The 112,447-nt window shown below is 44.0% G+C and carries 130 protein-coding genes and 6 pseudogenes (2 of these 136 running past the window's edge); 92 read left to right on the plus strand and 44 right to left on the minus strand.

Going from position 1 to position 112,447, the window contains the following annotated elements; translation table 11 throughout:
- From ABK447_RS10230 to ABK447_RS10260, 7 genes are all read left to right on the plus strand, one after another.
- Positions 1–1,869, plus strand: the 3' portion of a protein-coding gene (locus ABK447_RS10230; RefSeq protein ID WP_025852567.1) for a peptidase G2 autoproteolytic cleavage domain-containing protein. It extends 696 nt beyond the left edge of the window; 1,869 of the gene's 2,565 nt are visible here — the last part of the coding sequence; its start codon lies off the left edge, out of view; it ends in the stop codon at positions 1,867–1,869.
- A gap of 14 nt (positions 1,870–1,883) precedes the next feature.
- Positions 1,884–3,707 (plus strand): BppU family phage baseplate upper protein, encoded by a 1,824-nt coding sequence (locus ABK447_RS10235; RefSeq protein WP_349909984.1) that lies wholly within the window; start codon positions 1,884–1,886, stop codon positions 3,705–3,707.
- Positions 3,704–4,066: a hypothetical protein gene (locus ABK447_RS10240; protein ID WP_046341335.1), complete on the plus strand. Its 363-nt coding sequence runs from the start codon at positions 3,704–3,706 to the stop codon at positions 4,064–4,066. The genes ABK447_RS10235 and ABK447_RS10240 overlap by 4 nt, the downstream gene beginning before the upstream one ends.
- Positions 4,066–4,251 (plus strand): XkdX family protein, encoded by a 186-nt coding sequence (locus ABK447_RS10245; RefSeq protein WP_079891870.1) that lies wholly within the window; start codon positions 4,066–4,068, stop codon positions 4,249–4,251. The genes ABK447_RS10240 and ABK447_RS10245 overlap by 1 nt, the downstream gene beginning before the upstream one ends.
- 51 nt (positions 4,252–4,302) lie before the next feature.
- Positions 4,303–4,725, plus strand: a complete 423-nt coding sequence (locus ABK447_RS10250; protein WP_046341333.1) for a phage holin family protein — start codon at positions 4,303–4,305, stop codon at positions 4,723–4,725.
- A 45-nt stretch (positions 4,726–4,770) separates the two neighbouring features.
- Positions 4,771–5,931 carry an N-acetylmuramoyl-L-alanine amidase gene (locus ABK447_RS10255; protein WP_349909987.1) on the plus strand — a complete coding sequence of 387 codons (1,161 nt, stop codon included), beginning with the start codon at positions 4,771–4,773 and terminating at the stop codon, positions 5,929–5,931.
- Between the two features lie 179 nt (positions 5,932–6,110).
- On the plus strand, positions 6,111–7,544 hold the full coding sequence (locus ABK447_RS10260) for a glycosyltransferase (RefSeq protein WP_228841460.1): 1,434 nt from the start codon (positions 6,111–6,113) through the stop codon (positions 7,542–7,544).
- 90 nt (positions 7,545–7,634) lie between these two features.
- Here the strand turns inward: ABK447_RS10260 and ABK447_RS10265 are convergent, their stop codons facing one another.
- Entirely contained in the window at positions 7,635–8,450 is an 816-nt protein-coding gene (locus tag ABK447_RS10265; protein WP_025852550.1) for a hypothetical protein, read from the minus strand.
- A gap of 179 nt (positions 8,451–8,629) precedes the next feature.
- Between ABK447_RS10265 and ABK447_RS10270 the strand changes: the two genes are divergently transcribed.
- A complete protein-coding gene (locus ABK447_RS10270) occupies positions 8,630–8,773 on the plus strand; it encodes a hypothetical protein (RefSeq protein WP_162918044.1) in 144 nt (47 codons plus the stop codon).
- Positions 8,774–9,021: 248 nt separating this feature from the next.
- Positions 9,022–9,252, plus strand: coding sequence for a DNA-binding protein (locus ABK447_RS10275; protein ID WP_052586126.1), 231 nt, complete (start codon positions 9,022–9,024; stop codon positions 9,250–9,252).
- Between the two features lie 460 nt (positions 9,253–9,712).
- Here ABK447_RS10275 and ABK447_RS10280 read toward each other — a convergent pair whose 3' ends face one another.
- Positions 9,713–9,988, minus strand: coding sequence for a hypothetical protein (locus ABK447_RS10280; RefSeq protein WP_015417694.1), 276 nt, complete (start codon positions 9,986–9,988; stop codon positions 9,713–9,715).
- Between the two features lie 364 nt (positions 9,989–10,352).
- Between ABK447_RS10280 and ABK447_RS10285 the strand changes: the two genes are divergently transcribed.
- On the plus strand, positions 10,353–10,919 hold the full coding sequence (locus ABK447_RS10285; protein ID WP_100001531.1) for a cysteine hydrolase family protein: 567 nt from the start codon (positions 10,353–10,355) through the stop codon (positions 10,917–10,919).
- 244 nt (positions 10,920–11,163) lie between these two features.
- Here ABK447_RS10285 and ABK447_RS10290 read toward each other — a convergent pair whose 3' ends face one another.
- Positions 11,164–11,748, minus strand: coding sequence for a DUF421 domain-containing protein (locus tag ABK447_RS10290; protein WP_072589190.1), 585 nt, complete (start codon positions 11,746–11,748; stop codon positions 11,164–11,166).
- A 514-nt stretch (positions 11,749–12,262) separates the two neighbouring features.
- Positions 12,263–12,532: a hypothetical protein gene (locus ABK447_RS10295; protein ID WP_015240073.1), complete on the minus strand. Its 270-nt coding sequence runs from the start codon at positions 12,530–12,532 to the stop codon at positions 12,263–12,265.
- A 231-nt stretch (positions 12,533–12,763) separates the two neighbouring features.
- On the opposite strand from ABK447_RS10295, the gene ABK447_RS10300 reads away from it, so the two are divergent.
- Complete coding sequence (locus tag ABK447_RS10300; protein WP_015240072.1) at positions 12,764–13,072, plus strand: MGMT family protein; 309 nt, start codon at positions 12,764–12,766, stop codon at positions 13,070–13,072.
- 28 nt (positions 13,073–13,100) lie between these two features.
- On the opposite strand, the gene ABK447_RS10305 is transcribed toward ABK447_RS10300, so the two are convergent.
- Positions 13,101–13,709 carry a GNAT family N-acetyltransferase gene (locus ABK447_RS10305; RefSeq protein ID WP_100001529.1) on the minus strand — a complete coding sequence of 203 codons (609 nt, stop codon included), beginning with the start codon at positions 13,707–13,709 and terminating at the stop codon, positions 13,101–13,103.
- 165 nt (positions 13,710–13,874) lie between these two features.
- Between ABK447_RS10305 and ABK447_RS10310 the strand changes: the two genes are divergently transcribed.
- From ABK447_RS10310 to ABK447_RS10340, 7 genes are all read left to right on the plus strand, one after another.
- Positions 13,875–14,975, plus strand: coding sequence for a type III polyketide synthase (locus tag ABK447_RS10310; RefSeq protein WP_100001527.1), 1,101 nt, complete (start codon positions 13,875–13,877; stop codon positions 14,973–14,975).
- Entirely contained in the window at positions 14,975–15,481 is a 507-nt protein-coding gene (locus ABK447_RS10315; RefSeq protein ID WP_003153565.1) for an isoprenylcysteine carboxyl methyltransferase family protein, read from the plus strand. Before ABK447_RS10310 ends, ABK447_RS10315 begins: the two co-directional genes overlap by 1 nt.
- A gap of 72 nt (positions 15,482–15,553) precedes the next feature.
- Positions 15,554–15,649: a Fur-regulated basic protein FbpC gene (gene fbpC / locus ABK447_RS10320; RefSeq protein ID WP_025284905.1), complete on the plus strand. Its 96-nt coding sequence runs from the start codon at positions 15,554–15,556 to the stop codon at positions 15,647–15,649.
- A gap of 183 nt (positions 15,650–15,832) precedes the next feature.
- The gene (locus tag ABK447_RS10325) at positions 15,833–19,414 is read left to right on the plus strand and encodes a dynamin family protein (protein WP_100001525.1); all 3,582 of its coding nucleotides are present in this window, start codon (positions 15,833–15,835) and stop codon (positions 19,412–19,414) included.
- Positions 19,415–19,482: 68 nt separating this feature from the next.
- Positions 19,483–19,740, plus strand: coding sequence for a YpbS family protein (locus ABK447_RS10330; protein WP_012117818.1), 258 nt, complete (start codon positions 19,483–19,485; stop codon positions 19,738–19,740).
- Positions 19,741–19,816: 76 nt separating this feature from the next.
- A complete protein-coding gene (locus ABK447_RS10335) occupies positions 19,817–19,960 on the plus strand; it encodes a hypothetical protein (protein ID WP_003153570.1) in 144 nt (47 codons plus the stop codon).
- A gap of 93 nt (positions 19,961–20,053) precedes the next feature.
- Positions 20,054–20,941: a 5'-3' exonuclease gene (locus ABK447_RS10340; RefSeq protein WP_025284902.1), complete on the plus strand. Its 888-nt coding sequence runs from the start codon at positions 20,054–20,056 to the stop codon at positions 20,939–20,941.
- Between the two features lie 5 nt (positions 20,942–20,946).
- Here the strand turns inward: ABK447_RS10340 and sspL are convergent, their stop codons facing one another.
- From sspL to ABK447_RS10355, 3 genes are read right to left on the minus strand one after another with little or no spacing between them, the layout of a single operon-like run.
- The gene (gene sspL, locus ABK447_RS10345) at positions 20,947–21,075 is read right to left on the minus strand and encodes a small, acid-soluble spore protein L (protein WP_003153575.1); all 129 of its coding nucleotides are present in this window, start codon (positions 21,073–21,075) and stop codon (positions 20,947–20,949) included.
- Between the two features lie 51 nt (positions 21,076–21,126).
- The gene (locus ABK447_RS10350) at positions 21,127–21,519 is read right to left on the minus strand and encodes a reverse transcriptase-like protein (protein ID WP_039255083.1); all 393 of its coding nucleotides are present in this window, start codon (positions 21,517–21,519) and stop codon (positions 21,127–21,129) included.
- Positions 21,520–21,525: 6 nt separating this feature from the next.
- Complete coding sequence (locus ABK447_RS10355; protein ID WP_012117815.1) at positions 21,526–22,206, minus strand: queuosine precursor transporter; 681 nt, start codon at positions 22,204–22,206, stop codon at positions 21,526–21,528.
- An 81-nt stretch (positions 22,207–22,287) separates the two neighbouring features.
- Between ABK447_RS10355 and ABK447_RS10360 the strand changes: the two genes are divergently transcribed.
- Together ABK447_RS10360 and ABK447_RS10365 are read left to right on the plus strand one after the other, a co-directional pair.
- Positions 22,288–22,959, plus strand: a complete 672-nt coding sequence (locus tag ABK447_RS10360; protein WP_072589187.1) for a ribonuclease H family protein — start codon at positions 22,288–22,290, stop codon at positions 22,957–22,959.
- Positions 22,960–22,961: 2 nt separating this feature from the next.
- Positions 22,962–23,144: a zinc-finger domain-containing protein gene (locus ABK447_RS10365; protein ID WP_040238014.1), complete on the plus strand. Its 183-nt coding sequence runs from the start codon at positions 22,962–22,964 to the stop codon at positions 23,142–23,144.
- 26 nt (positions 23,145–23,170) lie between these two features.
- Here the strand turns inward: ABK447_RS10365 and ABK447_RS10370 are convergent, their stop codons facing one another.
- Positions 23,171–23,428: a DUF2564 family protein gene (locus tag ABK447_RS10370; protein WP_007409519.1), complete on the minus strand. Its 258-nt coding sequence runs from the start codon at positions 23,426–23,428 to the stop codon at positions 23,171–23,173.
- Positions 23,429–23,590: 162 nt separating this feature from the next.
- Here ABK447_RS10370 and ABK447_RS10375 point away from each other — a divergent pair, with 162 nt between their 5' ends.
- Complete coding sequence (locus tag ABK447_RS10375) at positions 23,591–23,773, plus strand: hypothetical protein (RefSeq protein ID WP_012117812.1); 183 nt, start codon at positions 23,591–23,593, stop codon at positions 23,771–23,773.
- Positions 23,774–23,824: 51 nt separating this feature from the next.
- Here ABK447_RS10375 and cspD read toward each other — a convergent pair whose 3' ends face one another.
- The 4 genes and pseudogenes from cspD to metA all read right to left on the minus strand — a co-directional run bounded on the left by cspD (position 23,825) and on the right by metA (position 26,518).
- Positions 23,825–24,025, minus strand: coding sequence for a cold-shock protein CspD (gene cspD, locus ABK447_RS10380; RefSeq protein ID WP_003153604.1), 201 nt, complete (start codon positions 24,023–24,025; stop codon positions 23,825–23,827).
- Positions 24,026–24,040: 15 nt separating this feature from the next.
- A pseudogene (locus tag ABK447_RS10385) lies at positions 24,041–24,152 on the minus strand (hypothetical protein); the annotation flags it as partial.
- Between the two features lie 93 nt (positions 24,153–24,245).
- On the minus strand, positions 24,246–25,388 hold the full coding sequence (locus ABK447_RS10390) for a diglucosyl diacylglycerol synthase (RefSeq protein WP_007409520.1): 1,143 nt from the start codon (positions 25,386–25,388) through the stop codon (positions 24,246–24,248).
- A gap of 224 nt (positions 25,389–25,612) precedes the next feature.
- Positions 25,613–26,518: a homoserine O-succinyltransferase gene (gene metA / locus ABK447_RS10395; RefSeq protein WP_003153608.1), complete on the minus strand. Its 906-nt coding sequence runs from the start codon at positions 26,516–26,518 to the stop codon at positions 25,613–25,615.
- Positions 26,519–26,801: 283 nt separating this feature from the next.
- Here metA and ABK447_RS10400 point away from each other — a divergent pair, with 283 nt between their 5' ends.
- The 10 genes from ABK447_RS10400 to ABK447_RS10445 all read left to right on the plus strand — a co-directional run bounded on the left by ABK447_RS10400 (position 26,802) and on the right by ABK447_RS10445 (position 35,253).
- Positions 26,802–27,290 carry a glutathione peroxidase gene (locus ABK447_RS10400; RefSeq protein ID WP_012117811.1) on the plus strand — a complete coding sequence of 163 codons (489 nt, stop codon included), beginning with the start codon at positions 26,802–26,804 and terminating at the stop codon, positions 27,288–27,290.
- 4 nt (positions 27,291–27,294) lie between these two features.
- The gene (locus ABK447_RS10405; protein ID WP_015240060.1) at positions 27,295–27,903 is read left to right on the plus strand and encodes an HD domain-containing protein; all 609 of its coding nucleotides are present in this window, start codon (positions 27,295–27,297) and stop codon (positions 27,901–27,903) included.
- Positions 27,904–27,971: 68 nt separating this feature from the next.
- Complete coding sequence (locus ABK447_RS10410; protein ID WP_015240059.1) at positions 27,972–29,105, plus strand: conserved virulence factor C family protein; 1,134 nt, start codon at positions 27,972–27,974, stop codon at positions 29,103–29,105.
- A gap of 252 nt (positions 29,106–29,357) precedes the next feature.
- Positions 29,358–31,034: a dihydroxy-acid dehydratase gene (gene ilvD, locus ABK447_RS10415; protein ID WP_007409524.1), complete on the plus strand. Its 1,677-nt coding sequence runs from the start codon at positions 29,358–29,360 to the stop codon at positions 31,032–31,034.
- Positions 31,035–31,115: 81 nt separating this feature from the next.
- Positions 31,116–31,550, plus strand: coding sequence for a BrxA/BrxB family bacilliredoxin (locus tag ABK447_RS10420; RefSeq protein WP_003153619.1), 435 nt, complete (start codon positions 31,116–31,118; stop codon positions 31,548–31,550).
- Positions 31,551–31,589: 39 nt separating this feature from the next.
- Positions 31,590–32,360 carry a class I SAM-dependent methyltransferase gene (locus ABK447_RS10425; RefSeq protein WP_094031791.1) on the plus strand — a complete coding sequence of 257 codons (771 nt, stop codon included), beginning with the start codon at positions 31,590–31,592 and terminating at the stop codon, positions 32,358–32,360.
- Between the two features lie 262 nt (positions 32,361–32,622).
- Entirely contained in the window at positions 32,623–33,231 is a 609-nt protein-coding gene (locus tag ABK447_RS10430) for a YpjP family protein (protein ID WP_007409526.1), read from the plus strand.
- Between the two features lie 100 nt (positions 33,232–33,331).
- Positions 33,332–34,126 carry a thymidylate synthase gene (locus ABK447_RS10435; protein ID WP_025284896.1) on the plus strand — a complete coding sequence of 265 codons (795 nt, stop codon included), beginning with the start codon at positions 33,332–33,334 and terminating at the stop codon, positions 34,124–34,126.
- A complete protein-coding gene (locus ABK447_RS10440; RefSeq protein WP_025284895.1) occupies positions 34,123–34,608 on the plus strand; it encodes a dihydrofolate reductase in 486 nt (161 codons plus the stop codon). Before ABK447_RS10435 ends, ABK447_RS10440 begins: the two co-directional genes overlap by 4 nt.
- Before the next feature lie 21 nt (positions 34,609–34,629).
- Positions 34,630–35,253 carry a lysophospholipid acyltransferase family protein gene (locus ABK447_RS10445; RefSeq protein ID WP_025284894.1) on the plus strand — a complete coding sequence of 208 codons (624 nt, stop codon included), beginning with the start codon at positions 34,630–34,632 and terminating at the stop codon, positions 35,251–35,253.
- Between the two features lie 40 nt (positions 35,254–35,293).
- Here ABK447_RS10445 and ABK447_RS10450 read toward each other — a convergent pair whose 3' ends face one another.
- A complete protein-coding gene (locus ABK447_RS10450) occupies positions 35,294–35,932 on the minus strand; it encodes a hemolysin III family protein (protein ID WP_007409529.1) in 639 nt (212 codons plus the stop codon).
- 16 nt (positions 35,933–35,948) lie between these two features.
- Entirely contained in the window at positions 35,949–36,941 is a 993-nt protein-coding gene (locus ABK447_RS10455) for a sigma-54 dependent transcriptional regulator (RefSeq protein ID WP_015240056.1), read from the minus strand.
- A 184-nt stretch (positions 36,942–37,125) separates the two neighbouring features.
- Between ABK447_RS10455 and ilvA the strand changes: the two genes are divergently transcribed.
- The 5 genes from ilvA (at position 37,126) to ABK447_RS10480 (ending at position 40,823) form a co-directional block, all read left to right on the plus strand.
- Positions 37,126–38,394, plus strand: coding sequence for a threonine ammonia-lyase IlvA (gene ilvA, locus ABK447_RS10460; RefSeq protein ID WP_007612085.1), 1,269 nt, complete (start codon positions 37,126–37,128; stop codon positions 38,392–38,394).
- Positions 38,395–38,485: 91 nt separating this feature from the next.
- Positions 38,486–38,737, plus strand: a complete 252-nt coding sequence (locus ABK447_RS10465; RefSeq protein ID WP_007409532.1) for a DUF2535 family protein — start codon at positions 38,486–38,488, stop codon at positions 38,735–38,737.
- 98 nt (positions 38,738–38,835) lie between these two features.
- Entirely contained in the window at positions 38,836–39,417 is a 582-nt protein-coding gene (locus ABK447_RS10470) for an SCO family protein (protein ID WP_072589818.1), read from the plus strand.
- Between the two features lie 77 nt (positions 39,418–39,494).
- Positions 39,495–40,250: an SGNH/GDSL hydrolase family protein gene (locus tag ABK447_RS10475; protein WP_003153635.1), complete on the plus strand. Its 756-nt coding sequence runs from the start codon at positions 39,495–39,497 to the stop codon at positions 40,248–40,250.
- Positions 40,251–40,259: 9 nt separating this feature from the next.
- Entirely contained in the window at positions 40,260–40,823 is a 564-nt protein-coding gene (locus ABK447_RS10480) for a YpmS family protein (RefSeq protein WP_007409535.1), read from the plus strand.
- A gap of 50 nt (positions 40,824–40,873) precedes the next feature.
- Here ABK447_RS10480 and ABK447_RS10485 read toward each other — a convergent pair whose 3' ends face one another.
- Entirely contained in the window at positions 40,874–41,299 is a 426-nt protein-coding gene (locus ABK447_RS10485) for a MarR family transcriptional regulator (protein WP_003153639.1), read from the minus strand.
- Between the two features lie 128 nt (positions 41,300–41,427).
- Here ABK447_RS10485 and msrA point away from each other — a divergent pair, with 128 nt between their 5' ends.
- Positions 41,428–41,961 carry a peptide-methionine (S)-S-oxide reductase MsrA gene (msrA, locus tag ABK447_RS10490; RefSeq protein ID WP_043021186.1) on the plus strand — a complete coding sequence of 178 codons (534 nt, stop codon included), beginning with the start codon at positions 41,428–41,430 and terminating at the stop codon, positions 41,959–41,961.
- Position 41,962: 1 nt separating this feature from the next.
- Positions 41,963–42,397 (plus strand): peptide-methionine (R)-S-oxide reductase MsrB, encoded by a 435-nt coding sequence (msrB, locus tag ABK447_RS10495; RefSeq protein ID WP_072589184.1) that lies wholly within the window; start codon positions 41,963–41,965, stop codon positions 42,395–42,397.
- 40 nt (positions 42,398–42,437) lie between these two features.
- Here msrB and ABK447_RS10500 read toward each other — a convergent pair.
- The 3 genes and pseudogenes from ABK447_RS10500 to ABK447_RS10510 form a co-directional block, all read right to left on the minus strand.
- Positions 42,438–43,058 (minus strand): annotated as a pseudogene (locus ABK447_RS10500) (polysaccharide biosynthesis protein); the annotation flags it as partial.
- A pseudogene (locus ABK447_RS10505) lies at positions 43,034–44,718 on the minus strand (recombinase family protein). The pseudogenes ABK447_RS10505 and ABK447_RS10500, both read right to left, overlap by 25 nt.
- Before the next feature lie 215 nt (positions 44,719–44,933).
- Positions 44,934–45,899 (minus strand): thermonuclease family protein, encoded by a 966-nt coding sequence (locus tag ABK447_RS10510; RefSeq protein WP_094031789.1) that lies wholly within the window; start codon positions 45,897–45,899, stop codon positions 44,934–44,936.
- 264 nt (positions 45,900–46,163) lie between these two features.
- Here ABK447_RS10510 and ABK447_RS10515 point away from each other — a divergent pair, with 264 nt between their 5' ends.
- The 5 genes from ABK447_RS10515 to ABK447_RS10535 all read left to right on the plus strand — a co-directional run bounded on the left by ABK447_RS10515 (position 46,164) and on the right by ABK447_RS10535 (position 50,081).
- A complete protein-coding gene (locus ABK447_RS10515) occupies positions 46,164–46,598 on the plus strand; it encodes an SMI1/KNR4 family protein (protein WP_076982865.1) in 435 nt (144 codons plus the stop codon).
- Positions 46,599–46,634: 36 nt separating this feature from the next.
- On the plus strand, positions 46,635–48,386 hold the full coding sequence (locus tag ABK447_RS10520) for a T7SS effector LXG polymorphic toxin (protein ID WP_094031788.1): 1,752 nt from the start codon (positions 46,635–46,637) through the stop codon (positions 48,384–48,386).
- A 1-nt stretch (position 48,387) separates the two neighbouring features.
- Positions 48,388–48,984: an SMI1/KNR4 family protein gene (locus ABK447_RS10525; protein WP_094031787.1), complete on the plus strand. Its 597-nt coding sequence runs from the start codon at positions 48,388–48,390 to the stop codon at positions 48,982–48,984.
- A 327-nt stretch (positions 48,985–49,311) separates the two neighbouring features.
- Positions 49,312–49,512, plus strand: a complete 201-nt coding sequence (locus ABK447_RS10530; RefSeq protein WP_227749576.1) for an N-acetyltransferase — start codon at positions 49,312–49,314, stop codon at positions 49,510–49,512.
- Positions 49,513–49,742: 230 nt separating this feature from the next.
- The gene (locus tag ABK447_RS10535) at positions 49,743–50,081 is read left to right on the plus strand and encodes a hypothetical protein (RefSeq protein ID WP_007612065.1); all 339 of its coding nucleotides are present in this window, start codon (positions 49,743–49,745) and stop codon (positions 50,079–50,081) included.
- Between the two features lie 277 nt (positions 50,082–50,358).
- On the opposite strand, the pseudogene ABK447_RS10540 reads toward ABK447_RS10535, so the two are convergent.
- The 3 genes and pseudogenes from ABK447_RS10540 to ABK447_RS10550 form a co-directional block, all read right to left on the minus strand.
- Positions 50,359–50,814 (minus strand): annotated as a pseudogene (locus ABK447_RS10540) (hypothetical protein); the annotation flags it as partial.
- A gap of 304 nt (positions 50,815–51,118) precedes the next feature.
- On the minus strand, positions 51,119–51,301 hold the full coding sequence (locus ABK447_RS10545; RefSeq protein ID WP_032870000.1) for a hypothetical protein: 183 nt from the start codon (positions 51,299–51,301) through the stop codon (positions 51,119–51,121).
- Positions 51,291–52,427 (minus strand): Rap family tetratricopeptide repeat protein, encoded by a 1,137-nt coding sequence (locus tag ABK447_RS10550; protein WP_059368422.1) that lies wholly within the window; start codon positions 52,425–52,427, stop codon positions 51,291–51,293. Before ABK447_RS10550 ends, ABK447_RS10545 begins: the two co-directional genes overlap by 11 nt.
- Before the next feature lie 367 nt (positions 52,428–52,794).
- Here ABK447_RS10550 and ABK447_RS10555 point away from each other — a divergent pair, with 367 nt between their 5' ends.
- Positions 52,795–53,247, plus strand: coding sequence for a hypothetical protein (locus ABK447_RS10555; protein WP_094031786.1), 453 nt, complete (start codon positions 52,795–52,797; stop codon positions 53,245–53,247).
- A 138-nt stretch (positions 53,248–53,385) separates the two neighbouring features.
- Positions 53,386–53,464 (plus strand): annotated as a pseudogene (locus ABK447_RS20925) (hypothetical protein); the annotation flags it as partial.
- Positions 53,465–53,480: 16 nt separating this feature from the next.
- On the opposite strand, the gene ABK447_RS10560 reads toward ABK447_RS20925, so the two are convergent.
- Positions 53,481–53,855 carry a YoqO family protein gene (locus ABK447_RS10560; protein ID WP_015240044.1) on the minus strand — a complete coding sequence of 125 codons (375 nt, stop codon included), beginning with the start codon at positions 53,853–53,855 and terminating at the stop codon, positions 53,481–53,483.
- Between the two features lie 125 nt (positions 53,856–53,980).
- Positions 53,981–54,217 carry a hypothetical protein gene (locus ABK447_RS10565; RefSeq protein ID WP_032869991.1) on the minus strand — a complete coding sequence of 79 codons (237 nt, stop codon included), beginning with the start codon at positions 54,215–54,217 and terminating at the stop codon, positions 53,981–53,983.
- Between the two features lie 463 nt (positions 54,218–54,680).
- Here ABK447_RS10565 and ABK447_RS10570 point away from each other — a divergent pair, with 463 nt between their 5' ends.
- The gene (locus tag ABK447_RS10570; RefSeq protein ID WP_349910067.1) at positions 54,681–55,025 is read left to right on the plus strand and encodes a DUF3221 domain-containing protein; all 345 of its coding nucleotides are present in this window, start codon (positions 54,681–54,683) and stop codon (positions 55,023–55,025) included.
- Positions 55,026–55,387: 362 nt separating this feature from the next.
- Positions 55,388–55,564 carry a recombination directionality factor SprB gene (gene sprB / locus ABK447_RS10580; protein ID WP_003153662.1) on the plus strand — a complete coding sequence of 59 codons (177 nt, stop codon included), beginning with the start codon at positions 55,388–55,390 and terminating at the stop codon, positions 55,562–55,564.
- 33 nt (positions 55,565–55,597) lie between these two features.
- Here the strand turns inward: sprB and ABK447_RS10585 are convergent, their stop codons facing one another.
- Positions 55,598–56,023: an SDR family NAD(P)-dependent oxidoreductase gene (locus ABK447_RS10585; RefSeq protein WP_003153663.1), complete on the minus strand. Its 426-nt coding sequence runs from the start codon at positions 56,021–56,023 to the stop codon at positions 55,598–55,600.
- A 315-nt stretch (positions 56,024–56,338) separates the two neighbouring features.
- Here ABK447_RS10585 and phyC point away from each other — a divergent pair, with 315 nt between their 5' ends.
- A complete protein-coding gene (gene phyC / locus ABK447_RS10590) occupies positions 56,339–57,490 on the plus strand; it encodes a 3-phytase (protein ID WP_094031784.1) in 1,152 nt (383 codons plus the stop codon).
- A 49-nt stretch (positions 57,491–57,539) separates the two neighbouring features.
- Here the strand turns inward: phyC and ABK447_RS10595 are convergent, their stop codons facing one another.
- Together ABK447_RS10595 and ABK447_RS10600 are read right to left on the minus strand one after the other, a co-directional pair.
- Positions 57,540–58,496: a DUF3880 domain-containing protein gene (locus ABK447_RS10595; RefSeq protein WP_072589177.1), complete on the minus strand. Its 957-nt coding sequence runs from the start codon at positions 58,494–58,496 to the stop codon at positions 57,540–57,542.
- A gap of 6 nt (positions 58,497–58,502) precedes the next feature.
- A complete protein-coding gene (locus ABK447_RS10600) occupies positions 58,503–58,934 on the minus strand; it encodes a hypothetical protein (protein WP_031379006.1) in 432 nt (143 codons plus the stop codon).
- A gap of 210 nt (positions 58,935–59,144) precedes the next feature.
- Between ABK447_RS10600 and cgeC the strand changes: the two genes are divergently transcribed.
- From cgeC to ABK447_RS10675, 15 genes and pseudogenes are all read left to right on the plus strand, one after another.
- Entirely contained in the window at positions 59,145–59,444 is a 300-nt protein-coding gene (gene cgeC, locus ABK447_RS10605; RefSeq protein WP_012117782.1) for a spore maturation protein CgeC, read from the plus strand.
- Between the two features lie 64 nt (positions 59,445–59,508).
- Positions 59,509–60,780: a glycosyltransferase family 2 protein gene (locus ABK447_RS10610; protein WP_031379007.1), complete on the plus strand. Its 1,272-nt coding sequence runs from the start codon at positions 59,509–59,511 to the stop codon at positions 60,778–60,780.
- 38 nt (positions 60,781–60,818) lie between these two features.
- Positions 60,819–61,598 (plus strand): GNAT family N-acetyltransferase, encoded by a 780-nt coding sequence (locus tag ABK447_RS10615; RefSeq protein ID WP_031379008.1) that lies wholly within the window; start codon positions 60,819–60,821, stop codon positions 61,596–61,598.
- A gap of 78 nt (positions 61,599–61,676) precedes the next feature.
- Complete coding sequence (locus tag ABK447_RS10620; protein WP_014418145.1) at positions 61,677–61,823, plus strand: YjcZ family sporulation protein; 147 nt, start codon at positions 61,677–61,679, stop codon at positions 61,821–61,823.
- 136 nt (positions 61,824–61,959) lie between these two features.
- Entirely contained in the window at positions 61,960–62,406 is a 447-nt protein-coding gene (locus ABK447_RS10625; protein ID WP_094031924.1) for a GyrI-like domain-containing protein, read from the plus strand.
- Positions 62,407–62,652: 246 nt separating this feature from the next.
- Positions 62,653–63,984 carry an aspartate aminotransferase family protein gene (locus tag ABK447_RS10630; protein WP_015240036.1) on the plus strand — a complete coding sequence of 444 codons (1,332 nt, stop codon included), beginning with the start codon at positions 62,653–62,655 and terminating at the stop codon, positions 63,982–63,984.
- Positions 63,985–63,990: 6 nt separating this feature from the next.
- Complete coding sequence (locus tag ABK447_RS10635) at positions 63,991–64,680, plus strand: CoA transferase subunit A (RefSeq protein WP_015240035.1); 690 nt, start codon at positions 63,991–63,993, stop codon at positions 64,678–64,680.
- Positions 64,665–65,360, plus strand: coding sequence for a 3-oxoacid CoA-transferase subunit B (locus ABK447_RS10640; protein ID WP_015240034.1), 696 nt, complete (start codon positions 64,665–64,667; stop codon positions 65,358–65,360). The genes ABK447_RS10635 and ABK447_RS10640 overlap by 16 nt, the downstream gene beginning before the upstream one ends.
- Positions 65,326–66,633 carry a peptidase gene (locus tag ABK447_RS10645; RefSeq protein WP_094031923.1) on the plus strand — a complete coding sequence of 436 codons (1,308 nt, stop codon included), beginning with the start codon at positions 65,326–65,328 and terminating at the stop codon, positions 66,631–66,633. Before ABK447_RS10640 ends, ABK447_RS10645 begins: the two co-directional genes overlap by 35 nt.
- Complete coding sequence (gene ablB, locus ABK447_RS10650) at positions 66,596–67,468, plus strand: putative beta-lysine N-acetyltransferase (protein WP_059368413.1); 873 nt, start codon at positions 66,596–66,598, stop codon at positions 67,466–67,468. Before ABK447_RS10645 ends, ablB begins: the two co-directional genes overlap by 38 nt.
- Positions 67,465–68,886, plus strand: a complete 1,422-nt coding sequence (gene ablA / locus ABK447_RS10655) for a lysine 2,3-aminomutase (RefSeq protein WP_007612018.1) — start codon at positions 67,465–67,467, stop codon at positions 68,884–68,886. Before ablB ends, ablA begins: the two co-directional genes overlap by 4 nt.
- The gene (locus ABK447_RS10660; RefSeq protein ID WP_094031783.1) at positions 68,883–69,161 is read left to right on the plus strand and encodes a YokU family protein; all 279 of its coding nucleotides are present in this window, start codon (positions 68,883–68,885) and stop codon (positions 69,159–69,161) included. Before ablA ends, ABK447_RS10660 begins: the two co-directional genes overlap by 4 nt.
- A 74-nt stretch (positions 69,162–69,235) precedes the next feature.
- The gene (locus tag ABK447_RS10665) at positions 69,236–69,460 is read left to right on the plus strand and encodes a YozE family protein (protein ID WP_007407941.1); all 225 of its coding nucleotides are present in this window, start codon (positions 69,236–69,238) and stop codon (positions 69,458–69,460) included.
- A gap of 281 nt (positions 69,461–69,741) precedes the next feature.
- Positions 69,742–70,073, plus strand: a pseudogene (locus tag ABK447_RS10670) (glyoxalase).
- Positions 70,074–70,218: 145 nt separating this feature from the next.
- The gene (locus ABK447_RS10675; RefSeq protein ID WP_003153690.1) at positions 70,219–70,899 is read left to right on the plus strand and encodes a hypothetical protein; all 681 of its coding nucleotides are present in this window, start codon (positions 70,219–70,221) and stop codon (positions 70,897–70,899) included.
- Here the strand turns inward: ABK447_RS10675 and ABK447_RS10680 are convergent.
- Positions 70,896–71,039, minus strand: coding sequence for a hypothetical protein (locus ABK447_RS10680; RefSeq protein ID WP_007407942.1), 144 nt, complete (start codon positions 71,037–71,039; stop codon positions 70,896–70,898). The two genes, ABK447_RS10675 and ABK447_RS10680, sit on opposite strands and share 4 nt — an antisense overlap.
- 117 nt (positions 71,040–71,156) lie before the next feature.
- Between ABK447_RS10680 and ABK447_RS10685 the strand changes: the two genes are divergently transcribed.
- From ABK447_RS10685 to ABK447_RS10695, 3 genes are all read left to right on the plus strand, one after another.
- A complete protein-coding gene (locus tag ABK447_RS10685; protein WP_003153696.1) occupies positions 71,157–71,330 on the plus strand; it encodes a YozD family protein in 174 nt (57 codons plus the stop codon).
- Between the two features lie 73 nt (positions 71,331–71,403).
- The gene (locus ABK447_RS10690) at positions 71,404–72,015 is read left to right on the plus strand and encodes a phosphatase PAP2 family protein (RefSeq protein ID WP_216448186.1); all 612 of its coding nucleotides are present in this window, start codon (positions 71,404–71,406) and stop codon (positions 72,013–72,015) included.
- Positions 72,016–72,074: 59 nt separating this feature from the next.
- Entirely contained in the window at positions 72,075–72,395 is a 321-nt protein-coding gene (locus ABK447_RS10695) for a YodL domain-containing protein (RefSeq protein ID WP_003153700.1), read from the plus strand.
- A 54-nt stretch (positions 72,396–72,449) separates the two neighbouring features.
- Here ABK447_RS10695 and ABK447_RS10700 read toward each other — a convergent pair whose 3' ends face one another.
- Positions 72,450–72,575 (minus strand): hypothetical protein, encoded by a 126-nt coding sequence (locus tag ABK447_RS10700; protein WP_003153701.1) that lies wholly within the window; start codon positions 72,573–72,575, stop codon positions 72,450–72,452.
- Positions 72,576–72,711: 136 nt separating this feature from the next.
- Between ABK447_RS10700 and deoD the strand changes: the two genes are divergently transcribed.
- Both deoD and ABK447_RS10710 read left to right on the plus strand, forming a co-directional pair.
- Complete coding sequence (gene deoD, locus ABK447_RS10705; RefSeq protein ID WP_039063234.1) at positions 72,712–73,410, plus strand: purine-nucleoside phosphorylase; 699 nt, start codon at positions 72,712–72,714, stop codon at positions 73,408–73,410.
- Between the two features lie 83 nt (positions 73,411–73,493).
- The gene (locus tag ABK447_RS10710; RefSeq protein WP_039063233.1) at positions 73,494–74,312 is read left to right on the plus strand and encodes a D-alanyl-D-alanine carboxypeptidase family protein; all 819 of its coding nucleotides are present in this window, start codon (positions 73,494–73,496) and stop codon (positions 74,310–74,312) included.
- A 43-nt stretch (positions 74,313–74,355) separates the two neighbouring features.
- Here the strand turns inward: ABK447_RS10710 and ABK447_RS10715 are convergent, their stop codons facing one another.
- Both ABK447_RS10715 and ABK447_RS10720 read right to left on the minus strand, forming a co-directional pair.
- On the minus strand, positions 74,356–74,610 hold the full coding sequence (locus ABK447_RS10715; RefSeq protein ID WP_003153704.1) for a hypothetical protein: 255 nt from the start codon (positions 74,608–74,610) through the stop codon (positions 74,356–74,358).
- 92 nt (positions 74,611–74,702) lie between these two features.
- Complete coding sequence (locus tag ABK447_RS10720) at positions 74,703–75,404, minus strand: class I SAM-dependent methyltransferase (protein WP_007407947.1); 702 nt, start codon at positions 75,402–75,404, stop codon at positions 74,703–74,705.
- Between the two features lie 146 nt (positions 75,405–75,550).
- On the opposite strand from ABK447_RS10720, the gene ABK447_RS10725 reads away from it, so the two are divergent.
- Positions 75,551–76,954 carry a S41 family peptidase gene (locus ABK447_RS10725; RefSeq protein ID WP_015388098.1) on the plus strand — a complete coding sequence of 468 codons (1,404 nt, stop codon included), beginning with the start codon at positions 75,551–75,553 and terminating at the stop codon, positions 76,952–76,954.
- A 60-nt stretch (positions 76,955–77,014) separates the two neighbouring features.
- Here ABK447_RS10725 and ABK447_RS10730 read toward each other — a convergent pair whose 3' ends face one another.
- Complete coding sequence (locus tag ABK447_RS10730; RefSeq protein ID WP_322544366.1) at positions 77,015–77,740, minus strand: GntR family transcriptional regulator; 726 nt, start codon at positions 77,738–77,740, stop codon at positions 77,015–77,017.
- A 248-nt stretch (positions 77,741–77,988) separates the two neighbouring features.
- On the opposite strand from ABK447_RS10730, the gene bglA reads away from it, so the two are divergent.
- Together bglA and ABK447_RS10740 are read left to right on the plus strand one after the other, a co-directional pair.
- Positions 77,989–79,431 carry a 6-phospho-beta-glucosidase BglA gene (bglA, locus tag ABK447_RS10735; protein WP_216061673.1) on the plus strand — a complete coding sequence of 481 codons (1,443 nt, stop codon included), beginning with the start codon at positions 77,989–77,991 and terminating at the stop codon, positions 79,429–79,431.
- A 147-nt stretch (positions 79,432–79,578) separates the two neighbouring features.
- Positions 79,579–81,057, plus strand: a complete 1,479-nt coding sequence (locus ABK447_RS10740) for a glycoside hydrolase family 30 beta sandwich domain-containing protein (RefSeq protein ID WP_216061672.1) — start codon at positions 79,579–79,581, stop codon at positions 81,055–81,057.
- Positions 81,058–81,091: 34 nt separating this feature from the next.
- On the opposite strand, the gene ABK447_RS10745 is transcribed toward ABK447_RS10740, so the two are convergent.
- Positions 81,092–82,582, minus strand: coding sequence for a sodium:solute symporter (locus ABK447_RS10745; protein WP_039063228.1), 1,491 nt, complete (start codon positions 82,580–82,582; stop codon positions 81,092–81,094).
- Complete coding sequence (locus ABK447_RS10750; RefSeq protein ID WP_003153716.1) at positions 82,582–82,782, minus strand: DUF3311 domain-containing protein; 201 nt, start codon at positions 82,780–82,782, stop codon at positions 82,582–82,584. Before ABK447_RS10750 ends, ABK447_RS10745 begins: the two co-directional genes overlap by 1 nt.
- A 185-nt stretch (positions 82,783–82,967) precedes the next feature.
- Here ABK447_RS10750 and ABK447_RS10755 point away from each other — a divergent pair, with 185 nt between their 5' ends.
- Together ABK447_RS10755 and ABK447_RS10760 are read left to right on the plus strand one after the other, a co-directional pair.
- Positions 82,968–83,891, plus strand: a complete 924-nt coding sequence (locus ABK447_RS10755; RefSeq protein WP_039063227.1) for a ring-cleaving dioxygenase — start codon at positions 82,968–82,970, stop codon at positions 83,889–83,891.
- A 2-nt stretch (positions 83,892–83,893) separates the two neighbouring features.
- Positions 83,894–84,496, plus strand: a complete 603-nt coding sequence (locus ABK447_RS10760; protein ID WP_039063226.1) for an alpha/beta hydrolase — start codon at positions 83,894–83,896, stop codon at positions 84,494–84,496.
- 43 nt (positions 84,497–84,539) lie between these two features.
- Here the strand turns inward: ABK447_RS10760 and ABK447_RS10765 are convergent, their stop codons facing one another.
- Positions 84,540–85,148 carry a nitroreductase family protein gene (locus ABK447_RS10765; RefSeq protein ID WP_039063225.1) on the minus strand — a complete coding sequence of 203 codons (609 nt, stop codon included), beginning with the start codon at positions 85,146–85,148 and terminating at the stop codon, positions 84,540–84,542.
- A gap of 129 nt (positions 85,149–85,277) precedes the next feature.
- Here ABK447_RS10765 and ABK447_RS10770 point away from each other — a divergent pair, with 129 nt between their 5' ends.
- Complete coding sequence (locus ABK447_RS10770; protein WP_012117759.1) at positions 85,278–85,619, plus strand: winged helix-turn-helix transcriptional regulator; 342 nt, start codon at positions 85,278–85,280, stop codon at positions 85,617–85,619.
- Positions 85,620–85,658: 39 nt separating this feature from the next.
- Here ABK447_RS10770 and ABK447_RS10775 read toward each other — a convergent pair whose 3' ends face one another.
- Both ABK447_RS10775 and ABK447_RS10780 read right to left on the minus strand, forming a co-directional pair.
- Positions 85,659–86,027, minus strand: a complete 369-nt coding sequence (locus ABK447_RS10775; protein WP_020954038.1) for a hypothetical protein — start codon at positions 86,025–86,027, stop codon at positions 85,659–85,661.
- A gap of 52 nt (positions 86,028–86,079) precedes the next feature.
- Positions 86,080–86,469, minus strand: coding sequence for a tautomerase family protein (locus ABK447_RS10780; RefSeq protein ID WP_015240015.1), 390 nt, complete (start codon positions 86,467–86,469; stop codon positions 86,080–86,082).
- A gap of 202 nt (positions 86,470–86,671) precedes the next feature.
- Between ABK447_RS10780 and ABK447_RS10785 the strand changes: the two genes are divergently transcribed.
- A complete protein-coding gene (locus ABK447_RS10785) occupies positions 86,672–86,911 on the plus strand; it encodes a hypothetical protein (RefSeq protein ID WP_003153736.1) in 240 nt (79 codons plus the stop codon).
- A gap of 34 nt (positions 86,912–86,945) precedes the next feature.
- Here the strand turns inward: ABK447_RS10785 and ABK447_RS10790 are convergent, their stop codons facing one another.
- Positions 86,946–87,410, minus strand: a complete 465-nt coding sequence (locus ABK447_RS10790; protein WP_003153738.1) for a hypothetical protein — start codon at positions 87,408–87,410, stop codon at positions 86,946–86,948.
- A 151-nt stretch (positions 87,411–87,561) separates the two neighbouring features.
- On the opposite strand from ABK447_RS10790, the gene rarD reads away from it, so the two are divergent.
- The 4 genes from rarD (at position 87,562) to bshB2 (ending at position 89,780) form a co-directional block, all read left to right on the plus strand.
- The gene (rarD, locus tag ABK447_RS10795; protein ID WP_229023841.1) at positions 87,562–88,404 is read left to right on the plus strand and encodes an EamA family transporter RarD; all 843 of its coding nucleotides are present in this window, start codon (positions 87,562–87,564) and stop codon (positions 88,402–88,404) included.
- Between the two features lie 67 nt (positions 88,405–88,471).
- Entirely contained in the window at positions 88,472–88,750 is a 279-nt protein-coding gene (locus ABK447_RS10800) for a hypothetical protein (RefSeq protein ID WP_349910025.1), read from the plus strand.
- The gene (locus ABK447_RS10805) at positions 88,747–89,097 is read left to right on the plus strand and encodes a YojF family protein (protein WP_007407960.1); all 351 of its coding nucleotides are present in this window, start codon (positions 88,747–88,749) and stop codon (positions 89,095–89,097) included. Before ABK447_RS10800 ends, ABK447_RS10805 begins: the two co-directional genes overlap by 4 nt.
- A gap of 17 nt (positions 89,098–89,114) precedes the next feature.
- A complete protein-coding gene (gene bshB2, locus ABK447_RS10810) occupies positions 89,115–89,780 on the plus strand; it encodes a bacillithiol biosynthesis deacetylase BshB2 (RefSeq protein ID WP_007407961.1) in 666 nt (221 codons plus the stop codon).
- 27 nt (positions 89,781–89,807) lie between these two features.
- On the opposite strand, the gene ABK447_RS10815 is transcribed toward bshB2, so the two are convergent.
- Both ABK447_RS10815 and ABK447_RS10820 read right to left on the minus strand, forming a co-directional pair.
- Entirely contained in the window at positions 89,808–90,656 is an 849-nt protein-coding gene (locus ABK447_RS10815; protein WP_020955939.1) for an STAS domain-containing protein, read from the minus strand.
- Positions 90,657–90,669: 13 nt separating this feature from the next.
- Positions 90,670–92,031, minus strand: a complete 1,362-nt coding sequence (locus ABK447_RS10820; RefSeq protein ID WP_106080449.1) for an MATE family efflux transporter — start codon at positions 92,029–92,031, stop codon at positions 90,670–90,672.
- 277 nt (positions 92,032–92,308) lie between these two features.
- Between ABK447_RS10820 and cdaS the strand changes: the two genes are divergently transcribed.
- The 9 genes from cdaS (at position 92,309) to ABK447_RS10865 (ending at position 104,542) form a co-directional block, all read left to right on the plus strand.
- Positions 92,309–92,935, plus strand: coding sequence for a sporulation-specific diadenylate cyclase CdaS (gene cdaS / locus ABK447_RS10825; protein ID WP_007407964.1), 627 nt, complete (start codon positions 92,309–92,311; stop codon positions 92,933–92,935).
- A 118-nt stretch (positions 92,936–93,053) separates the two neighbouring features.
- Complete coding sequence (locus ABK447_RS10830; protein WP_007611974.1) at positions 93,054–94,265, plus strand: macrolide family glycosyltransferase; 1,212 nt, start codon at positions 93,054–93,056, stop codon at positions 94,263–94,265.
- A 320-nt stretch (positions 94,266–94,585) separates the two neighbouring features.
- Positions 94,586–95,830: a LysM peptidoglycan-binding domain-containing protein gene (locus tag ABK447_RS10835; protein WP_144664659.1), complete on the plus strand. Its 1,245-nt coding sequence runs from the start codon at positions 94,586–94,588 to the stop codon at positions 95,828–95,830.
- A gap of 81 nt (positions 95,831–95,911) precedes the next feature.
- Positions 95,912–96,502, plus strand: a complete 591-nt coding sequence (locus ABK447_RS10840; RefSeq protein WP_007407968.1) for a superoxide dismutase family protein — start codon at positions 95,912–95,914, stop codon at positions 96,500–96,502.
- 77 nt (positions 96,503–96,579) lie between these two features.
- A complete protein-coding gene (locus ABK447_RS10845) occupies positions 96,580–97,470 on the plus strand; it encodes a MoxR family ATPase (protein WP_032869968.1) in 891 nt (296 codons plus the stop codon).
- Positions 97,471–97,480: 10 nt separating this feature from the next.
- Positions 97,481–99,397, plus strand: a complete 1,917-nt coding sequence (locus ABK447_RS10850) for a VWA domain-containing protein (protein WP_349910031.1) — start codon at positions 97,481–97,483, stop codon at positions 99,395–99,397.
- A 227-nt stretch (positions 99,398–99,624) separates the two neighbouring features.
- Entirely contained in the window at positions 99,625–102,459 is a 2,835-nt protein-coding gene (gene sucA, locus ABK447_RS10855; protein WP_094031775.1) for a 2-oxoglutarate dehydrogenase E1 component, read from the plus strand.
- A gap of 15 nt (positions 102,460–102,474) precedes the next feature.
- A complete protein-coding gene (gene odhB / locus ABK447_RS10860) occupies positions 102,475–103,722 on the plus strand; it encodes a 2-oxoglutarate dehydrogenase complex dihydrolipoyllysine-residue succinyltransferase (protein ID WP_003153764.1) in 1,248 nt (415 codons plus the stop codon).
- A gap of 73 nt (positions 103,723–103,795) precedes the next feature.
- The gene (locus tag ABK447_RS10865) at positions 103,796–104,542 is read left to right on the plus strand and encodes an MBL fold metallo-hydrolase (RefSeq protein ID WP_094031774.1); all 747 of its coding nucleotides are present in this window, start codon (positions 103,796–103,798) and stop codon (positions 104,540–104,542) included.
- Positions 104,543–104,574: 32 nt separating this feature from the next.
- Here the strand turns inward: ABK447_RS10865 and ABK447_RS10870 are convergent, their stop codons facing one another.
- Entirely contained in the window at positions 104,575–105,546 is a 972-nt protein-coding gene (locus tag ABK447_RS10870; protein ID WP_060675211.1) for a bile acid:sodium symporter family transporter, read from the minus strand.
- A gap of 203 nt (positions 105,547–105,749) precedes the next feature.
- On the opposite strand from ABK447_RS10870, the gene ABK447_RS10875 reads away from it, so the two are divergent.
- Positions 105,750–107,087 (plus strand): sodium-dependent transporter, encoded by a 1,338-nt coding sequence (locus ABK447_RS10875; RefSeq protein WP_012117747.1) that lies wholly within the window; start codon positions 105,750–105,752, stop codon positions 107,085–107,087.
- Between the two features lie 39 nt (positions 107,088–107,126).
- On the opposite strand, the gene ABK447_RS10880 is transcribed toward ABK447_RS10875, so the two are convergent.
- The 3 genes from ABK447_RS10880 to ABK447_RS10890 all read right to left on the minus strand — a co-directional run bounded on the left by ABK447_RS10880 (position 107,127) and on the right by ABK447_RS10890 (position 111,436).
- A complete protein-coding gene (locus ABK447_RS10880) occupies positions 107,127–107,972 on the minus strand; it encodes a superoxide dismutase (protein WP_007611962.1) in 846 nt (281 codons plus the stop codon).
- Positions 107,969–109,852: a prenyltransferase/squalene oxidase repeat-containing protein gene (locus ABK447_RS10885; RefSeq protein ID WP_094031773.1), complete on the minus strand. Its 1,884-nt coding sequence runs from the start codon at positions 109,850–109,852 to the stop codon at positions 107,969–107,971. The genes ABK447_RS10880 and ABK447_RS10885 overlap by 4 nt, the downstream gene beginning before the upstream one ends.
- Positions 109,853–109,948: 96 nt before the next feature.
- The gene (locus ABK447_RS10890; protein ID WP_024085472.1) at positions 109,949–111,436 is read right to left on the minus strand and encodes an aldehyde dehydrogenase family protein; all 1,488 of its coding nucleotides are present in this window, start codon (positions 111,434–111,436) and stop codon (positions 109,949–109,951) included.
- Positions 111,437–111,619: 183 nt separating this feature from the next.
- Here ABK447_RS10890 and ABK447_RS10895 point away from each other — a divergent pair, with 183 nt between their 5' ends.
- From ABK447_RS10895 to ABK447_RS10905, 3 genes are all read left to right on the plus strand, one after another.
- Positions 111,620–111,823 (plus strand): DUF6501 family protein, encoded by a 204-nt coding sequence (locus ABK447_RS10895; protein WP_007407979.1) that lies wholly within the window; start codon positions 111,620–111,622, stop codon positions 111,821–111,823.
- A gap of 65 nt (positions 111,824–111,888) precedes the next feature.
- A complete protein-coding gene (locus ABK447_RS10900; RefSeq protein WP_003153781.1) occupies positions 111,889–112,029 on the plus strand; it encodes a DUF4025 domain-containing protein in 141 nt (46 codons plus the stop codon).
- Between the two features lie 293 nt (positions 112,030–112,322).
- Positions 112,323–112,447, plus strand: the beginning of a protein-coding gene (locus tag ABK447_RS10905; RefSeq protein WP_003153783.1) for a PH domain-containing protein. 220 nt of this gene lie beyond the right edge of the window; only the first 125 of its 345 coding nucleotides appear in the window; the start codon lies at positions 112,323–112,325; its stop codon lies beyond the right edge, outside the window.

Consider the following 112,447-nt stretch of genomic DNA (forward strand, 5'->3'; position numbering starts at 1 on the left):
TGCTTGACATTTGCGCAAGTCAAGTTCGGTATCATCCGTGAAGTTGAGGGTATTAATCCGGGGTTGCATTGCTTCGATATAACTGCACCGACATATGATATAACTGCTAAAAATTATACCGCAACTGGCAGTAAGTATATTTGGATTGACCGCTGTGTTGGCTCTGGTTATGGTGACGATGGCATTACAACACACTACAGCGAATACGTTTTCATTACACATAATGTTATGACAAACCCTACCGGGAAGGCACATCGTAAAGGTGGTGCCAATTCAAACGGTATTGAAGTAGATGATGGTTCTAAGCATGTCTGGGTGATTGATAACTATACTGAAGGTAACGTCCGCGGGGTAGAAGTTAAGGCCCATGCAGAATGGCCGGCACCTTGTAACGTCCATATTCGAGGTCATGAATCCTTTCGGGACGTCCGATCATTTGATTTGCGACACATTGGGCATCATTTAGCGACGGATCCGTGGAGTGAGACTGCACGTGATGTGACGTTAGTAGACTGCACGTCAAGAGAACCAAGGTTCAATTCGCTTTATGAAGGACTAGCTCCAAAGGCGCTAGTTGTTTCGGCATATCAGAGAGTGAAAATCATTGGTTTTACAGCGATTGGGGATCCGACATACGACTATAAAGGAGATTCAGTTATTGCGTTTCAATATAAAAGTCGAAAGATAAACGTTACCAATCTTCAAGTAACTGGATTTAAAACTGCTGAATATGACATTCGGATTGTTGGCGGCGATCAACGAACAGATGATGTCTTCATTTCCGATTTTGCAAGCCATGAATCAGCACCTAACGGGATCGGAATAGGAGGCGGCGTATACAATGTAAATTTAGTTAATGGTTTACTGCACGGCTCGAATGGTATAGCGGGCATTACGTCGCCGAATACTCAAACGAACATCCTTGCAGTAAGGGCTTATGGCTATAGAAACGCGGCAGTATTAGGTGACCAAAAGCACTCTGTCGTTCCTAATAACGTTAAAGGCGGTTTCCGCGCAGCAACATCTTCCGGGCATCCACTTACGAATTACAGTGCTATCATTGCAAATACCGGATCAACAATTGCAAAGGGTGAACGAAATCTGATTGCTGGTAACGCAGGTGGAGCATCTACAGAAGGATCACGAAATGGTGTAATGTTTTCGTACGATTCGCATACGACCGGAGACGGAGCTTCTTCCGGTGTTATGTTTTCAAAGGCTACAAAGAATAGTAAATCTTATTCCCTTGCGATGGGGCATGGTGATGGCAGCGCATCAGAAGCGAATAAAAAGATTGAACTTAATGCTAAAAATGGGAATGTTCGAGCTACAGGCGCTATTGAAAGTGTGTCTAATTTAAAGGACTTAGCGGAGTATTTTGAATCTGCCGACGGCTCAAAGATTGAGGCATCTTATCTTGTTGCGTTAGAAGGCGATAAGATTCGTAAAGCTCATGTAGGGGACAAGATTCTTGGCGTTGTTTCAAAAACAGCCGGCGTTGTGCTCGGTGGAGCATCGTTTTATTGGAATGATCGTTATCTTCGCGATGAATTTGGCGGACTGGTTTATCGTGAGGTGAATGATGGAAATGAAATTCTTCAGATCCCTATTGAAAATCCGAATTATAAGCCTGAAGCGGAATACAAACCAAGAGAGGAAAGGGACGAGTGGCATGTAATCGGTTTGATCGGTCAAGTCTTCGTTAGGATCGACGAAACAGTAACAGTCGGCGATAGTGTTTCTGCCATCAATGGTGTTGCAACAAAGGCGGAAAGCGCCGGATACGGAACTGTTATGAAAATCAAAATTCCGTTCGATGTGAAAAAAGGTTACGGGGTAGCGCAGATGCTAGTTACGCCGCAGCATTAAGGGAGGAATCAAAGATGTATAAAACGGGGAGCGTGTCATTCGATATTAATGCCGGACGGTCAAACGGCCGAACCACTAACATACAATTTATGACGCAAGATACGGGCAGCGCCAAGCTGTCCTTTTCTTTTGTGAAGGATGGCGTACCGTTGCCTTTGTCAGCATTGGATGCAAAAATCGTTCTGCTATATGCTGACGGATCATTTTATAAAAAGAGTCTTACACTTATAGATAAAGTCAATGGTACAGCTGAATACATTTTGTCTGATGAGGAACTGAAGCATTACGGAACTGTTAAGGCTGAAATCAAACTATATTATACAAACGGACAATCCCTGGTAACTTCATTTTTCACCTTTTCTATCGCTAAAACGTTAGAAGATCAGAACATCATTCCGACAGCTGACTACTACATTGACGACTTTGAAACGCTGAGAGACGGGGTAAACCAAACCGTTAAAGAAATCAGTCAAACCGTTGGGGAATTACGGGAGAAATTTGCCGATCTCGAAGCTGTTGAAACGAAAAAGGGCTCGCAAGAAAAGGCTGACGCTGTTCAGGCGAATCTTGATAAGCACTCAAAGGATAAAAGTAACCCACATGGAGTAACAAAAGCGCAGATAGGGCTATCTGCCGTAACAAATGACGTACAAGCAAAGAAAGAGGATTTTGACAAACACACCTCTGACACTTCAAACCCGCACAAGGTTACTGCGGCACAAGTTGGACTTGATAAAGTCGATAATATCAAACAGGCTGATTACTATGCTTTTCGACAACACGATAACAACGGAGAAAGACATACATCAAAAATTGAAAAGGATAAATGGAATGCAGGACAGCTCTTTAAATTAACGGAAGATAATGGGCTGGCGAAGTATCTAAGCGGTGCTGATTTCAATACGGTAACGGATACAGGCTTATACTATATGAGCAGTGTCACGACAGCATTAAATGCGCCCGTGAATAATAACGGGTATCTATTCGTCCACAACTACGGAACGTATGCATATCAGGAATATACGTCCTATAGCAGCAGCGACTCAACGTCGTCAGGCCGCCGAAAGTTTATGCGTAATAAAATCTCAGGCTCGGATTCTTGGACGTCATGGCGTGAGTTTGAGTCAGTGGAAGGGGCGCAGTCAAAAGTCGATGTTCATGCCGATAAAACGGACATTCACGTAACAAAAACTGAAAAAGACAAGTGGAATGGCGGCCAGATGACGAAGTTGACAAAGGATGACGGAAAACGAACACAATTAGTAAATGAGACAGACGTTCTAGCGTTAAGTTCAGGTTATTATTATGCGAATGGCACATCAGTCAAAAACAATCCTGTTGTAAATGATAGTTCTTGGTTCAACTATGATGTTATCGAAGGCGATTCCGGAAGAAAGTCCATCATAGCTTGGCGTAGCCATGATAACACTTTGTGGCATACCACGGTTCATACTAACGGTGTTTTTAAAGGATGGAAACGGCTCATTACAAATAATGATTTTGAAAATCCTGTGTGGCAAAATATTACGCTGAAAAACGGTGCTACCGTGGGGACACGCACGCCAATATATGCAAAATCGGGTTCTTTGTTGTTATTACGAGGTCACGTAAGGGTAGATGCAGAAATTATTTTTGGGTCAATACCAGTTGAGTACACGCCGATAGGAGGGGCTGTCGTTTCGGTTGCTCTAAGCGGAACAGGGGGAACGGCAAATTTGATTGTATACGATGATGGTGACTTAAAGATTAAATATCCAACGCCACTTGATTCAAATAGATTAGATGGTTTTTATATAGATGTATCTGTGCCGCTACAAACAGGAGGAACTGCAACATGATTCAAGCATACAAGTATGGAGAAGATTTTATTTTTATCGGACCTTCTATTATTAGCGAAGTAGATGAGCAAGGAAATTATATTATTCCTGAAAATTGCACGCTAATTCAACCACCTTCATTTTTTAAGCCGAAATTCGATCCTAGCAAGCAAGTATGGGTAGAAGCGGCAACACGAGAAGAAAAGGATGCCATATTAGAGCAGGCAAAAAGTGTACGAGAACCAACAGCTGTTGATATTCTCAAACAACAAAATGCCGCCATCATGGAGCAGCTGGCAGAAGCTCAAAGCGCAGCCGAGGAACAGTCAAAAATATTGGCTGACTTGCTTCTTATGTTAGCAGAGGGAGGAAAAGCATAGTGGATTGGTTTTCAAATATAAAGACTATTTATGGCTGGGGCCGAAACTATTATACGAATGCTAATGTCGCCCGTTTTGTTGAATTGAACAGAATTACTGAAGAGCAATATAAACAAATCACTGGTTTAACCTATCCCGCTACAGAACAGCCAATCAGTGTGGATGTGGGCGGGACAGGGAGCTAATAAACACCCGCAGAGGTGTTTTTATTTTGCCTCAAGGGAGGTGATCAACAAATGGAGGGAATACAAGTGTGGATGAACTTTGAAAGCTTACAGATCGCAAGAACATATCTTTTCGGGGAGGTGAAATACCTTGACTTACTTCTCATCCTCAGTATTCTGGATGTCGTGACAGGAATTATTAAAGCATGGAAGCTCAAGAAGCTTCGCAGCCGTAACGCATGGTTCGGGTACGTCCGTAAGATGCTCAGCTTTTTAGTTGTAATTGTGGCTAATGTTATTGATACAATCACAAATTTGAACGGTGTTCTGACTTTCGGGACCGTTCTTTTTTATATCGCAAACGAAGGACTGTCCATTACGGAGAATTTGGCGCAGATCGGCGTTAAAATCCCGGCCGTCATCACTGACCGGCTACACGTAATTGAAAGCGACAACGATCAGACAAAAGAAAAAGACGATCAGGCGGCTGGTTAATCCGGCTGCTTTTTTGTATTCAAAAACAGAATAGGAGAGATTTTTATGTCAGCATACAGAAACCAATATATTGATATTAACAAATGGACGCGGCCGGGAATCAAAAACAACGGCGTGAAGAAACTGGTGGTGCATTACACGGCAAACCCCGGCGCGCCTGCTGCCAATCATTATAGATACTTTGGTCAAACGCTCCCCGTACAGAACAGAAATCTGTCTGAGAAAAAACAGACGTTTGCATCGGCACATATCTTTGTCGATCGTACAGAGGCTATTTGCATCATTCCGTTGAATGAGGTGGCCTATCATGCGAATGACGTTCAGCAATTCGTTAACGGGCAGCCTTACCGGGGTGTCGCGGCGTTGAAACCGAATGCAAATTTCTTATCTATCGGCGTGGAGCTTTGCATTGAAAAGAACGGCACTTTCCATCCGGATACCATCGCTCGTGCAGAACAAGTTTGTGCCGAGCTGTGCAAAATGTATAAACTCGATCCAATCAATGACATTGTTCGACATTACGATATCACACATAAAATCTGCCCGGCGCCGTGGGTAAGCAACTCTCAAGGGTTTGCCGATTTTAAGACCCGTGTTAAAAAGCGAATGGCCGGCGTGGTTGTAACGGTGCCAGTTGTATCAAATCCAGATGTTACCCATACAGATAAAGGAAGATTCATCAAAAACACGGTGGTTTCAAGTGATGGCCTTGTTTTACGTACACAACGGAGCGCTTCTTCTTCCATGGTGCTTAACCTGCCGAATGGCACGGTTGTAAAATATCAGCTTGGATCAACTGTCAACGGATGGGGATATGTTGAATACACCAATTCAAAAGGCCAGACATTCCACGGATATGTGAATGTCTCCTATCTTAAGAGTGATAATGAGCTGAAAAGCGGCGGCAAAAAGAAGGTAAAAGCCTCAAAGCCTAAAACCACTCAAAAATCAAAATTCAGCTTGCCTGCGGGTAATTTTAAAGTCACAAACCCGTTAACCCGAGGGGAGTCTGTAAAACAGATCCAGACTGCGTTAGCGGCTCTTCATTATTATCCAGATAAAAACGCAAAAAACTTTGGTATTGATGGTGCGTATGGACCGAAGACGGCGAATGCAGTGAAAAGATTTCAGGTGATGAATAGTTTAACTCCTGACGGAATTTATGGGCCGAAAACCAGAGTTAAGATTGAATCATTATTAAAATAACTAAAGCCCTCTTTATACAAGGAGGGTTTTCCTGTAATTATTCTCTTTTTATATGACTATTTCATTAAAATTTCATTTATAGTAATATAATCTAGTGAAAAAATATGAAAAGGGGATAAAATATGTCTCTCGTTAGTCCGGTTTTTTTATTTAATTCCTTAAATACAAAAAGAGGCGGTATGACCAAAGCAACAATACATAGAGCGAATACACTCGTTTCAGAGTATAAAGAAACTCAATTTCTAACCATTCTTTTTCAAAAGAATCATAGAAGTATCATTCAAAATCTTTATAATACCAATGAACTGGATGAAAGAGTGAAGGTTTATAATTTATTCAATGATCTAGATCCTTTTAAGAACAGTAAAGAAGATCATCGTATAAAAGGGAATCCGAATAAAGAAGAAGAAGGCTTCATCGTTTTTAAAGCAAACAATGCTTTTCGTTACTTCAAAGATGGTCTGTATGTAAAGTACAAAAAGTTCGATAACAATGGACGGCTTGCATATATTGATTACATGAATGAAGCTAGACACAGGCTTCGCAGAGAAGAATATAACGAGGATGGTTATTTAGTACGTGAACGCCAAATGGATTTGTTCAGCAACAAACCAAAGTTAGATCGTTATTTCGGAAAGGATGGGAAATGTTATCTCACAACATGGTTAAAGCCTAAAGATGAAGAGATATTCCGCTGCAATCTTTTCTATCCCGAGCCTTTAGAATTTAAGAACCTAGAAGACCTGGCGGCATATTGGATAGCTAATCGAACAAAAGAGATTGAATCACCAATCATCATGTCTGACAACCCTAAAAATTTCAGTTTATTATTGGATAAAAGATTATCTGATGTGAGAAAAGTTGTTGTGTTGCACACTAATCATTACGATTTAAATGAGAAGGGTGAATTTGAATTAAGTCAACAATATAATGCTTTATTCAAGAACCCTGATAAATTTGATCAGATTGTGTTTTTGACTGAGGAACAAAAAAATGACTTTTCAAACGAGTTTGGAGAGCGATTGAATTATCGCGTTATTCCACATGGAATAAGTAAACCTGACACTGAGAAGGATAATTCTAAGGTTAATCCGCACCTAGCGGTAACTTTGTCCCGCTATCATAAAGAAAAGGGTCTAGAGGAAGCTATAAAGGCATTCAAAAAAGTAGTTGATGTTATTCCAGATGCGAAATACGAAATTTATGGCACGGGTGAGCATGAAACATACTTTCAAGAACTAATTGAAAAATTAAACTTAACGAAAAATATTGAATTAAAAGGATTTACAGACAACAAAATTGAGGTTTATCAAAAAGCAGCTTGTTCAATCCTCACTTCAAAATCTGAAGGATTTGGACTAACCATTCTTGAAAGCTTAGCCGCAGGTACACCGGTAACATCATATGATATTAAATACGGCCCTAAAGATATGATACAGAACGAGAAAAATGGTTATCTAGTTAAAACCCAAAATGAATTGGCAGACAGGGTAATAAAAATCATGTCTGAAGAAAAGACAAGAAAACGTTTGTCTAAGAGCACGAAGTCTATATTTAAAGGGTTTGGCCAGAAAGTTTACCAGAAAGCATGGTTTGCCTTGTTGAATGAATAAAAAAACAGCTCCTTCTATCAGATGAAGGGGCTGTTTGTTGTATGAGACTCTTTAAGGTTGATCATTGAAAACACATATCTTTAGTTTATTTTATTGCAAAGGTGGTTGGTATGCTTGATCGGCAATAATGAAGTGACTTCCAGATCTTACGTATGAATTTTTTGCGAGGACGGCATTGTCATTTAAGTAGGGAATTTTCCAAAATATGATCAGTTGGTCAACACTTTTTATTTTGTCGCCTATTCGAGCAGCTAGATCTTCGCTATACGTCTGCGTTATTTTTTTTGCTCTTTCGGGAGTATTTTTCAGATTGAATGACAAATGAACTAATGCTATGTATTGCTTTTCTTTATTTTTACTCATATCTTGATTCAATTCAATTTTATCGATAGAGACGTTTTTTAAATTGTTTTCAACTAAATCATTGATTTGATCTTCTTCTGTTTCATTTTCTATAACAGTAGTCGTATCCTCATCTTCATTCTGTTCATCTTCTCGCTTACTAATTAAGCCTGTTTCAGATATAAAATTTAATTCATCATCGTCAAATTCCAGAGTAACTGTTGATCCACTTTCTAACCCATCTTTCCCTGAATAAACGTATTCTTTAGAACCTGCATATAAATTGCTTTCTGATCTAGCTTTCCCGCCAACTATTTTCTTAACTTCCTCATAAGTCATGCCTTCTTTAATTTTATGAAATGTTTGTGGAGTTATAGCTGCTTCATGTTCATCTCCAAATTTAAAAATGAATCTGTTTGCAAGAGACATTAGAAGCAGGATTGACAAACATCCAATCGTAAGTTGAATTCCAAATTTTCTAGTAGACTTTAAAACAAGCAGACACAACCCTATGAATATTCCAACTATCATTAGGGCTGCAAATAGTGAATAAAATAAAGACATAACTTCCTCCTAGATTTAAACGATAATTCCATTTTAAAGGAATTGAGGATGTTTATCTATATTTTTATTTTGCGGAGATATGAATAAAAAATTTTCAATAAAGGAGATTATTTCACGTAAACCTATTGACTGTTGTAAATAGGTTTGGTATAATAAAAGTATCGAAAGGAGGTGCTAAAGTGGACGAGATCAGAAACATAGTTCTTATCATCGCTGGAATCGTAACCATTGTCAAAAATATTTATGATATTTGGCAGAAGGAAAGCGAGAAGCGAGAGAAGAACAGAAAAAAGCGCTCCCGCCGGACAAGCAAGAAGCGCTAAAACATAGTAAGACAAGGGGAGTAATCCCCTTGCTCCTACATTATATCACGTCCACGATGATATGAAAAAATATTTAAAGCACTACAATACATTAGATATGACGACGTTGTTTATTATATTAGTGGGTATTGTTGCAATTGATTTTGAAACAGCTGGAACATTGGGGAAGATTGCAGTTGTCATCTTATATATGGCTGCGTTCGTCACCATACTAAAAGGTTTTATTCTAATTTGGAGAGAGAACAGACATGACAGAAAATGAAAAGATACAGTTCATTCAAAAAGAAGTACTGACTGCAGCGGAAACTGGAGAATTCCTCGGTGTCACGAGGCAGCGTTTAAGCGCTCTCGTGAGCTCTGGGAAATTGAATCCGGTTAAGAAAGTAGGAACAGTGAGTTTATTTCTTCTGAGCCATGTTGAGGCACAAAAAAAAGAACTGGAAGCTGGTCGGAAGAAGTATCGGCCGTATGATGATTAATGATTTATATTTCGAAGAAAATAACACAAAAATAACAAAAATCACATCCAAGAATGAAAATGCGTGAATTCGTTTCTGCTTAAGAAGTGCTCAAAAGCGTGAATTTAAAGGGAAATAACACGTTATGAAAGTGTGCGGTAAGTGAACAACTTATTTATAATATGATTCCTAAAACGAAAAAAACCCTTGATGTGACAAGGGTTCAAGAGGGTTAGTGATCCGTTTTCTTTAAAATAACATCTTATTTTATCCAGATCGAGGATGCTTCCGAAAGGTTTGCTGAACTTTTTGTGAGGCATCCTCTTTTTTTATTAGTTTCATTGTTTGAAAAGAAACAAATTGAGTGATGGGGCATCCGCCTTATTTCGCCGAAAACCGTCCCGGACTATATGTACGTGAACGAGTATCTTGTGCACGGATCCTTACAAATGAGAGTGAAAAGAAGGGAAAGCCCCTTCTTTTAATTAATCCATCCTTCAAAAGTTGCGCGATAGAACCCTTCGATTATCTCTACTTTCTTAAGGTAATATGTAACACCATTCTTAACAGTTGTATTTGGGATATCCCATCTATGAAGGTAATCCATTGTAAAAGAATCTTTGGTCGCTTGTGTCGAAATTTTTGTTTGAGTTGAGTCGCTATTTGTATGACCAGGGCTAGATGCAAAAGCAGGGGCAGCGGAAACGAGTAAAGCGAGAGACAAGGCAGAACCAGTTAAAACTTTTTTTAATTTCATTTTGAACACTCCTTTGTTTTTTAATACACTTGTATTATTACATACAATACAAAAATAACCAAGGGTTTTTTTGTTAATATTTTGTGAGCGAATTTAGTTAGGGGAGTGGATGGCGATAGGAGCGATGCTTTCAATCACTATTGCGGCTTATTTCAGAATATTGATAAGTATATAGAGAAAAAGAGTTGAATATTGCTGGCCTCTGGTGAGCTGCAGCCTTTGAGTCAGTGTTTGCTTTAGCTATTCCAGCGCTTTTATAACGGGGAAGGTGCGATATGAAATTTAACACTGAAACAATTGTACAAAAGTAAAATCTTTATTTAAAATGTTATAAATACGGATTTTCAATATAGGAGGTTATCTGATGGCAGAAAAGAAAAAAGCTTTAATCATTGTGGATGTACAAAAAGCCTTTGATGATAAAAAGTGGGGAGACCGAAATAACGTAAAGGCGGAAGAAAATATCAGCAAAATACTGAAATTATGGAGAGAAAAAGGATGGACAGTCATATACATACAACATATTTCTGATAAACCTGGTTCTTTATTTTATCCAAAAAATGAGGGGGTTGCTATAAAGGAAATCGTTAAACCTATGGAAAAAGAAGTCATTATAACCAAAAAAGTAAACAGCAGCTTTATTGGGACTAATCTAGAAGAGCTTTTAAAAGCAAATGATATAACAACTGTCGTAATCACTGGCTTGACTACGCCGCACTGTGTTTCAACAACCACAAGGATGAGCGGTAATTTAGGATTTGATACATACCTGATTTCAGATGCAACAGCAGCCTTCGGAATGAGAGATAAAAATGATACATATTATGATGCAGAGACTATTCACAATATATCTCTGGCAACATTGCATGATGAATTCGCCACAATATTAACGACTGATCAATTAATCAATGATTTTATAAAAACAAACTGATTAACATTATGGCTAAGGCCGGCGGTAGAGATAGGCGGCTGAAATTCAGGCTCATACAAGGACCTCGTCGGAAAATACGGGGGTTGCCGACTTTTTTCATCGTCGCAATATCGATTGAAAAAAGGCATCTGCTTCAGATGCTTTTTTTGTTTCTTGTAAACCGGTTTCGGTAAAAAATGATTGGCGGTTAACGGTCTGATTCGGCATCGGTTTTGAATAACAAAAGGCTTTACTAATCAGCGAATTATTCAAGATTTTTTGGCTTGTGCTGGGCCTGGCGACTTTTGATTTCCTCGAATATATTGGCTTGATCATCTTTTTGAGGCTGAGGCTCTTTGTTAAGACATTTTGGATCGATCACATTTTTAAGATCTTTGATGGTTAAAGGCTTACAGTCATCTTTTAATTCGTAACCTAATTGTCCATTAGCTTCTAAAGTGGCATATTTAATTGTGTTTATGTTTGAAATGCCAAGAAGTCTTAAACGCATTTCGAGTTGATCTGCTGTCAGCCTCAGCTTCTTTAAGTTTTCTATATTGAGTTGGCCGTCTTCTATAACGAATTTAGATTTTCCGGTTAAAAAAGATTCAATCCAGTTTACTTTTACTTGAAACCATTCCATCAAAATCAAAGCGCTAAAAAGGATAGACGCAGCGATTAATGTTTTCAATAAACTGGTTTCTAAAATGGGGTGAACGATAATCGTACCGATTGAAATCATGACCATTGTCTGTGCAATGGTCATTTGTGCAATGGATTTTCTCCCTGAAATTCTCAGTAAAATCATTCCGAATGCAATTATAATTAATTCTTCCCAAGCAAATCTCATGTTATCACCCTGGATTGTGTTTTATCAAAAATAAAAGAGCAAGTAAGAGGTTTTATGTGTACTTGCTCACGAAAAATTATTGCCCTTACATTTAATTTTATTCATTTTAGGTGTTTTTCTAACTGGAGAAACTATTCTGCGAGGGTGAATTCATTTCGGAATCTCCAATACAAGAGGCGGCGGTGAATATTGGTGGCTGAAAAGCACACCAAGGAGTATAAGGAGTGCGTAAAGGCATGAAATAGAAGAACCTTGCCAAGAAAAACGAGTTGTCAATTAACACAATTAAGTCATAGGAAAAGCGGCATGGTTGGGAACAAAAAAGGATGCATACTGAGACATCCTGCTAAAATGCATTGAGGAACACCGATCTGCTGCTGAGACAGAGCTTGAAATACGGTTGCTTAGGATCGCCGCACAACGCTCTTCGCTGATCGTGTTTTTTAGGAGGTTAGTAGGGAAAACAACTATGAAAAAAGGGATGAGAGAAAAATCTCTTATCCCTTAGATAATCTTAAAACCAACCTTGGTATTCACCAGTCCATGTACCATCACTGTTCTGCTTGGCATCTTTTAAATAGTATTTAACTCCAGCAAATACTGTTACATTAAGAAGTTCTCCACGTGTATTAGCATTGATGTATATAGTTTTTAACACTGCCTGAGGAGCTGCAGTTTTATGACTCCCGCCATCTGCAGCCGGGCTTGCTGCAAAAGCAGGAGCAGCAGAAACAAGTAAAGCAAGTGATAGAGCTGAACCGGTTAAAACTTTTTTAAATTTCATTTAAAACACTCCCTTTTTTTATTTGATACAACTGTATTATATAACTGTATGTAAAATTTGTCCATATAAACTTATGTTAACTTTTTGTGAATATAAGAAAGTATTTTCCCCCATGAGTTTTATTAACTCGTATCATCTTATTTTAAGCCTCCAGAGTAAGGCATCATCATATGACGTCAAAACTGTTGTATGATACTAGGGAAATCATTTTTAGCCGAAATGAGGAGTTGCATGACATTTACGGAACGGGCGGTAGCCATTATTAAACAGATTCCTGAAGGAAAAGTGATGACGTATGGTCAAATTGCCGATCTTGCGGGAAGTCCGCGGGGAGCGAGGCAGGTTGTGAGGATTCTTCACTCCATGAGTAAAAAGCATTGTCTTCCTTGGCACAGGGTCATCAATGCAAAGGGCGAAATCGGATTGAGAGACGAAGAGATGTTTTCTGTACAGAAGCTGTCTCTTGAAGCTGAGGGGGTAGCGGTCACGTCAGACGGACGGATCGATCTCAATTTATACGTCCATGATCCGAATATGTAAAAAAACCTGCCGTATATCGGCAGGTTTTTCAGTTATATGCTTTGAGCCGGCCAGAAAGGTTTTGCCGGATATAAGGCCATTCCTCCCGAAGGATGGAGTAGTAGGCGGTATCTCTGAGACCGCCGTCGACAGCCGGAATGTGTGCGCGGCGGATCCCTTCAAATTGGGCTCCGATCCGCAAAATCGCAGTCCGTGAGCGCTGGTTGCGAACGTCGGTTTTCAGCGTCACCCTGACAGCTTGCCACACGTCAAACGCATGAGTCAGCATCAGAAGTTTACATTCCGTATTGACACCAGTCCGCTGCACGGCAGAGGCATACCATGTGCTGCCGATCTCACACACTTCCGGAGATGCGTCCGCCGGCCGCGTAAACACTTCCGCATCCATAAACCGCGTGCTTCCGACGATTCGGTCTGTTTCAAGACTCCGTACTGCAAAAGGCAATGCAGGTCTTTTTTCATAATCGGAAAGCGCGCGCTCAATATAACGCTTTGTTTCTTCGATTCCGTCAGGGACATGGGTGTAAGCGTAAGTCGTCCTATTTTCTGAAGCAGCGTCACAAAGTGCCTGAGTGTGATCAATCGTCATCGGCTCTAACTGAACGAGTGACCCTCTAAGAATGACAGGTGTCAGCATCCCAATCACAACCTTTTTTTATGAATGGATCAAGTATAGTCGAAGGGTTTCTTATTCAAAAGGGCCAATTTCCTATTAAAATGGCATGTCAGTGAAATCCTCGATTCAAACTTATGCATACATTCAGGAAAAAAGCGGGAACCTTTATGTAAAGAGGTGATGGGCATGGCATATGTGTTATCTGTCGGAACGAGCATTCCGAAGTATCATGTCTCGCAAGAAACGGCGGCGGATTTTGCGAGAGGGATGTTTGCCGATTCATTTAAGGATATTGACCGGCTGTTAAAAGCCTTTCAAAACGGCGAAATTGAATCAAGGCAGTTTGTCCGGCCGATTGAATGGTATAAAACGGCACGGGGTTTTTCAGAAAAAAACCGGCTGTATACGGAAGAAACCGTCAAGCACAGTGCGGATGCGGCACTTGATTGTTTAACAAACCCGGATTGTTTAACAAATCCCTTTCCATATGAAAAAGTCGATGCGATCTTTTTTATTTCCAGCACCGGGCTTTCGACACCCAGCATTGAAGCGAAAGTGATGAATCAGCTTCCGTTTTCTGCGAAAACAAAACGGATACCGATCTGGGGTTTAGGATGCGCGGGCGGAGCGGCCGGCCTGTCCAGGGCGTACGAATACTGCCGCGCGTATCCTGAAGCATACGTGCTTGTCATCGCGGCTGAACTCTGCAGCTTAACGTTTCAGCCGAACGACAAGTCAAAAAGCAACTTAATCGGAACTTCCCTGTTTGCGGACGGAATTGCCGCAGTACTAATCGGAGGAGAAAAGGCGAACCGAAACGACGTCAAACAGCCGCTTCTTCCGCGGATATTCGCCACTCAATCGGTGATGATGCCGGATGCGGAAGATGTGATGGGCTGGGAATTCACGGACAGCGGTTTTCAAGTCATTTTTTCAAGAGACATTCCCACCCTGGTTTCACAGTGGCTGAAGAACAATGTTGATGAATTTTTATTTGAATATGGTGTCAGTCCTCACGACATTAAAACCTTTCTTGCCCATCCAGGCGGGAAAAAGGTCATTGACGCCTATTTAACGAGTCTTTCAATGGGCACCGGTCAGCTTGCGGCATCTCGGAAGGTGCTGCAAAAACACGGGAACATGTCTTCCGCAACTATTTTTCATGTGATAAAAGAACAGTTGCTCCACGGACGGCAGAAAGAAAACGAGAAAGGGCTGATCGGCGCTCTCGGGCCGGGATTTTCGTCTGAGCTTTTGCTGTTCAGCTGGGAAAAGGGGGCTTCTTAATGTTTTGGCTGTTTATCATGCTGCTTGCGGCCCAGCGGATTGCGGAGATGATCGTGGCCCGGCGCAATGAGCAAAAGGTGAAAAAGCAAGGCGCAGTCGAATACGGAGAAGGACATTATCCCTTTCTCGTCCTAATGCACGTGCTCTTTTTTGTCTCTCTTACAGCTGAGGTGGCGGCGTTTCAAAAAACGCTTTCTCCAAGGTGGGCCGCCATTATATGTATTATTTTATTTGTACAGGGGATCAGGTATTGGGCGCTATTATCATTAGGGCGGTATTGGAATACGAAAATTCTTGTCGTGCCGGATGCGGAGCTTGTCAGAAAGGGGCCGTACAGGTGGATGAAGCACCCGAACTACGCGGTCGTCATCTTAGAATTTATTTTTCTGCCGCTGTTATACGGAGCGTATTGGACACTGTTTCTCTTTTCGATTCTCAATGCCTGCATGCTCACTGTGAGGATTCGCGCCGAAGAGAAAGCGCTAGAAGAAAACACCGCAAAATAGAGATTGAAAATCATTCTCACTCATGATAAGATATAAATATGAAAATGATTCTCATTCAAGGTGGTGCCGAAAATGACAATGTTATTTTTATTTGCAGCCGTTTGTACATACAGTGTTTTAATTGGTTTCGTATTGAAAAAAGTTTCGAATAAATCGATGTCTTCTTAAACATCTGCGGTTTTTCCTGCCGCGGGTGTTTTTTCTTTATCAGCTGCCGATATCGGCGGCTTTTTTGCGTTTCCTGAAGAAAAGTGAGCCATTCTTGTGTAAAATGGGGGAGAGGTTTTTTTCAGAGCTTTCTAAAAATGAAAAACGTCATTTGATGCGACAGACACAAAGGGGTAAAGACACATGACAGAAGAAGAACGCCATAACAGGGAGATTTTCAGCAGAACGGGTGCCTTATACGCACAGTTTTTGGATCATCAGGATGAAAAACGGGCCGATCAGCTCGCGGCCATTATGAAAAAAGCGGCTGATGAAGAGGTTTATATCGCGTTTACCGGGCATTATTCGGCCGGAAAGTCCTCTTTATTAAACACATTGCTCGGTGAAGACATACTGCCGACAAGCCCGATTCCCACAAGCGCCAACCTCGTTGTCATCCGGCACGGTGAAGATAAAGTCGTGCTTCATACGACGGACGGGGCTTATGCAGAAATTAAAGGAAGTTACGATAAAGAACAAGTGCAGCAATTCTGTAAAGACGGTGAGCAAATTGAAACGGTGGAAGTCTATGCCGGCTTTAAGGAGTCAGAGCCTTATGCGGCCTACATTGACACACCGGGAATTGATTCGACGGACGAAGCGCATTTTTTATCTGCCGCTTCGGTTCTGCATCAGGCTGACGCTTTATTTTACGTCGTTCATTATAATCACGTCCATTCAGAAGAAAATATGCTGTTTCTCAGCTCCATCAAAGACCGTATCCCGAATTTGTTTCTGATCGTCAACCAAATTGACAGACATGATGAAACTGAAACGAAGTTTGAAGAGTACCGCAGGCAGGTGGAAGACATGCTTGAAGGCACAGGAATACCGAAAGAATCGCTTTTCTTTACGTCTGTCACTGAGCCTGACCATCCTTTAAACGGCATGGAACAGCTGAAAAAACATCTGCAGAAGCTGAAACAGCAGGCAAAAACAAATTTATGGTCCTTAACGGAGAGAAAAGTCGCACACTTAGTCAAAGAGCATACAGAGTTGCTCGTAAAAGATGATAAAAACGGCAGCGGAGAGCAGTTTGACAAACAAGAAGCACTTGTCCGTTCTGTTGAAGATGAGCTTAAAAAAGCCGTTCAACAGACTGAAACAGCAGAGAAAGACATCAGAAAAGACGTGCAGAACATATTGCAAAACGCTAATCTGACACCCTTTGAGATGAGGGAGCTTGCATCTGCTTATATTGAATCACAGCAGCCCTCATTTAAAACCGGATTATTCTTTTCAAAAGCGAAAACGGCTTCGGAAAAAGAAAGAAGGCGTGCTGAATTTTTTGCCGATATTAAAAAAAGAACGGAAGGGGAAGCGGATTGGCATATTATCGACACATTTACGAAAGCGGCCAAGCGGTATGAAGCGGATTCGGACGAACTGATCAAGAAAATCCAGGCGTACCGCACACCGCTTTCTGATGATATCACCGCTCAGGCCCTTAAGCAGGGAGCGGCCTTTTCATCTGAATACGTATTAACTTATACGAAAGACCTCGCTGAAATGATCAGAAGGGAAGCCAAAAGACAGACAGCGGAACTCATTGAGGAGCTGACCGCTTATGTTCAGACAAAAAACGGACCGCTCATTGAGAACTTGAAAAACCGGCTCGAAAAAGAAAAGAAAATAAGGGATGAGCTCGCGCAATCGGCAAAAGAAGAACGCAATGCCTTGGAAAAAGCAGCCCGCGTCCTTGCTTTGTGGGAAGAAGAATTGACCTGTGATACGGGAAGCGGCGACTGGTATACGCGAAAAAAACGCCTTGCGAAAGTGCCCGTCCAAAAAGAGAAACCAAAAGAGGCTGTACAGCATGAAGTAAGCAAGCCCGAAAAAAATGCGATGAAGGAACTTCCTATAAAAGAGCAGACTGATCGGTTCTATGAGCTTGCCGGGATTCTTGAATCCTCGAGCATATTAGGAAAACAGGCAGAAGCCTTTCGAAGCAGGATTGAGCGGCTTGAAAACCGCCAGTTTACCTTGGCGTTATTCGGCGGATTCAGTTCCGGTAAATCATCATTTGCAAATGCGCTTGTCGGTGAATTCGTGCTTCCATCATCACCGACGCCCACAACGGCTACGATCAACAAAATAACGAAACCGCAAGACGGCAAACCGCATAAATCTGCGGAGATCGTTTTTAAAACGGAGGAGGAGCTGGACGCTGAAATGCTTCAGCTGACTGAGCTGAAAGATGCTGATGTAAAGGGGCGTTCACTGAAAGAGAGATGGAATTATGCCATTAAAAAGGGAAAAGTTCCGGATGAACTCATCCCGGTGATTCAGACGATGCTGCAGGCGTTTGATGCGTATGAAGAACAGATCCGTCAAAGGCTGACACTGACGGTGCCGGTTGAAGATTTAAAACCGTACGCAGCCGAAGAAAAAACGGCCTGCTGCGTAAAAGAAGTCACCGTGTATTATGATTCGCCTCTCACGCAAAAAGGCATCACCATTGTTGATACGCCGGGAGCCAGCAGTATAAACAAGCGCCATACGGAGCTTGCCTTTCAATATATAAAAGATGCTGACGCGTTCTTTTATATGACGTACTATCAGCATTCTTTTTCAAAAGGAGACAGGTCTTTTCTGAAGAAACTCGGCCTCGTCAAAGAATCATTCGGCATGGATAAAATGTTTTTTGTCATTAACGCCGCCGATCTGGCCAAAACCGAAAGCGAGCTGGAAACCGTCAAAGACTATGTCCGCTCAGAACTCTCAAAAGAGGGAATTAACCGGCCGAAATTATATCATGTTTCAAGTAAAGAAGAGCTTGCGGGTAAAAAAGAAGCTTTTTATAACAGGTTCTCTGATGTAAGAACCGGGCTTGAGCACTTTATTGAGGAAGATGTAATGAGGGCCAGCTGCGCCCAGCTGAAAACAGAGGCGGACAAATTGTGCGATATGGTGGAACAGCTTCACGAATCTCTTCACCAGTCGGCAGAAGAAAAAGAGAAAAAGAAACAGCGTCTGGAGTCTTCCTATGAAAAAGCTCTCGCTGACATTTCAAAGCGCCGTACGTCTGAGGTCATCATTCGAAAAGTGATGAAAGATACGGAAGAACAGCTCTATCACATTAAACATCGCCTGACGTTTTATGCGAATGATATGCTGAAAACCGCCTTCCATCCGGGTCTTCAAAACGGTGATTGGAAACGAAATATATCAGCGGCGCTGAATGAAGCGCTCAAGGAATTCCGTTTTGAATATATTCAAGAGCTGAAAACGCTCGATATCCGGATGACCGGTTTTATTGAGCGCCATATGACTGAGGAATGGATGGAAAACTGTCAGAAGAAGCTTATGGAAGACGGAGATTTCTCCATTTATGTGAGCGGTGAAAACGAATTTGCCGTTCAGCTGAAAGAGGTCGCTCCGGTCATTGACGTCTCGGCATTCTCACATCACGTAAAGGAAGTTAAATCACCGAAGCAGTTTTTTGAAGAGAACGGAAAAGCAGCGTTTGTAGAAGGGCTCAGGCTCAGCCTGCAAAAAGTGACAGAAAAGTGGCTTGAGCAGGAGAAAGAAAGCCTTTCAGAGCGATATGCTGAGCAGGTGCGCCGTCTGCAAGAAGACATGGCGGATAAAAGCCTGTCCCAGATCCGCGAGCAGCGGGACACTTATTTACAAGGTCTTGCGGAAAATACGAGTGCAAGGGAAATTGAACACCTTTACGAAGCCGAAAAAGCATGGAAAAAGAAAGATGAAATGCTGAAAATTTAAAAATCCGGTTGGCGGGCAGATAACAGTCGTGGTAGACTAAAATGAAAAAAAGCGAGATGAAACCTTTTATGTCAGAAGTCCATAAAGCAATTTCAGCACATTCCGCAAAACAGCATCAGCACGTCAAAACATTTGTACAGCTTGATTATGAGCGTGAACAGGCCATTGAAGAAGCCATTGTAAAATGCAGACAGAATAAACCGTTCACGACAGATGCCATCAATGGCATCACCGCAAAAATGAACCAGCTGGCGAAAAAGGGCATCGTGCCGCAAAGACGATTCGTAAGTGAAGAGATGGTGAAAGAATTCGTCAGCAGACAGTAATGGATGAACCTGCCGCGTGTGTCATCAGCGCTTGCTGTACATACTATCCGTATCTTCTCTAAAGGGGGATATGACCATGGGCAGAACAAAACTGGGAAACAGAAATGCTCAGCAGAATAACAATGCCAAAAAGAAAAACGGCTTCGGACAGAAATTTGATTCTTATGCCGGCCGTGAAGCTGAAAAGCTGATGGCAAGCAATAAAAGACACGGTGAATAACGTGACGGCAGCATCTTCCAAATGGGGGGATGCTGTTTTTTTACCGCCTTCTTTGGTAAAATAGGAACATTGAATAAAAAGGAGTTTCGATATATGAATAACAAATTACTGCTCGTTGACGGCATGGCGCTTTTGTTCCGCTCGTTTTTCGCGACGGCCGTTCATCGCAATTTTATGATAAATGAAAACGGAATTCCCACAAACGGCGTCAACGGTTTTTTAAAGCATCTTATTACGGCGGTTGATACGTTTCAGCCCACACATGTCGTCTGCTGCTGGGATATGGGAAGCAAAACGTACCGCAATGATTTGTTTCAAGATTATAAGGCCAACAGAAGTGAACCGCCGCTAGAGCTGATTCCGCAATTTGATCTAGCGAAAGAAGCAGCGCGAGAGCTCGGTTTTTTAAACATCGGCATAAAAGGCTATGAGGCGGATGACTGTATCGGTACGCTTTCTGCCCTATTTTCCGGGGAAGCGGAAATTACGATTGTAACGGGTGATAAAGATCTGCTTCAATTGCTGAATCATCAAGTTCGAGTAGCGCTGCTGCAAAAGGGTATCGGCAATTATAAGGTATATACAGATGAGATATTTAGAGAAGAAACGGGAGTTCCGCCAAAAGCGCTGATTGACATTAAGGCGCTGATGGGAGACACGAGCGATAACTATCCCGGCGTTAAAGGGATAGGGGAAAAAACGGCGTACAAGCTGATCCGTGAATACCAAAACATAGACCGGTTATTAGAAAGCCTCGCTCTCTTGCCGAAGGGCCAGCAAACGAAAATTCAGCAAAGCTTGAAAGAATTGGAGCTGTCAAGGCAGCTTGCTGAAATACATTGCGAGGTGCCGTTAGTCTGTACGCTTGAAGAAGCGCTTTTTTCATTAAAGATGGAAGAGGCGGCATTAATGCTCAGACGTCATCAGATAAAAGGAATTGAAAGGATGCTCGAAAAGCTGAACGCCAGAGAGATCAGCTGATCCCTCTAGCGTTTTGTATTGCTTTTTTTTGCGTTGTTTTCAAGGGCTGATTTCGGGTCTTTATGCGCATTTCCTTCCATATTTCCCTGAGGATTCACGCCCCCGGTCAGCCGGCCTTTATTTTCCTTTCTCATAGCTGTTCACCTCATTTGTAGGATGAACAGTGAGACGCAATTTCATTCCGGTTATTTATTCAGCCGAATCGCTTTTTTTGCGAGCTGATCGGCTGTTTGGTTTTGTCTGCCGGGAATCCACTTAATGAAAAACAATGGAAATTCGGCCTTTAAGCGGATGATTTCGTCAACAAACGGCTGGAAAGCCTTGTTTTTAACCGCTTCAAGATCTGCGGCCCGCTCCACGATATCCGAATCCGTCCGGAATGACACGGACTCAAATCCGCGGGCGGCACACAGCTTCATTCCTTCAATTAAAGCGAGAAATTCAGCTTCCTGATTTGATTGGTCGCCGATCGGAATTGAGAAAGATTCTGTTTTCCCGTCATGTTTAATAAAAATACCGATACCGGACGGGCCCGGGTTTCCGGCGCTTGCACCGTCTACATAAATTTCAGCGGGCATCATCCGTCACTCTCCATTCGGTGTCATTCGTTTTGCCGCATACGCATAAGGGACAGAAATGAGTGATACCGCAAATTTAATCAGGTAAGTTGAAATGAAGATGCTGAACCATACTCCCGCGGAATAAACGCCGATAAAGGCCACGGCAGTGAAGATAAATGTATCCAGCAGCTGGCTGAGCGCCGTGCTTCCGCTGTTTCTGAGCCAGAGAAGCCTGTCTGAAGGAAAGATTCTCCGTATGGCTGAATATACATAAACATCTATCGTTTGGCTGAAAATAAAAGCCAAGAGGCTTCCGAGCGCAACACGCGGCAGAAAACCGAAAATCGTCTCAAGGGCAGGCTGTGCGATATCTGACGCAGCCGGTTTATATAAAAGAGCCCCCTGCATGGCGCATGTCAAAGCGAGCAGAGTGGAAAACCCGAGCCACACGGCTTTGCGCGCTTCCCTGGGACCGTATTTTTCATTCAGCACATCCGTTGCGAAGAAAACGGTGCCGTACATGATATTTCCCAGTGTCGCCGTAAGCCCGAACAGTTCGACTGTTTTGACAACCTGCAAGTTGGCGCACACCGTGGCGAAACCGATCCATACGAATAGGCCCGTTTTGCCAAATCCTTTATAAAACAGAAGAACAATGATAAAATGAATGACCGCAAATAAGATCCATAACACATCGTTAAACAAAACCTGCTGACTTCCTTTCAATTTGAGAATGGTTTGATTATAGCACACGCCCGTCAACTAATGAATGGTAAGGTGATTTCAATGAATCTTAAGCCGTATATCGAAATAGAAGCAAAAGGAACAGGCCCTGTCGCATTTTTTTCCGAAGATTGGCTGACCGTTCCGAAAGCGCGCATGCTTGCAAGAGAAGTCAGCCGCTTTCCTTATATAAAAGACATTTATTTTGAGGATGAAAAAGGCGCGAGCTGGACGCTTAAAGAATTAGAAAAGCTTACTGAAGAGCTTGCGCACGAACCTGACGACATTACAGTGTATTTCGACGGCGGCTTTGACAAAACAAGCGGACGCGCCGGACTCGGAATTGTCGTGTATTATTCTCTCGGCGGCAAGCGATACCGCATACGGAAAAACAAAAGCTTAACGCTTCAGACGAACAATGAGGCGGAATATGCCGCTTTATACGAAGCGCTTAAGGAAGTGCAGGAACTTGGCGCAAGCAGAAATTCGATCACGATAATAGGGGATTCCCTCGTCGTTTTGCATCAGCTTGACGGCAGCTGGCCGTGTTATGATGAAACGCAAAACGAATGGCTGGATAAAATTGAAGCGCTGCTTGAATCCTTAAAGCTGACACCGACATATGAAGCCGTAAACCGAAAGGAAAATCAAGAAGCGGATGACCTTGCCAGAAAAATTCTCTCGGACCGGCAGATTGAAAGCCGCATAACATTAGAAGGTAACGGAGATGACTGATATTGGATAAAAAAAGCATTTATAAAGAATTGACTGAGCTTCAGGATGAATATTGCAAAGACTGTTTCGTAAAAAAGCATTTTCGCAAAGAGTTTGGAAAAACGCACGCTCATTCTTTCTGCATCAACCAATGCACGGTGGGGGAGAAGCTGAAAGCCTACGGCAAGGTGCTGGCAAATCAATAAAAAATAAAACCGCAGTTTCTGCGGTTTTATTTTTCGAATTCATCAAGCTGATGCTGGCAATCGTCGAGAAGCATTCGCTGCTTTTGCAGAAAATCCTGGTCGAGAGCCTGCAGTTCACTGGATTGTGACATCGTTCTGGCATCCTGAATCGCCTGGTATGCAGATTCCACCAAAGTTGAATTTTGGCCCCGGGTAGCCGCTCCCGTTGTTTTCTGGGCCGTTTCCACCGCTAATTCAAGCTGGCGTTTATCCGTCAGTCCGTTTGGAAAAAATTCAGAGTCCATTAAAAAACACCTCCGCAAATAGTTTGGAGATTTTTTTTTAGAAATATGTACGGAAAATAGAAAAAAATATAGAAAATAAGCCGATATAACTATTGAACCTGATTAATTAGGGCTTATTTACTATTATTCAGGGTATCTTGGGAGAGAAGGGAAAAACCAGCCGTGAATGATAAAGATTTAAAAACAATCCTTCAGCAGACATTTAAAGAGATATACGGTGATTTGGGAAGTTTAGCGGAAATGGCAAAAAAAGGAATGCCGTCAATGGAGAAACAAATTGAAGAGATCGAGCAGCGCTGCAAGCAGAATCTTGTTGCAATTGAGATTCAGACGGCAATCAAATAGGAGAGGCATACGCCTCTCCTCTATTTGTCATCTGATCAACATGTATTGAGTTTAGAGTTTTACAACATTAGAAGCTTGAGGTCCACGATTACCTTCGACAATTTCAAAAGAAACTTCTTGTCCTTCTTCTAATGATTTGTATCCTTCTCCTTCGATAGCAGTGAAGTGAACAAATACGTCGTCTCCGCCTTCAACTTCGATGAAGCCGAATCCTTTTTCGTTATTGAACCATTTTACTTTACCGTTTTGCATATTGCTTAATTCCTCCTAGTACTGTAGCACCTTCGTGCTAAAAAAAATTTTGTCATCATCCAACCGTACGTATGTAAACGTTGTTAAATGATGGTTCAACTATACACCATATGGGAGCGGACGTCAAGCGGCCGCTCCCTATTTTTCATCTTTATTTTTCCAGTAACAAAGCTTAACCGAAAAAAACAAAAAGCACACGAATCGTTCGTGTGCTTTTCTTTTACGATAATGCCATATCCGCCTTCCCGGCCATCATTTCAGATTCTTTTATAATGTCCTGCAAAATGACTTCAGAAGAGTTGGGGAGGTGAAGGCTTTTAATATTGTCCTTCATCCGGTTCAGCTTCTCCTCATCCGCAAGAAGGGAGGTGACAGACTCTAAAATTTCTTCGTGGCGGTTGACCACGACAGCCGCACCGCGATCTTCAAAGAAAATGGCGTTTTCTTTTTCCTGCCCGGGAACCGGTTTGTACAAAATAACGGGTACTCCGATCGCCGTCGCTTCCGTCAGTGTGATGCCGCCCGGTTTCGTGATCATGCAGTCCGTAATACGGAACAGCTCGTCAATTCTTTCTACATAGCCCAGAACTTTCAGCCGGTCGGCATTGTCACCTTCCAAGCTGCTGAGGGATTCTTTCAGCGAGCTGTTTTTGCCGCATACCACCACAACCTGCACCTGATCGTCATGAACGAGATTTTCGCACAGTTCTTTTACGTTTTTCAGCACACCATGCGCTCCCGCCATAATAAGAAGAACTTTTTTGTCGGGAGAGAGATTGTATTTTTTATAAATCGGCTCTTTCGGCATTGATTCCTCGAATTGAGGCCTGATGGGAATGCCCGTGATCTTTACGTTGTTCGGGTGAGTGCCGATTTCAATCAGTTTTTCCTTCACGTAATCTGTGGCGACATAATATTTATCAACATTTTCATGAACCCAGATTTTGTGAAGGCAGAAATCGGTCATAACGTTGAACGTCGGGATCACTTTTCCGGTTCTCCGTCTGTATTCCGGTACGACAATCATCGGAAATGTATTGATAATAATGTCCGGCTTATGCTCTTCGACGAGCTGGCCTAAACGTTTATTTCCCATTTTAAAATAAATATTGAATTTGCGTTTATTATAGATTTTGTCAACTCCGTAATAAAACAAACGATAAAACTGTTTCCCGATTGAGAAGCTTTTTAAATAAAGGTATTGAGTAACCTCTGAAACAATCGGATTTGACTCTTGATACAAATTGGAAACCGTCACATCTAAGCCGAGACGCAGACACTGTTCGTAGAGCGTTTTGGCCACTTGAACATGCCCGTTTCCGTAATTTGCAGTCAAAATTAATACTTTTTTATTGGTATTCAAGTAAATTCACCTCAATGTAATCAACAACAAGCAAGCTTCATGCATCGTAAGGAGTTATTGTCTATAGATAAACATAACACAAGTGCATCATTTTATAATAAGCGCGGCAACATATTTAAACTAAATTTAATTGATATGTTCCATTATTTTAAAGTTTTGTTATACGCATACTGAATCAAGAGTATTTTATCATATTTTTGTCACCGTATCACTCAAAACAAAAATTAATCCCATTCATACGGGGTTTCCTGATATACGTAATAATTCAGCCAATTCATAAACAATAACGTTGCATGAGCTTTCCAGCGGTTAACAGGTTCTTTCCCGCCGGGCGCAAAATAGTGCTTAGGAGCTTCTACGTTTGAAAGATTTCTCTCTATGTCTCTCTCATACTCCTGAAGTAGCGTATCGGTATCATATTCCGGATGACCCGTTAAGAAAATCTGTTTTTCGTCTTTTGAAACGATTAAACAGACCCCCGCTTCCTCTGAAACGCTGAGCACATCCAGATCCGAAGCCGATTGCAGCTGCTCCGTATTAATATCTGTATGCCGTGAGTGGGGCACATAGTATAGCTCGTCAAATCCTCTTACCAATCTCTCATGTTTTTTAAGAACGGTATGCTCAAACACACCGAAGATTTTTTTCGGCAGCTCCACTTTCTCAATGCCGTAATGATAGTATAAACCGGCTTGAGCGCCCCAGCAGATATGGAGGGTTGAAGTGACATTCGTTTTGCTCCATTCCATGATTTCCTTCAATTCTTCCCAGTAAGAAACATCTTCAAACGGCAGGTGCTCAATCGGAGCCCCGGTAATAATCATTCCGTCAAACCGTTTGTGGCGGATGCTGGAAAAATCCGTATAAAACTCATCCAGATGCTGCCTTGCCGTATTTTTTGGAGTATGTGTGCTCGGAATTAAGAACGTAAAGTGAACTTGTAAAGGTGAATTCCCAAGCATCCTGAGGAGCTGGGTTTCCGTTTGGATTTTTTTCGGCATCAGATTTAAAATCACGATCTTCTGCGGCCGGATATCCTGATGAAAAGCCCGGCTTTCATCCATTACAAAGATGTGTTCACTTTCAAGCACCTGCTTAGCGGGCAGGTGATTTGGTATATTAATAGGCAACATGCCACCTCCGTTATTCCCCGTTAATTTTCTTCATTATAGAAATTTTTAAGCCATTTTTCAATCCATCCCGGCGTAATAAACCGCATTTAACGCATAATGACAGGGATAAAAGCGGCAAATGGGCATAAATTCGGAGCGGCTCTTTATTATGACGGGTAAAGAGCCGTTTGGTTCCTCGAAAAAAACGTTTTCCGTTAAGTGGAAGGAAAAAGCGGTTGCCGTTTGTTTTGCAGTGTAAAACAGGTAAAATAAATGAAGAATGTAAAAAGGAGGGCCGCAGATGACAATTTACGATATAAACGTACGGACCATAACAGGCGAAGACATGACGCTATCGGCTTACAGAGGCAAGGTGATGATCATTGTGAATACAGCAAGCAAATGCGGATTCACATCCCAGCTCAAGCAGCTTCAGGAGCTCTATGATACATATCGGGAGGAAGGTCTTGAAATATTGGGATTTCCCTGCAACCAATTCATGAACCAAGAACCTGGAAACGAAGCGGAAATTCAAGAGTTCTGTGTGAAAAACTACGGAGTCACATTCCCGATGTTTGCGAAAGTTGATGTCAATGGAGCAGACGCTCATCCTCTCTTCACATATCTGACGGAACAGGCGAAGGGGATGCTCGGCACAAAAGCGGTCAAATGGAATTTCACTAAGTTTATCGTGGACCGAAACGGTAAAGTCACCGGGCGTTTTTCACCGAACGTCAACCCAAAAGAGCTTGAAGATACGGTACAGAGGCTTTTGGCCGATAAGAGGTGATACGGTGAACGAAAAAGAGCAGCTGGAAAGCGTCAGGAATTGGGTCAAAGAAAAGCTTATCAATGAACGAACGGGCCATGACTGGCTTCATATTTCCCGGGTCGCAACACTTTCTGTTTATATGGCAAAAGAAGAAGGCGCCGACTTATTTATCACTGAGACGGCCGCGCTGGTTCATGATCTGATTGACGCCAAGCTCGAAAAAAGCGAAAGGCTGACGGCAGGCGAAGTGACAGAACGGCTGGCTGCTTTCAACATTGCGGCTGGCTCCATTCAGGAGATCGCGGATATTATCACGAGAATGTCATTCAGACACAGGGAACTGCTGATAAAGCGGCCGCTTTCATTGGAGGGGAAAGTTGTTCAGGATGCAGACATGCTTGATGCGATCGGCGCAGCGGGCATCGGCAGGGCTTTTATGTTTGCCGGGGCGAAGGGGCACCCGATGTACGGAACTCAAACAAGTGTGCTGGCCCATATAGAGGATAAATTAATCAAGCTTAAAGGCTTAATGAATACAAAAGCGGGGGCCGGTTTAGCAGAGGAGCGGCATCAATTTCTTTTGCAGTTCGCCGCCCGTATCCAAAAAGAGGCCGGCATTTGCAAAAGCTAAGCGGCGCAATAGAACGCTTGTGCCGACTATGTTAGAATAAGTGTCAGATTGCGCATAGGAGGACCAATATGAAGATTAAATCAATAGAACCGACGCCGAGTCCGAACACGATGAAAGTGATTTTGACTGAAGAGCTTCCGGCAGGGAAAAGCAACAATTACAAGCCCGATCAGGCAGATGATGCTCCGGTTGTCGTACGTGATATTTTAAACATTGAAGGAGTAAAGGGCGTTTATCACGTTGCCGATTTCCTGGCTGTGGAGAGAAACGCACGTTTTGACTGGAAGGAAATTCTGCCTCAGGTCCGTTCCGCCTTCGGAATGGAACATACGGAGCAGTCTGAGAGCCGTTCTGAACAGGAATCGTTCGGTGAAGTGAAAGTTTTCGTACAAATGTTCAGCGGAATCCCGATGCAGGTCAAATTGACGGACGGCGAACGTGAAGAGCGCTTCGGCCTTCCGGAACGTTTCCAAGAAGCCATTTTAAAGCTGCGTTCCGAAGCTTCAAATGTTGTATTTGAGCGGACTTGGAAAGAACAAGGCGTGCGCTTCGGAGATTTTACCGAAATCGGACACGATGTCACAGAAGAGCTTCAGGCCGCCTACAGTGATGAGCGGCTCAAACGCCTCACAGAAGCAGCCGCACAGCAAAAGGGTGAGGCCAGACCTGCAGTGCAGCGGAAAGCTTATAAAGTGACACTGGACATGCTTGATGATGAAGACTGGAAACAGCGCTATGCCCATCTTGAGCAAATGGATCCGGATGAAGACGATTTACCAGTATTGGAAAAGGCGCTGCATGATCCGAAGACTTCGATCAGAAGACAAGCCGTCGTTTATTTGGGAATGATCGAAAATCCGTCTGTGCTTCCGCTGTTATACAAAGCGCTTGAAGACAAAACGGTGACGGTCAGAAGGACGGCGGGTGACTGTCTGTCGGATCTCGGCGACGCGAGCGCCATCCCGGCCATGATGAAATCGCTCAGTGACTCAAGCAAGCTCGTGCGCTGGCGTGCGGCCATGTTTTTATATGAAGTCGGCGATGAAAGCGCGCTGGAAGCATTAAAAGCGGCGGAAGACGATCCGGAATTCGAAGTCAGCCTGCAAGTCAAAATGGCGATTGAACGGATTGAGCACGGAGAAGAGGCGAAAGGTTCAGTCTGGAAACAGATGACTGAAAGCAGAAAAAAAGAACAGTTATAACAAAAAGGTGCGCCATGCACCTTTTTTATTTGAATTCACTTTTTATAAAAATTATTTAGAATATTGTTGAAAAATGATTCAAAACTCTATATAGTAAGTACAATATTAATTGTTGGAGGGTTTTTATCGAAATACAGAAAGAATAGAAAAGCGAGACAGGGCAAAGACACTGTAAAATATGCAGAACGCGCCCTAGAATAAACTGAAAATTTTAAAAATAGTGCACAGTCTAAAAACAGTAGGGGGATCACCATGGCAGAATTACGCAGCAACATGATCACACAGGGAATTGACAGAGCGCCGCACCGCAGCCTTCTTCGCGCTGCCGGCGTAAAAGAAGAGGACTTCGGCAAGCCGTTTATCGCGGTCTGTAATTCATACATCGATATCGTTCCCGGGCATGTTCACCTGCAGGAATTTGGAAAAATCGTAAAAGAAGCAATCAGGGAAGCGGGCGGTGTGCCTTTTGAATTTAACACGATCGGAGTAGATGACGGAATCGCAATGGGGCATATCGGCATGAGATATTCGCTGCCGAGCCGCGAAATCATTGCCGATTCAGTTGAAACGGTCGTCTCGGCGCACTGGTTTGACGGAATGGTCTGCATTCCGAACTGCGACAAAATTACGCCGGGAATGCTGATGGCGGCTATGCGGATTAATATTCCGACCATTTTTGTCAGCGGGGGGCCGATGGCAGCCGGCCGCACAAGCGACGGCCGCAAAATTTCGCTTTCTTCAGTATTTGAAGGCGTCGGCGCATATCAAGCCGGGAAAATCGGTGAAAGCGACCTGCAGGAGCTGGAACAGTTCGGCTGCCCGACGTGCGGATCTTGTTCGGGCATGTTTACGGCAAACTCCATGAACTGTCTGTCTGAAGCGCTCGGTCTGGCGCTTCCGGGCAACGGAACAATTCTTGCAACTTCACCGGAAAGAAGAGAGTTTGTGAGAAAATCAGCGGCCCAATTGATGGAGACCATCAAAAAAGACATTAAGCCGCGCGATATCGTCACCGAAAAAGCGATTGACAACGCATTTGCGTTAGACATGGCTCTCGGCGGCTCAACCAACACAGTGCTACATACGCTTGCGCTTGCCAATGAAGCTGGGGTTGAGTACTCTTTAGAACGCATTAACGAAGTGGCTGAACGAGTGCCTCACTTATCGAAATTGGCGCCGGCCTCGGACGTCTTCATTGAAGATCTGCACGAAGCGGGCGGAGTCTCGGCGGCCCTTAATGAATTAGCGAAAAAAGAAGGGGCGCTTCATCTTGACGCGCTGACTGTAACAGGCCGCACACTCGGAGAAACAATTGCGGGTCATGAAGTAAAGGATTATGACGTGATTCATCCGCTTGACAATCCGTTTACCGAAAAAGGCGGTTTGGCCGTTCTGTTTGGGAATCTGGCTCCGGACGGCGCCATTATCAAAACAGGCGGCGTACAGGACGGGATTACAAGACATGAAGGTCCCGCTGTCGTCTTTGATTCCCAGGATGCCGCGCTTGAAGGCATTATAAACCGCAAAGTAAAAGAAGGAGATGTTGTCATTATCCGTTATGAAGGGCCAAAGGGCGGCCCGGGCATGCCGGAGATGCTCGCTCCGACGTCTCAGATTGTCGGAATGGGGCTTGGCCCGAAAGTGGCGCTTATTACAGACGGCCGTTTTTCAGGAGCGTCCCGGGGCCTTTCAATCGGGCACGTATCGCCTGAAGCGGCTGAAGGCGGCCCGCTCGCATTCGTAGAAAACGGCGACCATGTCATCGTTGACATAGAAAAACGGATTTTGGACGTACAAGTGCCTGAAGAAGAATGGGAAAAACGCAAGGCCGAATGGAAAGGCTTCGAGCCGAAAGTAAAAACAGGATATCTCGCCCGGTATTCCAAACTCGTAACAAGCGCCAATACGGGCGGAATCATGAAAATATAAAACAGAGGCCTGAACAATTGAATTCCGGCCCCCTCTATAGTATCCTTGACTTCATATAAGGATTTTAGAGGGGGCTTTTTTATGTCAATGGCTTATGAAGAATATATGCGCCAGCTGGTCGTGCCGATGCGCCGTGAGCTGACGGGTGCGGGTTTTCAGGAATTAACGACTGCTGAAGAAGTAGAAAGCTTTATGGAACAGGCAGAGGGCACGACATTGGTCGTTGTCAACTCCGTGTGCGGCTGTGCAGCAGGTCTTGCCCGTCCGGCTGCGACTCAGGCTGTTTTACAGCATGAAAAAGCGCCTGATCATACGGTTACCGTATTTGCCGGTCAAGATAAAGACGCAACTGCAAAAATGCGTGAATATTTTACGGGGCAGGAACCTTCCTCGCCTTCAATGGCGCTGTTAAAAGGGAAAGAGGTCGTTCATTTTATTCCCCGCCACGAAATCGAAGGGCATGACATGGAGGAAATTATGAAAAATCTGACGGATGCCTTCGATGCGCACTGCTGAAATGCCCGAATTCCGGGCATTTTCTTTTTGGAGAAAAAGATGATCACAACGAGTTACAGACCAAGCGAATATACGATACACACAGCGCAGTCGCTCAGTGTCAAGCTGGGTGACACTTACTGCAGCCGCAATAAACAGCCCATTGAAAAAATGCTGGAACGAGCGGCTAGCGATCTTTTAGTCATCGGAAAGGAACGGTTCGAACTTTACACGAAGCAAGAGGAGAAGTTCTTTTTTCACCCGAATACAGCGATGTTCCGCGCAAAGCGGTTTTTGAGAGGGGAAGCCGAGCCGTTGTTAAAAGCAGCCGGATTACGCGAAGGGGATTCCTTTTTAGATTGTACGCTCGGCCTGGCATCCGATGCGATTTTGGCAAGCCTGGCAGTCGGAAAAAGCGGACAAGTCATCGGCCTGGAGAAAAACAAGCTTGTCTCATTGCTTGTTGAAACAGGACTTCAAACGTGGGAAACCGGAATGGAGCAGCTCCAAACCGCCATGAAACGCATTCAGGTCAAACATGCCGACTGCGCCGATTATTTGCGGGAGCTTCCTGATTCATCGGTAGATGTCATTTATTTTGACCCGATGTTTCACGAACCTGTTGAAACGTCAGACGGCATTGCACCGCTCCGCGCGCTGGCAGAAGAGGGTTTTAACGAAGAGTGCATCACGCAAGCCGTCCGGGCGGCGAAAAAATGCGTAGTGCTTAAAGACCATTGGAAAAGCCCGCGGTTTGAACGATACGGCTTCAAGGTGCTGAAAAGAAAGACGGCGCTTTTCCACTTTGGTGTCATCCATGTGAGCTCATGATATCATGGGCTTCTTTTTCGTTAATCAGTGATTTCCATAACGACAAAATAAAGCAGCGTGAGAAGTGATACAGTCGCAAATAAAGCGTTAATCATCTCATCCCCTCCTTTTTCTCCTTCTTATTGTAAGCGGTTTATCCGCTCGGTCACAGTTACCAATTTCCCATATTGCATGATAATACGCTGCCGGACATGACGCCGCGCTTTCATCTATGCTAAAATAAAGGAAAAGAGGACAATAAAACAGAGGGGAACAATCTGTCATGAAATTGTGGATGAAAAAGACCCTTGTGGTTCTGTTTACCATTGTAACGTTCGGACTCGTGTCTCCTCCGGCTGCTTTGATGACAGACAAGCCTTCAGGACAGTCGAGCAGTCTTGAGCAGAATGATTACACCGCTTTTTATGATGAACACGCCCTTCCGGGAGAAGAGAAGGCAGGGCGGGAGCCTGAATTACTGTTTCAATCGTATCAGCAGCAGCTTCTCGGTGATGCTGAAAATCAATCATTTTTAAAATTCGGCAGCAAAATCTCTCCGGTCATTGAAGATGATTACAGAAGTGAAATTCTGCCGAAAATCGAAGATGTGATCACAGGACATTTAGCCAAGTTTCAAGATGATGAAGCGTATCAGGATGTGGTTATTTCCAGCAAACCGTCGGCCGGAAAAACTGAAAAAATTTTTCATGTGTATAACAGGCTGACGGGTGAAGATCTTTTAAGGTTCCACGTCCGCCGGGATCATCCTCCGCAAGACGGCTACTGGTTTAATTTTCATTACCATACCGCTGAAGACGGATTTCAGTCACATCATGAGCTCGGCAGCATTTACTGGGACCGCAATACGCCGCCTGACTGGATGAGCGTGTAATAGCGAGAAGAAATAAAAAAATCATTTCTGAGAAATTTTGCAGAAATGATTTTTTATTGTGTTACACTACTAAAAGACTACTTTAAAAGGATGAAAAATAATGAAACAATATAAAGATTTGTGCCGTCATGTGTTAGAAAACGGAGAAAAAAAAGGAGACCGTACGGGAACGGGTACGATCAGCACGTTCGGCTACCAAATGCGGTTTAACCTTCAGGAAGGTTTCCCGATGCTTACGACGAAAAAGCTCCATTTTAAATCCATCGCGCATGAGCTGCTTTGGTTTTTAAAAGGAGATACGAATGTCCGCTACCTTCAGGAAAACGGAGTCCGCATCTGGAACGAATGGGCGGATGAAAACGGAGAACTCGGACCGGTTTACGGTTCTCAATGGCGTTCATGGCGCGGAGCGGACGGCGAGACCATTGATCAAATCTCCCGGCTGATTCATGACATCAAGACAAACCCGAATTCCAGACGTTTAATCGTCAGCGCTTGGAATGTCGGCGAAATTGATCATATGGCGCTTCCGCCTTGCCACTGCCTGTTTCAGTTTTATGTCGCGGACGGAAAACTGTCGTGTCAGCTTTATCAGCGCTCAGCGGATGTCTTTCTCGGCGTGCCGTTTAATATTGCGTCTTATGCGCTTTTAACATTGATGATCGCGCATGTGACGGGACTTGAACCAGGTGAGTTTGTTCATACATTCGGAGACGTCCACATTTACCAAAACCATGTGGAGCAGGTGAATCTGCAGCTGACAAGGGATGTCCGTCCGCTGCCGAAACTGCGGTTTGCGCGAAATGTTGATTCTATTTTTGATTTTACGTTTGAAGACTTTATCATTGAGGATTATGACCCGCATCCGCACATAAAAGGAGCTGTCAGCGTATGATTTCGTTTATTTTTGCGATGGATGAAAACCGGCTGATCGGAAAAGATAACGATCTGCCTTGGCACCTTCCCGATGATCTCGCATATTTCAAAAAAGTGACGACGGGCCACACCATTGTAATGGGGCGGAAAACGTTTGAATCAATCGGACGCCCGCTTCCGAACCGGCGGAACATCATTGTAACCTCACGGGACGAATCTTCATTCCCGGGCTGTATTACCGCTGACTCGGCTGAGGAAGTGCTCAAGCTGATCCCGGCGGATGAAGAATGCTTTGTAATCGGCGGCGCCCAGCTGTACAGTGCGCTCTTTCCTTACGCGGACAGACTCTACATGACAAAAATTCACCATGTCTTTGAAGGAGACCGTTTTTTTCCGGAATTTAATGAAGCTGAATGGGAATTGACATCCCGCAAACAGGGAGTAAAAGATGAAAAAAACCCTTACGATTATGAGTACCTTGTATACGAGAAAAAGAATTGAGTTTAAGCAGGGGGACAAGAATTGATTCGTTACGGCTGCCTTGTGATGTACGTTGTATTTATGTTCATGAAAAATATTCAGGAATATATCAATCAAAAAGAGCTTGACCCGCGGCTTTCTTTTCAAAAACAGATGAGGCTGGTGTATGAGCGGCCGAAAGCCTTTATGAGAGGCTGCATTGACGTGTCGGGATCGGCAATCGGCATTCATCATGATCAGCCGATACCGGACGGCCCCGTATTGTATGTGCATCCCAGATTGCGCCCGGCTGATCTTCTGCTGCTTGCGGGACATCTTGAAGAGCCGGCTGGTTTTATCGCTGGCGAGAAAGCTTTCCGGATGCCGTTTCTCGGAAATTGGCTGCGGCTGATGGGTGTCATTTGTGACGGAGACAGCCGGGATGCCATGTTTCAGGAGGCGGAAGTCCGTCTGCAAAAAGGGCAAAGTCTGATTCTGTCCGAAGACGGCAAAATCAATCCGGAGGAACTGGCCCTTCGTTTCGATCTCCCGATTGTGCCTGTCAGCACTTCGGGAACAGACCGGCTGCTGCGGGGCAGATTACTGAAACGGCTGAAACCGGCTGACATTGAAATACATATAAAGCCCGCTTATTATCCGGCCGGTCAGAAACGGCTCCGTGCATAAAAAAAGCACAGTCTCTATAGAGAGGCTGTGCTTTTTTATTTCAGATAAAGGGGACTTTGACGCAATAAAATAAAATACAGAAAAACATCGAGGCGCTGCCGCCTAAAACAAAACTGTGCCAAATGGCGTGATGATACGGAACCTTTCTCCAAATATAAAATATTGTGCCGGCGGAATACAATAAGCCGCCGAAAAGAAGAAGGCCGAAACCGGGGCCTGACAGCGAAGCGTACAGCGGTTTAATGGCGACGATGATCAGCCAGCCCATCATTAAATAGACAAGCGTTGAAAAAATGATAAACCGCTTCACGAAAAAGATTTTAAACACGATGCCTCCGATGGCAAGCGACCAAACAATAATTAAAAGGGTCAGACCGAGCGCCCCTTTAAGGGGTCCTAATAAAAATGGCGTATATGTTCCGGCTATTAATACGTATATCGCGGAATGATCCACAATCTCAAGAATGTCTTTCGTTTTTTTATGCTGAATGCTGTGCAAAAGAGTCGAGCTGAGATACAGCAGCAGCATTGAAGCGCCGAAGATTGAAAAGCTGACGATGTCTGTCGGCGAGCCGTATTTCACCGCGAAGATAATGAGAAAAATAAGCGCCGGAATCGACAGCAATACACCGATTCCGTGTGTGACGGCATTTGCGATTTCTTCTTTTATTGTGAACAATCAAATGTCCTCCTTTTTAAAGGATTTGTTTTTGCAGTGACTGCAAAAAGCTCAACCCTTCTAATGTAATTTTTGTTCCAGCGCGTCCTCGGCCTTTTGTCACATAGTTCATCTTTTCTAAGTAATCAAGCCTGTTTCTGACCTGCTGGGGCGATAATGTCATTGTGCTGTTTTCGCTTAATTCGGATATGCTCCGTCTGCTGGCGGGTTCGCCTTTTGTATTTAAGTCTTTAATTGATTCCAAAATAAACAAAAACTCTTCTTTCTCCATCAATGTCAGCCGTTTTTCTTTTTTCTTAGCTGTTTTCGCTTTCTGGCTGTTTTTGATATACAGCGGGACATCATCGGGATAAATCGTGCTGCCGGATGCTGCCGCGGCCATATAGTACGCCGCATTTTGAAGTTCTCTGATGTTGCCGTTAAAGGTGTGCCGCTCAAACAGCGGATAAACGGACGGATCGATATGAATATGCTGCCCCGAGGCTGTCAGCATATGCTGCAGAAGAAGCGGTATATCGCTTTTTCGTTCAGATAAAGCAGGGAGCGGAAGGCATAACACGTGAAGCCTGTAAAATAAATCTTGGCTGAACGTATTTTCTGCGCCGGTATCGCCAAGATCCGCCGTGCTGCTTGCAATGATGCGGGCGGAAAGCCCGGCATCCAGCTCGGAAAGAAGGCGGGCCTGTACCGAGAGCGGCATGTCTCCGATTTCATATAAGAATAATGTTCCGCGGCTGGCCCTGTTTAATGCGCCTTCAGCGCCGAACAGTTCATATTCGAGCCGCTCTTCGCTTTGGCTGCAGTGAACGGTAATAAATAGTTCGCTGTTTCTGCGGGATTTATGGTGGATCGCTTTGGCCATTTGTTTTTTTCCGGTTCCGACTTCACCCGTTATGAAGACCGGCAAATCAGATAAGGCAAATTGCGAGGCCAATCGTTTCGCTTCTGAAAAGGTGTGATGTTCGCCGGCCAGCTGATAAAAAGGATCAGTTTGTTCAATTACACTCATGAATTGGCTCCTTTTGGTTCTAATTGGTTTAAGTATAACACGTTTATGCGATCGAAAATATCTTTTTCTCTTGTATCGGTTCATTTAATTTTATTTACAAAATTAAAATAATTGTCTTATTATTTGAATATTCATGTTATAATGGCATATTAAATAGGGATTTAAATAAGAAAGGACTCTGTAAATGAAACCGTTGCTTAAAGAAGACTCTCTCATCCAGGTAAAAGACATTTTAAAAGCGCACCAAAATGTAAAGGACGTTGTGATACATACGCCTTTGCAGAGGAATGACAGACTTTCTGAGAGGTATGGCTGCAACATCTATTTGAAAAGGGAAGACCTGCAGGTGGTCAGATCATTTAAGCTCAGAGGGGCTTATAATAAAATGAGGCAGCTCTCAAAAGAGCAGACTGAAAACGGAATTGTATGCGCAAGTGCGGGAAACCATGCGCAGGGGGTTGCGTTTTCATGCAAACACCTCGGCATTCACGGCAAGATTTTTATGCCGTCAACTACACCGAGACAGAAAGTATCCCAAGTGGAACTGTTCGGAAAAGAATTTGTTGAAATCATATTGACGGGTGACACTTTCGATGATGCGTATAAGAGTTCTGCGGAATGCTGTGAAAAAGAAAACCGCACGTTTATTCATCCGTTTGACGATCCCGATGTCATGGCCGGACAGGGAACGGCTGCCATCGAAATTTTAAATGACATTGACGTTGAACCGCATTTTCTTTTTGCAAGCGTAGGGGGAGGAGGACTCCTGTCCGGGCTCGGCACGTACATGAAAAACATATCGCCGGATACAAAAATCATAGCGGTAGAGCCGAAGGGCGCAGCCTCCTATTTTGAATCGAAAAAAGCCGGACAAGTGGTTGAACTTGAGAAAATCGATAAATTTGTCGATGGGGCGGCCGTAAAAAAAATCGGCGCGGAAACCTTTCAAACGCTCGAAACCGTCGTCGATGACGTTGTGCTTGTCCCGGAAGGAAAAGTGTGCAGCACGATTCTCGAATTATATAATCAATGCGCCATCGTAGCGGAGCCGGCGGGGGCATTGTCCGTGTCAGCACTTGATTTGTATAAGGAAGAGATTAAAGGGAAAAACGTCATCTGCATGGTCAGCGGAGGGAATAACGACATCGGCAGAATGCAGGAGATGAAGGAACGCTCCATGATTTATGAGGGGCTGCAGCATTATTTTATCGTTAATTTCCCGCAAAGGGCGGGAGCGCTTCGCGAATACCTAGATGAAGTGCTTGGGCCTGATGATGACATCACCCGGTTTGAATACACGAAAAAAAATAACAAAAGCAGCGGCCCCGCATTGGTCGGCATTGAGCTTAAGCATCGGGAAGATTACGGCGCGCTCATTGCCCGGATGAATCAAAAAGGATTTCATTACGTAGAGGTGAATAAAGATCAGGATCTGTTCCACCTGTTAATCTGACTTTTTTTAGAACGACGCGCAAAATGACAGACACGCTTTCTCAGATTGTATATAATAAAAAGAAAACAATCGAAAAAGAAGGATTGATATCTTGTTACTCAAAAGCCTAGAGTTCAAACGACAGGACGGGATTCAGGTAAAAGTGACAGAAATACCGGTTGTCACGGAAGGTGAACATTATTTTTTTCAAATTCATCAGCACCTTGAGCTTTATTTGAGAGAGGTTTTTGCTTCACAAAGTGTGAGAACAGTGTATTCATTCCGACAATATGTCAAGCGCCGTATGAAGTGGAAAGATTACGAGGCCGTTTTCAACCAAGAGATTTTAAAACATAACGCATAACGGTGCATATTCCTTAGCGCCTTCCTTTTGATAAGGGAGGGTGCGGGAATTTTTTTATGATGAATGCTGTAAGCGTTTTATCCATGGGGGGAATGGAAATGAAAAAAATGAAAATCTTCGCTGCCGTCTTTTGTTTGCTGCTCTTGTGCGCCTGCGGGGGGAAAACGATAAAAGACCCGCTGAACTATCAGATTGAACCGTTTTCATATCAAAACCAAGATGGAAAAACAGTGTCACTGAAAAGCCTGAAGGGGCATGTCTGGATTGCCGACTTTATGTTTACAAATTGTAATACGGTCTGTCCGCCGATGACGGCCCACATGACCGAACTGCAAAAAAAACTGAAGGCTGAGAATCTGGACGTGCGGATTGTGTCGTTCAGTGTAGATCCTGAAAAGGATACGCCGAAACAGCTGAAAGCATTTGCTTCCAAATATCCGCTTTCGCTTCGCAACTGGGATTTTCTGACTGGTTACAGCCAAAAGGACATTGAAGATTTTGCGCTGAACAGCTTTAAATCAATCGTCAAAAAGCCGGAGGGAGAGGATCAGGTCATACATCAAACCTCTTTTTATTTAGTCGGACCTGACGGGAAGGTGCTTAAAGATTATGACGGCGTGCAGAAAGTTCCGTATGATGACATCCTCTCAGATGTCAGAGCGGCTGAGGAGCTCAAGTAAACTGGCAGATTAGACATTTTCAAATCTGAAAAAACATGTTACACTTTCCACTAGTAGACGGGGAAGGAGCAACTAGATTGAAGCTGCGAATGTTCTCATTGATCGCCGGACTGGCCTTGCTTTTATCAGCTTGTTCTGTCCAGCGCACCGGTTCTGACGCTGAAGAACCGAAAACGAAAGATCATATTGTCATAGCTGCGGTCGGTGATTCATTGACTGAAGGAGTAGGAGATCCTGACGGTTCAGGATACGTCGGCAGGGCAGCGGAGTCTCTTAAGAAAAAGGGACATGTGAAAACGGTAGATATTAAAAATTATGCGGTGCAGGGTGACAAAACGTCGGACCTGCTGGAAAAGCTTGATAATAAAAAAGTTCAGAAATCATTAAAGAGCGCCGACTATATCTTTTTTACCATCGGCGGCAATGACTTAATGAAGGTGCTCCGCCAGAATATGATGCAGCTGACGGTTCAGCCGTTCCAAAAGGAAGAGAAACCTTTTGAAAAACGATTCAAGGCGATCGTTTCAAAAATCCGCAAATATAATGAAAACGCAGAGCTGGTGTATGTCAGCATGTATAATCCATTCACGTTTACGCTGCCTGAATTAAAAGAAATTAATGGGGTTGTAACGGATTGGAACAAGATCGCCGCAAAAGAGCTGGAAAAAGATCCCCACGCCGCTGCGGTGAATGTTGAAGACTTGTTCAGTCAAAAAAGCGGCAGCAGACGGATTTCAAAGGATGATGATTTTCATCCGAACGCAAAAGGATATGCACTCATCGCCGATCGATTGTACGGCATCATTGAAAAACAAGGGTTACCAGCAGAATAGGGTGAAATGATGAAAAAGTGGAAATCGCTGTTTTTTGTTCTTCTCGCACTCAATGTGATTGCCGCCGCGGTAATTGTGACATTATTGGTTATGCCGGGAGAGCAGGCGAAAATACAAGATCAGACAAAAAGTGAGTACGGCTTTCATATCACGAGCTCGAAAGAATCTCTTGCCAGGTTTGTGAATGCGTACTTAAAAGAGAAGGCATCGAATCAGCTTGACTACAAAGTGGACATCAATAACGATGTGCACGTGGCAGGTAAAATCAAAGCATTCTCAACCTCCATTAACGCGGTCGTCACATTTGAACCGTCCGTACAGGAGAACGGAGATGTGATGTTGAAAGTGACGAAGTTTTCCTTAGGCGAATTAAGCCTGCCGATCAGCTTTGTGCTGAATTATATGGACAGCTTTTATGAACTCCCGTCATTTGTGCACGTTCATTCCGGGGATAAAAGCATCGAGATCCGTCTGTCGGAAATGCCTTTAGACAACGGCATGTATGTAAAAGCGGATAAAATCAATCTCGACACGGATGAAATTGAATTTTCCTATTATCATCCGAAACAATAAGTTTTCATAAAAAAAACACAGATCCTTTGAGGGATTTGTGTTTTTTCGTGTCAGCGTTTTTTGTCCAGCTTGCTGAACAGTTTGATTAACGTTGCGAGCTCTTCATCAGAGTAGCAGTCAAACCGTTTAAAAAAGTATTCTGTTTTTTTCTGGTTGAAATGATCGACAATTTTCTCCCCGGCTTCCGTAATATGGATTCTGATAATTCGCCTGTCCTCTTTAGAACGGATGCGGGTGATCCATTCCTTTTCTACTAAAGCGTCGGTCACTGCGGTAATATGGCTTGCGGAGACCTCAAGAATGGGGGCGAATTCCGTTACTTTTTTAGGCCCTTGTTCACTGAGAATCCGCAAAATGGTGAATTCGTTCCTGGACAGCTCTTTATCTAGAATTTCATTAACTTCATTTCTGATTTGTTTAAACACTTTTCGAAGCAAAGCTTCCATATCATACATCATTTGTGTCCTTACTTTCAAATCATGAACCTCCAATATGTAGTCAGCGTGGCATTCGTTTAGCTTCCCCTGAAAGCAGAATTATTTTTATTCTGTTTATACATGCTATAATATAATAATACCACGTATGAACAAAGGAGGGCACCCGTATGTCAGAAAAAAAAGAAATCGCCACATTTGCAGGCGGCTGTTTTTGGTGCATGGTGAAGCCGTTTGACGAACAGCCCGGGATTGAAAAGGTGGTGTCCGGCTATACAGGAGGTCATACTGAGAATCCGACTTACGAAGAAGTGTGCAGTGAAACGACCGGACACAGAGAAGCCGTTCAAATCACATTTCAACCTGACATTTATCCGTACGAAAAGCTTGTCGAGCTGTTTTGGCAGCAGATCGACCCGACTGATGCAGGCGGCCAGTTTGCAGACCGCGGAAGTTCATATCGGGCGGCGATATATTACCATAATGATGAACAAAAACAAATCGCTGAAGCCTCAAAAAAACAGCTTGAAGAAAGCGGCATATTTAAAAAGCCGATCGTGACAGACATTTTGAAGGCTGAGCCTTTTTATGAAGCGGAAGGCTATCATCAGCACTTTTATATGAAAAATCCTGATCACTACGGGCGCTACCGTGTAGGTTCCGGACGTCAAGGCTTTCTGGATGAGCATTGGAGGGACAGATAAGATGGCTTTTAATAAAGAAGAAAAAATCAAATCATTAAACCGCATGCAATATGAAGTCACACAAAATAACGGAACGGAGCCGCCGTTTCAAAATGAATTCTGGGATCACAAAGAAGAGGGGCTGTATGTTGATATCGTATCGGGAAAGCCCTTGTTTACTTCTCTGGATAAATTCGATTCTCATTGCGGCTGGCCCAGTTTTACAAAACCGATTGAGGAAGAAGAGGTTGACGAAAAACTGGACACAAGCCACGGGATAATCCGGACGGAAGTGAGAAGTAAAACAGCTGATTCCCACTTAGGCCACGTATTTAATGACGGTCCGGGGCCAAGCGGGCTCCGTTATTGCATTAACTCTGCGGCACTCCGGTTTATTCCGAAAGACAAGCTGAAGGAAGAGGGCTATGAAGCCTGCCTGCATTTATTTGAAAAATAGAGCTCAGCAATGAGGCCTGCCTATCAGACAGGCCTTTTTTCTATGTTTTTTTTTCTTCATGTAATCGTTCAATAATCTTTACGATTGTGTCTTTTGTGATGAGCGGCGCCTGATCGGATTGATATCTGGGCAGATTGACCTTCCGAAATTCCGGATGTTTGGCGGGGTCGGGCAATATCGCGTAAAGGTTGCCCCATTCATATAAAGATTCCGTCTCATGAGGAGAGGTCAGTTCTTCATGAAGCTTCTCACCAGGGCGTTTTCCTACTTCAACAGCGGCGGGGCGAGGCAGTCCGTGCCGGAACGCATATTCTTCAAATCCGTGAAGCAGTTCTTCAAGCCTCAGGGACTCCATTTTAAAAATAAACGTTTCTCCGCCCTTTGTGATCGCCGCAGATTGCAGGGTGAGCGTTGCGGCGTCATCAATCGACATAAAAAACCTCGTCATGTTTTTATCCGTAATGGTGAGCGGGCCGCCTGCCATCAACTGCTCAAATAAAATAGGAATAACAGAACCGCGTGAACCGAGCACATTGCCGAAGCGGACCGAACAAAACACCGTACCGCGGTTTTGAACATGATGATTTGCCTGATGAAACAGCTTTTCGGACAACAGCTTCGTAGCTCCCATTGTGTTTACCGGGGAAACGGCTTTATCGGTTTTTTAAGATATTTACTGTATTTTGAGGGACTATCAGTGACGGTGAGGTCGATAACGAAAAATTAAACCTTAGGATAGGGGTAATTTCAAACTGAGCCGGAATTGGCCCTTTTCTTTTTTGTGTCATCGTAACGATAACTTCTTTGAAGACCATTCTTAATAGCGCGTTCTTTTTCTCTGTGCTTGATTCAATGTGATATTGATCAATTATCCTATTTATGTTGTTTCTGACTGTATTACTGTCTATTTCTGATTGCGCTTCTTGAGTTCCATTGAGCTCATGCTTGGCAATCTGGAGTTCTTTAAATTCTTCATCTAAAACAGCTTTTCTTTTCAAAAAAAGTTCATCAGTGTAAATGCCGCTCTCATATTTCTCGAAGATAAAATTCTCTTTGTTTTTTAACTCTTGTTCTTTTTGTGAAAGATGTTCAGACATTTGCTTTTTTGTTTTCACATTACTATTTACGTCTTCGTATTTAGAAATCATTGAAGTGATATGTTTTGTTAAAGTCTTATTATCTAAGTTGCTTAAAGAAGAGAGGTAATCCAGAATGGCATTTTCAACATCGTTATATCTTACATAAGTGCATTTATTCTTTTTGCAAGTGAGTGATTTAACGTGATACACACTTTCCGTGCCGTTTTTGTTTTCTCGCGTTCGCCTAGTTTCGTATTTAGATAATGGTTCACCGCACTTAGAACAAGTGCATACGCCTGCCAATTCACTTAATTCCAATGCGTTTTTATTAGGCAGCAGGGGGACTTTGTTTGCAATTTTCTCTTGTGATTGTTGAAATTGTTCTTGATCTATTATAGGAGCATGTGCATCCGATACTACAATTTGTTCCTTTTCAGGTCTAATTGTTCGTTTACCGTCTTTTGTTTTTTCTCTAACCTTATATTTAACAGTTCCGATATACGCTTCGTTTTGCAGAATTGCTTTAATTGTGTATTGATTCCAGCGCTTTTTTCCTGATGGAGTCGGTATTTGTAATTTTGTTAAGTGAGAAGCAATCGCTGTATAACTATAATCTTTTCCATTCAACCCATTTAAAAAGATGTTAAAGATGAATTGAACGACTTTTGCTTTTTCTTCGACTGGGACTAGTTTGGATGTTTTTTTGTTTAACCGGTATCCATAAGGCGCTAGTCCGGAAATCCATTTCCCTTGTGCCGCATATGTGTATTTAGCGCCTGTCATACGCTCTCTGGTCATTTCAAATTCTTCTCTGGCCATAAACAATTCAAAACGAATCTGACGCATGTCTGCAGGATTTCGAGGGTCATAAACTTTATATGGTGTAATGATAATCAATCGCTTGCTTTGAAGAAGGTTAACAATTTGTCCCGCATCACTGTAGCTCCCGCGGCTGAGTCTTGTTATTTCTTTAACAGCAATTGCCTGGTACTTGCCTTCCTCGAGGTCTTTAAGACATTCTTTAAAAACAGGGCGGCCCTCAATGCTTTCCCCAGACCCGATTTCCATTTTTAATTCATAGGGGATTTCAATCGACTTCAGTATTTTATTCATGAGTTCTTTTTGTTCTGTTAGCGTATCTTCGCCTGTTCTTTTTTCTCGCTCCATATCCTGACGAGAGCGTCTAAGATAACCCAAAATATTTGTAATGTTGTAAGAATGAACGATGTTTTTTAACTCCAAAAATCAGCACCTCCTCTTTATTGTATTTACTGTAAAAACAGTAGTATTCGTACAATATTCTGTCTGACATTGAATACGAAAATAACCTAATAAATATTGTAGGGGCTGTATTCTTTAAGTGTTGGGCTAAAGAGCTCGCTCATACGCTCTATGTTTTTTGTTAGCCTGAGAAAATACCCAAATAAAAAAAGAAGCCTCAGAGGACTTCAAAATAATTAATTCTTCTCACATGCAAAGTTGTCATTATCCCGATCCATTTTAGATGTATAAGCAGGGTGAGTGCTTGATACACCATGCGGATATTTCTTTCTCAGCTCTGTGCAGTTTGCAAAGTGTTCTGTTCCTCCAGCAGAAGGGGAGGCTTGAGCAGAGTTAGAAGAGCTGCTTGATGCTGAACCGCTTGAGTTCGATTTATGTGTCTCGGATTGGTGTGTTGTAACTGACTTTTGAGCCGGCTTAGATACACTTACTGATTTCTTCGGTTTCGTTACGCAGCCATTAAATCCTTTATCAGTCGCATATCCATTCTTACTCCAAATCTTCAAGTCTTTATCTTTCGCAGCTTGCTCATCTTTCTTATACGTGTCTAAATACTTCGTGTTTGGCTCATATACATAAGCTACTCGTGCTAATCCTTCTTTAAGCAGTGTTTCTTGTACTGATTTGCCATCTGCATAAACGTAAGCCAGCATTCTGCCATACTTGTCTGTACGATCTCCTTTATCAAACTCCAGTTGAAGTTTTCCCTTGTTAACCAGCTGTTTGTTTCTTGCTGAAGCATCCTCACCATATGGTTGTACGCAAGAGTTTGGGTTCTTAGTTTTAGGCGTGTCAACAAGTAAATAACGAACAGTTTTGACTTCGCCTTTATAGTTAACTTTAATCGTATCCCCATCAACTGTTCTGTTAAGTGTTACATCGACCAGCTTTTTCTTTTTGTCAGACGCCTTTTTATCCGACGAATCCTTCTTTGAAGCATTTTCGGCTTTTTCATTTTTGTCATTAGTACTTTTGTCATTTGATTGAGTGTCTGCCTTTGTCTCTTTTGCATCCTTTTCTTCTTGCTCTGTTGTTTTAGCTTGATCTGAATCTGTTTTATCTGTAGAAGCAGAATCAGATCCACACGCAGCCAAAGAAAAGCTTAGAGATAATGCGCCAATACCTAACAGCCATTTCTTCAATGTAATTCCCCCAATTTGTTTGTTCTGTCTCTATATCGGACAAACCTTCCTAATTATAAGTATAAAACCAAAGATTGTAAATTTCATTTTGGCATTTTAAGACACTCAAATACAGTTGTGTGGTAAAATTTAGTGACTCAAACACCTTAGAGGAGGGAAATTTAATTGGAAGAAGGAAAGTTAATTCGCATGACTCTTGATGGGATAAAGGAAGCTGTTTCTAAATACGGAACTTTTCCTATGCTCCAACATGGAGGGCATGTCATGGAAGATGCTGCTTTTCAATTCAGAGACCCAGCCAGTCCTCAAGAAATTAATAGTTTAGAAAAGATGTTAGGGGTAACTTTGCCTAATGATTATAAAGAGTTCCTATTCAATCACAATGGAATGGAAATGTTTAATGGTATTGAGCTTCTTAGTACAGAAGGGATAATTGAATTTAATGAAGTTCAAGACTTCCCTAAGGGATATGTCCTAATTGGGTATCATTATGATGGCAGGTATGTTATTGATGTAAACAAATCAAATAAAGGATTGGGGTATATGTTGCATCTGGATTCAATTGATAATATTGAAGATGCGGTATATTTAGACTCTAACTTTGAGATATGGTTTGACATGTTGGTGTCATCAAATGGAGCTAAATACTGGGAAGTGAAGCCGAAAATCCAAGAGTATTATAAATATATTTCAGAATAGAAAATTTAGATAAGATTAAGTGGGAAGGAGACGTAAATGAAAGTATTTGAAGCAGCCTCGTTCATTTCAGCCGCAGAAAAGCGGGCAAAACAATACGATCAGATTAGAGAACAATTTATCAATCTCAGAAAAGCATTTCAGGGAATGGCTGATTTAGATGACAGTGAGTTTTCAGGCAAAGGCGCCGACAACATTAAAGCATTCTTTCAAGATCACGCCGGTGTCACGGACAGCTGGCTTGATCTGATCGATATGAAAATTGCATTTTTTAACAGTGTTTCAGGAAAAGTAGTTGATGCCGGATTGGCTGATTTGTTTGTGGAAGAGTCATTTTTAGAACACGAGCTGTTTCATGCGAAGAATAAATCACAAGCCATCATGCAGAAGCAGCGCAATGAAATGAAAGGTATCCTTGATGAAATCAGTGATATCATTCATCTTGATGTTTTCTCGACAGAAGATGTCGATCAAAAGCTGGATTCAGCAGATAAAAAAAGGAACGATACCATACATAAACTCGGAAAGCTTGATCACGATCTAACGAAAGAATACGCAGAAACCGAGGCAAATGAACATTTCATTCAGGCCGACTTTCAGCAGCTCCAAAAAACAACAGGCCAAGGAAAAAACGCCACTCCGCTTTATTACAACGCCAAGGCATACCGAGAAAGCGACATACATAAGAAAAAAGACGAGATTGCAAGACACTCAGACACATATTTAACGTTTAAAAAGGAAGAGGCGAAAGAGCGGGAAATCAAGGATCTGAAGAAAAAGCTCGCTGACGGTGTGACCGATCCGGATGAATATTTAGAAATTGCAAATAAGCTCGGCTATGAAAACCTTGAACCTTCCCAGCAGCAATATGTCATTCAGCTTGAACAAGCAAAACAGCTGGAAGAAGCCGGAGAAGTGACTTGGGATATTTTAAAAGGAGCCGGCGTTGGTTTATATGATGTCGGGAAAGACACGGTAACCGGTCTATGGGACTTCATAACCGATCCGGGAGAAACCTTGTCAGCACTGGGGAATGCAGTACTTCATCCTGTTAAAACATATGATGCTGTTTCAGCAGCAATCGAGGAATCGTATCAAAAAGATATGGTAAATGGAGATGCGTATTCCAGATCAAGATGGGTTACATATGCGATAGGTACAGTAGTTACCTCTGTAGTAGGCACAAAGGGAGCCGGTTCTCTTACAAAAGCTGACGTAGCAGGAAAAGTCACCTCTAAAGTCAATAAAGCAGGCCAAAAACTGAAAGAGGTCTCAATTGCTGATTTATTGCCTTATAATCCCCGTTACGATGTTGTTCCGGCTAGAGGAGTTCCTTATAATGTAGTTAACAGTGAAAATTTAAAGGATCGGTTACTTAGATTAATTGAATCAGCAAATCCTAGAACGGTATTACCAAGGAATAAAGGTCGATGGGAAGGCGCACCTGGTGACGGAAAATGGTATTCCGACATACCTGAAGTAAAAGCAGCGACTAAGGGAGAACCGATTACTTTTAAAGATGGACGTCCTGATTTTACTCCATGGACTGTTGCAAACATTAAGTTTAAGTCTGGTGAATTAAATGGAACGAAAAAAGATTTTAGGCTTGTTTATAAAAAAATTAAAGAGATCAAGGGTTTTAAATCTCAAGCGCAGGCGAAAAAATGGCTGTCACAACAGGGACTTACCCCACACCATTTGGATAGTGTCACAATACAACTAGTGCCTAGTGTGATTAATAACAAAATACCTCATATTGGAGGAGCTTCTGATTTAAGGGGAGGGTATTAGAATGAGTTTCAATAAAATTGAACAAAAGTTAAAAGAATTTACGATAGATACTGAAACAGAATCCAACATTAATACAAACGAGCAGCTCAAAGAAATTGAAAGAAATATAGGTAATCAATTGCCTTCCGACTATAAGGATTTTTTGAAGGGATATGGAGGCTGTTATTTAGAAAGTAAAAAAACAACAGATGAAGTTGAGTACGACGTTTGCTACAAACCTATAGAGAAAGATCCTTGGATGGGTAAGGAAGATGATACACAATTACTAGAGAGCTTCTATGGTTTAGCTAACGATCATAACAGTCTTCAAGAAGCAATCAATACTTATTCTGATCGCTTTCCTAGGAATATTATTCCTATAGCAAGCTCGGCAGGTGGTAATGTAATATGTATGGACATCGACAATGAAAAAGTTTTGTTTTGGGATCACGAATTAAGTCAGCCTGATAAAGACTTTTTCCTAATTGCCAATTCGTTTGAGGAGTTTATCCTAAGTTTAGTAGACGAACCAATTGAAACGGATAATAGTGACAGTGATGTGGAAATTGAGATTTTAGACAATGACTTTGGAAAATTGCTCTTTGGTAAGGACAATTAGCTTTTATTTTTAGGAAAAGTATTGCAAAGTTAAGCTCTCTGAAAGAGAGCTTTTTTATTTTCGATAGAAACTAATTATAAAAAGGGAGAGAGGTTATGGATTCGTATCAAATAAAGAAATTAAAACCCGAAGAATACAATAAGTGTAATAATATTTGGGACATGGAAAAGAAAATGGCTAAGGTGTTTTATGACGAATTAGTAAGTGGAAACAGAATTACTTTTATTTACTTCAGTGAATGACGAGTTTATAGGAGAAGGATCGTTAGTTCTTTAAAACAATGACCCAGATTATACCATTCCGGATAATCGCATTTATCTATTTCGTATGATTGTTAAAGAAGGATATCGAAATTGTGGGATAGGTGGTATTATTGTTGATTATTTGATTGATTATGCTAAACAACTTGGATATAAGGAAATAACACTCGGTGCAGATACAGATAACTTAAACGCAAGGCATCTATATGAAAAGAAGGGTTTTACAACCGTATTTTTCTTGGTGAAGATGAATATGGTGAATATGTAAAACTCCTAAAAGTATTAAAATAAAATTCCCGAGATTATGGTGAATGTGTGGGAGGTTACTTTCACAAACGATGATAGACGGTAACTTAATCTAATTAGATCGTTATTAAGGTGCGGATTAGCATTTATCCTCTCAAAACCAACCCGTAATGAACGAGGATACTGTTGGCTGAGGAATTATTTTTCCATGTATTGTATTTTATGGTATTCTTGGAATGAAAGGAGGAGACAATGAAAAAGAAATTAATTGGGGTCTTGATCATTGTTTGTTTTTCTGTGTTCATGTATGGCGCAGTTACACATTCTTTTAAAAATCAAAAATCCACTGAGGAAGTATTAGAAAGTGCATGGGATGAATTTGGCTTATTTAGCTTTGGAATTGGAGAAACAGACCCAGTCATATCAATTGGTATGGATAAAACAAAAAATGAAGAAGAATTACGGCGCTATCTAAACGACAATTTATCTGAGGAAGCTAAAGAAAAATATAAAGTTAAAATCATTAAAAAGGATATCAATCTTTTAGAAGAACAACATGAAAAGTATTTAGAAAGTGTTGAAGCACATTGATACATTAAAGCTTCTTATCGGCTCTAAATAAAATAACGGTGATATCCAATAAAAAATTTTTGTAAATATTCCGATTATTTCATTTAATCTGTTATAATCAAACTGTGAAATACAAACTGGTTATAGTGTATTTCTTTAATAAGAAATGCATAAAATAAAAAGACCAGGGTGTTGGTAGCACCCTGGCTCTGTACAAAAAGCTGCCTATCAAAGGGCTTGCTCGATGTAGTTTCATGATAGACCTAACCCTTCAGGTTTCCAGCTCAAGGGAGGTCTATTTCTTATTGAACTTTTTATCATTTACTTTCAGTTCATTTCCATTGGTGTCGACATTATAGGCTTTTACGATAACATCCTCTCCTTGATACCAAAAAGCAAATGGATTGGACAATTGATGTTCCTTAATGGTGTTGTTATTTAATGTGTAATAATATGGTTCATGTTCAGCTAACAAGACGATATCGTCTGAATAAGGTTTTTTTTGGATATATGGTATATCCGGTACCTTAAAGTATCGTTTATTGAATTTTTCTCCTTGGGATGTGGATATGAGTACGCTTTTCTTGATGAGTGGATTTGAATAGATAAAAAAGATTTTATCCTCGGTTGGATTAATTTTAGAAGTACTTACAGAGTGTTCACCTTTATTTATAAAGAATGCATTGATCAACAATATAACTATTACACCAATTAGAACTCCTGAAATCCCATATAAAACATAAGACTTTTTCATATAACGCTCCTTATCTTTTATATAAGAATAAAAAGACACTTGCAGAATAAATCTGCAAAGTAAATGATTAGGAGCAGACAGTTTTTCATGAGCGGTCAATATCCAGATGTGACAAGTGCGCCTCCATTATTGTCTAGGTCGGTTCCTTTTGTGTTTTTGTATGATTGCCACACAAGTTTAGAGCAATACTATTTATTTGTGCTTTTTTGGTTGCAGCTTTACTACCAAGGACAGCATTGCATAAAGTTTTACAGGTGAACACAGAGCATAAAAAAACACCCCCTTATATGGGAGTGCCAAAACATTATGCGGTTTGCCCTCGGCGTTCCGCTGAGAAGTCATTATGGTGATCAAGCGCGATGTGGATACTGGCTGTGTGGCCTCTTCGGGCTTCTTTAAAAACTTTGTGGCCGTCAAGAAGATAATGTCCGGCAAACCCAAGTAAAATAACTAAAAAAATAAAAGCAGATGTAAGGTTAAATTTCATAAAGACAATCCCCTCTCTGAATTTGTTTTCGGGCATAAAGCACTTTCTCATAAAAGGCGATAGCTACTTTATGGTCTTCATTTACATTATAATACATTGCTGCATCAGTCGCTAGGTCTTCAACGTCTGAAAGCATTGCTTTTGACTCTAAGTAATTTAAAGCCTTAAAAAGTCGGTCTTTGTCATTCTCAATGAATAGAGCCATAAGAAAATCAAACATTTTCTCTAATACGTCATCGTTCAAATCCTTTGACAGCATAAGACCTTGTTCACAAACTTGTTTTCCATCAACTGTGTTGGACAACTTAAAGTGCGTTTTTGCCAGCATTAAAAGTATGTCAAGCAGTCGGCTAGAATTGTGAAGAGAATTAGTTTGATAAATTGAGACGCCTTCTTTAAAATACTCCAATGCCTTCTCCATATGTCCTGTTGTAAATGAGCATAAACCGAGATTGTACAAAGAAGAACCTATTAACCGTGGCATATCAATTTCTTGTGCTTGTTTTAATGCATTCATGAAATGCGGTATTGCTTTTTCTGGATACTCCATGTCTAAATAATTCAGACCGATGACGAATGAACATTGGATTACTCTTATTGAGTACGTTTCGTGTGCTTTGTAGGTTTCTATTGCTTGAACGATATGATGCATAGACATGTGGGTTTGCTTCATGTGATAGTACACTTCAGCAACTTTATAGTGAAATTCAGCTCGCTCTATTTCATCGGGGACAATAGATATCTTCTTTTCAGCTCGGTTGTAAAAACTTATTGCTTTAAGATATTCGTACTGTTCAAATTCATACATCCCATGAAAAAAGTTAAAATAATATTCAAGAATTCCTTTTAGATCGCTTTGTTTACTTTCGATCTCTTCTGATAAGTCTGAAATTTTAGGTCGTTCTTCATTCATGGTTTTTGGTTCAAGATAATCAAGCATTAATTGATGTCGAAAACACATGAGCGAATAGTACAACAATAAATCTTGATCTTCTTCCATAAGCTCTATTTCTTGCTTCACTTCTTCCTTCAAGATTTCTGCATCTGCAACACTGAATAACCTTATGTATTTGTACCATTCATTGATTTTTAAGCCAACTTTTGAAGAAGAGATCAATTGCTCCAAAAAAATCACCCTCCTAGCATTTCGTCTGATTATGTAATATTTTATCATAATGTAATATGTTGGGAAGGGTGTTTTTTCTTAATTTCTCAATTCGGTATGGAATGCGATAGAATCCTCCTTGTTAGAGAAGGGTACGTGATCAGTTTGCTGTTGCTTTTAGTAAGGCAAGCCATTCATCTAATGTTCCTGCGAAACCTTGTTGAACGGCTAATTCATATGCTGATTTTCCATCTTTACCGGCAGCACCAGTAGCTCCTTTAGCTCCAGTACTGCCTTTTTCACCTTTTAATGAAGCTAACCATTCAAAAGTGATGAATATTCAAGGCGGGAGTAAGGGAAATTAACAAAAAAATGTGAGGGAATGTAGATGAAACGATTTATCTTGGTTATACCGTTATTGGCTGCTGTTATTGCCTCTCCAACTCAAATGAAAGCAAGTCCAATGCCTTGTAGTGCAGTACTCGAACCGGTAAATCAAAAACTGAAAAATGCGAAGGGTGCGGCACTAATCTATAAAGTGCAGTTATACCCGCCAAGTGCTGCAAGAACGAATATGAGTATTCTTGCTGTCCACCTTCCTCAGCCATCTTCTTATGGAAGCTACGACGGTTATGAAGGATTTGCCTCCAAAACAGGGGAGATCAGTTGGCGATTTAAACTATATCCGACTCCCGAGGAAGAGAGCCATAATTGGGCTGGAAGGGTTGATTCCATATCAGCTGAAATGACAAATGTTAAAGTGCAAGTGCGCCTTTCAAATTCTAAGACGCAAAAGTTAGGGCCAAGTGTATTAACAAACAATATTCAATCTTGCTATTAGAAATGTAGAGTTCTTATCAAAGAGAGCAATGCGACTGGATCTTTTGTAAAGTGTCAAAAAGGTAATTGATCGAGAAATTCTGGTGAAAAATGAAAAAGAGTCCATTAAGATGCAATGTCTGGAGTCAATTCATCATTTGACAGAAGAGAGCCGGCAAAAGTCGATATTGCGTTTGATTTTGTACATAGAAAGACGGCATAAAAAGAAATGGTTAGCTAAAAAAAGGCAAAGAGTCAACGCTCTTTACCATCAGGTGTTTTCCTTAAGCGGTCTGCAATATGCTTAATTAAACTCAGCGCAGCAGTCACTAATCCAATAACTAAAACAATTTCAAGTAAGAGGATAAATCCAAAATTTAAACCGCGACTTTCAAAGTAATCACCAGTAAAAAAGAGCAATTGATAAATTCCAAGCATTAGCACAATAAAGGAAGCGCCTATAATCGCCAGAGACTTTTTAGAGAACTCCTTAGTATGGTTAAAATTATAAACCAATAAGAACAAAAATAGACAAGCCATGGCGATCTTATGAGTCAATGAATCACTTGCTGAGAACCCTTGCACAAGTAAGGAGATAATTAATCCGGTCATTCCGATTATTTTGTTCAATATATCACCTGCTTTGTATAAGTATGACCTTAGATATCAGCTTACCAATTAAAGGTGATATTCTCAACATAATGCAGTTTAAACTTAACTTAAAATCGTAATTTTAAGAACAAATTTAGAGTGGATCATGACATGCTGTTTATTATGCTGTAAACAAACGCAACAATAAATAATGGATAAGAGATAACAGCAATTAGTTTTGAAGATTTGCTCTTTTTTTCAAATGTGTATATCAGTGCAAATCCTAAAAAGAATATTGTGACAAACCAAGAAGAATAGGATGGGTACAATGCAATAAGTAAGACAATAAGAGTGGATAACGCAAAAGAAGAGTCAAGTGTTATTTTCTGATTGTTTTTCAAATAAACCGCCTCCTTACACATATCCCCCCCATATAAAAACACTTAAACATTATATTAAGTCAGCATGATTAAATGATAAACATTTTACGTCAAGAACAAGATAAAGCAATCCGGCATTTCAAGGACAAGCTGAACATGTCTGAAAAACTGTACATACCCTTAGTTAATGTAAACTGCTTATAGATAAGCAAAATGTTTAAGCGGAAAGGCTGTATAGACTTATAGGACCTTATAATATAAACATTAGATCGCTTAAAGAAGGTGATGTGGTTGATCAGTCAATTGAATATTTCATGATGCAATTGTGCGGTTCTATAATGGTGAAGACCTCGCCGTGTTCCATTTGTCTAGGGGGGAATTTGTTTAAATTCATAAACATGAGGCGTTTTAGTCTGTCATTTCCTAAAACAGTGTTTTATTCTTGTTACAAATATGCAAGAAGGGCGGTTTGAACTTGTATAGAGTGTTTATAATGCTGTTAATTTTGTTATGTATAACATTAGGGTGTCAAAACCAACATAACAAACATTTTATGGAGGCTAAGCAAACTATGGTCGGCTATGTCATTTTAAAAAGAGAGAATCAAGCAATTCTCATACCTAATGAAAAAGCTGATGCTAAAGACTTTAAAAATCTTAGTGAAAAAGAGATTATTGAGAAGTATAGATCGGATATAGTTTTACTGGGACTTAGTCAACTTAACAATAAAGATGACTTGAGCAAAGGACAAAAAATTCGTATTTGGTATAAAAAATTAAATGAATCTTCACCGCCAAAAACAAACATCTCAAAGTTTGAAAGTATTTAGTACATATTCTGTAATTCCTAGGAATACCGCTGAAAAAACTGAAGCGGCATATTGAACAGAAATAATGTCTTCTAACCTTACCTCATTCGCGGTGGCTTATTCCTGCCCCGGGATTTATTTGACGATTGTTGACTCAGGTGCAGAGAAGGCACATGCCAAGAACACATTTTTGAATTACTGGGCACCTTGAATAAAACCAGCATTCCCGTATTCATATGCGAAGAGATCGGTACTGAACGCTGGATAAAGAAAAAAGTTAACCATACATTTGAACAAGCTTGCGAGGCTTTGATAAAGAAAGAACAGTCAAGAGACGAACCATTACATACATATAATACTCCTGTGAAAGCGGGGGTGTAGTTTTGGAACCTTACCAACGTTATGAGGAATTGAAGAAGAAAACAATAAAGGTTGTCCATAAAGATAATTACAGTATCCGCTATATAGAACAGGATGAAGCCAGTAATGACTTAGATGAATTTTATAAACAATTTGCTCAGCATTTATTGGAGGCTGCTTTGGAAAGGAGTGCAGAGTAAGCTTCTTTTTTTGATTTGTTTGTAGTAAGTATCTTAATAAACAGCTTTATCGGTACTGATATTAATCACATGCGTCACCTCTTGCAGCAAAGCGGCTTCTGCGACATTTTGTCCGCCGATAAGGTTGGTTTGAATGGCTTCAAAGGGATTATCCTCACATGTCGGAACCTGCTTCAGCGCAGCTGTGTGAAAGACAATATCAACACCTTTCATCACTTGGTTGACTCTTCTGTAGTCACGAACATCGCCGAGCACAAACGACAGTCTTTGTTCATCCGCGTATTTTTGTTTCATCACATATTGTTTGCTGTCATCTTTGCTGAACACAATGACTTCTTTAGGGGTTAAGAGCAAAAGGCGTTTTACTATTTGGCTTCCGATTGATCCTGTCCCGCCTGTGACGAGAACAGTTTTATCGTGAAAAAACGGTTGTAGCTCTACTGCTTGCTGTTTAGGCATGGCTTATCCTCCAACTCTCGTTTCTCTACCATGCATCATATGTTGAACAATTTCAGCGAGTTAATGAAAGAAACCAATAAATCAAAAATTAGAGAAAAACATTAATCTGATGCGCTTTCATATCGCTTTACCCGATTAATAGACTAGAAATCACAAATAAAACATTGTACTAAATGTTCATTTTAAATATTTGCTCACGTCAATTTTTTCTCTTCATAAATTCTCACATGCGGACAATCTTCACAAAAACTTAACACTGACATTCCTGTATGTATTTTACAATTAAAGTACACTTTCATAAAAGGAGGAAGGAAAATGAATCATTCAAAAACACTTTTGTTAACCGCGGCAGCCGGATTGATGCTCACATGCGGTGCGGTTTCTTCCCAGGCCAAGCATAAGCTGTCTGATCCTTATCATTTTACCGTGAATGCGGCGGCGGAAACGGAACCGGTTGATACAGCAGGTGATGCAGCTGATGATCCTGCGATTTGGCTGGACCCCAAGAATCCTCAGAACAGCAAATTGATCACAACCAATAAAAAATCAGGCTTAGTCGTGTACAGCCTAGAGGGAAAGATGCTTCATTCCTATCCTACCGGGAAGCTGAACAATGTTGATATCCGCTATGATTTTCCGTTGAACGGAAAAAAAGTCGATATTGCGGCGGCATCCAATCGGTCTGAAGGAAAGAATACCATTGAGATTTACGCCATTGACGGGAAAAACGGCACATTACAAAGCATTACGAACCCAGACCGCCCGATTGCGTCAGCAATTGATGAAGTATACGGTTTCAGCTTGTACCACAGTCAAAAAACAGGAAAATATTACGCGATGGTGACAGGGAAAGAAGGCGAATTTGAACAATACGAATTAAATGCTGATAAAAATGGATACATATCCGGCAAAAAGGTAAGGGCGTTTAAAATGAATTCTCAGACAGAAGGGATGGCAGCAGACGATGAATACGGCAGTCTTTATATCGCAGAAGAAGATGAGGCCATCTGGAAGTTCAGCGCTGAGCCGGACGGCGGCAGTAACGGAACGGTTATCGATCGTGCCGACGGCAGGCATTTAACCCCTGATATTGAAGGACTGACGATTTACTACGCTGCTGACGGGAAAGGTTATTTGCTTGCATCAAGCCAGGGTAACAGCAGCTACGCGATTTATGAAAGACAGGGACAGAACAAATATGTTGCGGACTTTCAGATAACAGACGGGCCTGAGACAGACGGCACAAGCGATACAGACGGAATTGACGTTCTGGGTTTCGGGCTGGGACCTGAATATCCGTTCGGCCTTTTTGTCGCACAGGACGGAGAAAATATAGATCACGGCCAAAAGGCCAATCAAAATTTTAAAATGGTGCCTTGGGAAAGAATCGCTGATAAAATCGGCTTTCACCCGCAGGTCAATAAACAGGTTGACCCGAGAAAACTGACTGACAGAAGCGGAAAATAAACATGAAAAAAGCAGCTTATCCAAGCTGCTTTTTGATGTGAAGAGCGTTTCATGAGAAAGTCTTGGAACGGATAGCCGCAAGCACAGCCGGCAGCCGGTCATACGTGTACGCCGGTACTGTCTCTTGGTAATTAAGCGCCGCGATTTGTTTACGTTCACCCGGGTTTGCCATATAAAAATGGATCTTATCCGCAAAATCCGCAAGCCCGCTGTAAGAAACAAAGGATGAAAACGGGGGCGCGGGAGAAAGGTCTGTCAGCTGAAAGGCCTGACAAGCCGCAATGTCTAAGCTTCTCGTATTTAAACTGATATTTTCGATGCCGCGTCCGTTCTGATTGAGCGCAAACCGATAAGAACGGTGAGGGTTTAAGACCACGTCTGCGCTGTTGTAATATAATGCGGCATGTTCGGGTTCAATCCATTCATCCATTACGAGCACATTTTGCTGCCTGGCGATTTTTTTAGGCAGATGTCTGCGCCATCCCTTCCCGATAATACGAAGCGTATACGGAAGCTTCGCCGCTGCTTTCACCAGTTCAACGCGGTTCGGGTAAGGGTATCCGATCAGAAGCAGATTTGTGTGAAGAGAAGCTTCAGCAGGTTGTTTCTTAAAAAGCCGCTGATTAACGGGGATCGGGACATAATATACGTGCTGTAAGCCCATTTGCCGGTAAGCATCAAGCGCGTTTTGTTCTATCGTCAAAACGGCATCGGCGAAAGGGGCGATTGTCATGCTCACATCGAAATAAAAAGGATCCTCCGTCATCCATAGATAAACGGGAATCTGTTCTGTCTTCAGCCATTGAAGCCATTCAGACGGAATACGGTCTCCCGTCATCATCAGACTGATGTCTGGTTTGAATGCCCGTATACTGCGGATGGTATCTTCCTCAAACTCAGAAACAGAAAAAAAGCGGACGGAAGACTGTAAAAAGCCTTCCTCGATCCAGCGGTCAAAATACGTGTATATGCCTTTATATCCTGAACGGATATATAAAACGTTCATATGCTGTTACGAAGTGAACGTGACACTTTCAACTTTGTCGACGTCAAGCAATGTTGTAGCAGAGCCTGCCGGTGTAACGGAATTTTCCTGCGTAACAAAAACGATTCCGTGAATTTCGTCAAAGGCAACAAATTGAACCGGGCCGATCATGTCTCCTGAATCCATCACAATGCTGATGACAGTGCCGGGCTGAATTCTTGCAAAAATCCATCTCGCCGCTAATGAAATACCGCTTCCCAATACAGATTGTGCGCTGAGACTGTCTTTCGCCGCTGCTTCATCTACTTTTGCATCAATTGCCGATTCCAATAAATCTTTTACTTTGTTTTCCACATTATCTCCTCCATCTGTGCCGCCAGATAAAGCGCTGTTGTCAAATACAGGGGCTAAAAGAGTTTTCAATAACGCCTTTTTAAGCTCCAAACGATCCTCGCTCATGCGAACATACACCTCCTTTAACAATTTCAACCTCACGTTTATTCATATTCCTGATTGAAGAGATTGGTATAAGTCGAATGCCGTTTTGCTTGTGTTTTTTTCAATATTTAATCAAACAGCTGAATTTTCGAATCAGGCTTTGTTTGCCTATGCGGATTGTAAGAGTATGACATACGTTGTATAGATTAAAAAATGAAGGAGAGGAATACTTTGGATTCAGAAGAAACTGTAAAACACGGGGGTTTTGAGGAGGAATTTCAGCTCGTACTGCTTCTTCTTCTTTTGTTATCCCGTCAGCCGTCCGGAGATCATTCAGATTTGCGGCGTCAGCTTGTAATGGCAAAAGAGCTTGGGGTTCCTGTATCACGCGTCAATCTGATTAACGGCAGCACACTGCAAAACGTAATTGTCAAAGAAGTGCTGTCAGATTTGGCCGTTTTTCAAAATCCGCTCAATCATACGAGATCAAACGTCGCGATTTCAAGCATCGTCAGCTGGGGTGCTTTTTAATAACGGATATCAGGCTCTGTCTCTTTCGGAGCCGTTTTTTACGTTTTACAGAAGGGGTGATGGGATGGAAAAGAAGATCTCAATTATCTTAACGAGTTACAACAAACCGGATCTTGTGAAACAGGCGATTGAAAGTGTTTTGCATCAGACCTACAGCAATTGGGAGCTGTTTGTGATGGATGATCATTCAAATGAAGAAACTTCGGCTGCCATCAGTACGTATATAAAAGATCCTCGCATATATTATGACAACAGTTTTATCAATCCTGCCGAACGGCTGAAGTCGACCCGGTATGCCGTTTTGATTAATGATGCGCTTTCACGGGCTAAAGGCGAATACATCACTTATTTGACAGACGACACCGTATTTCATCCGGATAGGCTCAGCCGCATGGCGGAAGTTCTTAATCAATGCAGCGGGTTTGATGCCGTCTATTCCAGCCAGAAGGTGATACATGTAAACGGGCGCGGAACAGAACAATTCCACTTCTATCGTTTTGCTGAAGAGGTGCTTGATCAGGCCGCTTTTCTCGTTGATCACTGTTCAGTGATGCACCGGAGATCATTGCTTGAGCGTGTGAAAGAGAAGTTCGGCAGCTTTTGGGACGAAGATGTTATCCATTGGAATCACGGAGACTCTGTTTTTTGGAGCAGGCTCAACACATTTACATCATTTCTGCCGATAAAAGAAGTGTTGGATACGACCTATAAAACACCCCACTCATTTCAGAACACGTATCAATCGCTTCCGTCTGTCCTGATCGACGGATCCTTTGTAAAGGGGACGGATCAGAAAGTATATCAGCTTGACCGAAATAAAAGGAAGCCTGTAAACGAGCGCTGGCATACGTTATATGAAGGCCGAACCGTCGTCATTCCGGATCCGTTTTTATTTCAATATGAGGAAGAGGACTCCGCCAGTATTCCGAATTTTCAGCTCGTCAGGGATCAGTTTCATGTTTATTTTATAGAAGACGGGGAGAAAAGGCTGGTTGATCATAGCGCATTTCGCTTTTACCGATTTAAACGGCATGACATCCCGGCTTTAGAACGGGACGAAATACAAGCGTTTCCGGACGGTCCGCCGATCAGCCGGGGGACATCGGGCTGTATTCAACATCTGCCCGGGAGAATGCTGTTTCGCATTGAACGGGAATTTTATGTTTATTTGAGAGGGGTTCTCCATCCGATCAGTCATGACGTAGCGAAACGCTTTTTTGCGAATCAGAAGGCGATACCCATTTCCTTTCAGCAAATTAAACAATTACCAATTGGAATGCCGTTCTATCCGGTGTACGATGAAATTATGAGAAATCTCAATATAACAAAAGGTTGAGAGATGCAGTCGGATGTGTAAGGAAAAGGAGAGCTTTTATGACCGATCAATTTGATAAAACCGAGAAGCAGTATATAGAGCTTACTTCCGGCATTCAGAGGTTCGAGCATTTCAGTGTATATACGGACCCTTTTTTGCCGCAGATTTTTTCGCATAACTTTGTTCAGCTGCACCGTACATTTCCGTTAGACAAACTCCTGCCGTTTTTTTCGTCCGTTCCGGGCATGCTTCAAGCCAATTATATTCATGTGAAAGCGGCTCCGGAGCACACGTTTCCGCTTCTTCTGAAACAAACTCTGGTAAAACAGGGCTGCGTAGTGGAAGATGAGCTGTTTTTTGCAAGGAAACTGGAAAATGGGGACCTGCAGGCCGGGCACCCGCTCACTGCTTGGGGGACGGAAAAAAGCCTCGCCGACGGGTCGTCTATTATGAACATCTATGATGCCCTTTACATTGGCGAGGCGGCGGCCGAACAAAAGCTTGAGCGGAAATATCCTTTGTATAAGGACGGAACGGTTATGCTTGTCGTGTGCTACAGCGACGCCTCGCAAACGATTCCGATCGGCTGCGGAGAGCTTTTCATCAACAAAGCAGATAAAACCGCAAAAATAGAAGAAGTCGCAATTCTGGATCAATTCCAACGAAAAGGCTACGGATCGATATTGATGAATGAGCTGATGGCGGCGGCAAAGCTGAACGGCATGGAAACCGTATACCTTGTGACGTCCGGGATGGACGGTGTAAACCGCTTTTATGAAAAACTCGGTTTCAAAAGATTTCGGCGCGTGCATACAATTTTTCATTATTTTCTTACATAGTTGGGCATTCGCATAAACCAATTGGGAGTTGGCCCGCATACAATGCCGTATATCGTAAGAAGAAAGGATGATTTGCGTATGTACGGATACGGATATGGCTACGGTTGCGGCAGTTTTGGCTATGGTTACGGGCACGGCGGCTGCGGGGGCGGAACCAGCACTTTTGTGCTGATCGTGGTATTGTTTATTTTATTAATCATCGTCGGTGCGGCTTTTATTTGTTAGACTGAAAAAATCCTATAATGAAAATCAGCCTGCAGAGAACATCACTTTCTGCAGGCTTTTTGTTATACCCATGCTGAAAAATCAGCTTGAAAAACATTTTAATACATATTACCTTTCTGGAGAAGGGGGCGAAAATGTGAACATAACGATTGAAGAATTACCTGAATCCAGAATTGCTTACTTCCGAAACATCGGAGAGTATGGCGGAAAGCAAAACAATGAACTGATGGAGTCATTTAAAAACTGGGCGCAATTGAATGGTCTGCTTTGTCATTCTGTCATTTTAGGAATTCCGCAAGATCATCCGAATCGTACTCCTAAAGAGAAATGCCGCTATGATGTTTGTCTTGTTATCAATCAAGACCATGTGCCTGAACCAGCCCGGATTGGTACATTTTCCGGAGGGAAGTACGCTGTTTTCTTGCTTGATCATACAAAAGAGGCAGTCAGTGGATTTTGGAACACTGTTTTTTCTGAGATCAAAAAAAATAATTTATCAATCAGAGAGCAGCCCATTATCGAAAGGTATACTTTACAAAAGGTGAATCATCATTTGTGTGAAATATTGATTCCCATACGGTAAAGAAGACGGGAATTTTCCGCCTTCTGCTTATACTGATTCAGATCAAAAATGATGGATGATGAGCTGAGCAAAGAATAAAATCAACAATAGGAATAGAATTTCCAGAACGCTTTTCAGGCTGTCGGGACATCTCCGACAGCCTGTTTTACAGAAAGGTATTTTCTGCAAAAAACTTTCTGAAGGATAAGAATGCGGTTATTCATCTGTTCATACAATGAAGCAAATGGGTTTTCGAGGTGGAAAGATATGGGGAGCTATTTAATCAAACCGGAGCTTGACGGGAATTATCCGTCAGTCAGTCATGGAAAGGGATCATATGTGTATGATCAGGAGGGGAACAAGTATCTTGACGGAGCATCGGGGGCGGTCACTTGCAATATCGGCCACGGCACGGAGGATATTATACAAGCTTTAAAAGAGCAGCTTGACTCCGTTTCGTTTGTGTATCGCTCGCAATTCACCAGTACTCCGGCAGAAGAACTCGCTTTATTTCTGGCGGATCATCTGCCGGGCGGGCTGAATTGGTCATTTTTTGTAAACAGCGGATCAGAGGCAGTCGAAACAGCGATGAAAATGGCCGTTCAATATTGGCAGGAAAAAGGGCAATACCAAAAATCCGTCTTTCTATCAAGATGGGGCAGTTACCACGGCATTACTTTGGGAGCGCTTTCATTATCGGGGTTCTACGAACGGAGATACCGCTTCACCCAGTTGCTCGAACGGTTTCCTGCCGTTTCAGCGCCTAATATGTATCGTTCAGAGCTGCAGGGAGAGGAATTTGTGAAAGCTGCGGCGGCTGAACTGGAAACGGCTGTTCAGCGGATCGGTCCCTCATTTATCGCGGGATTTGTCGCAGAACCGATTGTCGGAGCAGCCGGGGCGGCCATCACTCCGCCGGCAGGTTATTATGAAGCGCTTGAGGATGTCTGCCGCCGGCACGGTATTTTGTTTATCGCGGATGAAGTCATGACGGGGCTCGGGAGAACAGGGCGGATGCTTGCTTCTGAGCATTGGAGGATCGCACCTGATATCGCGGTGCTCGGAAAAGGGTTAGGCGCCGGTTACGCTCCGATAGCGGCAGCCGTTGCGTCTGATGACATCATTGAAACGATCAAGCGGGGCTCCGGGGTCATTATGAGCGGACATACGTACAGTGCCAACCCATACTGTGCTAGAGCGGCGCTTGAAGTGCTTCGCTATGTTAAGAAACACGAGCTGCTTCGGCAGTCAGAGGAGAAAGGCGTAATGCTGAAGCGGAAATTAGAAGAAATCAAAGAGCGCAGCGGGGTGATTGGGGATGTCCGCGGTAAAGGCCTCCTGATCGGGGTTGAATTCGTTAAGGATAAAACGACGAAGGACGTTTTTTCGAAAAAACAGGCCTTCACCGAAAAAATCATTAAAGCGGCAAAAAAACGGGGCCTGCTTATTTACCCTGCAAAGCCCGGTATTGACAGCGGAGAAGGAGACGCCGTCATCATCGCCCCGCCGTTCACGATTTCATATGCCGAGCTGGATGAGCTGTCAGATCTATTTTCCCAGGCAGCAGAAGAAGTTGAAAAAATGATGAAGAAGGATTGAGCTGATATGTCTATTTTTCATAAAAAAATCGATATTCATGAAGCAATTGCCGATGTCAAGGACGAATCTGTCATCATGTTCGGCGGTTTTGGGGGAGTGGGTTCACCTCCGTCATTAATCGAAGCGATTTTGGAAAGCGGCGTTAAAGAGCTGACCGTCATCTGCAATGATGCCGGATTTCCGGAAATCGGCATCGGCCCGCTTATCGTTCATAAGCGGGTAAAAAGGCTGATCGCTTCCCATATCGGCTCAAATCCTGTCGCGGGCAGACAAATGACTGACGGAGCGCTTGAGGTGGAATTTTCGCCGCAAGGGACGCTTGCTGAACGGATTCGCGCAGGCGGAGCGGGGCTAGGCGGTATATTAACTGATATCGGCATTGATAACGCAACCGTTTGTGAAAACAAAGAAACCGTAACGATTGACGGAAAGTCCTATTTAGTTGAAAAAGCGCTGACGGCTGATTTCGCTTTTGTGTCCGCACATACTGCTGATGAATTCGGGAATCTGACGTTTGACAAAACGGCGCGCAACATGAACCCTCTGATGGCTGCGGCGGCCGAAAGAACATTTGCTGAGGCGGCAGAGATTGTGCCTGCCGGCGAACTTGACAGCGAGCATATTGTAACGCCGGGCGTTTTCGTGGAGGGTGTCGTGCAAAGTGAAGGAGTGAAGTGGAAATGGGCTTGGGAATAGCGGAAAGAGAGAGTATCGCGAGGCGGGCCGCCAGTGAAGTTACCTCAGGTATGATTGTCAACCTGGGGATCGGCATTCCTTCTTTAGTGCCGAACTTTCTGCCGGCCGGCATGGAGGTCATGCTGCAGGCGGAAAACGGCGTCCTCGGGATCGGCGGCAGTCCGGAGCGCGGAGAGGAGGATGAGCTTTTATGCAATGCGGCCGGGTTTCCTGTCAGTACAGTTAAGGGTGCTTCCTATTTTGATTCAGCTCTGTCTTTTGCCATGATCAGAAAAGGGCTGATAGATATTACCATTTTAGGCGCGCTCCAAGTCAGCAGGACAGGTGATCTCGCCAATTGGCTCGTGCCGGGAAAAAAAGTGCCCGGAATGGGCGGGGCGATGGAGCTTGCCCAAGGCGCGAAAAAAGTAGTTGTCGTCATGAGCCACACCGATCAGAAAGGCCGGCCGAAGCTGGTCGAAAGCTGTTCATTGCCGCTTACAGCAGCGGGCTGTGCAGATCTCATCATTACAGAGAAAGCCGTCATCAGCATAGATGATGGGGCTTTTGTTCTTGAGGAACTGCTGAATGGCACGACCATAGACGATGTCATTCAAACAACGGATGCCGAGATCAGATTGGGAGAATGTTTTCTTAAAAGGGGGCCTGTCCATGGATCAATTAGAAAAGAAAGTCACTAAGTGGGCGGAAGAAAACACAGCAAAAGCGGTAAGCTTGCTGAAACGGCTGATCGGGGAAAAAAGCACGTTCGGCCATGAATTTAACGCACAGGCAGTCGTTTTAGAAAAACTGAGACAGTTTGACATGGATATTGATGTATGGGAGCCGAGTGTCAAACATTTGAAAGAGCATCCTTATTTCGTATCGGAACGCGAAGACTTCCATGAAAGCCCGAATATCACAGCTGTAAAGAAAGGGGCCGGGGGCGGAAGATCACTGATACTGAACGGACATATTGATGTTGTCCCGGAAGGAAATCCCGCCGCATGGACGTATGAACCGTTTACCGCTGTTGAAAAGGACGGCAAAGTTTACGGCCGCGGGTCAACGGATATGAAAGGCGGCAATACAGCTCTCTTGTTTGCGTTAGAAGCGCTTGAAGCCTGCGGGATTACGTTAAAAGGAGATGTCCTGTTTCAAAGTGTCGTAGATGAAGAGTGCGGCGGCGCGGGAACGCTGTCGGCTGTTATGAGGGGCTACAAGGCTGACGGGGCGCTTATTCCCGAACCGACTAATTTAAAGCTGTTTGTTAAGCAGCAAGGGTCTATGTGGTTCCGCATTACGGTAAGGGGATTGTCCGCACACGGCGGCACCCGCTATGAAGGGGTGAGCGCCATTGAAAAAAGCCTGCATGTCATCACAGCCCTTAAAGAGCTTGAACACGTCCGCAACGCCCGTATCACAGACCCGCTTTATCGGGACGTTCCGATCCCGGTTCCCATTAATATCGGCACCGTCCAAGGGGGAACGTGGCCATCATCGGTAGCTGACCGTGTGGTGATAGAAGGCAGGTGCGGAATAGCTCCGGATGAAACGCCCGAAGCAGTAAAAGAAGAGCTGGCAAGCTGGCTGAAAGATTTGGAGTACCGGGATGAATGGTTTAAACACCACCCCGCGGAAATAGAATGGTTTGGGGCTCAGTGGCTTCCGAATGATCTCCCGGATGAGCATCCGCTGATTTCCGCTCTGGAATCTTCTTTTGAGAAAATGAAAGGGGCAAAACCGGTTCGTGAAGCGTCCCCGTGGGGAACGGACGGAGGGCTTTTGCAGCACGCAGGACAGACGCCGGTCATCGTCTTCGGGCCGGGAGAAGTCAAGGCGGCGCATCAGGCGAATGAATACATTGAAATCCGGGCGTTAATCGATGCCGTCAAAATCATTTCTCTTTTTATCATGGAATGGTGCGGGGTGGCAGATGGGGGTGACGGAGCTGATAAAGGAACTGAGGGCTGAAAAGGGAGCGGCCGAGATTGATGCAGACCGTTTCAATGAGCGGCTCAGAGTCATTCATTATGACGGACAGATCACGGCGCTTATTCCGGCCGTTTTGGCAGAAGCAAAGCAAGAAGGAGCCCAAAAGGTAATTTTCTTTGCCAAGCGCGGCGATGAGCCGGAATTTGTCAAGCATCTTTTTATTGTTGAGGGTGTCATAGACGGGTATTACAACGGGCATGAGGCTGTTGTGATGGTGCGCTATTTAGCAGAGGAACGGAGACGGTCAGATTCATATGTATCAGAAGATTCGACTGTTGACCGTTTACATGAGACACCGCGGCGGGGACTGACTCAGACAGAAAGCGCGCTGATGTTCAGAAAAGCGGACGAAGATGATGCAGACCGTTTAACGCACTTATATAAACATGTTTTTCTTACCTATCCGACTCCTGTCTTTAATCCCCTTTATATTAAAAAAACAATGAGAGAAAACACCATCTATTATGCCGCATTCGATCAGGATCGTCTCATTGGGGCGGCAAGCGCAGATATCAATCCGGTATTGGGGCACGCTGAAATGACCGATTGCGCGGTTCTGTCAGATTACAGGGGGAACTCCGTAACGGCACACTTGTTTAAAGCGTTGGAGCAGGAACTCGCGGACCGGGGAATCATCCATCTTTTTTCCTTGGCCCGTGCAGCGTCTTACGGGATGAATGCCGTTTTGTATCATGCCGGATACGGCTACAGAGGCAGGCTTTTGAACAACTGCCGCATTTCAGAAGGGCTCGAAAATATGAATATATGGTGCAAGACTTTACGTTTGGCCATTCATAAGGAGGAATTCGTTTGACAAACAAATGGTTTCAGCCGAAGCGTCATTGGAAGGAGATTGAATTGTGGAAAGATGTGCCGGAAGACAAGTGGAATGATTGGCTGTGGCAGCTCACCCATACTGTAAGAACCGTTGATGACCTGAAAAAAGTCATTCATTTGACCGAAGAGGAAGAAGAAGGCGTCAGGATGTCTGTAAAAACCATTCCCCTGAATATTACGCCTTATTATGCTTCTTTAATGGATCCCGATAACCCGAGATGTCCGATCCGCATGCAGTCCGTGCCGCTGTCAGAAGAAATGCACAAAACGAAATATGACCTTGAAGATCCGCTGTTTGAAGATGAAGATTCACCGGTTCCCGGTCTTACGCACCGCTATCCCGACCGCGTTCTTTTTCTGGTGACAAATCAATGCTCGATGTATTGCCGATATTGCACAAGAAGGCGTTTTTCCGGACAGATCGGAATGGGGGTGCCGAAAAAACAGCTTGATGCGGCAATCGCTTACATCCGGGAAACGCCGGAAATCCGTGACTGCCTGATTTCCGGCGGAGACGGGCTTTTAATCAACGATCAGATTCTGGAATATATTTTGAAAAACCTGCGTGACATTCCCCATCTTGAAATTATCCGGATCGGAACGAGAGCGCCCGTTGTATTTCCGCAGCGGATAACGGATAACCTTTGTGAGATTTTGAAAAAATATCATCCGGTCTGGCTGAACACTCATTTTAATACGAGCATCGAACTGACGGAAGAATCGGTTGCGGCGTGTGAAAAGCTCGTTAACGCAGGTGTTCCGGTCGGTAACCAGGCCGTTATTTTAGCAGGTATTAACGATTCGGTGCCGATTATGAAAAAACTCATGCATGATTTAGTGAAAATCCGCGTGCGTCCGTATTATATTTATCAATGTGATTTGTCAGAGGGGATCGGCCATTTCAGAGCGCCTGTGTCAAAAGGGCTGGAAATCATTGAAGGACTGAGGGGCCACACAACGGGCTTTGCCGTGCCGACCTTTGTCGTCGACGCCCCGGGCGGAGGCGGTAAAATCGCCCTGCAGCCGAACTACTTGCTCTCCCAAAGTCCGGAGAAAGTTGTGATCAGAAACTTCGAAGGGGTGATTACATCTTATCCCGAGCCGGAAAACTATATCCCGAATCAAGCCGACGACTATTTTGAATCTGTTTTTCCGGGAACGATGGCCAAACACGAGCCGGTCGGACTGAGCGCCATTTTCGCGGACAAAGAGGTTTCGTTCACACCGGAAAATGTATCGAGGATCGACAGGAGGAAAACGTTTACATCAAACCCTGATCATGAAACGCTGAAAGACCGCAGGGAAAAGAGAGATGAATTGAAAGAAAAGAAATTTATTGCACAGCAAAAGAAAGAGCAAAAAGCAGGATCGGAAGTCGGAGGTGAGTCGCCGTGAAGCCATGCGAGTGGTGCGGCAATCAGAAGGCGTCAGCTAGTCAGGCGGCTGTGTACTGGGAGCTTCCTGACGGTACGAGGGCCATAGAAATTACAGAAACACCCTCATTCGCCTGTTCCTCCTGCGGCATGACTTATCAGGAGGAAGCGGTCATAGCGGAAATCGAAAATCAGCTTTTTTTAGTCAATGCAAAAAAATTACCGGAAACACTCACATATCAAGAGCTGATGGAGACAGAACGGATCTTGAAACGGAATTATTTTGACTTCTCCTAGTCTTCTTTTGTTGTAATTTCACACTTGAATTGTATAATAGTACAACAAAAGACAGTCATCAGGAGGGGAAACCCATGAAATCCTTTTATCACTATTTGATGAAATACAGGCATCCCAAGCCGCAGGACGCAATCAGCCAGTTTGCGAATCAGGCATACGAAGATCACGGCTTTCCGAAAACGTCAAGCGATTATCACGAGCTCAGTTCTTATTTAGAACTGAGCGCCGACTATTTAGAAACGATGGCGACATTTGATGAAGCTTGGGAAAAATATGAGACCGAGGTGCATCACGCCTGACGAAAAACCGCACATTGTGCGGTTTTTTTCTGTTGAAATCACTCGCTTATGAGGTGCCGTATGATCAAATCCCGCAACGCCGTCCGTTTTGATCAGCTCGTAAACAAATCTTCCTGAAGGCACGTATCATAAGGCAGTAGAATGTATAGCTGCAGAGTTCACCGGATCAGCCTGCTGCCGGCGGGGTCCCGGGTAAGGAGCCTCTTTTCACGGAGAAATAATCAAACATTTAAATGAAGTGAGAGGAATCAAATGATTCATTAGGTAAGACTGATGAGGCACTGACGTTTGGACGGAAAAGGGGATTTTATGTGACAAGGTTGAAGCGGATTGAAGTTGTGCCTTCATTGAAAGCCGAAACGAGTTTGGTTGTTCATGATAATCAAGCGATTGCAAATATGCAGCCGGAATTGAATCTCCATACACCTTCGATGATGTGTTTCACAGCAAATCTTGAACATCATGGCGGTGATATTGTCAACATGCCTTCGGGCCGGGTATTTACCTTTGGAAAAAAACAAAAAATCATAAAAAATAGAAGCTTTTTGTCTCAGCATTGTTACTGCTCAGTCGATCGAGAGCGGAATGGCATCAGACGCTTCTGTTACGGTAAGTGAAAAAACGCACAAGCATGTTGCGGTTTTTGACATTTTGAACAGGTGCAGAAATAGATATTTCCTGTGGTTTTCATGCCCATGCGAAATGATGGCGGCCGGCATACGATAGCGTATGACAGTCCGCGGCAAGGGGGAGACAGCATGAAGCCAGATAAACCGAAATTTCAAGTGGGAGACATCGTGGTCGTCGTGATGTACGGAACCGTCGGCACCATTACGAAGGTTCATCAAATTGATAAACATTACCTTTACGAAGTCAATCATAATGAAGTGCTTTATTTTGAATCGTCCATCCAGCTTTATAAAGATTATGAGGGCGTGATCGTCGATATGGAAAAATTGGATATTGAATATGAATTTCTGATCGGCGACGTAGTATATGTAAAGGACTACGGAAAGGAATTATTCCGTGTCATCGGCCACAGAACTGAAATATGGAGATATTTAGAGGATGGCTGGGAGGATATTATTTATGAGCTGACTCGGCTGAAAGACGGAGAGTGGCTTGAAACGGAGGAAGAGGATCTCACGCTGGTTCTGAGAAAATATGAAATGGATCAGTTTGTGCATCAGCTGCTGTTTGTCCACTATGTTGGGGAAGCATCTCATGAGATCGGCGAGGATACCGTCGCGTCTGCTCTTCTTCAGTTTGAAGGCGATGCTGATGATCCCGATGCCCTGCATGTGCTGGCGGTATCGATTGTAGATGAGCTGCTTGATATTTATAACGATTATAAGATTCTTTATCATTTGTTCGGTGACGAAGAATATAAAGATATGATGAATTTTGTGCTGGAAAGCCTGCGGGAGCATTTCAGCTAGCCGGCAAAAAAACGGACGGTGACATATAAAAACCAGGGCAGACAGCCGGCAAAGATTACAAACGACATTCCTTTCAGCACTTTTTTCAATACGATATCAAATCCATCTCCGTCCAATAAAGCCATCATTTTCGTCATCATCTTTTCTCCCTCCGGGGCTTGTTTTTTAAAAGTATATGAGCGGACAAAACGTTTAGAACTTTCGGGTATAATTTGAACGGTTTTTTCATAAAACATAAAAAAGGAGGCGGTGTTTGCATGAAAGAAATAGATCTTGTGATTGACACAGAAGAAATAGCTGATTATTTTTACAGTCAGCTTGCTATGCGCGGGTACATACCGAGTGAAGAGGAAATCTTCGAAATAGCCGACATCACCTTTGATTATTTATTAGAAAAATGTATGATAGACGAAGAGCTTGATGAAGACTGAAACTGCGGAACCGGAGTGAAAAAGCTTCGGTTTTTTCAATCAGCTCGGGAGAATGAAACATGGGGGGAAAACGTTGTACAAGCCAGCAAGTCTTTTCGCATTGTTTATTCTGCTCGCAGCAGCGATCCGGATAGAAGCCGTCCGGGTTTTTGATGAGCGTGTCATAGAAGCGGCTGTCAGGATCAGGGCTGCCTGGCTGAATGAATTGATGTTATGGATAACGGAGCTCGGCACGACCGCGGTGCTTTTGCCGCTTCTTCTTTTGACAGGCGCGGCTCTGTATATGTACAAAAAAACGCCGGATGTTGTTTTTTTGCCGCTTCTCTTTCTCATTGAACGGATTGTAAACATAAAAATAAAAGAATTGATTGAAAGAGCCAGACCCGCTTTTGAACCGCTCGTCCATGAAACCTCATACAGTTTTCCGAGCGGCCACTCCATGAATTCGGCAGTGATGTATCCCGTCATCGCTTACTTTTTGATCCAGCATGTTCCGTTTTTCACGAAAAGAAAACGGGCCGTCACCGTCTTTACCGGGGTTCTCGTCATTCTGATCGGATTCAGCAGAATTTATTTGGGCGCGCATTTTCCGACGGATGTGCTTGCCGGATTCAGTCTCGGACTTTGCCTCGTTTCGCTTTTTGCGCTTCTTGACGAAAAGTATCATCCGTTTCGACAAAAATAGAGACAGGAAAAATGAGAAAAAACGCTAATACTATTAAGAAATAAGAGGGAGGGATCTTGATGCTGTTATCGCTGCCCGTGTTTAAAAAAAAGACTTGCGCCTATGATGTGACGATTTTTCAAACACCCCGCTACGGCGAGAAAAAGGGATACAGGGTCGTCTATCGGACAGAGCTGGCCGCTGACAATCATCAAGACGCACTGGAAAGGGCATTTTCTGTTTTTAATGTGCCTGATACGGTCCCAAACGACTATCAAGCCAGATTCATAGCGACCGGAGATGTCATACTCATAGACGAAGGAAGAAAAGGAAAGACGTATTACAGGCTTAACCCTGCGGGATGGAGCAAAATTAACCGGCTGCTCGTCCAGCCGAGGTAAGACGGGGCCGGCTGAATCTTCAGCCGGCTTCCGTATTGTCTGGGAAAGACTGTGTTAAGGCTTCCGTTTAGCGGCGGAATGCTCTTTTCCATGCGCTTCATCAGCTGCAATGACGTCTGAAACGGGCACGTGATTGTTCTTTTTCTGGCCGGTCACCCGGTTGCGCTGTTTTTTGCCCATTATGTTCACTCCTTTTTCTTTAGGCTTGTCATCCCGCATATTCTGCCCAAGATCGCCCTGATCATGCTGATGATTGTCTCTTACCGTTATTCAGTGTACAATGGGTGGGAGTTTGAATAGGCAGGAGGAAAAGGAAATGAGTGTACATATAAACGCAGAAAAAGGTCAAATTGCGGATACAGTGCTTTTGCCGGGAGATCCGCTCCGAGCGAAATTTATTGCGGAAACTTATCTTGAAAATGTGGAATGCTATAATGAAGTCAGAGGAATGTACGGATTTACGGGTACATATAACGGCAAAAAAGTATCAGTCCAAGGCACCGGCATGGGTGTTCCGTCTATCTCTATTTATGTGAATGAACTGATTCAAAGCTATGATGTTCAAAACTTAATCAGAGTCGGCTCATGCGGAGCCATCCGTAATGACGTGAAGGTGCGTGACGTGATTTTGGCTATGACGTCTTCAACTGATTCACAGATGAACCGTGTCGCCTTCGGCAGTGTAGATTATGCTCCTTGCGCAGACTTCGAACTGCTTCATAAAGCGTACCAGGAAGCGCAAAAAAACAATCTTCCCGTAGCGGTCGGAAGCGTATTCACCGCCGATCAGTTTTACAATGAAGACTCCCAAATCGAAAAGCTTGCCAGATACGGCGTTCTCGGCGTAGAGATGGAAACGACTGCTTTATATACGCTTGCCGCTAAATACGGCAAAAAATCGCTGTCTATCCTGACTGTAAGCGATCACGTATTAACGGGAGAAGAAACAACGGCAGAAGAGCGTCAAACGACTTTTCATGATATGATTAAACTGGCGCTGCATACTGTATCGTAAACTTGAGATGAGGGTTATGCTGATTAAAGCAGCCCTCTTCTTTATGCATCGCCCTGATTCAAAAAAAGAAAGGTAAGTGTAAAATGAAGAAATCCACTAAATGGTTCTCGCTCGCTGCCGCTCTCAGCGTAACCGCAATCGTGGGAACCGGCTGCAGCATTTCAGGCGGCGACAGCCACAAGGACACAAAAACAGCAGCTGAAACAAAACAATCAGATGACACATCAAGCAAAAAAACAACGAAGGCAGAAAACAGCGATTTTGTATTGGAGAGCAAATATTTTAATGATGTTAAAGAAGTGAACGGGCTTGAGACCATTCAAAACCCGACAAATACACTTGCGCTCGTGAATAAGACATACACGCTGCCGGGAGATTATAAACCGAATGATCTCGTGATCCCGAAAGTCGAATTTTCTTTTACTGAGAAAATCGAGAAACGATATATCCGCAAACCTGCCGCCGATGCTTTGGCGGAACTATTCAGCGCCGGGAAAAAAGAAGGTTATGACCTGGTTGCCGTTTCAGGATACCGCTCTTATGACAGACAGAAAGTTATTTTCGATAATGAAGTCAGTCTGAAAGGTGAAAAAAAGGCGAAAGAAGCCGTCGCATATCCAGGGCAAAGCGAACACCAGACGGGGCTTGCCATGGACATTTCCAGCAAAAGCAACGGATATGAGCTGAATGAAGCGTTCGGAAACACGGCGGACGGCAAATGGGTGAAAGACCATGCGTATGAATACGGCTTTATCATCCGCTATCCTAAAGGCAAAGAAAATGTCACAAAGTATGAGTATGAACCATGGCATTTACGCTATGTAGGCAAAAAAGCGGCAAAAGCCATCCATGACCATCAATTAACACTTGAAGAATATTTTAATGAAGTAAAGAAAGTGTAATAAGAAGAAGCCCGCTTGAAAAATAGAAAGCGGGCTTTCTTTATTACCAGAAGAGCAGACCTCCAAGCGCAAATCCGGTAATGAAACCAAGGCCGATACCGTAGGCTGCTCCCCAGCCTCCCCAGCCTCCTCCCCAATAACCGAATCCGTACCCTCTGTGACGGCCGCCGACAGGGGTGATATACACTTTGCTGTTAGTCACCCGTACGATTCTTCCGACGTGGACTCTGCCGTTTCGTTCTGTAATTCTTGCTACTTTTCCTTGGTGCTGCCGGCAAAGATGATAATAGTTTTGCATCTTTTCTCCTCCTATCCAACCTATCTTTCTATGTCAGCTTATGATAGAGTGCGGTAAAAAGGTTGGACGAAAACAGGAGGACAATTGCCGTTTTACTTGTAAGCGACAAAAGCGCAGTGTCCCATATATTCACGGTACGTCTGCATAAGCTCGTAATGAGCCGTCAGCGTATCGTAGTGAACCGGCTGAATAACGGGCGATAAATCCATTTCTGTAGTCGGCTCCTGCGCATTGTTTTCATAGACAGCGGGAATGAAATCCGCTTTCTGAAATCCTTGCTGAAGCAATCTCTGTTTCCATGCCGTTTCATCCTGCAATACGGTAAAACCGTAGAAGTCTTTTATCTGCGTGATGGCGTTTTCCGGCATGGGCTTTTGTAAAGCAGCTTCAATGCCGATCAGCATGCCCCCGGGTTTAAGGACCCGCAGGATTTCAGACAGCGATGAATCAAGATTTGAAAAGGTGAGAACTGATTCGGAAAGAACGGCGGAAAATTGATTTTCAGCAAACGGAAGCCGCTCAAGCTCCGCCAAATAGCCCGGAATGGTTAAGCCTTCAGCGGCAAATCGTTTTGCTGCTTTTTCAAGCATAAGGGGATCCTTATCCACACAGGTGACGGGATACAGCAGGTGGCCGAGATAAGCGGCCGTCTGTCCCGTTCCGCAGCCGGCGTCAAGAATCGGTTCGCCAGGAGGAGGAGCCGCTTTTGTGAGAACGGCTTTGGAAAAAGCGAGCCCGCCCGGGTGAGCCCCTCCGACTCCGAATAAGGACAGCATTTCTAAATATTTGCTCAAAGGCCGAATCCTCCTTTTTTCCTCAGCATATGTTGAGAGAAAAGCATAGGTTTGGGTAAACGGGAAAGAAGGGCGCCTCACGTTTGAAGTTGACGAATGAGCGTTCGTCTATGATAATAATGTAAGAATAAAAAGGTGGTGTTTTCTTGAAGCGGCAATTTAAACTGTTTTTTATTATATTGATCACTGCGGTCGCAGCCTCGGCGCTTACGCTGTTTATCACGGGCAATACGACCATTTTCGGACAAGGCTCGGCTGCTTTGACGAACAGCAAATTTGAGAAATTCAATAAAGCCTATGAGCAGATTAAAAGTGATTACTATCAAAAAACAGATGACAGCAAATTAGTAGACGGAGCGATAAAAGGCATGATCAGTTCCCTGGATGATCCGTATTCTTCTTATATGGATCCTCAGGAAGGAAAGTCGTTTGAAGAAACCATTTCCGCTTCGTTTGAAGGCATCGGCGCACAAGTGGAAGAAAAGGACGGCAGCATCCTGATCGTATCGCCGATTAAAGGGTCACCCGCGGAAAAAGCGGGGGTTAAACCGAATGACCAGATCTTGAAGGTCAACGGCAAAAGCGTTAAAGGCCTTAATGTAAACGAAGCCGTCGCATTAATCCGCGGCAAAAAGGGAACAAACGTCAAGCTTGTGCTGCACAGAGCGGGTGTCGGCGATCTGAACCTGTCGATCAAACGTGACACCATCCCGGTTGAAACGGTGTACTCTGAAATGAAAAAAGGAGACATCGGCGAAATCCAAATCACATCCTTCTCCGAATCGACGGCAAAAGAGCTGAATTCAGCCATTGACAGCCTCGAAAAACAAGGAGCGAAAGGATACATTCTCGATTTAAGGGGCAACCCGGGCGGCCTGATGGATGAAGCCATCAAAATGAGCAACATGTTTATCGATAAAGGGAAAAATATCATGCAGGTCGAATACAAAGACGGCACGAAAGAAGTCATGAAAGCGACGAAAGAGCGCAAAGTGACAAAACCGACAGTCGTCCTCGTCAATGACGGCACCGCGAGCGCCGCGGAAATCATGTCGGCTGCGCTGCATGAATCATCCGGAATTCCGCTGATCGGCGAGAAAACGTTCGGAAAAGGAACCGTGCAGACGGCAAAAGATTACAGCGACGGTTCTACCGTTAAACTGACAATCGCAAAATGGCTGACAGCGGACGGAGAGTGGATTCATAAAAAAGGAATCAAACCGCAATATCAGGTTAAGCTTCCTGAATATGCGAACCTGCCGTATTTAGATGCGAAAAAAACATACAAATACGGGGATTCCGGAACGACCGTCACCAATGCCCAAAAAATGCTGAAAGCGCTGGGGTACAGCGTGAATGTAAACGGCACATATGATAAAGCATTTGAACAAGCAGTCAAACAATTCCAAGCAAAAGAGAAACTGAAACAAACAGGCATTTTAACAGGAGACACAACGGCAAAATTGATGACGGATCTGCAAAAACAGCTTGCGGACAACGATACACAAATGAAAAAAGCCGTTGAAACATTAAATAAGAATATGAAATAGTAAAAAACACCCGATGCGTCGCTCGCGCATGGGGTGTTTTTTGTTTGCGAAAAGCCCGCCTTATGTCGTTTCCTGTTCAAAAAGGTGGCTGTTCGCCTGAATGAAAAACTGTGATTGCTCATAGTGATAGGTGACTTTTGAGAAGTCAAACGGCTGGCCGTTGGTTAAATGAAAAATCGTTTCAACGCAAAGCTTAGGCGCTCCTGTAAACAGACCTAAGTACTCCGCTTCTTCCTCATTTAACATCCCCGCGTACAGATATAAATCTGAAAAACCGCGCTTTAACCCGAGACCTTCTCTAATATAATCAAATATTGATTCTGCCACGATCTCTTTATTCAAATACGTAATAATCGATTTGTTGTAAAATGACTCTTCGATACACAATGTCAGCCCGTCAATATATCGGATTCGCTTGACATAATACACGTCGCCGTCAGACGGCATATTCAGATTTTGGGCAGCCTCAGGCGTGGGTTTTCTCACTTCCAGCGCTAATAATTTGGAAGTGACATTAAAATCTTCAAGTGATTCTTTAAATCCCTGATTAGAAAGCAGGCTGATATACCCTTTTCTTTTATTCCGTCTGACAAAAATGCCGCTTCCCCTCACTTGAAACACAATCCCCTTTTTTTCTAATAAATCTAAGGACTTGGTGATCGTGCTTTTGCTCACGTTAAACCGGGTCATTAAGGTTTGCAGCACAGGCAGTTTATCCCCTTGCTGCAGCTGATGTTCTTCTATGTATTTTTCAATATCTAACGCGATTTGCTGGTATTTTAACATATACATTCCTCATTCATTTATTGTCCCGCTTCTTTCAGAATTATAGCATAATCGTTTTTAAAAGCCATTTCGTAAATTAACTATAATTGTTTATGTATTGATAAATTATACCGGTACAATTATAATGTAAACGTATAATATGAAAATGAAGGCAGGAATTCTTCTACACTTGCGAAGCGGTGGTTGAAGCTGCTGCAGTGCATTTATTCGGCATGCAAGCGGCAGTCAAATAAAGGAGGATATAAACGATGGGGACATTGCCAAAAGATTTTTTATGGGGAGGCGCTCTGGCCGCCCACCAATTTGAAGGGGGATGGAATAAAGGCGGCAAGGGGCCGAGTGTAGTGGACGTCATGACAGCAGGCGCGCATGGTGTGCCCCGGAAAATAACAGATACAATTGAAGAGCGGGAATTTTATCCGAATCATGAAGCGATCGATTTTTATCACCGTTATAAAGAGGACATCGCATTATTCAGCGAGCTGGGCCTGAAATGTTTAAGAACGTCCATCGGCTGGAGCAGAATTTTTCCTAAAGGTGATGAAGCCGAGCCCAATGAGGAAGGATTGGCTTTTTACGACCGGGTGTTTGATGAATTGCTGAAACATGGGATTGAACCGGTAATCACGCTGTCACATTTTGAGATGCCGCTGCATTTGGCGAGGGAATACGGCGGTTTCAGAAACAGAAAAACAGTCGGGTTTTTTGTGAAATTCGCTGAAGTGTGTTTTGAACGCTATAAACATAAGGTGAAATATTGGATGACGTTTAACGAAATCAATAATAAGATGGATGTGAATAATCCGATCTTTTTATGGACGAACTCGGGCGTCGCCGTTAAAGAAAACGAAAACGCAAAAGAAGTCATGTATCAGGCCGGCCATCACGAACTGCTGGCAAGCGCATTGGCAGTTTCGAAGGGAAGAGAAATCAATCCCGAGTTCAGGATCGGCGCGATGGTATCACATGTCCCGATTTACCCGTACTCATCTCACCCCGATGATGTGATGCTGGCTGAAGAAACGATGAGACAGCGTTTTTTCTTCCCGGACGTGCAGGTTCGCGGATATTATCCAAGCTATGCGTTAAAAGAGTTTGAAAGAGAAGGCTATCAGATACACTTTGAAGACGGTGATGAAGAGATTTTGAAAAACGGCCGAGTGGACTACCTCGGATTCAGCTATTACATGTCCACTACCGTAAAAAGTGACGTGATAAACGATAATACCGGGGATGTCGTAAACGGAGGATTGCCAAACGGCGTGGAAAATCCTTATATTACAGCGAGTGATTGGGGCTGGGCGATTGACCCGACCGGTTTACGGTACACATTAAACCGCTTATACGACCGCTACCAGATTCCATTATTTATCGTGGAAAACGGATTCGGCGCCATTGACACATTAGAAGAGGACGGTTCAATTCATGACGCTTCAAGAATTGAATATTTATCGTCACATATAAAAGCTGTGGAAAAAGCAGTCACATATGATGGCGTGGATGTAATGGGCTATACACCATGGGGAATTATTGATATCGTGTCATTTACAACCGGAGAAATGAAAAAACGCTACGGCATGATTTATGTTGATCGGGATAATGAAGGCAACGGTTCAATGAAGCGGGTTAAGAAAGACTCATTTGAATGGTATAAAAAAGTGATTGAAACAAACGGTGCATATGTATCTTAAAGGTGTAAAAAGGGAAGGCTTCACTGTTGTGTGAAGCCGGCTTTTTATCAGTGGTTTTGAAAGCGCATTCATTTAAGCGGGAAGGAGGTGACTGTCCGGCTTTTCATTTAGAATCGCTTATAAAAATAAGGAAAGGGATGGTGGTTCATGTTTTTTAAAAAAAGTCTGCACATGACCCTGGTTTTTCTTATGTTTTTCTTTTTCATATCAAGCAGCACAGAAACCGAAGTGTATGCAGCTGATCGGAAGGCTTCAGACAAAAACAAAGTAAGGGTGTGGTTCAGTTCTGAAAAAGATCCGGCTTCCCGTACGTGGTATGACGGGCCGCTGGAAGTGAAATACGCCTTAGACGAACAAACACCGCTTATATGGACAAAAAAGAAGGCTTCTGACTCCGCCGCCGTGTATATTGATCCGTCGCACCGCTATCAAAGTGTGTTGGGCGTAGGATCGTCCCTGGAAGAATCCACAATCCATAATTTATCAAAAATGACACCCGCAAAAAGAAAAGAAGTGCTGAAAAAATTGGTTGATCCCAAAGATGGTATCGGCATGGACGTTATGCGCATAACGATCGGGACATCTGATTTTACGGCACAGGAATTTTATACGTATGACGATATGCCTGAAGGCCAAACAGATCCTAAGCTCCGTCATTTCTCGATCCAAAAGGATATTGATTTACACATTACAGCAACCATCAAGGAAGCGCTGGCGATAAATCCGGAACTGAAAATCATCGCCTCACCGTGGAGCCCGCCGGCTTGGATGAAAACGAATGAAAACCTCAAGCGGGGAAAGCTGAAAGATAAATATATCGGCGCACTGGCCGTTTACTTCCGCAAATTTATTGAGGCGTACGAAAAGCAGGGAATTCCGATTTATGCGATGACCCTTCAAAATGAACCTTTGCTGGAAATCGACTATCCGAGCATGTACATGCCGCCGTCTCAGCAGCGCAAACTGGCACTGGCCTTAAAAAAAGAAATGAAAAAACACGTAATTGACACGAAAATTTGGATTTATGATCACAATGCGAGCGGGGCGTGGAACTATATTCCGCCGATTTTAGATGATAAAAAAGGAAACCGGGCGGCAGACGGCATCGCTTTTCACGATTATGACGGTGACCTTTCCGTCATGTCGGAAATCGGAAAGAGATATCCTGATCAATCTATTCACTTAACGGAGCGGTCTGTCTGGGGGACGGCAGGGGCGGATCGGATCGCACAGTATTTCCGCAACGGCGCGTCGAGCTACAATGCGTGGGTGACGATGCTCGACAGTCAAATCAAGACGCATCATTGGATAGGCACCCCAGACCCGACGCTGTTTATTCAGGATGCTAAAAACCCTGACCGCTATTGGAATATCCCGATCTTTCATATAACAGGCAACTTTTCAAAATTTATCGACCGGGGAGCAAAGCGGATAGAAAGTAATTACGGCTCCAAAAACACAGTCTCGAATGTATCGTTCCTTAATCCTGATCAATCCATTGTGACAGTCGTAATCAACCAGACATCTTCAGAACAAAAATTCCATGTCGTTTCAGAAAATCGGCAGTTTGAAGCCGTCATCCCGGCAAAAACCGTCGCCACCTACAAATGGCAGCACAAAAAGTAAAAAACCGGCACATTTACGTGCCGGCTTCTTTCTGTTAAGCGCCTTTTTGGTTCAGTTTATCAGAGGGCGCTTTATTGAATAAACCGTCTTTGACGGCGTTTGAAGACGCTTTTTTTACAAAAAACGGGTTAAGGATAATAACGGCTGCCATGTTAGCGGTCAAACCCCAAAACCCTTCATATATACCGTGGGCGGATTGGGTGATATTTACCGTAAATGTCACGAGAAGACCGACGAGAAGACCGATAATTGTCGCTTCTTTCGTTTGATTCTTCCAAAACAGACTGACGGCGATAGCCGGAAAGATCTGAACCATGCCGGAAACACCGAGAAGCTGAAGGGTAACGAGCGCAGTCGGGAACAGCATACCGAATAAAAGCGCGAGCCCGATGACGACAAATACCATTGAACGGGTGATCAACGTCAGCTTGCTTGGTGACACATTCGGGTGAATCAAATCCCGATATAAGTTATTCGCAAATAAGTTTGATGCTCCGATGGCCATGATAGAGCAGGGAATTAATGACGCAAGGGCGATCGTGGAGTAAGCAAAGCCCTGCGCGACTCCGCCGTAAGACGTTTGAATCAGCTTCAATAAAGCGAGCCGCGGATTGGTATCTTCCGGCAGGACAAGAAACGCGATAAAGCCGAGAAAAATAACAAGAATCAAAACAATATTATAAAGCGGCAGAAACATGCTGTTTTTGCGGACGGCATCTGCGCTTTTTGCCGTAAATACGCCGGTTGCCGCATGCGCCCACATAAAGAGCGCCAGCGCAGATACGATGGAAGCTGTGATAAACCAAGGAATTCCTTTCGGCCCCGAGTCCGGAATCGTCAGCATTTGCGGCGCTTTTTCAGCCAAAGTGTGAATCATCGGCGTCCAGCCGTGAAAATGGATCAGCGGGAGTGAGACGACCATAAACAGCATAATCACCCACACCAGAATGTCTTTAATAATCGCCGTAAACGTCGGCCCTTTAATTCCGCTGAAAAAAGTATACAGCGCTACAAGAATAAAGGAGATGATGACGACCATATTAACATTAATGACTCCCGTTCCGGCCACCTGAAGCGTATCTTGAATGCCGCTCAGCTGGAGACAAATATAAGGAATGAGCATAAGAACGCCGACAATGGCGACAAGACTGGCCAAAAGCTTACTGTCAAAACGCTCACGGGCGTAATCGGCAAGCGTCGTTAATTTATGGATTTTTGCCACTTTCCACAGCTTCGGCAGAAAGAAATAAGCAATAAAATACGCCAAAACAGAATACGGGATTGCAAAAAAAGCAACGCTTCCCCCTGTGTAGGCGGTGCTTGTCAAGCCTAAAAACGTATAAGCCGTATAGAGGTCCGCGCCGACTAAAAACCAGACGAGGAGCCCTCCGAACCGTCTTCCGCCGACAGACCATTCCTCAACAGAAGTACGTGATGATTTGTCTCTTCCGGCTATAAAGCCGATACAGACAACGGTTAAAACGATGACGGCTGTAATGATCAATGCTGTTATATTTGCGGGCATCAGTCCAGTCCTCCTTGTTTCTTCTGCAGCCTATAAATAAGAAACGAACATAATGGAGTGACTGCGATCCATAAAAGCAGCCAGAAATGAAAAAAAGGCAGCCCGATAATGATCGGATGAACCCGATTAGCGACTGACAGCAGGGCCAGCTGGCTGAAAGGAATTAAGATGAGAACGAAAATTAGTGCTTTTCTGACCATTTACTTTCCTCCTGAAACTTGATAATGCTCCTTATCATAGCAGGTGTCAGATAAGATCACAAGATATTTTTCAGAAAAAAAAGAATTCTATTACTTTTTTAACTGAAACACTTTAGTTGCATCTTCATTCATATTAAATTAGAATAGTTAATATCTCGAAATCAAGATATTTAGGAGTGAATACATTGAATACACAAGGATTGCACCATGTTACCGCATTTGCAAAAGATCCTGCTGAAAATCTTCGGTTTTATACTGAAGTGCTGGGTTTGCGGCTCGTTAAAAAAACCGTTAATTTTGACGACCCGGCCACTTATCACTTTTATTTCGGCAACCAAAACGGAGAGCCGGGCACGATCATTACATTTTTTCCTTTTCAGGGTAGCCGCCCGGGAACCGTGGGAAAAGGGCAGGCCGGAAGAATCTATTTCTCCGTGCCGAAAGGAGCACTCGCGTTTTGGAAGCGCCGGCTTGAAGAAAACGGCTTGTCTGTAAAAGAACAGATCATGCTGTCTGAACAAGTCCTTCTCTTTAATGATACAGAAGACCTGCCGCTTGCCATAATGGAAGATGAAAGAAGCGGACAGAGTGAATGGACTCCTTCGGGCATTACTGAAAAAGAAGCGATCACAGGCATGAGAGGTGTTCTTCTGTACTCGTACCGTCCTGAAGCAACCATTCACTTTCTCATAGAACGCTTCGGTTATTCAAAGACAGGAGAAGAAAATCAGATTGTCAGGCTGCAATCGGAGGCGCGGATCGGACATATTATAGATGTTGACCTTGCGCCGAAAGAAGCAGGTGCCGGCGGTTACGGGACAGTTCATCATGTCGCTTTCCGCACTAGCGACAAAGAGCAGGCGGAGTGGAAGGGTATTCTTGCTGATTCTCATCTTGCTTCATCTGACATTCTTGACAGGTCATACTTTACTTCAATCTATTTCAGAGAAAGCGGCGGCATTTTATTTGAAATGGCAACCGATGAACCGGGCTTTATGACGGATGAATCCTTTGAAAATCTCGGAACAGAGCTGAAGCTTCCGGAATGGCTGGAAGAGCATCGCAGTCAGATTACAGCTGTTCTGCCCAAAATGGAGAAAGGAGAATGATGATGAAACATGTGTTTGAACAGGGAACGTCAGAAAATGTTCTGCTGCTTTTGCACGGAACGGGAGGAAATGAACATGATCTTCTGTCGCTCGGACGTTTTATCGATCCGAACGCAAGTCTGCTAGGGGTCAGAGGATCAGTGTCGGAAAACGGCATGCCCCGTTTTTTTAAGCGGCTGAAAGAAGGGGTATTTGACGAGAAAGATTTAATTGAACGGACGGAAGAATTAAAGAATTTTATTGATGAAGCGGCGCAAATGTACGGGTTCAGCAGAGAAAACGTGATTGCTGCCGGCTATTCAAACGGCGCCAATATTGCAGCAAGTCTTTTGTTTCATTATAAAGATGTACTGAAAGGAGCGGTTCTGCATCATCCGATGGTGCCGATACGCGGAGTGAAGCTGCCTGATATGGAAGGGCTGCCTGTGTTTATCGGTGCGGGAAAACGCGATCCCCTATGTACAAAAGAAGAATCGGAGGAGCTTTATCAGCATCTGACAGATGCTCATGCATCCGTTGCTCTTGAATGGCAGGAGGGCGGTCATCAGCTCACACAGCAGGAAGCCGAGCAGGCACGAGCCTGGTACAGTGAGCGATTCCTATAAAAAACCCTTAGTCTGCTTAAGCGGACTAAGGGTTTCTTTTATCTTACAGCCAAGTTGACACTTTAGATACAGGCAGCCGGTTGCTTTTATGCGCCGGCTTAACGGCTTTACCGATTGAAACCAGCATGACGGGCACGAAACGCTCGCTCACGTCGAATTCTTTAACGAATTGCTCTTTATTGAATCCGCCGATCGCGCAAGTGTCGTAGCCTTTTGCTTTAGCGGCAAGCATCAGCTGCATCGCTGCTAAAGAAGCGTTTAAAAATGCTGAATCACGGGCAAACTGATCATTTTGGTATGCACCGTTAATCTGGCCTAAAAGCGTTTGTTTAATCTCTTCTGTGATATTGCCTTGCTCAGCCAGTTCAGCATAAACTTCTTCACCATTTTCATTTGCTTTTAAGTCGCCTAATACGGCAATAACTGCTGATGAATCAATAATCTGTTTTTGATTAAAAGCTACCGGAAGCAGGGCAGCTTTTGCTTCATCACTGTGAAAGACTTGAAAATGCCAATGCTGAAGGTTCCAGGCGGAAGGCGCTTGCGTTGTGATTTCAAGGAGTTCTGTCAATTCCTCTTTTGTAATGACCGCGTCTTTATCGTATTCTTTAACAGATGCGCGTTCCTTTAAAACGTCTAATACGGATGTCATCATGTTTCCTCCTTCGGATAAACGTGTTATCATAATAGAAAAGTTAGAAGCTTACTAAATGTAACTCGAAAACTAATTTTAATGGATCACAAAAAACTTGTCAATTCATAGATGAAGGGATGAACTCACGTGGGATATACAATGTGTCCTAAAATGGAATCCGCTTTTTCTCTTTTGGGAAAGCGCTGGAACGGCCTCATTATCCATGTACTGATGGACGGGCCGAAACGATTTAAAGATATGACCGAAACGATACCGACAATCAGCCAAAAAATGCTCGCGGAGCGGCTCAAAGAGCTGGAACAAAATGAAATCGTCGAGCGTCAGGTGCTGCCTGAAACACCTGTCAAAGTCATTTATAAACTGACTGATAAAGGCTTGGCCCTGCAAGCCGTTTTTCAGGAAATGCAAAAATGGGCAGACAGTTTTTGCGAGCCCGGGGGATCTGCCAACGACACATGTGATGAATAACAAAGGCTGCCCAAGGCAGCCTTTTCTTAATGATCATGTTTACTCTTCATAAAAACCATTAATATCAAAATTGTTCAGATTGAGGTTCAAGCCTTTTAATTGCTTTAATAAAGCATCGAATGTAAGGAAATGATCATTTTTACATTCCGCCGGGACATCATTTGGAGAAAATAGTTTCATTCCTCCCTCAATCCACTGTTTCCGGTATAACTGAAATGCCGCTTCAATTAAATGATCAGGCGTTACAATAAACCCTAAGCTTATTTCATGGTCCTCGCTGTAGCCGAATTCAAACCCGCAGCAGGGGCAAATATCAAATGTTTTTTGATATTCGCCGTTATAAACGGGACTTGTCTCTAATCCTTTAAATCCGCATATCAAACAAGGGTACAACTCACTAACCAACATACATCCCTCTTTTATTCAGTTTGCAATCATTCAGAACAAGCGGGGAGGCCTTTTACAGTTTCCCGGTTAAAAACTGAGCCTCACCAAGCCCGAAGCTCCAATCGGCGTTCCCGTTTTCTGTAATGGAAATCATGATGTCCTCGGGTGATATGCCGCATTCTGTTTTAAGCTGATCAGCCATCAGTTGATATAACGTTTCTTTTTGATGTTCGGTGCGCGCTTTGCTGACAATGCTGATGATGACAAGATCTTTGCTTCTTTTGAAACCGAGCCCGGTATCTTCAATGATAAGCTCATGAGGCCGATGCTGGTGAACGATCTGATAACGGTCCGTTACAGGGACGTCAAAAGCTTTAACCATGGCGTAATGGGCGGTATCCAGTAATTTTTTTAATGCTGCGTCATCCCGGCCTTCAATAACGTCAAAACGAAGTAATGGCATATTTTATTCCCCCTGATGGTTTTTTATCATGTCGCAACTTGTAAAAAAGTATAACAGTTAATCAAAATGTAATCAAATTATAACCAAAAAATTTATACATTAATGCAATATCACAGAGAGGCACATGTTGTTACAATCGCCCAATCAATTTCCTCATTTTATGAATACGCTTAAGAATAGGCAGACATAAAGGAGGAAAAACATGTACCCTCGTCATGCATTGTATCGCGGGAATTTCGGTCCTGCCGGATTTCCGGCGAGAAGTCCTTTTTTGTTCGGCGCTCCTTTATTCGGCGGATTTTTAGGCGGTCTTCTCGGAGGCGTGATTGCCACAGGTTTCACAAGACCCCGCTATCCGTACGGGTTCGCCGGTTACGGATACGGAGGCGTCCCATACGGCGGTTTCGGGCCGGGAGCCGGCGGTTATCCGCCATTTTATTAAAGAAAAAACGGCCTGCATCGCGCGGGCCGTTTTTTTATCTTAAAATCTCCACTTCCGATAGATTGTAGTCTTCCTGTTTTGAAAACATAACTTCAATCATCCCGTCTTTATAGACTGCTTTTGTTCCTTTCCGTTTGACGAGGCTCGGAAGGACGATTTCTTTTTTTCCTTCTCCCAGACTGCTGTTCTCTACAACGAGGCTGTGTGACGTATGCTTAATCCTGATACGGTCGAGTTCCTCTTGTTCGGCGGGAATTTTCGCAAAAACATGATCGGATGTTTCAAAAAGGTCAATTTCCGGCTTGGGCGGTTCCGCTTCGACCGGATCGGCCTTTTTGGACATTGGGTCGCGAAAAGGGAACTGTCCGGCATAACCGGCGCCGAATACGCTTTCCATCACTCGGTTGACATATGTCTCGACATCTTTCGGATCAGCATTTTTAAACGTTTCTTTAGAGAACTGATTTTGGAAGGGAAAATATCTGTTCCAATCAAACACGGCATCTCACCCTTTCTTAACGGACAACATAGTATATGCCCGCCGGAAGCTTCCCGTGATATAATATAATCTGTTTACAGAAAGGAAGGGGAAGGCCGTGCAAGGGAATAACGCAAGAAAAGGAATCATTTATACCGCTTGTTCTTTCGTCATGTGGGGGCTGTTTCCGGTCTATTGGAAACTTCTTGAACAAATACCCGCATTGGACATTTTAGCTCACCGGATTTTATGGTCATTTGTTTTCATGTGTGTGCTTTTAACTGTGCTTAAGAAGTGGAAAACCGGATGGCGTGAACTGCGTCTTTTGAAATCGGAAGGGGGCCTGCTGGCGCTTTTTTTCGCTTCCGTTTTAATTTCCGTTAATTGGTTTGTGTACATATGGGCCGTCAATCACGGCTTTTTGCTTGAAGCAAGTCTCGGGTACTACATTAATCCGCTCGTTTCCGTTCTTTTGGGCATCCTATTCTTAAAAGAAAAGCTTAACAAGATGCAAACAGCAGCCGTTTCTATTGCCGGGGCGGCCGTGATCATATCTGCGTTTCAATATGGCGCGGTTCCTTATATCGCATTGCTGCTTGCATTCAGCTTCGGCCTGTACGGCTTATGTAAAAAAAGAACCCGCATGTCCAGCACGATCGGACTGACGCTGGAGACGCTTTTGATTACCCCGGCTGCACTTATTTATTTAGGATATACAGCTGACGGGAGCACTTCCGGGTCCTTGGGGGCAGGAACATGGGCGCTCCTATTCTTCGCAGGCGTATTTACGGCCCTGCCGCTGTTGCTGTTTGCAGAGGGGGCAAAGCGTCTGCCGCTGTATCAAGTCGGCATTTTGCAATATATAGCGCCGACCATTACCCTTATGCTCGGCGTATTTGTGTATCATGAACCGTTTTCCGGGCAAAAAGCGTTTACCTTCATTTGTATATGGGCAGCATTGCTTTTGTTTACCTTTTCACAGATAAAATGGAAGCGGCCGATAAAAAGCCGCTAAGCCTTTCGCTTTCCAGCGATAGCTTAAATTATGTATAATCATTACGAGTATGTAAAGGAGCTGTACAATGGGCACTGATAAAGACATAGCAAAAGCCTATCAGGCACTGTGGAATAACCGCACTCTCCCGGCTTCAACTCTTGAAGAAGCGGAGAAGGCAATTGATCTGGAACTGCTTGATCAAAGAACACATCCGAGGCTCCGGAAGTCACCCGAGGAAAAGTTTGCTCTGGCGGTGCAGCGAATTGTAGATTCCCGGCTGCGGCCGATTGAGAAATATGAATTGGTTGAACTACATACGAAGCGTTTGCAAATTTTAAAAGAAGAAAGAGGGGAGCAACTATGAAAGCGATCATAAAAGAAGATGTGCAAACTTCTTTAGAGCGATATGCCGATCGTCCTGTATATATCCATTTGGAAACAACGACCGGTTCTTATTCAGCGCATCTGAATGAGAAAAACATGACGGTTGTAGCCTATATACGCAATGCAAAAGTGACGTACCATCAGGCGAAAATCAAAGGAAACGGCCCGTACCGCGTCGGTTTGAAAACGGAAGAAGGCTGGATTTACGCAGAAGGTCTGACTGAATATACAGTAGATGACGAAAACCGCTTGTTAATGGCAGGGCATCTGCCGGGCGGAAAATTGGCGATTTCGCTTCAAATCAGCGAAAAGCCGTTTACAGTTTAAAGAAAAGGGTGAAAATCATGAAAGAACATGTACTCGTCATCCTGCCTCACCCTGATGATGAATCATACGGAGTGGCAGGGCTGATTGCTTTACACAGACAAAAAGATATTCCCGTTACGTATGCATGCGCAACGCTTGGCGAAATGGGCCGGAACATGGGAGATCCTTTTTTCGCGAACCGTGAAACACTGCCGCTGTTAAGAAAACAAGAGCTGATCGACGCATGCAAAGCAATGGACGTTACTGACCTGAGAATGCTCGGGCTTCGTGATAAAACACTTGAATTTGAAGATGACGAGTGGCTCGCTGATATGATGGAAGAGATTATCGACGATGTAAAACCGAGTCTGATTGTCACATTCTATCCGGAGCACGGCGTCCATCCGGATCATGATGCATGCGGCGAAGCGGTTATCAGAGCGCTTTACAGAAAGAAAAAAGAGGACCGCCCGCGCACGCTTTGCATGGCAATCACCCGCAACAGGGAGGAAGCCGTCGGCAAGCCTGATGTTATTCTTGATATTAAAGAGGTTGCCGATATTAAAATGAATGCCTTAAAAGCGCACCGCACCCAAACGGAAGGCATGCTGAGAGAGCTGGAAGAAAAAATAAAAAATAACGAGCCGGTTCTTCAGACATGGTTTGAAGAAGAAGTGTATTGGACATATCCGTGGAAAGACTGATAAAAAAAGGGATAAGGCTGAAATGCCTTATCCCTTTTTTTGTGTCAGATCGGAAGCGATCGCTTCTGCAAGCGAAGACCTTATTGATAAATTTGAAAAACTCAGTCCCAGCTGCACTGCGGTTTGGGCGATTTCAGGACGGATTCCGGATAATGTCGCTTTCACGCCGAGCATTCCGAGTGATTCAATTAAGGTGAAAAGCTGTTGGGCAACCATCGTATCAATCATGGCTACGCCCGATAAATCAATGTACAGCTGCGTGATGCGCTTCTCTGAACACTGGTGCAGCGTATTCTCCAAAATCATTTTGGCTCTTGCCGTGTCAATATCCCCGATCAGCGGCAGCAGTCCGACATTGTCAAAAAGCACAATTACCGGCGAGCTCAGCTCGGTGATCAATTCTTTTTGCGCTTCAAGCTGAATGTTTGTGTTTTTATACATTTCTTCTATGAAAATATGAATGACCACATCAAAAGATTTGATCAGCGTATGGAATATATCTTCGGCATCTTCTTCTGTCACGGTGTCGGCATGAAGTCTGGTAAACTGCTTGACATGGCCGACATACAAATCACGAACTCTGATAAACTCGCGAATAATATAATGGATGGGAGTTTTTAAATGTTCTTTATCCCGTGCGGCTTCAAACGCCCACTTTTCCAATGCCGCTGTATATACTTCCTTCTCTTCAGAAAAAATCCGATTGAGTTGATAATTAAACGCCAGATTTTGTTTTTTCAGATTTGTGAGTACAGCCGGGTCAGTAGAAGCATAGACAGAATCAGGATCCGTTTCATGAAGCGTATCAAACCATGTCTGACTGATGTCCTCCGCCCGTTCAGTTAAATAATCGTACAGCAGTTTATGTTTTGGCATTGCTGCTCCTCCTTTATAAAATCGTCATTTTTTTCACATAATGCTTTTGCAGCTTCATCAGTCTGAAGAATAAACCGAGAGCTCCTGCGGCAAGTCCCGCAATTAACCCGATCCAGTAGCCGTATGCCCCGAGGCCCGTATAAGTGCCGACTGCGTAACCGACCGGAAGCCCGATAATCCAATACGACACAAAAGCCGCGCCGAGTGTATAATTGACATCCTTATATCCTCTCAGAGCGCCTTGTATCGGAGCTGCTACGGCATCAGAAAGCTGGAAAAACAGCGCATAGATTAAAAAGTGCTGCGTCAACATGAGCACCGCCGGATCTGATGTATACATTCCGGCGATTTGCGGCCTGAACAGCAAAATGAAAGCCGCCGTGCATAAAGAAAAACTAAGCGCCATCACGATCCCGATATAGCTGTATGAGCGGGCATCCCTGTAGCGCTTTGCGCCTGCTTCAAAGCCGACCAAAATGGTCATGGCCATGGATACGCTGAGCGGCAGCATATACAAGAGGGAAGCAAAATTCATTGCCGCTTGGTGGGCTGCAATCGTCACCGTCTGAAAATGGCTCATAAGCAGTGTGACAGCCGCAAAAATGCTCGTTTCAAAAAATACCGCAAAACCGATAGGCAATCCGATTTTCAAAAGCTTCCTGCATTCAGTCGGAGAAAAACGGTACAGTTTCCGAAATACAGAGTACCCGGCAAACGGCTCAAATCTGCAGACGATAAAAAAGCTGATGGCGCAAATACACCAGTAAGTCAGGGCGGAAGCGAGCCCCGCCCCGACTCCTCCCAATGCCGGCATGTTGAATTTCCCGAAAATAAATACATAATTTAAAACAAAATTAATAGGCAATGAGCAAAGCGTAATAAGCATTGTGACTCGCGTTTTGCCGAGTGCGTCAATAAACGAGCGCAAAACGGTGTACACAAACAAAGGAAAAATACCGAGGGATAAAAAGCCTAAAAAGTGTTTTGCGATCGTCCGGACACGAGGTTCCAGGCCCAAATGTCCCAAGATCATATCAACGGTGAAAAAGCCGATCAGGATAACCGCCGCACTGAGAACGGCCGCTACATAAACGGCCTGGATGACGGAAAACGGCACTTCCTTTTGTCTGCCGGCTCCAAACAGCTGCGAAACAACGGGCGTAACGGCCATTAATATTCCTGCAAGGCCCGTATAAACCGGCGTCCACAGGCTTGAACCAATTGCAACCCCGGCTAAATCGGCAGCGCTCACTTTCCCTGACATCACCGTATCCAAAAAGGTGATCAGGGAAAGGCCCGCCTGTGTGATTAAAATCGGAATGAAGATATGTAACAGCTGTCTGACCTTTTGGCCGATCGTGTTCGTTTCTCTCAAGTTAGGTTCCCCGTTTCTTTATTTTAACGAGAGAAATTATAACATTTTATGTATAAAAAGCAATGAAAGCCGGCCTACTCTTTTTTGTCAGGTTTCGGCTTTTTAAACATCTTGGCATAAATGAATGAAAGTGAAATGACCCCTAAAAAGGTGCAGATATATTGCATCAGCCGTGCGAATTCCATATGATGTGCGCCTCCTTTCATGATTATGGTGCACACAGCGGCGAATATCCATGCGCGCGATGCAGAAAATAAGGGAAAGGAGCTGATGTGACATGCGCCACACTCAAATGACGGAAAGCGCGTTTACCGCTGCCGTTCAAACGTATTTGAAACAAATTACGGAGGATGCCGGAATGATACTGCGGACATTGGATGAAAAAGACCAATGCCTTCTTTGCGAATTAGATGAACTGGGACATACGTTTCAGGAAATGCAGGCTGTCGCTTCGTCGTTTTACCTGCAGTCATATATCGAACACTTTACGCCTTCCTATACAGAGCTGGCGAGGGCCGTGCAGCATCTGGCGGAAGAAAAACACGGAGCGCTGATTGTGATTGAACGTGCAGATCCGCTGGACGGAATGATACAAAAAGGGACCAGCCTGCATGCCGAGATCAGTGCAGCTTTAATTGAGAGTATTTTTTATCCCGGCAATCCGCTTCATGACGGAGCCGTATTGGTCAGAGAAAACCGGGTTGTATCAGCAGCCAATGTGCTCCCGCTCACAACAAAACATGTCGATCTCAAATACGGGACGCGCCACAGGGCCGCGATGGGACTTTCGGCCGTGACTGATGCACTCGTGCTCGTTGTTTCAGAAGAAACGGGAAAAATGTCCTTTGCTAAAGACGGCGGACTGTATCCGCTTGTTTCGCCGCGGGCGCTTCATACGAAATAATAAGAAAATGGGAATATTGTACCCATTTAATATTAATAAGGTGAACATCTTTACCTTTTTCTGTATTGATGTTATCGTTTAAATATACATAAAATTTAAAAGAATAGGGAGTGGAAAGATGGCAAATGTATTGATGATCGGCTTTCCGGGAGAAGGCCATATCAATCCGTCTTTAGGCGTCGTAAAAGAACTGAAGGCAAAAGGGGAACATGTCGTATATTACGGCGTGAAGGAATATGAGAACAAAATCGCGTCAAGCGGAGCGGAATTCCGTGAATATGAAGATTTCCGAAAAGATGAATTCGGAAAAAATGCAACGGGTGATGAACAGCGGGACGCTACCGAGTTTTTGCTATTAATGATTGAGACTTCCAAAAAAGCCGCACTCCGTATTCTTGAGGAAGTAAAAGATGAATCCTACGACTACATCCTGTATGATCATCATTTTCTGGCAGGAAGGCTCGTGAGAAACCAGCTGAAACTGCCGGCATATTCACTTTGTACGACATTTGCAATGAATGAAGCATTTATTAAAGAAGTGTTTTCAAATACAAACCTTGTATCAGAGGAATCATCTCATTATCCGGCTTATACCGAAGCGGTCAGCCGGCTCAATGAAGAATTCAGCGCAGACATTAAAACGCCGTATGATATTTTCTCAAATGACGGCAGAAAAACCATCGTATTTACTTCAAGAGCGTTTCAGCCGAAAGAAGAAGAGTTTGGCGATTCTTATCTCTTTGTCGGTCCGTCCATAACCGAAAGGGCGGCGGCTCAAGATTTCCCGTTTGAACAGCTTGAAGGAGAAAACGTCCTGTTTATTTCAATGGGCACGATTTTTAACAATCAGAAGGAATTGTTTAATAAATGCTTAAAAGCGGTCAGAAACTTTAACGGAAAAGCCGTCATGTCAATCGGCAAACATCTTGATCCGGCGGAGCTTGATGAAATTCCTGAGAATGTCATTGTCAAGCCTTATGTTCCGCAGCTTGAGATCCTGAAGAGAGCGGACTTATTTATCACTCACGGCGGAATGAACAGTACGAGCGAAGGGCTTTACTACAAAACCCCGATGATCGTCATTCCGATGGGCGCAGATCAGTTCGCCGTCGGAAGCCAAGTGGAAAACACGGGCGCGGGCAAAATGTTTAAAAAAGAAGATGTAACAGCGGAACTGCTCACTGAAGCAATAAAAGAATTGAGCGAAAATCCTGAATATCAGACAAAAGCTTCTGAAATCGGAGAATCCCTGAAAGCGGCCGGCGGAGCACAGCGTGCAGCGGAATTGATAGCAGAAGACGTGAAAACTGCCGAGACCCGGGTTCTGTAATCAGCCGTCACCCGCTTCCTTTAAAGGAAGCGGGCTTTTTTTGATTGTTTTTCGGGAGGATTTTTCACGCCGTAAAGAGAATTGTATGAAAAACAGACAAGAAAGGTGGAATGTCGCGGAAAAAAGCCATGTTATGAAAATGATTCCAAAGTCTTTTGTGAAATGTTCTCAATTTATGTAAAATGTGTGGCATTGGTGATGATCTAAGGTCAAATGAATCGGAATTAATGTCGACTTCTGAATGAATCCTGCATAACAGGCGGCGTCCAAAGAAAAGGAACGTCCCTTTCAGCAATGATAAATAGGAGGTTTTTCGTTATATGAAGAAAAAAATCGCAGCCGGACTGGCTGTATCTGCAGTAATGACTTCAACCTTCGCCGTGCATCCCGCTGAAGCAAAAACCATTCAAGTAAAAAGCGGCGACTCTCTTTGGAAGCTTTCCCGGCAATATCATACAAGTATTTCAGCCCTGCAGGCTGAAAATAAACTGAAATCAACGATACTCCATCCAGGACAGCGGCTGCACATTCCCGACGGCAGCGGCACACATAAAACGGGGCAAAAGGGAAAACGAAGCACGGGTGCCTACACAGTTACATACGGAGACTCATTATGGGTGATCGCAAAAAAATACAAAATGAGCGTTTCTGAGCTGAGAAGCCTGAACCGTTTGAGTTCAGATGTCATCTATCCCGGCCAGAAACTGAAAATTAAAGGGTCTGCCGGCGGCACGGACGACGGAGGCGGCAGACAGACAAAGCCTGATAAAGGCGCATCAGGGACTTACACTGTGAAGCCGGGTGACTCGCTGTGGAAAATCGCCAATCAAACCGGGATCACCATCGCCGAACTGAAAAAGCTGAATCAATTAACATCAGACATGCTGTATCCGAATCAAGTGTTAAAGATCAAAGGTTCTTCACATAACGGAAACAGCGGCACAACACCGCCATCTCATTCAAACCCTTCTGAGAAGCCATCCACTTACAAAGTAAAAGCAGGCGATTCCCTCTGGAAAATTGCTAATCGGTTCGGCATCACCGCTCAGCTCATCAGAGAAAAAAATAAATTGACAACTGATGTGCTTCAAATTGGACAAGTTCTGGTGATTAACGGAACGGGAAAAACAGAAGATCCTGTGCGGCAGCCGGATAACAAACCGGCAAAACCAAACAAGCCGAATACTCCCGAACCTCCGGTGACAGGGTCAAAGATTGACAGAATGATAGGCGAGGCGAAAAAACATGTCGGCGTGCCTTACCGCTGGGGAGGCAATACGCCTGCGGGCTTCGATTGCAGCGGTTACATCTATTACCTTTTAAATAAGGTAAGCTCTGTTTCCCGTCTGAGCACGGCCGGATATTGGAATACGATGAAACATATCAGCCAGCCGTCAGCAGGCGACTTTGTCTTCTTTACGACATATAAAGCGGGCCCTTCTCATATGGGAATGTATTTAGGCGGAGGAGATTTTATTCACGCAAGCTCCTCCGGGGTTGAAGTTTCAAACTTAAGCAATCCGTATTGGAAAAAAGCTTATTTAGGAGCGCGCAGTTATTTTTAAAAAAAGCCTTTCGGGGCTTTTTTTGTTTACCATTTTTACGTTTTGACAAGACTGATGGGTAAAAAATAAGGGGGAGGAAGCATGAATCGTCTCTTGCTTTTTCTCATGCTCGCATCAATTACGCTTTGCGGCTGCGGGGGGAGACCCGCTCCTGTTCCGCCCAAAAAACATGGGGAAAGCCGCGCATTGGAAGCATCTGCATACCGTGAGCATGCCGGACTCATCAATCAAAACGGAAAAACGATCGGATATATCGAAGTGAGGGAATCTGATGATGAAGGGTCAGACATTCATATATCAGCGGGGCATCTGCCGCCCGGCACTTCTCTCGGGTTTCATATTTATGAAAAAGGGACATGTCAGGCACCTGATTTCGAATCAGCCGGCGGTCCGTTCAACCCTTTGAACAAAGAACACGGCTTCAACAATCCGATGGGTCATCACGCCGGGGATCTCCCCAATCTTGAAGTGGGGGCTGACGGTAAAGTGGATGTCATTATGAACGCGCCGCAAACTTCATTAAAAGAAGGGAGCAGACTCAGCCTGCTCGACCGGGACGGAAGCGCGTTCGTCATTCATGAACATACGGACGATTATTTGACAAACCCGAGCGGAAATTCCGGAGCCAGAATCGCCTGCGCTCCCCTGACAAAAAGCGCCCGCAGGGAATGAGCCCTTTTGTATTGAGTATACAAGGGCTTTTTTAGTATACTCGGTTATGGAATACAAATGGAAAGGAAACATCACCTATGACTTCAGAATTACAGCACCTATCACTTCCGGAAGATATACAAAACAAACTGCAGGCTTATCAAAATCATCCCGTTTCCCAAGAATTCCGGGATTTAATCGGATCATCAGGCTATGAGGCCGAAGATAAAGCGATTGTATTCGATGCCGTCATTGCTTTGACAATGGGAAAAAATATCTTATTAAAAGGACCGACGGGTTCAGGGAAAACAAAATTGGCGGAAACGCTTTCGAACTATTTTCATAAACCGATGCACAGCGTCAACTGCTCCGTAGACCTCGATGCAGAAGCGCTTGTCGGCTATAAAACGATTGAAAATGAACAGGGACAGGCGACAATTGAATTCGTTCCCGGACCTGTAACAACCGCAATGAACAAGGGACATTTTTTATACATTGACGAAATCAATATGGCAAAGCCTGAAACCCTTCCGATTCTAAACGGCGTGCTAGATTACAGAAAAATGATGACAAATCCCTTTACAGGAGAAGTGATTAAGGCAAGCGAAGGATTCGGTGTTATCGCCGCGATTAATGAAGGCTACGTCGGCACCGTTCCGCTGAACGAAGCCCTTAAAAACCGTTTTGTCATCATTGATGTTCCGTATATTAAAGGAAGCCTCCTGAAACAGGTGCTGACCTCTCAGTCTGTCTTAAAAGATGAGAAATTAATTGAGCGTTTTATGACGCTGTCTTCTGATTTAATCGCACAAGCGCATAACGGACAAGTGTCAGAAGAAGCGGCGTCCATCAGGGCTCTCATTGATACGTGCGACTTGGCTGCGTACATCCCGCCGAAACGGGCGATTGAAAGAGGCATCGTAGAAAAACTTGACGATGACAGGGAAAAAGCCGCTGTCAGAAATATTGCAGAAACGCTGTTCGAATGAGGGATATACAATGAAGTTTATCAAATTTAACGACAGCACGATTGATTCGTTTTTGTTCATGATGCTGACTGACCTGGCCAAAACACTGACCAGAAGCAGTGAAGTTGAAGTGGAATACGGCGTGCAGTCTTACTACAATCCCTTTGAAAAGAAAATTTACATGAGCCACTTTTGGAAAGACCGATCAGCCGGGGATATGGAAGCCGGCCTGAAAAGCGATGTCTATTTGCGCGCTGTCGGAACACGCAGCAGCTCATTTCGGGAATTTGCGGGGTTTTTAAATGACGTTCACCGGCATTTCACCCGCCAAAGCTTTGCCAAGCAGCTGTTTATGCTGCTTGAGGATATCAGAATTGAAGAGCTGACCAAAAAAGAACGGCCGGGAACGAAACGTGTTTTTCAGAAGCGGAGGGAGATGTACAGGAAATATTTCACGACGCAGCTGACATTGAATTTAGAACGGAGCATTTTCACCGACGCTTTGTATTGCGCGATGTTTGTCAAGCTGACGGCTGAGTCTCCGCTTGAAGGCATTCCTTCCATGCATGAACATATTGATATGATGATACCGTATATTGAACGTCAGCTCATCCGGGTGTATGAGGCGGATTCTACGGAACAAATCGCAAGAATAACGGAAGACCTCATGGAAGGCCTTGATGAAGTGCTTGAGAAAGATATGCTGAACACGTACTTTTTTCTGCCGGAACTTGATTACGAAAAAGCGGCTGAAGCGCCTTTATTCGAAAGTGTAAAAAAAGCGCCTTCGTTAAGTGACGATCTCACGCTACCTGAGTCTTCCGACGGAGATGAAGAAATCTTTGAAGAGAAAATGAATACGTGGCACCGGGAAACCGAAGCGCCGGCAAAAAGTTTCCTTCAATTTGATATTGAGCACGGCGCGAAATCGGATCTTGGGAAAGACGCGGCCAGAGAAGGCGATGACGGTGACCAGGCGCTCGGCTCCGTTCAAGGTTCCGCACGTCAGACGAAAAGAGAGGATTACTCCAAACTGGAAGCGCTTGAATCCATTCAGGATGAACATGAGGGCGCGGGGCTGGCTGACGGAAAAGAAAACAAATTTGCCTTCCCGGTTTATCAAACGCCTCATAAAGCGTCTCCTGAAGAGGAGCAGTCTTATAAAGAACAGGCAAAAACGATAGAATCATATCAAAAACGCTTGAAGCAGATGATACAAAAAACACTTGAGCACAAAAAAACGCTCCCGCGGACCGACCTTCACGCAGGCCGGCTGAATCGCAAACTGATCCGCTATTTTACGGAGCGGAACCCGCGCCTTTTCTATAAAAAGCAGGACCCGTCTTCAGACATTGACGCGGTTTTTACATTGCTTGTCGATTGTTCGGCCAGCATGTTCGACAAAATGGATGAAACAAAAAGAGGGATCGTTCTTTTTCATGAAGCCTTGAAATCAGTGTCCGTACCGCACCAGATCGTCGGATTTTGGGAGGATACAAACGAAGCGACCGAAACGAGCCAGCCGAATTTCTTCAATACCGTCATTCCGTTTGAAGAGTCGCTGCTGCAGGCGGCGGGTCCGCTGATCATGCAGCTTGCGCCTGAAGAAGACAACAGAGACGGATACGCCATCAGGCAAATGACGAAACAGCTGATGCGGCGGAGTGAGGCGCAAAAATTTTTAATCGTGTTTTCAGACGGAGAGCCGGCAGCATTCGGATACGAACAAAACGGCATTGTCGATACGAGCGAGGCTGTCATCGAAGCGAGAAAAAAAGGGATAGAAGTCATAAATGTTTTTCTGTCCAATACTGCAATAGAGGAATCACAGATGAAAACCATTCAGGATATGTACGGAAAGTACAGTATTTTTGTTCCGGATGTCGATCAGCTGCCCGATGTGCTGTATCCGCTCTTGAAAAAACTGCTTCATAAAAGCATAGGATAGGCTTTTTCCTATGCTTTTTCGCTTTTTATTTTAAAATGATTTAATTTTTTCGGTATTGATCTGTTTTTTTTACTATTTTGTGAACAATCAAGGTAGAATCCAAACGCAATCAGTGGTAAAATATCCTTGGAAGCGTTTTTATTACATAATTTTGGGCACAGCGTTCAAAAGTTATTTCAAGATAGTGAATTGATCACTTGATTATCTAGGTTGGGGGTAATATTCAAATGTTTCAAAATAATATGAAACAAAGAATGAATTGGGAAGATTTTTACGGACCGAACCTCGGCTATGCACTGGAGCTGTACGACCAATATGCTGAAGATCCAGACAGCATTGATCCGGATCTGAAAGACATGTTTGACGAACTCGGCGCTCCGCCAAGCCAAATAAAAGAGGCATCGGGAACAAAGGAACAGGGACGCGTCACCGCAGATCTGATTCAAAAGATCGCAGCAGCAGTTAAACTTGCAGAAGATATTCGAACCTATGGCCATCTGAACGCTTCCGTCAATCCGCTCAGAAAGGATCCGAAAAAGAGCGAGCTCTTTCCGTTATCCGAGTACGGGCTTACAGAAGAAGAAATGAAAGCAATACCCGCGTCTGTCATCTGTAAAGACGCACCTGCCAATATAACAAACGGCTTAGAAGCCATCCAGCATTTACGCAATACCTATAAAAGAACCATCTCCTTCGAGTTTGACCATGTGCATGATTTCGAAGAGCGCGCATGGATTACAAAAATGGTCGAATCCGGAGAACTGTTCCGGAAAAATTCACCGGAAAAACTGTCAGCCGTTTTAGAAAGACTGACGGAAGTAGAAGGATTTGAACAATTTTTACACCGGACATTCGTCGGTCAGAAGCGTTTCTCAATTGAGGGGTTAGACGCGCTTGTGCCGGTTCTTGACGACATTATCGCCCAGTCTGTGAAAGCGGGCACAACCAATGTCAATATCGGGATGGCGCACAGAGGCCGTTTAAATGTGCTTGCGCATGTGCTCGGCAAACCGTATGAGATTATTTTCTCAGAATTCCAGCACGCGCCGAATAAAGACCTTGTGCCGTCTGAAGGATCGACCGGCATCAGCTACGGCTGGACGGGCGATGTAAAATACCACCTCGGTGCAGACAGACAGCTTCAGGATGCTGAAACCAAAAGTGCGCGGATTACGCTTGCAAATAACCCGAGCCACTTGGAATTCATCAATCCGATTGTGGAAGGAAGCACGCGGGCGGCACAGGAAACAAGAACGCAAAAGGGGTACCCGGTTCAAGACGAAACAAAATCGCTCGCCATTTTAATTCACGGTGACGCAGCGTTTCCGGGAGAAGGCATTGTCGCCGAGACGCTGAACTTAAGCTCTCTGAAAGGCTATCAGGTCGGCGGGGCCATTCATATCATCGCCAATAATATGATCGGCTTTACAACTGAAAGCGATGAATCACGATCCACGAAATATGCCAGTGATTTGGCGAAGGGCTATGAAATTCCGATCGTTCACGTCAACGCGGATGATCCGGAAGCATGCCTGTCAGCCGTTAAATTTGCGGTTGAATACCGGAAGCGGTTCAATAAAGATTTCTTAATCGATTTAATCGGGTACAGACGGTACGGCCACAATGAAATGGATGAGCCGTCAACGACACAGCCGATGCTGTATGACGCCGTCAGAAAACACCCGACTGTCAAGCGGATCTTTGCGGAAAAACTCGTAAGTGAAGGACTGATCAGCGAGGAAAAAGCGCAAAACATCGAAGCGACAGTGACAAAACGAATTGAAGACGCCTATAAAAAGGTGCCCGCCAAAAAAGAAGACGCCGTACGGGAAATTGAATTGCCGGAACCGGTGTCCAACGGTTTTCCAGACGTTGACACAGCCATTGATTTTGATGTTCTCCGCAAGCTGAACGGCGAACTTATCAACTGGCCGGAATCTTTTAACGTGTTCGGCAAGCTGAAAAGAATCCTGGAAAGACGTGCAAAAGCGTTTGATGATGACCGTAAAGTTGAATGGTCATTGGCTGAATCGCTTGCGTTTGCTTCCATTTTGAAAGACGGCACGCCGATCCGGCTGACCGGACAGGATTCAGAGCGCGGAACGTTCGCTCAAAGAAACCTTGTGCTGCATGACAGCGAAACAGGAGAAGAATTTGTTGCCCTCCATCACTTAGACGACTGCGCTGCTTCATTTACGGTGCATAACAGCCCGCTCTCTGAAGGATCGGTTCTCGGCTTTGAATATGGATACAACGTGTATTCGCCTGAAACGCTTGTGATGTGGGAGGCGCAGTACGGGGACTTTGCCAATGCGGCTCAAGTCTATTTTGATCAATTCATATCTGCAGGACGGGCAAAATGGGGACAAAAATCAGGACTGGTCATGCTGCTGCCTCACGGTTACGAAGGGCAGGGCCCTGAACACTCCAGCGGCCGCGTCGAGCGGTTCCTGCAGCTGGCGGCGGAAAACAACTGGACGGTGGCCAACCTGACAAGTGCGGCTCAGTATTTCCATATTTTAAGAAGACAAGCGAAAATGCTGCTTCGTGAGGAAATCCGCCCGCTTGTGATCATGACGCCGAAGAGCCTGCTGCGCAACCCGAATACGGTATCTGAAGTGCAGGAACTGAGCGAAAGCCGATTCAAGCCTGTCTATGAGCAGTCCGGTCTTTCCCATGCTTACGAAAAAGTGACTCGCGTCGTATTATCAAGCGGAAAAGTGTCAATTGATATCAGCGATCACTTCAACAAAATGGAAGGCGATAAGGATTGGCTTCATATTGCCAGAATCGAACAGCTGTATCCGTTCCCGGCAAAAGATACGAAGGAGCTTTTCGCCAAACTGCCGAACCTGCAAGAGATCGTTTGGGTTCAGGAAGAGCCGCAGAACATGGGGGCATGGAGTTATATCAGCCCGTATCTGACGGAAATCGCGCCAAAAGGAGTAAATGTCCAATACATCGGCCGAAGAAGACGATCCAGTCCCGCAGAAGGAGATCCGACAGTCCACAAAAAAGAACAGGAACGCATTGTATCTGATAGCTTGACTCGCAAAAACTAAGGGGGAAATGAAAAAATGGCGGAAATTAAGGTACCTGAATTAGCAGAATCAATCTCAGAAGGAACGATAGCCCAATGGTTAAAGCAGCCCGGTGATTATGTAGAACAGGGTGAGTACTTGCTTGAACTGGAGACGGACAAAGTAAATGTTGAATTGACAGCAGAAGAATCGGGTGTTCTAAAAGAGGTATTGAAAGATTCGGGTGATACCGTCCAAGTAGGAGAAATTATCGGTACCATTACAGAAGGCGCTGGCGAAAGTTCTGCACCCGCCCCTTCAGAAAGTGCTCCAGCCAATGAACAAACGAAAGAGGAAGCAAAAGCTGAACCTGCTGCACAAGAAGTCAGCCAGGAAGCACAATCAGAAGCGAAATCCAGAACGGTAGCGTCTCCGGCTGCACGCAAGCTGGCAAGGGAAAAAGGAATTGATCTATCACAAATTCCGACGGGAGACCCGCTCGGCCGCGTGCGCAAACAAGATGTGGAAGCTTATGAAAAACCGGCTTCAAAACCTGCGGCACAGCCGAAACAGCAGGCTCAAAAAACACAGCAAAGCTTTGACAAACCTGTCGAAGTGCAAAAAATGTCCCGCCGCAGACAGACGATCGCGAAACGATTGGTTGAAGTGCAGCAGACTTCTGCGATGCTGACTACATTTAACGAAGTTGACATGACGGCCGTTATGAATCTAAGAAAACGCCGCAAAGACCAATTCCTTGAGCAAAACGATGTAAAACTCGGTTTCATGTCGTTCTTTACAAAAGCCGTCGTGGCTGCATTGAAAAAATTCCCGCTCCTTAACGCTGAAATTCAAGGCGATGAGCTGATCGTGAAAAAATTCTATGACATCGGTATCGCTGTCGCGGCTGAAGAAGGGCTTGTCGTCCCAGTCGTGCGTGACGCTGACCGCCTGACGTTTGCCGGCATTGAAAGAGAGATCGGTGAACTTGCGAAGAAAGCGCGAAACAATAAATTAACATTAGGTGAGCTGCAAGGAGGCTCCTTCACGATCACAAACGGAGGTACATTCGGATCGCTTATGTCAACACCGATCCTAAACAGCCCTCAGGTTGGGATCTTAGGTATGCACAAAATTCAGCTGCGCCCAGTAGCGATTGATGCGGAGCGCTCTGAAAACCGTCCGATGATGTACATCGCTTTATCATACGATCACAGAATTGTAGATGGTAAAGAAGCGGTCGGATTCCTTGTCACCATTAAAAACCTGCTTGAAGATCCGGAACAGCTGTTGCTGGAAGGATAATTTGAGACAGACAAAAAGTACACTGCCCTTACAAGCAGTGTACTTTTTTTATTGAGAGAAGGGGAGAATTTATATGAAAAGCTGTTATCCGCTTGAGATCGAATTTGAATATAATGAAGAATTGCATTCTATCACTCCGGTTCTTCTGCAAGACGAACATGACACGATATTAATAGACTGCGGATATCCCGGTTTTACAAACCATCTTCAACATGCCGCTGCCCGGCATGGAATGTCGCTTCATTCATTGACAAAAATCATTGTAACGCATCACGACATAGACCATATCGGCTCACTCGCTGCATTATACCGTTTACATCCGGATGTCAGCGTGACAGTACATGAGCGTGAAGCGCCGTATATTGACGGCTCTAAAAAATCTTTACGGCTTGAGCAGGCTGAATCAACGTTTTGTTCATTGCCGGAGGATGCAAAGCCTTATGCAAAACAGTTCATCCGCTCGCTTCAATCAGTCGCATCGGCAGCAGTTCACCGGACAGTTACTGACGGCGAGCTGCTGCCTTGGTGCGGAGGCATTCGCGTTGTAGCCACGCTGGGTCATACACCCGGCCATATCAGTCTTTATCTGCCTGCCGAAAAAACTATGGTCACAGGTGATGCGGTCGTCATTGAAGACGGAAAGCTGAACCTTGCTAATCCCGGCTATACGTTACATATGGATGATGCGGTCCGTTCTGTGCAGCGGCTGCTCGATTACGATATCCGCCAATTGATTTGTTATCATGGAGGTTTATTTCAGGGGGATGTAAAAAAAGCGCTTTTGCGTCTGTTTCGTGATCTGCAGAATAAACAAGGATAGGAGCGGCAGCAGCCTATCCTATCCTTGTTCAGTTATGAAAACGGAATCTTTGCCGTTTCTTCTTCTTCGGCGCTGTTTTTCTCTTTTTTCTTAGACCAGTAGGTGGCAAGAACAGACCCCGACAGATTGTGCCATATGCTGAAAATTGCGCTCGGCACGGCTGACAAAGGGGAGAAATGCGCTGTCGCAAGCGCTGCGCCCAGTCCGGAGTTTTGCATTCCGACTTCGATCGCAATCGCTTTTTGTGAAGCATAATCCATTTTGAACAGCTTTGCAGTCAGGAATCCTAACAAATATCCGATTCCGTTATGTAAGATGACGACAGACACAATCAGCAGTCCTGATTGAAGCAAATGCTCACGATTTACGCTGACGACAGAGGATACAATCGCTACGATGCCGATTACCGACACGAGTGGAAGCGCGTGCACGGCTTGTCCGACCTGTTTTTTGAAGAACAGCTTCACAATCACCCCGAGGACGATCGGCAAAAGCACGGCTTGCATAATGGAAACAAACAGTGAACCGAAAGAAACGGGGAGCCACTCTTTCGCAAACAGCATAATAAGTGCCGGCGTTACAATAGGAGCAAGCAATGTTGAGATCGTGGTGACCGCAACAGAAAGTGCCGTATTGCCTTTCGCCAAAAACGTCATGACGTTTGATGCCGTACCGCCCGGACAGCATCCGACCAGAATGACGCCCGCGGCGATTTCTGCGGGGAGGCGGAGCCCGATTGATAAACAGAAAGCCGTAAGCGGCATAATCGTAAACTGGCAAGCGACTCCGATCACGACATGCCAAGGCTTTCTGATTAATTCTTTAAAATCGTCTGCTTGAAGAGTAAGCCCCATCCCAAACATAATAATACCAAGGAAAATCGTCATATAAGAACTGATCCAAGAAAACAAATCAGGGCAGGCGAATCCTAAACCGGCAAAGACGATAACCCACAAGCCAAAGGTTTGGCCCGCAAACCCGCTTATTTTTTTCAGCCATTCCATAAACACAGCTCCTTTTACATTCAATCAATCAGTCAGAAAATATGACTGACTTTTCTGTATTCCATTATAAATAATGTTCTGAATAATTCAATATTAAATATAAGTTTTCAATAAAATTATTATGTAAACTAACATCTTCTTGACTATTCAGACATATATTCTTACAATTGATTTTTATACTGAAATGAATTGGGAGTGCTGAAGTGAAAGAAGCTAATCAATGGTCATCTAAGCTGGGATTTATTTTAGCTACGGCCGGCTCTGCAATCGGGCTCGGCGCAATATGGAAGTTCCCTTACGTAGCGGGAACCAGCGGAGGCGGCGCTTTTCTGCTTATTTTTATTTTATTTACTGTTTTAATCGGACTGCCGCTTTTGCTTGCTGAATTTATTATCGGCAGAAAAACACAAAAAAACGCCGTTGAATCCTATAAGGCGCTCGCGCCGGGGAAAAAGTGGCACTGGATCGGATATCTCGGAATCATTACGTGTTTTATTCTATTATCCTTCTACAGCGTAGTGGGGGGATGGATATTAATCTACATTATAAAAGGCTTTACAGGCGGCTTATCGCTTTCTTCGGGATTTGATACGTTATTTATCGATACCATTTCAAATCCTTATGCAGCCGTTTTCGGCCAGCTGCTGTTTATCGTGCTGACGATTTTAGTTGTGGCAAAAGGGGTGAGCAGCGGCATTGAAAAAGTAAGCCAGGTGTTGATGCCGGCTCTGTTTATTCTGTTTATTCTCTTAATGATCCGCTCCGTTACGCTGCATGATGCAGCAAAAGGATTAAAATTCTTTTTTATGCCTGATTTTGGCGCGATGGATGCCAATACTATTTTATATGCGATGGGACAATCATTTTTCTCGTTAAGCGTCGGAGTGTCCGTAATGGTTACATACAGCGCATATTTAGAAAAAGAAGAAAATATTGTTCAATCCGCCGTATCGGTGACGGTATTAAATGTCCTTGTTGCTGTGATGGCGGGAGTGGCGATTTTTCCGGCGGTGTTTGCATTCGGCCTCAAGCCGGATCAAGGCCCGCAGCTTTTATTTAACGTGCTGCCGACCGTCTTTAATCAAATGCCGTTGGGCATCGTGTTTTTACTCGCCTTTTTGCTGCTGTTTTTATTTGCGACGCTGACATCGGCTTTTTCAATGCTTGAAATTTTAGTTGCTGTTTTGTCAAAAGGCGATTCGGCAAAACGGAAGCGGTATGCATGGATCGGGGGACTTGCTATATTTATTGTCGGGGTCCCTTCGGCGCTGTCGTACGGAATCTTGAGTGATGTTTCTATTTTTCACCGCAGTATTTTTGACGCTGCGGATTTTCTGGTCAGCAATGTCTTAATGCCGCTGGGCGCGCTTTTAATTGCCGTTTTCGTACCGTTGAAAATCCCGAAACAGATGCTGTTTGACGAACTGAAAAGCGGTTCCGGTATAAAACGAAAATGGTTTGCAGTCTGGCTCCTATTAATCCGTTATGTGGCTCCTGTAGCCATTATTATCGTTTTTCTGCACGTCCTTGGTATTTTTTAAACCAAAAGAAGCAGGCCCCCGTTCAAGACGGGGGCTTTTTTAATAAAGCGGCCATATTACGCGGTGCGCTTGCTCGAACCGTTTCTCCGCCTCCCGCCAATCAACGACATTCCACCATTGATCCACGTAAGCCGCTCGGTCGTTTTTATATTGTAAGTAATAAGCGTGTTCCCACACATCCAGCGGAAGCAAAGGAATGACGTCCCACTGGCTGTAGAGCTGATGCTTCTCAGCGGCCAAAATCTCCAGCCGCCCGGCGCGCGGCGCCCAGACTAGGATAGCCCAGCCGACTCCTTCGACTTTTTTCGCCGCTTGAGAAAATTGCTCTTTAAAAGCGGAATAGCTTCCGAATGACACATCAATCATTTGAAAGAGCGCCCCCGTCGGCCGTCTTTTTCCGTTTGGATTCATCGAAAACCAGAAAATACTGTGCAAATAATGGCCCGCGCCGTGAAACGCCAATTGCCGCTCCCAATGCGCCACTAAGTCGTACTGTTTCGTCTGTCTCGCTTTTTTGAGCTCCAGTTCTGCTTTATTCAGACCGTCAACATAGCTCTGATGGTGTTTTGTATGGTGAAGTTTCATAATCTCTCTTGAAATATACGGTTCCAGTGCGGAATAACTGTAAGGCAGTTTAGGGAGGACATGCTTACCGATCGGCACATAAGCTCTGCGCTCATCCGGCTCTTCGGGTTCAGTAATGTCCCGGTAAAGTGCTGATGCCTGTTCGTACCATTCCGCCTCCGTTAATCCATCATCCTGAAGGGTGTGAAAAATCCGGTCGATTTGTGCCGCGAAGCGATCGAACCGACCTTGCTGAATAACTTGTTCCTTCAAGGTTTCACACCAATTCAGCATTTCGGTTTGATAAGCGTGCCGTTTCATTTTTCTTCCTCCTTTTCACTCATTTTCATAAAAGTGCTGAGCGCAAGCAAAGAAAACACATACGGGTAGCTGTGATACCTGATGTAAAACTGCTTCGGCAGGCCGATTCCGGTCGGATAGCTGAAAGCGGCTCCTTCGTAATGCCGGTTTTCAATAAGAAAAGATATGCCTTTTGTGACGGCTTGATGATGAGTTTTTTCGTATTGCAGCAAAGCTTCGGCCGCCCAAGCCGTCTGTACAAGCGTCCCGTAAGAAAGCGGAACATAGGTTTTGACTTCTGCGCTTTTACAGGATTCCCCCCAGCTTCCGTCCTCGTTTTGAATGGACTTCAGCCAGCGGATCGCTTTTTTCACGGCCGGGTGGTTTTGGCTCACGCCGCAAGCCTTCATCCCTGTCAGCGCTGCCCATGTGCCGTAAATATAGCAGACACCCCATCTGCCGTACCACGATCCGTCCTCTTCTTGATGGCGGATCAGCCATTGGACGGCCTTTTCAATCTGAGGGTGATCAGAAGAAAGCCCCGCTTCTCCTAAACAGTGCAGCACCCGTCCGGTTAAGTCGCTTGTTGAGGGATCGATGGCAGCTTCCTCAGCCGATTCCAGCGGCAGCAGGCGGACCAGCGGATGATTGACATTTTTCTCAAAAGCAGAGAAGCCGCCGTCACTGTTTTGCATGGACAAAAGCCAGCTCAGTCCGCGTTCCCATGAGGCGGGATAAAGTTTTCGCGGAATGGCTTTGAGCACTGCGGCTGTGTCATCACAATCAGGATTATTTGTATTGATGTTTGAAAAACCCCATCCTCCCGGTTCAGCATGCGGGTTGTGAACGGCCCAATCAGCGACTTTCGTCTGCTGCCGTTCACGCAGAAACCGGGCGGCGCTGGTTATCATCTGATCGTTATCTGAGATGCCGCTTTTCATAAGCGCATAGTTGAGAAGCGCCGTATCCCAAACGGTCGACGTTGAATTTTCCAGGTACGGTATATTGCCGCAAGACGTGAGCAAAGCTTTCGTGCCGGCAAGCGCTTTTCTGATAACGGGGGAGTGGCGCGATACACCGAGAGCGAGCAGGCCGTACACCATAAAAATAGTGGCGCTCGCATAGCTGTATAATGTGCCGTCTTCTTCAATCCGGTCAAGCATATACGTTTTGGCCGTACGCAGACCGAGCTGGTGAAAAGCGGCAGGAATCTGCAAAAGCCGCTTCCAGTGCGCGAAAAGAGAAGAGAGGTCTCTGTTCTCATCCTGATCGGAACGAAGCCATGTAAACGGATTTTTAGTCATATGCCGATCTAAATGCGCGAGAGACGGAACGTTGGGATTTTTCAGCGAAAATCTTTTGTTAAGCGTCACGGCCATCGGTACAAAATGAATACGGGCGTATGTACTGAACTGGTAAAAATGCAGCGGGAAGGATGGGGGAATGACTAAGAAAGATAATGGCAGATGCAGCGCGGGCCATGGATAAAGGCCGTTTGCCGCAAGCATCCACTTTGTCATAAAGTGTACGTTGCGCAAGCCGCCATTTGAGATGATAAAGCGTTCGGCCTGAATCATATGCGCCTCAGAACGGCTATATAAACCGGAAGCCAGCAAGCCGGCATAGCCCTGTACAGTAGCGGTCACATTTCCTTTCCGGTCATCAGGATAGTTGGCAAAAGTTCCGTCCGGGCGCTGTTTAGCGCGAATGCCTTCTGCAAGCTCAGCGATCAGTTCTTTATCATTGTCTCCAAGAGAAGTGAGAAGGAGGATCAGAAAGGCGTTTGTCAAAATCGGTCCTTCAAAACAAAATGACCATGAGCCGTCCGCATTTTGCGTTTCTCTTAATAGAGAGATGGTTTTCTTTTGGCGGCTTTTGACGTTTTCATGAATTGTGCTCACACTCGCTCAACTCCTTCAGAAGCATATATATTCATATGTAAAAGGCGGCATGACAAAAGAAAGAAACTGCTGATAGGCAGCAGTTTCTTGTTTGATTTAATCTTCCAGGTTGATCCAGACGCTTTTCACTTCTGTATAATTATTCAGCGCGTAAGAGCCCATTTCCCGCCCGAGGCCGGATTGCTTATAGCCGCCGAAAGGAGATGCCGCATCGAAAACATTGTAGCAGTTGACCCAAACGGTGCCGGCTTGGAGACGGTCAGCAATGTAATGGGCGTTTTTCACATTCTCAGTCCAAAGTCCGGCTGCAAGGCCGTATTCCGAGCGGTTCGCCCGCTCAATGACTTCATCTACCGTATCATACGGAATGGCGGCTAAAACAGGGCCGAAAATTTCTTCTTTTGCGATGGTCATGCTGTCATCCACATCCGCAAATACAGTCGGGGAGACAAAATACCCTTCTTCAAACGGGCAGCTGCCGCCCGCGACAGCTTTGGCTCCTTCCGCTTTTCCTTTTTCAATATATGAAAGCACGCGCTCATGCTGTTCCTGACTGACGAGCGGGCCGATTTGTGTATCTTGGTGAAGGCCGGCGCCTTGCTGAAGCGATTTCGCATATGAAACCATTTCGCTGACGACCTCATCATATTTGTCTTTGTGAATGAAGACGCGGGAGCCTGCGCAGCATACCTGCCCCTGATTAAACATGACCCCGTTTAAAGCGCCGGGAATGGCTTTCTTCAAATTGGCGTCAGGCAAAATGATGTTAGGTGACTTTCCGCCAAGCTCCAGTGTCACGCGTTTAATTTTTTTTGCGGCTTTTTCCATGATTTTTTTGCCGATTTCTGTAGAACCGGTAAAAGCGAGTTTATCGACATCGTCATGGTTGGTCAGCGCTTCCCCGGCCGTCTCGCCGAACCCTGGGACAATATTGATGACGCCGTCAGGGAAGCCCGCCTGATCTATTAACTCCGCTAAATAGAGGGCGGTCAGCGGTGTCTGTTCCGCCGGTTTCAAAACGATTGTGCAGCCTGTGGCAAGGGCGGCGCCCATTTTCCACATCGCCATAAGGAGCGGGAAGTTCCAAGGGATGATCTGCCCCACGACGCCGACAGGCTCATGGCGGGTGTAATTAAAATATGAGCCGGCGACCGGAATCGTTTGTCCGGTTATCTTTGTAGACCATCCGGCATAATAACGCATATGCTCAATTGCAAGCGGGATATCCCCATTTGTTGTTTCATTAATCGGTTTTCCGTTATCAAGTGTTTCAAGCTGCGCGAGTTCCGTTTTGTGCTCTTCCATTAAATCGGCAAGCTTATACATCAGCCTGCTTCTGGAAGCGGCCGGCATAGTGCGCCATTCGCCGTGATCAAAGGCTTTGCGTGCCGCTTTCACTGCACTGTCAATGTCTTCTGACTGTGCCTCGTAAAGCGTCATCAGCGTTTCTCCGGTTGCCGGATTCGGTGTGACAAATGTTGATCCTGAAGCGCTCGGAACAAATTTTCCGTCAATATAAAGTTTCTTCGTACCCTGTAAAAATGTTTCCAGCCTTTTTGTGATCTGCATCGTTAAAGAACTCATTCGTAACAAACCTCCCGAAATTTTTTTATGGTCTGTTTTGAGCATCTTGATGTCCGCGCGAAGTAAGCGCATACAGTCATTTTATAATAACACCTCCGGTAAAATCAATCGATAACCGTTATTGCAATTCACAAGAAAAAACGGCTACAATAAGCTTATCGATTAAGAAAAGGAGTTTTATAAATGATTCATAATAATTGGCAGACAAAAGAAAGCGTCAAAAAGGTCAAATGCGTACATACAGATGCGAAAAAATACATTGTCAAAAATGTGCTGACGCCGGGTAAAGAGTATGAAGTCAAAAATGAAACAGAAGAATTCATTTTTGTTGTAGACAATACAAACAAAGTCGGAGGCTTCTACAAAGAGTATTTTGAAGAAGTTTAAAGCTGAATGAATTCATTTTGCCTGAGCCATACTAAAAAAGACTACATATAAAGGGTGGCTGCAAAATGAAAAAAACAGAGCAAGACAAACAAAATAAAACATCAGATCAGCTTCAGCAAGTGCAACCTGAAGAAGGCACCGACACGACGATGGAACAAATTTCAGATACCTATAAAGAAGGAACGATTGAAGATACGGATCGTTGATGTTTTGTTGAAACCGCGGCATTGGAGAAGCCGCGGTTTTTTATGGTGAAAATAAAAAACTGACTTTTCGAAAAAAATACCGTTTTCTTGAAACCTTTTCTTCCGTTGAACCGTATTACTTCATAACAGCGGCACCTTTCGCGAAGGGCTTTTTTGATGAACGTTCTAAAAATGTAATCTGTTCGTAATGGTTTAAATGCCGTCTATGTCGTATTCTTATATAGGGATAAAGAACTTATTTTTTTATGATTGTAATAAAACAATAGTATAGAAGCAGAAAGTGGGGTTCTTCATTGGGAATTTTTTCTGTCAGCAGATCAACCGACACAAAAAAGCTGGAGGCTTTGCTCGTTGAGGGAGAACGGATCGAAACGATTTATAAACTGCGGGTTGACCAAATATGCTTTACGAATAAACG

Origin of the sequence: Bacillus sp. hwrm1 (genome assembly GCF_040207805.1) — a bacterium.
Classification (GTDB): Bacteria; Bacillota; Bacilli; order Bacillales; family Bacillaceae; genus Bacillus; species Bacillus velezensis.

Bases quoted from the DNA above. Each gene is read 5' to 3' on its own strand.
- ABK447_RS10235 (WP_349909984.1), top strand. From the start codon at position 1,884: ATGTATAAAACGGGGAGCGTGTCATTCGATATTAATGCCGGACGGTCA.
- ABK447_RS10240 (WP_046341335.1), top strand. From the start codon at position 3,704: ATGATTCAAGCATACAAGTATGGAGAAGATTTTATTTTTATCGGACCT.
- ABK447_RS10250 (WP_046341333.1), top strand. From the start codon at position 4,303: ATGGAGGGAATACAAGTGTGGATGAACTTTGAAAGCTTACAGATCGCA.
- ABK447_RS10255 (WP_349909987.1), top strand. From the start codon at position 4,771: ATGTCAGCATACAGAAACCAATATATTGATATTAACAAATGGACGCGG.
- ABK447_RS10260 (WP_228841460.1), top strand. From the start codon at position 6,111: ATGACCAAAGCAACAATACATAGAGCGAATACACTCGTTTCAGAGTAT.
- ABK447_RS10265 (WP_025852550.1), bottom strand. From the start codon at position 8,450: ATGTCTTTATTTTATTCACTATTTGCAGCCCTAATGATAGTTGGAATA.
- ABK447_RS10275 (WP_052586126.1), top strand. From the start codon at position 9,022: ATGACAGAAAATGAAAAGATACAGTTCATTCAAAAAGAAGTACTGACT.
- ABK447_RS10280 (WP_015417694.1), bottom strand. From the start codon at position 9,988: ATGAAATTAAAAAAAGTTTTAACTGGTTCTGCCTTGTCTCTCGCTTTA.
- ABK447_RS10285 (WP_100001531.1), top strand. From the start codon at position 10,353: ATGGCAGAAAAGAAAAAAGCTTTAATCATTGTGGATGTACAAAAAGCC.
- ABK447_RS10290 (WP_072589190.1), bottom strand. From the start codon at position 11,748: ATGAGATTTGCTTGGGAAGAATTAATTATAATTGCATTCGGAATGATT.
- ABK447_RS10295 (WP_015240073.1), bottom strand. From the start codon at position 12,532: ATGAAATTTAAAAAAGTTTTAACCGGTTCAGCTCTATCACTTGCTTTA.
- ABK447_RS10300 (WP_015240072.1), top strand. From the start codon at position 12,764: ATGACATTTACGGAACGGGCGGTAGCCATTATTAAACAGATTCCTGAA.
- ABK447_RS10305 (WP_100001529.1), bottom strand. From the start codon at position 13,709: ATGCTGACACCTGTCATTCTTAGAGGGTCACTCGTTCAGTTAGAGCCG.
- ABK447_RS10310 (WP_100001527.1), top strand. From the start codon at position 13,875: ATGGCATATGTGTTATCTGTCGGAACGAGCATTCCGAAGTATCATGTC.
- ABK447_RS10315 (WP_003153565.1), top strand. From the start codon at position 14,975: ATGTTTTGGCTGTTTATCATGCTGCTTGCGGCCCAGCGGATTGCGGAG.
- fbpC (WP_025284905.1), top strand. From the start codon at position 15,554: ATGACAATGTTATTTTTATTTGCAGCCGTTTGTACATACAGTGTTTTA.
- ABK447_RS10325 (WP_100001525.1), top strand. From the start codon at position 15,833: ATGACAGAAGAAGAACGCCATAACAGGGAGATTTTCAGCAGAACGGGT.
- ABK447_RS10330 (WP_012117818.1), top strand. From the start codon at position 19,483: ATGTCAGAAGTCCATAAAGCAATTTCAGCACATTCCGCAAAACAGCAT.
- ABK447_RS10335 (WP_003153570.1), top strand. From the start codon at position 19,817: ATGGGCAGAACAAAACTGGGAAACAGAAATGCTCAGCAGAATAACAAT.
- ABK447_RS10340 (WP_025284902.1), top strand. From the start codon at position 20,054: ATGAATAACAAATTACTGCTCGTTGACGGCATGGCGCTTTTGTTCCGC.
- sspL (WP_003153575.1), bottom strand. From the start codon at position 21,075: ATGAGAAAGGAAAATAAAGGCCGGCTGACCGGGGGCGTGAATCCTCAG.
- ABK447_RS10350 (WP_039255083.1), bottom strand. From the start codon at position 21,519: ATGCCCGCTGAAATTTATGTAGACGGTGCAAGCGCCGGAAACCCGGGC.
- ABK447_RS10360 (WP_072589187.1), top strand. From the start codon at position 22,288: ATGAATCTTAAGCCGTATATCGAAATAGAAGCAAAAGGAACAGGCCCT.
- ABK447_RS10370 (WP_007409519.1), bottom strand. From the start codon at position 23,428: ATGGACTCTGAATTTTTTCCAAACGGACTGACGGATAAACGCCAGCTT.
- cspD (WP_003153604.1), bottom strand. From the start codon at position 24,025: ATGCAAAACGGTAAAGTAAAATGGTTCAATAACGAAAAAGGATTCGGC.
- ABK447_RS10400 (WP_012117811.1), top strand. From the start codon at position 26,802: ATGACAATTTACGATATAAACGTACGGACCATAACAGGCGAAGACATG.
- ABK447_RS10410 (WP_015240059.1), top strand. From the start codon at position 27,972: ATGAAGATTAAATCAATAGAACCGACGCCGAGTCCGAACACGATGAAA.
- ilvD (WP_007409524.1), top strand. From the start codon at position 29,358: ATGGCAGAATTACGCAGCAACATGATCACACAGGGAATTGACAGAGCG.
- ABK447_RS10420 (WP_003153619.1), top strand. From the start codon at position 31,116: ATGTCAATGGCTTATGAAGAATATATGCGCCAGCTGGTCGTGCCGATG.
- ABK447_RS10425 (WP_094031791.1), top strand. From the start codon at position 31,590: ATGATCACAACGAGTTACAGACCAAGCGAATATACGATACACACAGCG.
- ABK447_RS10430 (WP_007409526.1), top strand. From the start codon at position 32,623: ATGAAATTGTGGATGAAAAAGACCCTTGTGGTTCTGTTTACCATTGTA.
- ABK447_RS10435 (WP_025284896.1), top strand. From the start codon at position 33,332: ATGAAACAATATAAAGATTTGTGCCGTCATGTGTTAGAAAACGGAGAA.
- ABK447_RS10440 (WP_025284895.1), top strand. From the start codon at position 34,123: ATGATTTCGTTTATTTTTGCGATGGATGAAAACCGGCTGATCGGAAAA.
- ABK447_RS10455 (WP_015240056.1), bottom strand. From the start codon at position 36,941: ATGAGTGTAATTGAACAAACTGATCCTTTTTATCAGCTGGCCGGCGAA.
- ilvA (WP_007612085.1), top strand. From the start codon at position 37,126: ATGAAACCGTTGCTTAAAGAAGACTCTCTCATCCAGGTAAAAGACATT.
- ABK447_RS10470 (WP_072589818.1), top strand. From the start codon at position 38,836: ATGAAAAAAATGAAAATCTTCGCTGCCGTCTTTTGTTTGCTGCTCTTG.
- ABK447_RS10480 (WP_007409535.1), top strand. From the start codon at position 40,260: ATGAAAAAGTGGAAATCGCTGTTTTTTGTTCTTCTCGCACTCAATGTG.
- msrA (WP_043021186.1), top strand. From the start codon at position 41,428: ATGTCAGAAAAAAAAGAAATCGCCACATTTGCAGGCGGCTGTTTTTGG.
- msrB (WP_072589184.1), top strand. From the start codon at position 41,963: ATGGCTTTTAATAAAGAAGAAAAAATCAAATCATTAAACCGCATGCAA.
- ABK447_RS10515 (WP_076982865.1), top strand. From the start codon at position 46,164: ATGGAAGATGCTGCTTTTCAATTCAGAGACCCAGCCAGTCCTCAAGAA.
- ABK447_RS10520 (WP_094031788.1), top strand. From the start codon at position 46,635: ATGAAAGTATTTGAAGCAGCCTCGTTCATTTCAGCCGCAGAAAAGCGG.
- ABK447_RS10525 (WP_094031787.1), top strand. From the start codon at position 48,388: ATGAGTTTCAATAAAATTGAACAAAAGTTAAAAGAATTTACGATAGAT.
- ABK447_RS10530 (WP_227749576.1), top strand. From the start codon at position 49,312: ATGATTGTTAAAGAAGGATATCGAAATTGTGGGATAGGTGGTATTATT.
- ABK447_RS10535 (WP_007612065.1), top strand. From the start codon at position 49,743: ATGAAAAAGAAATTAATTGGGGTCTTGATCATTGTTTGTTTTTCTGTG.
- ABK447_RS10545 (WP_032870000.1), bottom strand. From the start codon at position 51,301: ATGAAATTTAACCTTACATCTGCTTTTATTTTTTTAGTTATTTTACTT.
- ABK447_RS10555 (WP_094031786.1), top strand. From the start codon at position 52,795: ATGAAACGATTTATCTTGGTTATACCGTTATTGGCTGCTGTTATTGCC.
- ABK447_RS10585 (WP_003153663.1), bottom strand. From the start codon at position 56,023: ATGCCTAAACAGCAAGCAGTAGAGCTACAACCGTTTTTTCACGATAAA.
- phyC (WP_094031784.1), top strand. From the start codon at position 56,339: ATGAATCATTCAAAAACACTTTTGTTAACCGCGGCAGCCGGATTGATG.
- ABK447_RS10595 (WP_072589177.1), bottom strand. From the start codon at position 58,496: ATGAACGTTTTATATATCCGTTCAGGATATAAAGGCATATACACGTAT.
- ABK447_RS10600 (WP_031379006.1), bottom strand. From the start codon at position 58,934: ATGAGCGAGGATCGTTTGGAGCTTAAAAAGGCGTTATTGAAAACTCTT.
- ABK447_RS10610 (WP_031379007.1), top strand. From the start codon at position 59,509: ATGGAAAAGAAGATCTCAATTATCTTAACGAGTTACAACAAACCGGAT.
- ABK447_RS10615 (WP_031379008.1), top strand. From the start codon at position 60,819: ATGACCGATCAATTTGATAAAACCGAGAAGCAGTATATAGAGCTTACT.
- ABK447_RS10620 (WP_014418145.1), top strand. From the start codon at position 61,677: ATGTACGGATACGGATATGGCTACGGTTGCGGCAGTTTTGGCTATGGT.
- ABK447_RS10630 (WP_015240036.1), top strand. From the start codon at position 62,653: ATGGGGAGCTATTTAATCAAACCGGAGCTTGACGGGAATTATCCGTCA.
- ABK447_RS10635 (WP_015240035.1), top strand. From the start codon at position 63,991: ATGTCTATTTTTCATAAAAAAATCGATATTCATGAAGCAATTGCCGAT.
- ABK447_RS10640 (WP_015240034.1), top strand. From the start codon at position 64,665: ATGGGCTTGGGAATAGCGGAAAGAGAGAGTATCGCGAGGCGGGCCGCC.
- ablB (WP_059368413.1), top strand. From the start codon at position 66,596: ATGGGGGTGACGGAGCTGATAAAGGAACTGAGGGCTGAAAAGGGAGCG.
- ABK447_RS10665 (WP_007407941.1), top strand. From the start codon at position 69,236: ATGAAATCCTTTTATCACTATTTGATGAAATACAGGCATCCCAAGCCG.
- ABK447_RS10675 (WP_003153690.1), top strand. From the start codon at position 70,219: ATGAAGCCAGATAAACCGAAATTTCAAGTGGGAGACATCGTGGTCGTC.
- ABK447_RS10680 (WP_007407942.1), bottom strand. From the start codon at position 71,039: ATGATGACGAAAATGATGGCTTTATTGGACGGAGATGGATTTGATATC.
- ABK447_RS10685 (WP_003153696.1), top strand. From the start codon at position 71,157: ATGAAAGAAATAGATCTTGTGATTGACACAGAAGAAATAGCTGATTAT.
- ABK447_RS10695 (WP_003153700.1), top strand. From the start codon at position 72,075: ATGCTGTTATCGCTGCCCGTGTTTAAAAAAAAGACTTGCGCCTATGAT.
- ABK447_RS10700 (WP_003153701.1), bottom strand. From the start codon at position 72,575: ATGGGCAAAAAACAGCGCAACCGGGTGACCGGCCAGAAAAAGAACAAT.
- deoD (WP_039063234.1), top strand. From the start codon at position 72,712: ATGAGTGTACATATAAACGCAGAAAAAGGTCAAATTGCGGATACAGTG.
- ABK447_RS10710 (WP_039063233.1), top strand. From the start codon at position 73,494: ATGAAGAAATCCACTAAATGGTTCTCGCTCGCTGCCGCTCTCAGCGTA.
- ABK447_RS10715 (WP_003153704.1), bottom strand. From the start codon at position 74,610: ATGCAAAACTATTATCATCTTTGCCGGCAGCACCAAGGAAAAGTAGCA.
- ABK447_RS10730 (WP_322544366.1), bottom strand. From the start codon at position 77,740: ATGTTAAAATACCAGCAAATCGCGTTAGATATTGAAAAATACATAGAA.
- bglA (WP_216061673.1), top strand. From the start codon at position 77,989: ATGGGGACATTGCCAAAAGATTTTTTATGGGGAGGCGCTCTGGCCGCC.
- ABK447_RS10740 (WP_216061672.1), top strand. From the start codon at position 79,579: ATGTTTTTTAAAAAAAGTCTGCACATGACCCTGGTTTTTCTTATGTTT.
- ABK447_RS10745 (WP_039063228.1), bottom strand. From the start codon at position 82,582: ATGCCCGCAAATATAACAGCATTGATCATTACAGCCGTCATCGTTTTA.
- ABK447_RS10750 (WP_003153716.1), bottom strand. From the start codon at position 82,782: ATGGTCAGAAAAGCACTAATTTTCGTTCTCATCTTAATTCCTTTCAGC.
- ABK447_RS10760 (WP_039063226.1), top strand. From the start codon at position 83,894: ATGAAACATGTGTTTGAACAGGGAACGTCAGAAAATGTTCTGCTGCTT.
- ABK447_RS10765 (WP_039063225.1), bottom strand. From the start codon at position 85,148: ATGACATCCGTATTAGACGTTTTAAAGGAACGCGCATCTGTTAAAGAA.
- ABK447_RS10775 (WP_020954038.1), bottom strand. From the start codon at position 86,027: ATGTTGGTTAGTGAGTTGTACCCTTGTTTGATATGCGGATTTAAAGGA.
- ABK447_RS10780 (WP_015240015.1), bottom strand. From the start codon at position 86,469: ATGCCATTACTTCGTTTTGACGTTATTGAAGGCCGGGATGACGCAGCA.
- ABK447_RS10785 (WP_003153736.1), top strand. From the start codon at position 86,672: ATGTACCCTCGTCATGCATTGTATCGCGGGAATTTCGGTCCTGCCGGA.
- rarD (WP_229023841.1), top strand. From the start codon at position 87,562: ATGTGGGGGCTGTTTCCGGTCTATTGGAAACTTCTTGAACAAATACCC.
- ABK447_RS10800 (WP_349910025.1), top strand. From the start codon at position 88,472: ATGGGCACTGATAAAGACATAGCAAAAGCCTATCAGGCACTGTGGAAT.
- ABK447_RS10805 (WP_007407960.1), top strand. From the start codon at position 88,747: ATGAAAGCGATCATAAAAGAAGATGTGCAAACTTCTTTAGAGCGATAT.
- bshB2 (WP_007407961.1), top strand. From the start codon at position 89,115: ATGAAAGAACATGTACTCGTCATCCTGCCTCACCCTGATGATGAATCA.
- ABK447_RS10815 (WP_020955939.1), bottom strand. From the start codon at position 90,656: ATGCCAAAACATAAACTGCTGTACGATTATTTAACTGAACGGGCGGAG.
- cdaS (WP_007407964.1), top strand. From the start codon at position 92,309: ATGCGCCACACTCAAATGACGGAAAGCGCGTTTACCGCTGCCGTTCAA.
- ABK447_RS10830 (WP_007611974.1), top strand. From the start codon at position 93,054: ATGGCAAATGTATTGATGATCGGCTTTCCGGGAGAAGGCCATATCAAT.
- ABK447_RS10835 (WP_144664659.1), top strand. From the start codon at position 94,586: ATGAAGAAAAAAATCGCAGCCGGACTGGCTGTATCTGCAGTAATGACT.
- ABK447_RS10840 (WP_007407968.1), top strand. From the start codon at position 95,912: ATGAATCGTCTCTTGCTTTTTCTCATGCTCGCATCAATTACGCTTTGC.
- ABK447_RS10845 (WP_032869968.1), top strand. From the start codon at position 96,580: ATGACTTCAGAATTACAGCACCTATCACTTCCGGAAGATATACAAAAC.
- ABK447_RS10850 (WP_349910031.1), top strand. From the start codon at position 97,481: ATGAAGTTTATCAAATTTAACGACAGCACGATTGATTCGTTTTTGTTC.
- sucA (WP_094031775.1), top strand. From the start codon at position 99,625: ATGTTTCAAAATAATATGAAACAAAGAATGAATTGGGAAGATTTTTAC.
- odhB (WP_003153764.1), top strand. From the start codon at position 102,475: ATGGCGGAAATTAAGGTACCTGAATTAGCAGAATCAATCTCAGAAGGA.
- ABK447_RS10865 (WP_094031774.1), top strand. From the start codon at position 103,796: ATGAAAAGCTGTTATCCGCTTGAGATCGAATTTGAATATAATGAAGAA.
- ABK447_RS10870 (WP_060675211.1), bottom strand. From the start codon at position 105,546: ATGGAATGGCTGAAAAAAATAAGCGGGTTTGCGGGCCAAACCTTTGGC.
- ABK447_RS10880 (WP_007611962.1), bottom strand. From the start codon at position 107,972: ATGAAACGGCACGCTTATCAAACCGAAATGCTGAATTGGTGTGAAACC.
- ABK447_RS10890 (WP_024085472.1), bottom strand. From the start codon at position 111,436: ATGAGTTCTTTAACGATGCAGATCACAAAAAGGCTGGAAACATTTTTA.
- ABK447_RS10895 (WP_007407979.1), top strand. From the start codon at position 111,620: ATGATTCATAATAATTGGCAGACAAAAGAAAGCGTCAAAAAGGTCAAA.
- ABK447_RS10900 (WP_003153781.1), top strand. From the start codon at position 111,889: ATGAAAAAAACAGAGCAAGACAAACAAAATAAAACATCAGATCAGCTT.